The sequence below is a fragment of the Blastococcus sp. SYSU DS0619 genome (assembly GCF_054051035.1).
Genome location: NZ_JBJHAM010000018.1, coordinates 1 through 83,622, shown reverse-complemented (window position 1 = coordinate 83,622; position 83,622 = coordinate 1). Strand labels below are relative to the sequence as shown.

The 83,622-nt window shown below is 75.4% G+C and carries 84 protein-coding genes and 2 tRNA genes; 34 read left to right on the top strand and 52 right to left on the bottom strand.

All coding sequences use genetic code 11. The features are described from left to right. The 3 genes from tilS to dacB form a co-directional block, all read right to left on the bottom strand. Positions 1–1,061 (bottom strand): tRNA lysidine(34) synthetase TilS (tilS, locus tag ACI79T_RS17120; RefSeq protein WP_456611289.1); only part of this gene is annotated, 1,061 nt, incomplete at its 3' end. An 8-nt stretch (positions 1,062–1,069) separates the two neighbouring features. Then, on the bottom strand, positions 1,070–2,158 hold the full coding sequence (locus tag ACI79T_RS17115; protein ID WP_456611288.1) for a zinc-dependent metalloprotease: 1,089 nt from the start codon (positions 2,156–2,158) through the stop codon (positions 1,070–1,072). 48 nt (positions 2,159–2,206) lie between these two features. After that, positions 2,207–3,634 (bottom strand): D-alanyl-D-alanine carboxypeptidase/D-alanyl-D-alanine endopeptidase, encoded by a 1,428-nt coding sequence (gene dacB, locus ACI79T_RS17110; RefSeq protein WP_456611287.1) that lies wholly within the window; start codon positions 3,632–3,634, stop codon positions 2,207–2,209. A gap of 56 nt (positions 3,635–3,690) precedes the next feature. Here dacB and ACI79T_RS17105 point away from each other — a divergent pair, with 56 nt between their 5' ends. After that, positions 3,691–4,185, top strand: coding sequence for an inorganic diphosphatase (locus tag ACI79T_RS17105; RefSeq protein ID WP_456611286.1), 495 nt, complete (start codon positions 3,691–3,693; stop codon positions 4,183–4,185). Between the two features lie 169 nt (positions 4,186–4,354). On the opposite strand, the gene ACI79T_RS17100 is transcribed toward ACI79T_RS17105, so the two are convergent. The 3 genes from ACI79T_RS17100 to tmk form a co-directional block, all read right to left on the bottom strand. Next, positions 4,355–4,427, bottom strand: a tRNA-Thr gene (locus ACI79T_RS17100). A gap of 58 nt (positions 4,428–4,485) precedes the next feature. Next, positions 4,486–5,667, bottom strand: coding sequence for a DNA polymerase III subunit delta' (locus ACI79T_RS17095; protein ID WP_456611285.1), 1,182 nt, complete (start codon positions 5,665–5,667; stop codon positions 4,486–4,488). After that, entirely contained in the window at positions 5,664–7,925 is a 2,262-nt protein-coding gene (tmk, locus tag ACI79T_RS17090; protein ID WP_456611284.1) for a dTMP kinase, read from the bottom strand. Before tmk ends, ACI79T_RS17095 begins: the two co-directional genes overlap by 4 nt. A gap of 201 nt (positions 7,926–8,126) precedes the next feature. Between tmk and ACI79T_RS17085 the strand changes: the two genes are divergently transcribed. After that, the gene (locus tag ACI79T_RS17085; protein WP_456611283.1) at positions 8,127–8,954 is read left to right on the top strand and encodes a trans-aconitate 2-methyltransferase; all 828 of its coding nucleotides are present in this window, start codon (positions 8,127–8,129) and stop codon (positions 8,952–8,954) included. Positions 8,955–8,967: 13 nt separating this feature from the next. Here the strand turns inward: ACI79T_RS17085 and ACI79T_RS17080 are convergent, their stop codons facing one another. The 3 genes from ACI79T_RS17080 to ACI79T_RS17070 all read right to left on the bottom strand — a co-directional run bounded on the left by ACI79T_RS17080 (position 8,968) and on the right by ACI79T_RS17070 (position 15,138). Continuing rightward, positions 8,968–9,726, bottom strand: coding sequence for a class I SAM-dependent methyltransferase (locus tag ACI79T_RS17080; RefSeq protein WP_456611282.1), 759 nt, complete (start codon positions 9,724–9,726; stop codon positions 8,968–8,970). 5 nt (positions 9,727–9,731) lie between these two features. Further along, positions 9,732–12,599 carry a type I DNA topoisomerase gene (gene topA / locus ACI79T_RS17075; protein WP_456611281.1) on the bottom strand — a complete coding sequence of 956 codons (2,868 nt, stop codon included), beginning with the start codon at positions 12,597–12,599 and terminating at the stop codon, positions 9,732–9,734. Between the two features lie 274 nt (positions 12,600–12,873). Next, positions 12,874–15,138: a sodium-translocating pyrophosphatase gene (locus ACI79T_RS17070; RefSeq protein ID WP_456611280.1), complete on the bottom strand. Its 2,265-nt coding sequence runs from the start codon at positions 15,136–15,138 to the stop codon at positions 12,874–12,876. Between the two features lie 188 nt (positions 15,139–15,326). Between ACI79T_RS17070 and ACI79T_RS17065 the strand changes: the two genes are divergently transcribed. Then, positions 15,327–17,840 carry a DEAD/DEAH box helicase gene (locus ACI79T_RS17065; protein ID WP_456611279.1) on the top strand — a complete coding sequence of 838 codons (2,514 nt, stop codon included), beginning with the start codon at positions 15,327–15,329 and terminating at the stop codon, positions 17,838–17,840. An 11-nt stretch (positions 17,841–17,851) separates the two neighbouring features. Here ACI79T_RS17065 and ACI79T_RS17060 read toward each other — a convergent pair whose 3' ends face one another. From ACI79T_RS17060 to ssd, 7 genes are all read right to left on the bottom strand, one after another. Next, entirely contained in the window at positions 17,852–18,205 is a 354-nt protein-coding gene (locus ACI79T_RS17060; RefSeq protein ID WP_456611278.1) for an Rv3654c family TadE-like protein, read from the bottom strand. Further along, entirely contained in the window at positions 18,202–18,540 is a 339-nt protein-coding gene (locus ACI79T_RS17055) for a TadE family type IV pilus minor pilin (protein ID WP_456611277.1), read from the bottom strand. Before ACI79T_RS17055 ends, ACI79T_RS17060 begins: the two co-directional genes overlap by 4 nt. Positions 18,541–18,585: 45 nt before the next feature. Next, entirely contained in the window at positions 18,586–18,843 is a 258-nt protein-coding gene (locus ACI79T_RS17050) for a DUF4244 domain-containing protein (RefSeq protein WP_456611276.1), read from the bottom strand. Between the two features lie 117 nt (positions 18,844–18,960). Next, positions 18,961–19,698: a type II secretion system F family protein gene (locus tag ACI79T_RS17045; protein ID WP_456611275.1), complete on the bottom strand. Its 738-nt coding sequence runs from the start codon at positions 19,696–19,698 to the stop codon at positions 18,961–18,963. Continuing rightward, entirely contained in the window at positions 19,695–20,483 is a 789-nt protein-coding gene (locus tag ACI79T_RS17040; protein WP_456611274.1) for a type II secretion system F family protein, read from the bottom strand. Before ACI79T_RS17040 ends, ACI79T_RS17045 begins: the two co-directional genes overlap by 4 nt. Next, positions 20,480–21,619: a TadA family conjugal transfer-associated ATPase gene (locus ACI79T_RS17035; protein ID WP_456611273.1), complete on the bottom strand. Its 1,140-nt coding sequence runs from the start codon at positions 21,617–21,619 to the stop codon at positions 20,480–20,482. Before ACI79T_RS17035 ends, ACI79T_RS17040 begins: the two co-directional genes overlap by 4 nt. After that, positions 21,616–22,701, bottom strand: a complete 1,086-nt coding sequence (gene ssd, locus ACI79T_RS17030) for a septum site-determining protein Ssd (RefSeq protein ID WP_456611272.1) — start codon at positions 22,699–22,701, stop codon at positions 21,616–21,618. The genes ACI79T_RS17035 and ssd overlap by 4 nt, the downstream gene beginning before the upstream one ends. A 125-nt stretch (positions 22,702–22,826) precedes the next feature. Between ssd and ACI79T_RS17025 the strand changes: the two genes are divergently transcribed. Beyond that, positions 22,827–23,675 (top strand): HAD family hydrolase, encoded by an 849-nt coding sequence (locus ACI79T_RS17025; protein ID WP_456611271.1) that lies wholly within the window; start codon positions 22,827–22,829, stop codon positions 23,673–23,675. 7 nt (positions 23,676–23,682) lie between these two features. Here the strand turns inward: ACI79T_RS17025 and ACI79T_RS17020 are convergent, their stop codons facing one another. Continuing rightward, a complete protein-coding gene (locus ACI79T_RS17020) occupies positions 23,683–24,651 on the bottom strand; it encodes an aldo/keto reductase (protein WP_456611270.1) in 969 nt (322 codons plus the stop codon). 38 nt (positions 24,652–24,689) lie between these two features. Beyond that, positions 24,690–25,478 carry an oxidoreductase gene (locus tag ACI79T_RS17015; RefSeq protein ID WP_456611269.1) on the bottom strand — a complete coding sequence of 263 codons (789 nt, stop codon included), beginning with the start codon at positions 25,476–25,478 and terminating at the stop codon, positions 24,690–24,692. Positions 25,479–25,543: 65 nt separating this feature from the next. Between ACI79T_RS17015 and ACI79T_RS17010 the strand changes: the two genes are divergently transcribed. Then, on the top strand, positions 25,544–26,095 hold the full coding sequence (locus tag ACI79T_RS17010) for a histidine phosphatase family protein (protein WP_456611268.1): 552 nt from the start codon (positions 25,544–25,546) through the stop codon (positions 26,093–26,095). Positions 26,096–26,437: 342 nt separating this feature from the next. Here ACI79T_RS17010 and ACI79T_RS17005 read toward each other — a convergent pair whose 3' ends face one another. The 5 genes from ACI79T_RS17005 to def form a co-directional block, all read right to left on the bottom strand. Then, the gene (locus ACI79T_RS17005; protein WP_456611267.1) at positions 26,438–26,944 is read right to left on the bottom strand and encodes an FKBP-type peptidyl-prolyl cis-trans isomerase; all 507 of its coding nucleotides are present in this window, start codon (positions 26,942–26,944) and stop codon (positions 26,438–26,440) included. Positions 26,945–27,081: 137 nt separating this feature from the next. Beyond that, entirely contained in the window at positions 27,082–27,411 is a 330-nt protein-coding gene (locus tag ACI79T_RS17000; protein WP_456611266.1) for a tetratricopeptide repeat protein, read from the bottom strand. Positions 27,412–27,449: 38 nt separating this feature from the next. Then, positions 27,450–28,628, bottom strand: coding sequence for a glucose-1-phosphate adenylyltransferase family protein (locus ACI79T_RS16995; RefSeq protein WP_456611265.1), 1,179 nt, complete (start codon positions 28,626–28,628; stop codon positions 27,450–27,452). Positions 28,629–28,694: 66 nt separating this feature from the next. After that, the gene (locus tag ACI79T_RS16990) at positions 28,695–29,186 is read right to left on the bottom strand and encodes an FBP domain-containing protein (protein ID WP_456611264.1); all 492 of its coding nucleotides are present in this window, start codon (positions 29,184–29,186) and stop codon (positions 28,695–28,697) included. Between the two features lie 87 nt (positions 29,187–29,273). Further along, positions 29,274–29,831 (bottom strand): peptide deformylase, encoded by a 558-nt coding sequence (def, locus tag ACI79T_RS16985; RefSeq protein WP_456611263.1) that lies wholly within the window; start codon positions 29,829–29,831, stop codon positions 29,274–29,276. Positions 29,832–29,900: 69 nt separating this feature from the next. On the opposite strand from def, the gene ACI79T_RS16980 reads away from it, so the two are divergent. The 5 genes from ACI79T_RS16980 (at position 29,901) to ACI79T_RS16960 (ending at position 35,760) form a co-directional block, all read left to right on the top strand. Beyond that, the gene (locus ACI79T_RS16980; RefSeq protein WP_456611262.1) at positions 29,901–30,893 is read left to right on the top strand and encodes a cobalamin biosynthesis protein; all 993 of its coding nucleotides are present in this window, start codon (positions 29,901–29,903) and stop codon (positions 30,891–30,893) included. A 194-nt stretch (positions 30,894–31,087) separates the two neighbouring features. Next, a complete protein-coding gene (locus ACI79T_RS16975; RefSeq protein WP_456611261.1) occupies positions 31,088–32,536 on the top strand; it encodes an aminotransferase-like domain-containing protein in 1,449 nt (482 codons plus the stop codon). Between the two features lie 228 nt (positions 32,537–32,764). Then, the gene (locus tag ACI79T_RS16970; protein ID WP_456611260.1) at positions 32,765–33,475 is read left to right on the top strand and encodes an ANTAR domain-containing protein; all 711 of its coding nucleotides are present in this window, start codon (positions 32,765–32,767) and stop codon (positions 33,473–33,475) included. Between the two features lie 120 nt (positions 33,476–33,595). Beyond that, positions 33,596–34,261 carry a lysophospholipid acyltransferase family protein gene (locus tag ACI79T_RS16965; RefSeq protein WP_456611259.1) on the top strand — a complete coding sequence of 222 codons (666 nt, stop codon included), beginning with the start codon at positions 33,596–33,598 and terminating at the stop codon, positions 34,259–34,261. Continuing rightward, positions 34,258–35,760, top strand: coding sequence for a cobyric acid synthase (locus ACI79T_RS16960; protein WP_456611258.1), 1,503 nt, complete (start codon positions 34,258–34,260; stop codon positions 35,758–35,760). The genes ACI79T_RS16965 and ACI79T_RS16960 overlap by 4 nt, the downstream gene beginning before the upstream one ends. Here ACI79T_RS16960 and ACI79T_RS16955 read toward each other — a convergent pair. Then, positions 35,747–36,136 carry an acyl-CoA thioesterase gene (locus ACI79T_RS16955; protein WP_456611257.1) on the bottom strand — a complete coding sequence of 130 codons (390 nt, stop codon included), beginning with the start codon at positions 36,134–36,136 and terminating at the stop codon, positions 35,747–35,749. The two genes, ACI79T_RS16960 and ACI79T_RS16955, sit on opposite strands and share 14 nt — an antisense overlap. A gap of 40 nt (positions 36,137–36,176) precedes the next feature. Here ACI79T_RS16955 and ACI79T_RS16950 point away from each other — a divergent pair, with 40 nt between their 5' ends. After that, a complete protein-coding gene (locus tag ACI79T_RS16950; RefSeq protein ID WP_456611256.1) occupies positions 36,177–36,800 on the top strand; it encodes an MSMEG_1061 family FMN-dependent PPOX-type flavoprotein in 624 nt (207 codons plus the stop codon). A gap of 40 nt (positions 36,801–36,840) precedes the next feature. Next, entirely contained in the window at positions 36,841–37,266 is a 426-nt protein-coding gene (locus ACI79T_RS16945; RefSeq protein WP_456611255.1) for a VOC family protein, read from the top strand. Positions 37,267–37,291: 25 nt separating this feature from the next. On the opposite strand, the gene ACI79T_RS16940 is transcribed toward ACI79T_RS16945, so the two are convergent. Then, positions 37,292–37,489 carry a hypothetical protein gene (locus ACI79T_RS16940; RefSeq protein ID WP_456611254.1) on the bottom strand — a complete coding sequence of 66 codons (198 nt, stop codon included), beginning with the start codon at positions 37,487–37,489 and terminating at the stop codon, positions 37,292–37,294. 171 nt (positions 37,490–37,660) lie between these two features. Here ACI79T_RS16940 and ACI79T_RS16935 point away from each other — a divergent pair, with 171 nt between their 5' ends. Beyond that, positions 37,661–38,164: a type II toxin-antitoxin system PemK/MazF family toxin gene (locus ACI79T_RS16935; RefSeq protein ID WP_456611253.1), complete on the top strand. Its 504-nt coding sequence runs from the start codon at positions 37,661–37,663 to the stop codon at positions 38,162–38,164. Between the two features lie 9 nt (positions 38,165–38,173). On the opposite strand, the gene ACI79T_RS16930 is transcribed toward ACI79T_RS16935, so the two are convergent. The 4 genes from ACI79T_RS16930 to ACI79T_RS16915 all read right to left on the bottom strand — a co-directional run bounded on the left by ACI79T_RS16930 (position 38,174) and on the right by ACI79T_RS16915 (position 40,399). Continuing rightward, positions 38,174–38,389 carry a hypothetical protein gene (locus ACI79T_RS16930; protein WP_456611252.1) on the bottom strand — a complete coding sequence of 72 codons (216 nt, stop codon included), beginning with the start codon at positions 38,387–38,389 and terminating at the stop codon, positions 38,174–38,176. 145 nt (positions 38,390–38,534) lie between these two features. Then, on the bottom strand, positions 38,535–39,572 hold the full coding sequence (locus ACI79T_RS16925; protein WP_456611251.1) for an AbrB family transcriptional regulator: 1,038 nt from the start codon (positions 39,570–39,572) through the stop codon (positions 38,535–38,537). A gap of 87 nt (positions 39,573–39,659) precedes the next feature. Next, on the bottom strand, positions 39,660–39,953 hold the full coding sequence (locus tag ACI79T_RS16920) for a transcriptional regulator (RefSeq protein ID WP_456611250.1): 294 nt from the start codon (positions 39,951–39,953) through the stop codon (positions 39,660–39,662). Continuing rightward, positions 39,950–40,399 (bottom strand): hypothetical protein, encoded by a 450-nt coding sequence (locus ACI79T_RS16915; RefSeq protein ID WP_456611249.1) that lies wholly within the window; start codon positions 40,397–40,399, stop codon positions 39,950–39,952. The genes ACI79T_RS16920 and ACI79T_RS16915 overlap by 4 nt, the downstream gene beginning before the upstream one ends. Positions 40,400–40,504: 105 nt before the next feature. On the opposite strand from ACI79T_RS16915, the gene cobC reads away from it, so the two are divergent. Next, a complete protein-coding gene (gene cobC, locus ACI79T_RS16910) occupies positions 40,505–41,581 on the top strand; it encodes an Rv2231c family pyridoxal phosphate-dependent protein CobC (protein ID WP_456611248.1) in 1,077 nt (358 codons plus the stop codon). Between the two features lie 11 nt (positions 41,582–41,592). Beyond that, positions 41,593–42,816: a uroporphyrinogen-III C-methyltransferase gene (cobA, locus tag ACI79T_RS16905; protein WP_456611247.1), complete on the top strand. Its 1,224-nt coding sequence runs from the start codon at positions 41,593–41,595 to the stop codon at positions 42,814–42,816. 11 nt (positions 42,817–42,827) lie between these two features. Here the strand turns inward: cobA and ACI79T_RS16900 are convergent, their stop codons facing one another. After that, entirely contained in the window at positions 42,828–43,472 is a 645-nt protein-coding gene (locus ACI79T_RS16900; protein ID WP_456611246.1) for a class F sortase, read from the bottom strand. Beyond that, positions 43,450–44,277 carry a hypothetical protein gene (locus tag ACI79T_RS16895; RefSeq protein ID WP_456611245.1) on the bottom strand — a complete coding sequence of 276 codons (828 nt, stop codon included), beginning with the start codon at positions 44,275–44,277 and terminating at the stop codon, positions 43,450–43,452. The genes ACI79T_RS16900 and ACI79T_RS16895 overlap by 23 nt, the downstream gene beginning before the upstream one ends. Before the next feature lie 340 nt (positions 44,278–44,617). On the opposite strand from ACI79T_RS16895, the gene ACI79T_RS16890 reads away from it, so the two are divergent. Genes ACI79T_RS16890 through ACI79T_RS16880 form a run of 3 tightly spaced genes read left to right on the top strand, consistent with a single transcriptional unit; the run spans position 44,618 to position 46,670 of the window. After that, positions 44,618–45,559, top strand: a complete 942-nt coding sequence (locus tag ACI79T_RS16890; protein ID WP_456611244.1) for an ABC transporter ATP-binding protein — start codon at positions 44,618–44,620, stop codon at positions 45,557–45,559. Beyond that, positions 45,556–46,410 (top strand): ABC transporter permease, encoded by an 855-nt coding sequence (locus ACI79T_RS16885; protein WP_456611243.1) that lies wholly within the window; start codon positions 45,556–45,558, stop codon positions 46,408–46,410. Before ACI79T_RS16890 ends, ACI79T_RS16885 begins: the two co-directional genes overlap by 4 nt. Next, positions 46,407–46,670 (top strand): helix-turn-helix transcriptional regulator, encoded by a 264-nt coding sequence (locus ACI79T_RS16880; RefSeq protein WP_456611242.1) that lies wholly within the window; start codon positions 46,407–46,409, stop codon positions 46,668–46,670. The genes ACI79T_RS16885 and ACI79T_RS16880 overlap by 4 nt, the downstream gene beginning before the upstream one ends. 18 nt (positions 46,671–46,688) lie before the next feature. Here the strand turns inward: ACI79T_RS16880 and ygiD are convergent, their stop codons facing one another. Next, entirely contained in the window at positions 46,689–47,540 is an 852-nt protein-coding gene (ygiD, locus tag ACI79T_RS16875) for a 4,5-DOPA-extradiol-dioxygenase (protein ID WP_456611241.1), read from the bottom strand. A 79-nt stretch (positions 47,541–47,619) separates the two neighbouring features. Next, complete coding sequence (locus ACI79T_RS16870; protein ID WP_456611240.1) at positions 47,620–48,327, bottom strand: (2Fe-2S)-binding protein; 708 nt, start codon at positions 48,325–48,327, stop codon at positions 47,620–47,622. Between the two features lie 133 nt (positions 48,328–48,460). Here ACI79T_RS16870 and acs point away from each other — a divergent pair, with 133 nt between their 5' ends. The 3 genes from acs (at position 48,461) to ACI79T_RS16855 (ending at position 52,021) form a co-directional block, all read left to right on the top strand. Then, positions 48,461–50,407: an acetate--CoA ligase gene (gene acs, locus ACI79T_RS16865; RefSeq protein ID WP_456611239.1), complete on the top strand. Its 1,947-nt coding sequence runs from the start codon at positions 48,461–48,463 to the stop codon at positions 50,405–50,407. Positions 50,408–50,585: 178 nt separating this feature from the next. After that, positions 50,586–51,086, top strand: coding sequence for a phage holin family protein (locus ACI79T_RS16860; protein WP_456611238.1), 501 nt, complete (start codon positions 50,586–50,588; stop codon positions 51,084–51,086). Between the two features lie 5 nt (positions 51,087–51,091). Continuing rightward, positions 51,092–52,021 carry an alpha/beta fold hydrolase gene (locus tag ACI79T_RS16855; protein ID WP_456611237.1) on the top strand — a complete coding sequence of 310 codons (930 nt, stop codon included), beginning with the start codon at positions 51,092–51,094 and terminating at the stop codon, positions 52,019–52,021. Between the two features lie 22 nt (positions 52,022–52,043). On the opposite strand, the gene ACI79T_RS16850 is transcribed toward ACI79T_RS16855, so the two are convergent. The 5 genes from ACI79T_RS16850 to nth are packed head-to-tail and all read right to left on the bottom strand — an operon-like array spanning position 52,044 to position 55,826. Then, the gene (locus ACI79T_RS16850) at positions 52,044–53,225 is read right to left on the bottom strand and encodes a MarP family serine protease (RefSeq protein ID WP_456611236.1); all 1,182 of its coding nucleotides are present in this window, start codon (positions 53,223–53,225) and stop codon (positions 52,044–52,046) included. A gap of 6 nt (positions 53,226–53,231) precedes the next feature. Next, positions 53,232–53,678 carry a cupredoxin domain-containing protein gene (locus ACI79T_RS16845; protein WP_456611235.1) on the bottom strand — a complete coding sequence of 149 codons (447 nt, stop codon included), beginning with the start codon at positions 53,676–53,678 and terminating at the stop codon, positions 53,232–53,234. Continuing rightward, positions 53,675–54,436, bottom strand: a complete 762-nt coding sequence (locus tag ACI79T_RS16840; RefSeq protein WP_456611234.1) for an NUDIX hydrolase — start codon at positions 54,434–54,436, stop codon at positions 53,675–53,677. Before ACI79T_RS16840 ends, ACI79T_RS16845 begins: the two co-directional genes overlap by 4 nt. Beyond that, positions 54,433–55,026, bottom strand: coding sequence for a TlpA family protein disulfide reductase (locus ACI79T_RS16835; RefSeq protein WP_456611233.1), 594 nt, complete (start codon positions 55,024–55,026; stop codon positions 54,433–54,435). The genes ACI79T_RS16840 and ACI79T_RS16835 overlap by 4 nt, the downstream gene beginning before the upstream one ends. Continuing rightward, entirely contained in the window at positions 55,026–55,826 is an 801-nt protein-coding gene (nth, locus tag ACI79T_RS16830; RefSeq protein ID WP_456611232.1) for an endonuclease III, read from the bottom strand. Before nth ends, ACI79T_RS16835 begins: the two co-directional genes overlap by 1 nt. 100 nt (positions 55,827–55,926) lie before the next feature. On the opposite strand from nth, the gene ACI79T_RS16825 reads away from it, so the two are divergent. Continuing rightward, positions 55,927–56,169, top strand: coding sequence for a hypothetical protein (locus ACI79T_RS16825; protein WP_456611231.1), 243 nt, complete (start codon positions 55,927–55,929; stop codon positions 56,167–56,169). Between the two features lie 144 nt (positions 56,170–56,313). Continuing rightward, the gene (locus ACI79T_RS16820; RefSeq protein ID WP_456611230.1) at positions 56,314–56,988 is read left to right on the top strand and encodes a Crp/Fnr family transcriptional regulator; all 675 of its coding nucleotides are present in this window, start codon (positions 56,314–56,316) and stop codon (positions 56,986–56,988) included. Between the two features lie 208 nt (positions 56,989–57,196). Here the strand turns inward: ACI79T_RS16820 and ACI79T_RS16815 are convergent, their stop codons facing one another. The 3 genes from ACI79T_RS16815 to ACI79T_RS16805 are packed head-to-tail and all read right to left on the bottom strand — an operon-like array spanning position 57,197 to position 58,631. Continuing rightward, complete coding sequence (locus ACI79T_RS16815; protein ID WP_456611229.1) at positions 57,197–57,988, bottom strand: NUDIX hydrolase; 792 nt, start codon at positions 57,986–57,988, stop codon at positions 57,197–57,199. Further along, entirely contained in the window at positions 57,985–58,464 is a 480-nt protein-coding gene (locus tag ACI79T_RS16810) for a RidA family protein (RefSeq protein WP_456611228.1), read from the bottom strand. The genes ACI79T_RS16815 and ACI79T_RS16810 overlap by 4 nt, the downstream gene beginning before the upstream one ends. Then, positions 58,461–58,631 (bottom strand): hypothetical protein, encoded by a 171-nt coding sequence (locus ACI79T_RS16805; protein WP_456611227.1) that lies wholly within the window; start codon positions 58,629–58,631, stop codon positions 58,461–58,463. Before ACI79T_RS16805 ends, ACI79T_RS16810 begins: the two co-directional genes overlap by 4 nt. 102 nt (positions 58,632–58,733) lie before the next feature. On the opposite strand from ACI79T_RS16805, the gene ACI79T_RS16800 reads away from it, so the two are divergent. The 3 genes from ACI79T_RS16800 to ACI79T_RS16790 are packed head-to-tail and all read left to right on the top strand — an operon-like array spanning position 58,734 to position 63,238. Continuing rightward, positions 58,734–59,726, top strand: coding sequence for an ArsA-related P-loop ATPase (locus ACI79T_RS16800; protein WP_456611226.1), 993 nt, complete (start codon positions 58,734–58,736; stop codon positions 59,724–59,726). Beyond that, positions 59,726–60,943 (top strand): ArsA family ATPase, encoded by a 1,218-nt coding sequence (locus ACI79T_RS16795; RefSeq protein WP_456611225.1) that lies wholly within the window; start codon positions 59,726–59,728, stop codon positions 60,941–60,943. Before ACI79T_RS16800 ends, ACI79T_RS16795 begins: the two co-directional genes overlap by 1 nt. 42 nt (positions 60,944–60,985) lie before the next feature. Next, a complete protein-coding gene (locus ACI79T_RS16790) occupies positions 60,986–63,238 on the top strand; it encodes a transglycosylase domain-containing protein (RefSeq protein WP_456611224.1) in 2,253 nt (750 codons plus the stop codon). 20 nt (positions 63,239–63,258) lie between these two features. Here the strand turns inward: ACI79T_RS16790 and ACI79T_RS16785 are convergent, their stop codons facing one another. Next, entirely contained in the window at positions 63,259–63,711 is a 453-nt protein-coding gene (locus tag ACI79T_RS16785; protein WP_456611223.1) for a GatB/YqeY domain-containing protein, read from the bottom strand. Between the two features lie 52 nt (positions 63,712–63,763). On the opposite strand from ACI79T_RS16785, the gene ACI79T_RS16780 reads away from it, so the two are divergent. The 5 genes from ACI79T_RS16780 (at position 63,764) to ACI79T_RS16760 (ending at position 69,166) form a co-directional block, all read left to right on the top strand. Continuing rightward, positions 63,764–64,675 (top strand): metallophosphoesterase, encoded by a 912-nt coding sequence (locus ACI79T_RS16780; RefSeq protein WP_456611222.1) that lies wholly within the window; start codon positions 63,764–63,766, stop codon positions 64,673–64,675. A gap of 59 nt (positions 64,676–64,734) precedes the next feature. Continuing rightward, positions 64,735–64,808, top strand: a tRNA-Pro gene (locus tag ACI79T_RS16775). A gap of 91 nt (positions 64,809–64,899) precedes the next feature. Next, positions 64,900–66,261 (top strand): hemolysin family protein, encoded by a 1,362-nt coding sequence (locus ACI79T_RS16770; protein ID WP_456611221.1) that lies wholly within the window; start codon positions 64,900–64,902, stop codon positions 66,259–66,261. Further along, on the top strand, positions 66,258–67,367 hold the full coding sequence (locus ACI79T_RS16765; protein WP_456611220.1) for a hemolysin family protein: 1,110 nt from the start codon (positions 66,258–66,260) through the stop codon (positions 67,365–67,367). The genes ACI79T_RS16770 and ACI79T_RS16765 overlap by 4 nt, the downstream gene beginning before the upstream one ends. A gap of 5 nt (positions 67,368–67,372) precedes the next feature. Then, positions 67,373–69,166: a prolyl oligopeptidase family serine peptidase gene (locus ACI79T_RS16760; RefSeq protein ID WP_456611219.1), complete on the top strand. Its 1,794-nt coding sequence runs from the start codon at positions 67,373–67,375 to the stop codon at positions 69,164–69,166. A 19-nt stretch (positions 69,167–69,185) separates the two neighbouring features. Here the strand turns inward: ACI79T_RS16760 and ACI79T_RS16755 are convergent, their stop codons facing one another. Genes ACI79T_RS16755 through ACI79T_RS16745 form a run of 3 tightly spaced genes read right to left on the bottom strand, consistent with a single transcriptional unit; the run spans position 69,186 to position 72,012 of the window. Further along, positions 69,186–69,689 carry a hypothetical protein gene (locus ACI79T_RS16755; protein ID WP_456611218.1) on the bottom strand — a complete coding sequence of 168 codons (504 nt, stop codon included), beginning with the start codon at positions 69,687–69,689 and terminating at the stop codon, positions 69,186–69,188. Between the two features lie 5 nt (positions 69,690–69,694). After that, positions 69,695–70,750, bottom strand: coding sequence for an aspartate-semialdehyde dehydrogenase (locus ACI79T_RS16750; protein ID WP_456611217.1), 1,056 nt, complete (start codon positions 70,748–70,750; stop codon positions 69,695–69,697). After that, positions 70,747–72,012, bottom strand: a complete 1,266-nt coding sequence (locus ACI79T_RS16745) for an aspartate kinase (protein WP_456611216.1) — start codon at positions 72,010–72,012, stop codon at positions 70,747–70,749. Before ACI79T_RS16745 ends, ACI79T_RS16750 begins: the two co-directional genes overlap by 4 nt. A 75-nt stretch (positions 72,013–72,087) precedes the next feature. On the opposite strand from ACI79T_RS16745, the gene ACI79T_RS16740 reads away from it, so the two are divergent. The 3 genes from ACI79T_RS16740 (at position 72,088) to leuA (ending at position 76,515) form a co-directional block, all read left to right on the top strand. Continuing rightward, positions 72,088–73,680: a phospholipase D-like domain-containing protein gene (locus ACI79T_RS16740; protein WP_456611215.1), complete on the top strand. Its 1,593-nt coding sequence runs from the start codon at positions 72,088–72,090 to the stop codon at positions 73,678–73,680. Positions 73,681–73,955: 275 nt separating this feature from the next. Further along, a complete protein-coding gene (locus tag ACI79T_RS16735; RefSeq protein WP_456611214.1) occupies positions 73,956–74,609 on the top strand; it encodes a helix-turn-helix domain-containing protein in 654 nt (217 codons plus the stop codon). Between the two features lie 172 nt (positions 74,610–74,781). Beyond that, entirely contained in the window at positions 74,782–76,515 is a 1,734-nt protein-coding gene (gene leuA, locus ACI79T_RS16730) for a 2-isopropylmalate synthase (RefSeq protein ID WP_456611213.1), read from the top strand. A 25-nt stretch (positions 76,516–76,540) separates the two neighbouring features. On the opposite strand, the gene mnhG is transcribed toward leuA, so the two are convergent. The 7 genes from mnhG to ACI79T_RS16695 form a co-directional block, all read right to left on the bottom strand. Further along, positions 76,541–76,996 (bottom strand): monovalent cation/H(+) antiporter subunit G, encoded by a 456-nt coding sequence (gene mnhG, locus ACI79T_RS16725; RefSeq protein ID WP_456611212.1) that lies wholly within the window; start codon positions 76,994–76,996, stop codon positions 76,541–76,543. After that, positions 76,993–77,304, bottom strand: a complete 312-nt coding sequence (locus ACI79T_RS16720; protein WP_456611211.1) for a monovalent cation/H+ antiporter complex subunit F — start codon at positions 77,302–77,304, stop codon at positions 76,993–76,995. Before ACI79T_RS16720 ends, mnhG begins: the two co-directional genes overlap by 4 nt. Continuing rightward, entirely contained in the window at positions 77,301–77,888 is a 588-nt protein-coding gene (locus tag ACI79T_RS16715; protein WP_456611210.1) for a Na+/H+ antiporter subunit E, read from the bottom strand. Before ACI79T_RS16715 ends, ACI79T_RS16720 begins: the two co-directional genes overlap by 4 nt. Continuing rightward, entirely contained in the window at positions 77,885–79,651 is a 1,767-nt protein-coding gene (locus tag ACI79T_RS16710; RefSeq protein ID WP_456611209.1) for a Na+/H+ antiporter subunit D, read from the bottom strand. The genes ACI79T_RS16715 and ACI79T_RS16710 overlap by 4 nt, the downstream gene beginning before the upstream one ends. After that, a complete protein-coding gene (locus tag ACI79T_RS16705) occupies positions 79,648–80,175 on the bottom strand; it encodes a Na(+)/H(+) antiporter subunit C (RefSeq protein ID WP_456611208.1) in 528 nt (175 codons plus the stop codon). Before ACI79T_RS16705 ends, ACI79T_RS16710 begins: the two co-directional genes overlap by 4 nt. Continuing rightward, the gene (locus tag ACI79T_RS16700) at positions 80,172–83,057 is read right to left on the bottom strand and encodes a Na+/H+ antiporter subunit A (RefSeq protein WP_456611207.1); all 2,886 of its coding nucleotides are present in this window, start codon (positions 83,055–83,057) and stop codon (positions 80,172–80,174) included. The genes ACI79T_RS16705 and ACI79T_RS16700 overlap by 4 nt, the downstream gene beginning before the upstream one ends. Before the next feature lie 87 nt (positions 83,058–83,144). Continuing rightward, positions 83,145–83,360 (bottom strand): response regulator transcription factor, encoded by a 216-nt coding sequence (locus tag ACI79T_RS16695; protein WP_456611206.1) that lies wholly within the window; start codon positions 83,358–83,360, stop codon positions 83,145–83,147. Positions 83,361–83,622: the final 262 nt, after the last annotated feature.

Sequence of the window (83,622 nt, the reverse complement as noted above, 5' to 3'; positions counted from 1 at the left end):
GGGTGGGCTGGGTGGGGGGGGGCGGGGGGGGGGGCGGGGGGGGCGCCGCCCCCCCCCCCCCCCCCCCCCCCCCCCCCCCCCCCCCCCACCAGACTGCCAGACGACCGGAGGACCCCTGCGCCGCCGGGTAGGTCCACCACGCCCTGCCCCCGCCACCGCGTGACGAGGCTCTCGACGGCCCGCAGGTGGACCGCCTGCAGGTCGGGGACACCGGCCGCGCGCAACCAGCCCCGCAGCACCCGGCGGCGCACCGCGGCGGGCAGCGGCTCCAGCGGCCGGGCGGGCAGGCCGCCGTCCCCGGACTCCGCGGCCAGCCGGGTCAGCTCGGCGGCGGCCAGGGCGTCCAGGGCGTCGAGGTCCTCGCGGAGCAGCTCGGCGGTGCGGGCCAGTGCGGGGGCCACGCCGCCCCCGAGCACCTCCTCCAGCAGCGGCAGGACATCGGTGCGCAGCCGCACCCGGGTGTAGGCCGGGTCGCTGTTCCACGGGTCGTCCCACACGGGCAGCCCCTGGTCGGCGCACGCCTGGCGGGTCGTGGCGCGACGGACGCCCAGCAGCGGCCGCCACCACGACACCTCGCCGTCGGCCCGCTCGGGCACCATGCCGGCGACCGAGCGCGGCCCGGAGCCCCGGCCCAGCCCGAGGAGCACGGTCTCGGCCTGGTCGTCGAGCGTGTGCCCGAGGGCGACGCGCGCACCGGCCCCGGGGGCTGCCTCGGCGGCAGCCTCGGCGAGGGCCGCGTACCGGGCGGCGCGGGCGGCAGCCTCCGGGCCGCCGTCCTCCCCCACCCGCACGGCCAGCACGAGGACCGGGTCGAGGCCGAGGTCGCGCAGCACCGCGGCGGTCCGGCGGGCGCGCAGCTCCGAACCCGGCTGCAGGCCGTGGTCGACGGTCACCCCGCCGACGCGGACGCCCGCGGTCCGCGCCTCGAAGGCCAGCGCGGCGGCCAGGGCCACCGAGTCCGCTCCCCCGCTGCAGGCGGCGAGCACCGGCCGGTCGCTGCCGCGCAGCCCGGTGCGGACGGCGTGCCGGAGCACCGCCACGGCGCGGGGTGGCCCGCTCACGCCGTCGGTCAGGCGGGCAGGGCCGGGCGGCCGAGCACCCGCTCGACCCAGAGCTGCGGTGCGGTCAGCTCCTCGACCAGCGGCAGGTTCGCCGGCCCCTCCCAGACCCGGTTGAAGCCCTCCATGCCGGCGAGCTCGATCACGCCACCGACGAAGTGCCGGCCGTCGGCGTACTGCTTCATCTTCTGCTCCAGGCCCAGCAGCCGGCGCACCACGCGGTCGACCGGGCCGCGCCCCTTGCGCCGCTGGGCGAACCGCTTGCGCAACGTGCGCACCGTCGGCACGACGTCCGGCCCGACGCCGTCCATGACGTACTCGGCGTGCCCCTCCACCAGGCTCATCACCGCGGTGACCCGGTCGAGCACCGCCCGCTGGCGGGGGTCGCGCACCAGGGCCATGAGCCCCTCGGGCTCGCCGTTCCCGCTGCTGCCGCGCACCGCATCGGTGACGCTGCGCAGCACGTCCTGCAGGCGCTCGCGCAGCACGTCGGGCTCGAGGTCGGTGGCGGCCACGAACTCCGCGATCTGCTCCTCGAGGTAGCCGGTCAGCCACGGGACGCCGGTGAACTGGAGCTGGTGGGTCACCTCGTGCAGGCAGACCCAGAGCCGGAAGTCCGACGGGTCGACGCCGAGCTTCCGCTCGGTCGCCACGATGTTCGGGGCCACCAGCAGCAGCCGGCCGCCCGTCCCGAAGATCTCGTACTGCCCGAGCACCCGGGAGGACAGGAAGGCGAGCAGCCCGCCGGCCTGCACGCCGGTTGCGCGGGAGCCGATGGCCGTGGCCAGGGCGCCCGGGCGGGCTCCCTGACGCTCGGCGAGCTTGTCGACGAGCGGGTCCAGCAGCGCGGCCATGCCGCGGGCGTTGGCGTCCGCCCAGCCGGGCCGGTCGACGACCGCCACCTCGGGAACCGGCCCCCCGGGGACCGGCCGCAGGCCGGTGAGGGCCTCGACGTGCGCCACGGCGGTGGCGGCGGCCCGGTGCAGCTCGGCGACGACCGCGGCGGCCTCCTCCCGCGTCGTGCGCGGGCCCGAGTTCACCAGGCGGCGGGCTGTGCGTCCGGCCAGGTCCCAGTCGACCATCGAGGAGGCGCTGCTCATCGCCTCACCGTACGCGGCGACCCGGTGGCGGGACGGCCGCGGAGCAGGTCAGCGGCAGCCGCAGGCGGCCAGCGTGGCGGCGATCCCGTCGAGCGACGCCTCCGCCGCCGCCTCGCTGCCGGTCGCCTCGTCGGCGACGACGGCGAAGGCGAGCAGCCGGCCGTCGGCGGTCACGACGGTCCCGGCGAGGGCGTGGACGCCCAGCAGGGTGCCGGTCTTGGCACGGACGGTGCCGGGTGCGGTGGCCGGGTCGTCGTCCCCGCGGTCGGCGAGCGTGCCGTCGTACCCGGCGACCGGCAGACCGGCGAGCAGCCCGGCGGCCTGGTCCAGGCTGCCGTCGGCCGCGCCGCGCACGAGGGCGGTGAGCACCTCGGCGGTCACGCTGTTCTCCCGCGAGAGGCCGCTGCCGTCGGCGAGGGTGACGCCGGAGACGTCCAGCCCGGCCTCCTCGAGGGCGTCGACGACGGCCCGCGCGGCCCCCTCGAAGGAGGCCGGCTCGTTCCGGGCCAGCGCGACCTGCCGGGCGAGCGCCTCGGCGAGCACGTTGTCGGACATGGAGAGCGCCTGCTCCACCAGCCGGGAGACCGGGGCCGACTGCACGGTGCCCAGCGTCGTGGCACCGGCCGGCGCCTGACCGAGGACGACCGCGGCACCGGGCGCGCCGAGGGCGTCGGCGAGCGCCGCACCGGCGTCGAGGCCGGGCTGACCGCTGCGGGCCGTCGCGCCGGGGCTGACGCGGGCGCCGTCGACAGCGGTCGCGGTGACCGGGGCAGCGTAGCTGGACGGGGCGTCGCCGGCCCCCCAGCCGCTGGCGGTGAGCGGGCCGGTGAACAGCGAGCTGTCCACGACCACGCGGGTCACGGGGGTGCTGGCGGGCAGCGCGCCGATCACCTGCGTGGCGAGGTCGGCCATGGTGGGCGCACCCGGGTAGCTCTGGGACGGCTCGGTGCGGGAGAGGGTCGGGTCACCCCCGCCGACGAGCACCACCTCGCCGGGGGTCGCGCCGCTGACGACCCGGGTCTCCAGGGTCTCGGCGGGGTCGAGGGTCGTGAGCACCGCCGCGGCGGTGAGCAGCTTCGCGGCCGACGCCGGCGTCAGCGGTGCGGCGGCATCCTGGTCGAACAGCACCTGGCCGGTGGCGACGTCGACCACCTGGGCGGTGGTGCCGGGGCCGAGCGCCGGCCCGGTGACCTGCGGCCCGAGCGTGGCCGAGAGGACGTCTGCGGAGGGGACGGGGGCGTCGGCGGACAGGGCGGCGAGGACGGGGTCGGCGGCACCCAGGTCCGGCAGCTGCGCGTCCGGGACGGCGACGGCGTCCCCGTCGGCCCCGGCGTCGGTGCCCAGCAGGACCCCGAGTCCGATGCCGCCGCCGACGAGCACCAGGAGCAGCGCCACGATGCCCAGCGCCATGCGCCGTCGGAAGCGCCCGTAGTTCGCCGTGACGACCGTCGACCCGCTCGACGAAATGCTGTCCACCCCCCTGAGGGGGGCCTGCGCCGACCGGATCCGCCCCCGTGGGCCACACTACGGTCGTGCAGTTCGACGTGACGGTAGAAATCCCGAAGGGCCAGCGGAACAAGTACGAGCTGGACCATGAGACCGGACGCATCCGCTTGGACCGGATGCTGTTCACCTCCACCCGCTACCCGGCGGACTACGGCTACATCGAGAACACCCTGGGGCAGGACAGCGATCCGCTCGACGCCCTGGTGATCCTCGAGGAGCCGACGTTCCCCGGGTGCCTGGTGACGTGCCGGGCCATCGGCATGTTCCGCATGACCGACGAGGCCGGAGGGGACGACAAGGTCCTCTGCGTGCCGGCGACGGATCCGCGGGTGGCGCACCTCAAGGAGATCGAGGACGTGTCGGAGTTCGACCGCCTCGAGATCCAGCACTTCTTCGAGACCTACAAGGACCTGGAGCCGGGCAAGTCGGTCGAGGGCGCCGAGTGGGTCGGCCGCGAGGCCGCCGAGGCCGAGATCCTGGCCTCGATCGAGCGCGCCAAGAACAACTCAACGCACCACTGATCTCCCGCCCGGCCTCCGGGACCGGGCGCCGAGCGCACCGACGGCGGCACGCCCCACTGGACGTGCCGCCGTCAGCCGTGCCCGCGTACGGGTCCGGCACCGACCTCGCGAAGCCCCGGGAACGACGCAGCGGGCCCGTCCTGGTGGACGGGCCCGCTGCGAACTGGCGAGCCGCCTGTCGGAATCGAACCGACGACCTTCTCATTACGAGTGAGATGCTCTACCGACTGAGCTAAGGCGGCGAACTGCCCGCACAGCCTACGACACCGCTCACCCGGCTCCGCGCAGGGGCGGGGGGTGTCAGGCGGGGAGACGCAGGGCGACGGTCAGCGCCTCCAGCGCCACCTGCGGCTTCACGTTCTGCTCCAGCGCCAGCCGGCAGGCCAGGATCGCGTCGATGCGGCGCAGCGCCCCGTCCGCGCCGATCCGCCGGGCCAGCTCCTCGGCGTCGGACCGGCGGTCGGGGTGGTTGAGCCGCGGTCCGATCCCGGGCGCGGCGTCGAGCACGAGCGCGTCCCGGTAGAGCCCGGCGAGGTCGACCAGCGCCCGGTCCAGCGAGTCGCGCCCCAGGCGGGTGGCCCGCGACTTCTGCCGCTTCTCCAGCTCCTTGAGCTGCCCGGCACCCCGGCTGGCGGCGGCCACCCCCGGGCCCCGGGCACCCACGCCGAGGCTGGCCTTGACCGCCTCGGTCTCCGCCCCGTCCAACGCGGCGGACGCCTCGTCGGCCTCCTCCTTCGCCGCGCCCACCAGGTCGTCGGCGGCGTCGAGGCAGGCGGCCAGCGAGACCAGCCGCAGGGGCACGTCGAGCACCGCCTTGCGGGACATCCGGGCGTCCTCGTCGCGCGCCAGCCGGCGGGCGCGGCCGACGTGCCCACCGGAGGCGGCGGCCGACCAGGCCGCCATGGCCGGGTCGACACCGTCCCGCCGCACGAGGACGTCGGCGATGGCCTCGGCCGTGGGCGTGCGCAGGCTGACCAGCCGGCAGCGCGACCGGATGGTCACCATGACGTCGTCCGGGTGCAGGCTCGGGACGCAGAGCATCACCACGGTGCGCGGCGGCGGCTCCTCGATCATCTTGAGCACCGCGTTCGCCGCGTGCTCGGTCATCCGGTCCGCGTCCTCCACCACGATGATCTGCCAGCGGCCCTGCGACGGCGCCCGGCTGGCGCCCGTCACGATCTCCCGCGCCTCCTTGGCGCCGATCGACAGGCCGTCCGGGACGATGAGCTTCACGTCCGCGTGGGTGCCGGCCAGTGCGGTGCGGCAGGCGTGGCAGGTGCCGTCGCCGCCCGCCGGGCACTGCAGCGCGGCGGCGAACGCGCGCGCCGCCACCGACCGGCCCGAGCCGGGCGGCCCGGTGAACAGCCAGGCGTGGGTCATCGCCGCGGGGTCGGTGACGGCGGCGCGCAGCTCCTCCACCACCGCCGGCTGCCCGATCACCTGCTCCCAGACGCCTCCCGGCGCGGTGCCCGTGGCGGTCACGGGTGCAGCTGAGGGGTCGAGCCGGTCTGCGCGTGCGGGCGGTGGGGCGCCCACTCCACGTTCCCGTCGTGGCGGAGGGCGGGCTCGACCCGGGCCTCCGCGCCCGGCTGGGCGAGTGTCTGCAGCGGGAGCCCGGACAGCAGCTCGGCGACCCGGACGCGGATGGCGGCGGCGAGCTCGTCGGGCGACTTCCGGGCGTCGAGCACGAGGTACCGGTCGGGCTCGGACTCGGCCAGCGCGCAGAACGTCTGGCGCACCCGCAGGTGGAAGTCCAGCGACTCCGACTCCAGCCGGTCGGCGGCCGCCCGGCCGCGGGCCCGCGCCAGCCCCACCTCGGGGGGCAGGTCGAGCAGCACCGTGAGGTCGGGACGCAGGCCCTGCGTCGCCCAGCGGGAGAGCATCCGGATGTCGTCGAGCGGGATGGTGCGCCCGGCACCCTGGTAGGCCAGCGAGCTGTCGGTGAACCGGTCGGTGATGACGACCTCGCCGGCGTCCAGTGCCGGCCGCAGCACGTCGTTCACGTGCTGGGCGCGGTCGGCGGCGTAGAGCAGCGCCTCGGACCGCGGCGAGATGCCCACGTTCGCCCGGTCGAGGACGATGGACCGGATCCCGGCCCCCGACGGGGTCGCGCCGGGCTCGAACGAGGCGCGGCACACCAGCCCCTCGTCGGTGAGCCACTCCTGCAGCCGGCGCACCTGGGTGGACTTGCCGGCGCCCTCGCCGCCCTCGAAGGCGATGAGGACCCCGCCCCCGGCCAGCCGCCGGCGGGCCGTGGTGTCCCGGCGCAGCGCCGTCACGACGTCGGCGAGCAGCGGCACCGGCCGGCCGTCGTCCATCTGCCGGTAGGCGATCACGCCGACGCCGATCGCCAGCAGGCCGGCCGCGAACAGCATGATCCGCTCGCCGGAGAGCTGCAGCGCGACCGCGCCGAGGTCGACCTCGTGCCGCCCGATCAGGCCCACCCCGATCGGCACGAGGGCGAGCGAGATGATCAGCGCGGCCCGGACCAGCGACTGCACGATCGCGAAGGTGCGGCCCCGGATCTCGTCGGCCACCTCCGTGCCGATCAGCGTGATGCCGGCCAGGAAGGCCATGCCGGCGAAGAACCCCATGAAGACCACGAGCAGCAGCGAGATCCACAGCGCGAAGGACCAGGACAGCAGCACCACCACGATCCCGGCGCCGACGATCGCCACGCCGAAGACGCGTTCGCGGGCCAGGTCGCGGGCGACGCTCGGGCCGACGCCGATCCCGAGACCGAGGCCGACGAAGACCGCGCCGAACAGCAGCCCGTAGGCCGCCTGCCCGCCGCCGAGCACGTTGACGTAGGCCTGACCGGTCGCGATGATCGCGCCCGCCGCGACGAAGGCGCCGGTGATGCCCACGACCAGACCCCGGATGAGCCGGGTGTGGCCGGCGAAGGAGAAGCCCTTCACCAGCGAGCCCAGGAAGCTCTCCTGCTGGCCGACGACCGCACCCTCGGCGCGGCGGCCGCTGATCGAGGGCAGGTTCCAGATGACCACGGCGGCGACCAGGAAGGTGAGCGCGTTCAGGTAGAGCGCGAGGTCCACCTCGTTCACGCCGGGGAGCACGTCGCTGACCCGGCTGCCCACGCTGGTGAGCACCGCGAACACGATCGCCGCGACCACCGGCGTCAACCCGTAGGTGGTGACCAGGGAGAGCTGGTTGGCCGCCTCCAGCTGGTCCTTGCGCAGCATGTTCGGGACGGCGGCGTCCTTGGCCGGGATCCAGAAAAGGCTGAACGCCTCGATGACGAACTGGGCGATGAACAGCCACACCAGGTTGTCGACGATCGGGATCGACGCGAACAGGGCGAACCGGAAGACGTCGGTGACCACCATCGTCTTGCGCCGGTCGAACCGGTCGGCGAAGGCCCCGGCCACCGGGCCGAGCACGATGGCCGGCAGCAGCCGGAACAGCAGGACGCCGGCCAGCGCGAAGTTCTGCGCGGCGTAGTCGTCGAAGGTCAGCGTGGCGGTCACGGTGATCGCGAGCAGGCCCAGCCAGTCGCCGAAGCTGGACAGCAGCGTCGACAGCCACAGCTTGCGGAAGTCGTTGATGCGCAGGACGGCGCGGATCTTGGCGACCTGCCCGACGCCGCTGCCGCCGTCGTGCGCGTCGTCCGCCCCGGGTGCGTCCTCCGGCAGCGGCGGCGGTGCCGCCGGCGGCACCGGGGTGCCGGCCGGTGGCAGGCCGTCGCCCGGGGCGGCCACGTCACCGACCGGTGCACCGGTCACCGCCTCGTCGCGCGGCGGTACCGGTGGGGTCGGGTCGGCCGGAATCGTGAGCTCCCAGGGTCGGTGGGCGGAGGGGCGGAGCAGGCCCCGGCGGGGCCACGGTACCGGGCCGACCGGACGATTTCGCCGACTTGCCACCCGGAAGGGATCCGTCACCCACGGGCCGGCAGCGGGGTCCCGCCCCGGCTAGGGTCGGGGACGATGACCGCGCCCGGGGACCCGACGCACCCGGTCGGCGACTCTTCACCCGCCCGTTGGCAGCCGGACACCTACCTGCGCTTCGCCGGGGAACGCGCCCGGCCGTTCGCCGACCTGCTCGCCCGGGTCGATGCGGAATCGCCGGGCCGCGTGGTCGACCTCGGCTGCGGCGAGGGCGCCCTCACCGCCTCCCTGGCCCGGCGCTGGCCGGGTGCCCGCGTCACCGGCGTCGACTCCTCCCCCGAGATGCTGACCGCCGCGGCCGCGTGGGAGCTGCCGGGCCGGGTCGCCTTCCAGCTCGGTGACGTGCGCGACTGGGCACCGGACGGGCCGGTCGACGTCGTCGTCAGCAACGCCGTCCTGCACTGGGTGGACGGACATCCCGGCCTGATGGCCCGGTGGGCCGCGCAGCTGGCACCGGGCGGCTGGATCGCCGTCCAGGTGCCGGGGAACTTCCGGGCTCCCACCCACGCGCTGCTGGCCGAGCTCTGCCGGTCCCCGGAGTGGGCCGGCCGGCTGGCCGACGTCGCGCCCCGGGCGGACACCGTGCTCGACCCGGCCGGCTACGCCGAGGTGCTCACCGCGGCCGGACTGTCGGCCGACGTCTGGGAGACGACCTACCTGCACGCCCTCTCCGGACCCGACCCGGTGCTGGCGTGGGTGCGGTCGACCGTGCTCCGGCCGGTGCTGGCCCGTCTCGACGAGGACGCCGCCCGCCGGTTCACCGACGCCTACGCCGCCGCCCTGCGGGCCGCCTACCCGCCCCGCCCCGACGGCACGACGCTGCTGCCCTTCCGGCGGGTCTTCGCCGTCGGCTCCCGCCCCACCTGACCGCCGCAGCCGCTCAGCGAGAGCTGAGCCGGTAGGCGTGGGTGCGGTAGGGCAGGTCGAGCACCGGGCGCCCCCGGGTGCCAGGGTGGTCGACCAGCAGCTGCCGGATCCCCGCCAGGAACTCCTCCCGCCGGGCGTCGTCCATCACCGCCACGTAGCTGCGGGTGGCGATCCCGCCGACGACGTCCTCGGGCGGCACCCGCTGCACGATCTGCGACTCGACGACGTCCACGTCCGCCGAGAGCTCCCCGGCGAACCGGTCGACCACGCGTTGATCGGCCTCGTGCCCGCGCGCCGCGTCGGCGATCAACTCCTCCAGCGCGGCGACCCAGGGCACCCGGTCGTCGCGGGTGTTCCAGATCAGGCCGAGGACCCCACCGGGAAGCAGCACCCGGCGGATCTCCCGGGCGGCCGGCGCCGGGTCGAACCAGTGCGCGGCCTGCCCGGCGACGACGGCGTCCACCGTTCCGTCGCCGGCCGGTAGCGACTCCGCCGATCCTACGGCCGTGCCGACACCGGACAGCCCGGCGGTGAGCTGGGCGAGCATCTCCGGCGACGGGTCGACCGCCCGCACCCGGTGCCCCAGGTCCCGCACGACCGCCGTCAGCAGGCCGGTCCCCGCGCCGACGTCGAGCACGTCCAGCGGCCGGTCCCGGCCGACGAGGAAGGCGACGGCGTCGGCCGGGTAGGTCGGGCGCAGCGCCGCGTAGCCGGCCGCGACCCCGCCGAACGACCGCGCCCGCGCCCGCAGCACCTCGTCCGGACCCGGCACGCCGATCAGCCGGCGGTGACCGGTGCGGCGGTGTCCGCCGCCTTCTTCGCGCTCGTCTTCTTGGCCGCCGCCTTCTTCGCGGTGGTCTTCTTCGCCGGCGTCTTCTTGGCCGTGGTCTTCTTCGCGGCCTTCTTCCTGGTCGACGGCCCGGCCGCCCGGCGGTCGGCCAGCAGCTCGGCCGCCCGCTCGATGGTGATCGTCTCGACGTCGTCGCCCTTGCGCAGGCTGGCGTTGGTCTCGCCGTCGGTCACGTAGGGGCCGAAGCGGCCCTCGCGGACGGTGATCTGCCCCTCGGTGACCGGGTCGGGGCCCAGCTCCTTGAGCGGGGCCTTCGCCGCGGCGCGGCCGCGCTGCTTGGGCTGGGCGAAGATCGCCAGCGCCTCGTCGAGGGTGACGGTGAACAGCTTCTCCTCGCTGTCCAGCGACCGGGAGTCGGTGCCCTTCTTGAGGTAGGGCCCGTAGCGGCCGTTGAGCGCCTGGATCTCCTCGCCGTCGGGTGCGGTGCCGACGGTGCGCGGCAGCGTGAGCAGCTTGAGCGCGTCGTCGATGGTGAGCGTCTCCGGCGACATGGAGGAGAACAGGCTCGCCGTCCGCGGGGCCTCCTTGCCGTCCTCGGGGACGACGGTGGTGACGTAGGGGCCGTACCGGCCGGCCTTCACCACGACCGGGTGCCCGGACTGCGGGTCGGTGCCCAGTTCGCGGTCGCCCGACGGCGCCTCGAGCAGCTCGCGCACCTTCTCCTCGGTCAGCTCGTCGGGCGCGAGGTCCTCGGGGATGCTGACCCGCCCGCCGTCCTCCCCCGCCTGCAGGTACGGGCCGTAGCGGCCGACCCGGGCGACGACCGGGCGGCCCTCGGGGTCGGTGGCGCGCAGCGGGATGGAGTTGATGCCGCGGGCGTCGATCTCCTCCAGCCGCTGGCCGATCACGTGCTTGAGGCCACCGGACTGCGCGATGGCGCCGGCGTGGCCGCCCTCACCGCCGAAGTAGAACTCGGTCAGCCAGGTGACCCGCTGCAGGTTCCCGCCGGCGATCTCGTCGAGCTCCTCCTCCAGCGAGGCGGTGAAGTCGTAGTCGACGAGCTGGGTGAAGTACTGCTCCAGCAGGTTCACCACCGCGAAGGCGACGAAGGAGGGCACCATCGCGTTGCCCTTCTTCCAGACGTATCCGCGGTCCTGGATCGTCTGCATGATCGACGCGAAGGTCGAGGGCCGTCCGATGCCCAGCTCCTCCAGCCGGGCGACCAGGCTCGGCTCGGTGTAGCGGGACGGCGGCTGGGTGGTGTGCCCCTTGGCGTCCAGGGCCTGGGTGTCCAGCTGCTGGCCGCGCTCGAGCCGGGGCAGCCGGCGCTCGGCGTCGTCGCTGCCGTGGTCGTCCTCGCCGGTGTTCTGGGCGCCCTCGTCGCGGGACTCCACGTAGGCGCGCAGGAAGCCGGGGAAGGTGATGGTGCGCCCCGACGCGGTGAACTCGACCGCCTCGTCGGTGCTGCTGCGACCGGCCAGCCGGACGCTGACGGTCTGCCCGACGGCGTCGGCCATCTGCGAGGCGACGGTGCGCTGCCAGATCAGCTCGTAGAGCCGGAACTCGTCCCGGGCCAGCCCGGCCGCGAGCTGACCGGGCGTGCGGAAGCTGTCCCCGGCCGGGCGGATCGCCTCGTGCGCCTCCTGGGCGCCCTTGGCCTTGCTCTTGTAGCGCCGGGCCTCGGCGGGCACGTAGGCGTCGCCGTACAGCTCGCGCGCCTGCTGGCGGGCGGCGTTGATCGCCTCGTCGGAGAGGTTGGTCGAGTCGGTGCGCATGTAGGTGATGTGGCCGTTCTCGTACAGCCGCTGGGCCACCCGCATCGACTGGGCAGAGGACCAGCCGAGCTTGCGGCCGGCCTCCATCTGCAGCGTGGAGGTGGTGAACGGCGCGTACGGACGACGGCGGTAGGGCTTCTCGTCGACCCGGCTGACGCTCACCTGGCGGCCCTCGAGCCGGGCGGCCAGTCCGCGGGCGCCGGCCTCGTCGAGGTGGACGACGTCACCGGTGGTGCGGCCGGTGGCGGGGTCGAAGTCCCGGCCGGTTGCCACCCGGCTGTCGTCGACGCTGACCAGCTTGGCGCGGACCGTGGTCGGCTCGCCCTCGTCCGCGCCGTCGGCGCGGCCGGGGACGGCGAAGGTGCCCTCCAGCGACCAGTAGTCGGCGGCGGTGAAGGCCATCCGCTCGCGCTCGCGCTCCACCACGATGCGGGTGGCCACGGACTGGACGCGGCCCGCCGACAGCTTGGGCAGCACCTTCTTCCAGAGGACCGGGCTGACCTCGTAGCCGTACAGGCGGTCGAGGATGCGCCGGGTCTCCTGGGCATCGACCAGGTCGGTGTCCAGCTCGCGGGGGTTGGCGACGGCGCGGGCGATGGCCTCGGGGGTGATCTCGTGGAAGACCATCCGGCGCACCGGCACGCGCGGCTTCAGGGTGTCGATCAGGTGCCAGGCGATGGCCTCGCCCTCGCGGTCCTCGTCTGTCGCGAGGTAGATCTCGCTGGCGTCCTTGACCAGCTGCTTGAGCCGGGTCACCTGCTGCTTGCGGTCGGGGCTGACCACGTAGAGCGGCTCGAAGGAGTTGTCGACGTCGACCCCGAGCCGGGCCCACGCCGCGCCCTTGTGCTCGGCCGGCACGTCGGCGGCGTTCCGCGGCAGGTCACGGATGTGCCCGACGCTCGCCTCGACGACGTAGCCGCTGCCCAGGTATCCGGCGATCTTGTTCGCCTTGGTCGGCGACTCCACGATGACCAGCGGCCTGCCGCCGGACGCGGCCGACCCCCGGCGGGCGGGCTTCTTCGCCGCCCCGTCGGTCGTCGGGTCGCTCTCGGCTGCGGGCTTCGTGGTCTTGGTGGGCACGGGACTCCTGTCGGTGGTGCTGAGGTGGTGCGGGCGCGGCGTACCGGTCCGCACCGGGTGGCCCCGGTGCACCGGCCCCGGGGTCCGGGACCGGACGGGCGCCGCCGCGCAACGCCCCTCGGCGGGCCACGGTAAGCCACCCCGCGGCCGGGCCGCCGGGCGCGACCCTCCGTGGGCGTGCCGTCACCCGCCCCAACGTGGATGCTGCGGCGGAGTTCCCGGCCCGCGGAAGGCCCTGTCCCGCGGAGGGGTCAGACGCTCCCGGACGCGGCGGTCAGGGGGCGGTGGTGGTCAGCCGGGTGCCGTCGGCCTCCGACGTCGGCTCGCCGACGACGACCGAGCGGCGCTTGGAGACCACCACGGCGACCACGACGACCACCACCGCGGCGAGCGCGATCGCCACCCGGACCGGGGTGTTGGCGTCCTCCCCCACCGACAGGGCGACCACCGCGGGCGCGATGAGCAGGGCGACGAGGTTCATCACCTTGATCAGCGGGTTGATCGCCGGGCCGGCGGTGTCCTTGAACGGGTCGCCGACGGTGTCCCCGATGACCGTGGCGGCGTGGGCCTCGCTGCCCTTCCCGCCGTAGCTGCCGTCCTCCACCATCTTCTTGGCGTTGTCCCAGGCGCCGCCGGAGTTGGAGAGGAACACCGCCATCAGGGTGCCGGCCGCGATGGCGCCCACCAGGTAGGCGGCCAGCGGGCCGATGCCGAGCCCGAAGCCGACGGCGACCGGGGCGAGCACGGCCAGCAGGCCCGGCGTGGCCAGCTCGCGCAGCGAGTCCTTGGTGCAGATGTCCACGACGGCGCCGTAGTCGGGGCGCTCGGCGTAGGTCATGATCCCGGGGTGCGTGCGGAACTGCTCGCGCACCTCGAACACGACCCGTCCGGCCGCCCGGGACACGGCGCTGATGGCCAGCCCGGAGAAGAAGAAGACGACCGCGGCGCCCAGCACCGCGCCGACGACGTTGTTCGGGTTCACCAGGCTGAAGGCGTTGCCCAGCGTGGTGCCGGCCTCGTCGAGCGCGACGGCGACCTGCGCGTTGTAGGAGCCGAAGAGCGCCGTGGCCGCGAGGACGGCGGTGGCGATGGCGATGCCCTTGGTGATCGCCTTGGTGGTGTTCCCGATGGCGTCGAGGTCGGTGAGGACGCGTGCGCCCTCGTCGTCGATGTCGCCGGACATCTCGGCGATGCCCTGGGCGTTGTCGCTCACCGGGCCGAAGGTGTCCATGGAGACGATCACGCCGGCCGTGGTGAGCAGACCGCACCCGGCCAGCGCGACCGCGTAGAGCGCCGCCCCGCCACCGATGAGGAAGGCGCCGTAGACCGCCCCGCCGATCAGCAGCGCGGCGTAGACCGCCGACTCGAGCCCCAGCGAGATGCCGGACAGGATGACGGTGGCCGGACCGGTCAGCGAACTGCGGCCGACGTCCTGCACCGGCTTGCGGCTGGTCTCGGTGAAGTAGCCGGTGAGCTGCTGGATGGCCGCGGCCAGGACGACGCCGACGAGCACGGCGACGAAGCCGAGCACCTGGGGGCTCACCGCCAGGTCGGCGCCGCCACCGGTGTCGGGGAGCAGGGTGAACGAGGCGACCGCGACCAGCAGCAGCGAGACCGCGGCGGAGACGAAGAAGCCGCGGTTGATGGGGGCCAGGCCGTTGCGGTCGTTCTTGCCCGGGTTGGTGGCCAGGACGCCCACGACCGACGCGATGACGCCGATGGCGGCGACCACGAGCGGGAAGACCATGCCGATCGAGCCGAAGAAGACCTGGCCCAGGATGAGTGCGGCGACCAGGGTGACGGCGTAGGACTCGAAGAGGTCGGCGGCCATGCCGGCGCAGTCGCCGACGTTGTCACCCACGTTGTCGGCGATGGTCGCGGCGTTGCGCGGGTCGTCCTCCGGGATGCCGGCCTCCACCTTGCCGACCAGGTCGGCGCCGACGTCGGCGGCCTTGGTGAAGATGCCGCCGCCGACGCGCATGAACATCGCCAGCAGGGCACCGCCGAAGCCGAAGCCCTCGAGGACCACCGGCGCGGTGTCGTCGAAGAGGAGCAGCACCAGGGCGGCGCCGAAGAGGCCCAGCCCGATGGTGATCATCCCGCACACGCCGCCGGTGCGGTACGCGATGCGGAAGGCGGGGCGGTAGCCGCCGCCCTGCGCCGCCGCGGCCATCCGGACGTTGCCGCGGGTGGCCAGCGTCATGCCGATGAAGCCCACCAGCGCCGAGAACACGGCGCCGACGAGGAAGAACACCGCCCGGCCGAGACGCGTGCCCAGCCCGCCGTCGGCCACCGGGAGGACCAGCAGCACCGCGAAGACGACGACCGCGAAGACGGCGAGCGTGCGGAACTGCCGACGCAGGTAGGCCGCCGCCCCCTCCTGCACCGCCCGCGCGATCTCCTGCATCTTCTCCGTGCCCTGGTCGGCGGCGAGGACCGCGCGGACCAGGTAGGCGGCGAAGGCGAGGGCGGCCAGGGAGATGGCGAGGACGACGGCGACGAGCGCCGTCTCCCCGCCGGACAGCGAACCGTCGGGCATGGGTCCTCCAAGCATCGGCGGCCGCCCGGGAGGCGCCGTGCTCCCCGGATCGGCGGAGGTCGGCGTCCCGGGGCAGGCCCCGGGACGGCGCGAAGTGTAAGCGAGATCACACTTCGTGAGGCCGTCTCGCCCTCCCCTTCCTCGGTGGGCGTCGCGGTGCGGTTGCGGGCAGGTGTGACAGTGGTGAGGTGACCACGCTCCACCCGGTCCGGTCGGCTCCCCCCGGCACGGACGACGACCTCGCGCGCGAGGGCCGGGCCGGTGGGGTGACCGGTCCGGGACCGGTGCCGCCCGGCGGCGAGCTGCTCACCGCCCTCCTCGCCGCGACGGCCGAGGACGAGCAGCCGGTCACCCACGTGCACCACGTCCCGGTGCGGGAGAGCCGCACCCTCGACTGGCCGGCGTGGACCGATCCGGGGCTCCGCGAGCGGCTGCAGGCCCGCGGCGTGCAGGCGCCGTGGCAGCACCAGGTGGCGGCCGCGCAGCTGGCCCGGGAGGGCCGGCACGTCGTCGTCGCGACCGGCACCGCGTCGGGGAAGTCGCTGGCCTACCAGCTGCCCGCGCTCACCCGGCTGGCCGAGGACCCGCGGGCCTGCGTCCTGTACCTGGCGCCGACCAAGGCGCTGGCCCGGGACCAGCTGGCGTCGGTGGCCGCGCTGGCCGACCCCTCCGTGCGGCCGGCGGCCTACGACGGCGACACCCCCGCCGAGGAGCGCGACTGGGTCCGGCGGCACTCCCGCTGGATCGTCACCAACCCGGACATGCTGCACCGCGGGATCCTGCCGGCCCACCAGCGCTGGTCGAGCACCCTGCGGCGGGTGGCCTACGTGGTCATCGACGAGTGCCACGCCTACCGCGGGGTCTTCGGCTCGCACGTCGGCCACGTGCTGCGCCGGCTGCGGCGGATCTGCCGGCGCTACGGCGCGGAGCCGGTGTTCGTGCTGGCCTCGGCCACGGTCGCCGACCCCGCGGCCGCCGCCACCCGGCTGGTGGGCGAGGACGTCGTGGCGGTGACCGACGACGGCTCGCCGCGGCCGGGGGCCACCTTCGCGCTGTGGGAGCCGCCGCTCACCGAGCGGACCGGCGAGCACGGGGCCCCGCTGCGCCGGTCGGCCGCCGCCGATGCCGCCGGCCTGCTCGCTGACCTGGTCGAACGGGGCGCACGGACGCTGGCGTTCGTGCGGTCGCGGCGCAGCGCCGAGTCGGTGGCCGAGCAGGCCCGCCGGATCCTGGCCGACCGCGGGCGCGGCGATCTGGTGCGCCGGGTCGACTCCTACCGCGGCGGCTACCTGCCCGAGGAGCGGCGCGAGCTCGAGCGTGCGCTGTCGGCCGGCGACCTGCTCGGCGTCGCCACCACCAACGCCCTCGAGCTCGGCATCGACATCGCGGGCCTGGACGCCGTGGTGCTCGCCGGCTACCCGGGCACGCTGGCCTCGCTGTGGCAGCAGGCCGGCCGCGCCGGGCGGGCGCAGCGCGAGTCGCTGGTCGTCTTCGTCGCCCGCGACGACCCGCTGGACCACTACCTGGCCCACCACCCGCGGGCGGTGTTCGGCCGGCCGATCGAGGCCACCGTCACCGACCCGGCCAACCCCTACGTGCTCGGGCCGCAGCTGTGCGCCGCCGCCGCCGAGCTCCCGCTCGTGCCTGCGGACCTCGCCGACTTCGGCGGGCCGGTGGCCGAGGCGCAGCTCGAGGAGCTGGTCGCCGCCGGTCAGCTCCGGCGCCGGCCCACCGGCTGGTACTGGGCCGGGCGCGGGCGGCCGGACGTCGACATCCGCGGCAGCGGCGACCAGCCGGTCGCGATCATCGAGGGCGGCACCGGGCGGCTGCTCGGCACCGTCGACGGGGGTGCGGCGCACGCGACCGTGCACGAGGGCGCGCTCTACGTGCACCGCGGCGACACCTTCGTCGTCGACGAGCTCGACGTCGACGACGCCTGCGCCGTCGTGCACCCGGAGAGCCCCGACTGGACCACCGTCGCCCGCGACGTCACCGACCTGGCGGTCGTCTCGATCGAGCAGACCCGGCCGCTGGGCACGGTCACCGCGCACACCGGCGTCGTCGACGTCACCAACCAGGTGGTCGCCTACCAGCGGCGGCGGCTGGGCACCGGCGAGGTGCTCGCCGAGTTCCCGCTCGATCTCCCCGCCCGCCAGCTGCGCACCAAGGCCGTGTGGCTCACGCTGGACTCCCGGGCGGTGCAGCGCGCCGAGGTCGACGACGTGGCGCTGCCCGGTTCGCTGCACGCCGCCGAGCACGCGGCGATCGGCATCCTGCCGCTGCTGGCCACCTGCGACCGCTGGGACCTCGGTGGCCTCTCCACCGCGCTGCACCCGGACACCGGCACCGCCACGGTCTTCGTCTACGACGGGCACCCGGGCGGAGCCGGGTTCGCCGAGCGCGGCTACGCGGCGCTGCGCCGCTGGCTGCAGGCGACGCGGGCCACGGTGGCCAGCTGCGAGTGCGAGAGCGGCTGCCCGTCCTGCGTCCAGTCGCCCAAGTGCGGCAACGGCAACGACCCGCTGGACAAGGCCGGCGCGGTACGGGTGCTGGACGTCGTCCTCGACGAGCTGGCCGCCGCCGACGAGCGGGGCGACGCCGAGCCCGACGACGGTGTGCGGGGCGCGGCCGACGACGCTCCCGCCGAGGCCGCGGATGAGGACGAGGCCGCGGCGGCGGACGAGGACGACCTGGTCTTCTGATCCGGGGCCGCTCACCCCGGGGCCTCCGGACCGGCGCGGGCGCGGCCGTGCGCGGTGTGGACCCCCAGCCGGCCCAGCCGTACCGGCACCGTGACCGCGACGTCGACGACGCCGCCCTCCCCCACCCGGCAGCCGGTCAGCTCCGCGCCGTTGGCGGCGGCGACGTCGGTGGCCGCGGTGCACGCCGCCGGGTCGCCGACGACCGCGCGCCCGGCCGCGGCGAGCGCGGCGAGATCGGCGGCTCCCGCGGCCCGGTGCCGGGCCACCGCCGCGACCCCGACCAGGACGGCCGCCGTGGCCAGCAGCGCGAGCACCGCCGACAGGGCGAGCACCCAGACCGTCGCCGACCCGCGTTCGGAGCTCACCCGGACGGCTCCGCGCCGGGCTCCCACCGCGCGGCCGCCTCGGCATTCACCGTGACCCGCCACGGCAGCGGCCCGAGCGGGGCTACCTCGGCGCTGACCCGGACCCGGACCGCGTCCGCCGCGGCGGTGACCGTCGTGCGCGCGCCGTCCGGTGCGGCCCGGCCGGCCCAGTCGGTCACCGTGACGACGTCCTCGCCCCGGGACGCCGCCCGCGCGCCCTCCCGGGCGGCGTCGACGCAGCGCAGCTGGGCGCCCACCACCGTCACCGCGGCGAGGGCGCCCACCAGCACCACGAGCAGCACCGGCAGGACGACGGCGGTCTCGGCGGTGACCATCCCGGCCTCCGCGCCCGGGCCCCTCCGCAGACGGCCGCGCACGGCTCAGGAGAGGGTTGCCAGAGCGGCGTCGACGAGGTCGGTCAGGCCCGAGACGATCGAGTCGCCGGTGACGACCCGGTAGAGCACCGCCGCGAAGGCGCACGCCGCGACGGTGCCGACGGCGTACTCGGCGGTGCTCATGCCGGCCTCCGCGGCGGCGTGCAGCCGCGCCCAGCGGCGCCCGAGAGCCGTCGGGCGGGGGCCGGCTCCCGCGTGCGGGGCGGGGTCGGTGGGCGCGGGTCCGGGCAGCGGTGCGGTCATGGGGTTCCTCCTCGGTCGGGGCCCCGGCGGGGCCGTGGGACCGAGCCTCGGCGGTGCGCCGGCCCCCGACGAGGGCCGCGCGGCATCTGTGGAGAGCGCCGCCGGCTGTGGACGGGGTCAGCCGAAGACGTCGCCGGCGATGCCGAGCACGAGCGGGACCACGCCGAGGCAGACGAAGGCCGGCAGGAAGCAGACGCCGAGCGGCGCCAGCACCCACACCCCCGCCCGCTGCACCGCCGCCTCCGCAGCGGCCCGGTCCGCCGCCCGGGTCTCGGCCGCCAGCGCGGAGAGCGCGGGCACCGCGGCCGCCCCCGACTCCCCGGCCCGCACCAGCGCCCGCCCCAGCCCGGCGAGCTCCACGGGGACGTCCGCCCACGCCCGCCGGGGTGCCGCGCCCAGCCGGTAGAGGGCGGCGACCGCGCGCAGGGACGGCCCGAGCGGTGCCGGCACCGCTCCGCCCACCGCGGCCAGCGCCCCGGCGACGGGCAGGCCTGCGGCCAGGCAGGCGGCGAGCAGGTCGCAGGCCGCCGGCAGGTCCCGGGCCAGGGCAGCCCGCGCCTCCTCGTCCGGATCGGGGCCGCGCCGGAGCAGCCGCTCGCCGGCCACGGCGACCCCGATCGCGGTGAGCGCCCCTGCGGTCCCCCCGACCAGCAGGCCGGCGGCGAGCCCGGCGCCCCCGGCCAGCGCCCACCGGCGGCGCCGCGCCCCGGCCGCACCGTCCCCGGCGTTCGTCCGGTCGGGCGCCACCTGACGGACCAGCCGGCGCAGCCGCGAGCCGGCGAGCGCCGAACCCGGCACCCAGACGGCGCAGGCCAGCGCGAGCAGGAGCACCGGCAGCGCCGGGCCGGGCGTCATCGCCCGATCCGGCGCACCAGCCGGCCGGTCCAGGCGATCCCGGCGACCTCCAGCAGCACCCCCGCGACCAGCAGCAACTGCCCCGTGCCGGTCGCGGTGAGCACGTGCCACGGATCGGCGCCGACGCCGCTGCCCATGGCCAGCCCCAGCACCGGCAGGCCGGCCAGCAACCGGGCGCTGGACCGGGGGCCGGCGGTGGCGACCTGCAGCGTCCGCCGGCGCCGGAGCCGGGCCCGCAGGTCGTCCTCGACCGCGGCGACCACCGTGGCCAGCGAGCACCCGGTGCGGCCGCTGAGCGCCACCGCCGCCGACAGCCGGGCGAGCTCCGCGGCCAGCCCGTCGGCGCCCTCGGGACCGTCCGCCTCCACCGGGGCTCCGGGGGCGCGGACCGCCCGGGTGAGCGCGGCGCCCGAGCGCCGGTCGGGGCAGGCGGCGGCCGCCGTGCGCACCGCGTCGTCGAGCGCCCGCCCGGCGCGCAGCTCCCCGGAGAGCGCGCCGAGTGCCTCGGCCAGGGCGGCCAGCCGCGCCTCCCCCGCGGCCGCGGCGCGGCGCGACGACCACGCGCGGGCGGCCAGGACCGCGCAGCCGCCGGCGAGCAGGGCCACCAGCGGGGTGCTCAGGACGGCGGCGACCGCCCCGGCGCCGACCGCGGCCACCAGCGGCACCGGCGGCTGCCCCGCTCCCGGTGCGCCGCCGGCGACCGCGCGCAGCCGGGCCCGCCGCTCGGCCCGCCCGTCCGGCCAGAGCAGGACCGCGCCGGCCACGGCCAGCAGCGCCGCGGTCATCGGCCGGACAGCCGGGCGCGCAGCGCGTCCCCGGCCGGGCAGGGCCCGCCGTCGGCCCGCCAGCCCGGCTCGACCACGACCAGCTCACCGACCCGGCGGAGCAGCCCGATCTCGTCCACCCGCCGCTCCCCCGCGACCCGCCGCAGGTGCAGCACGACCTCGAGCCCGGCCGCGGCCTGGCTGTGCACCGCCGCGCGCCCCAGGCCCGCCGCGACCCCGAGCGCCTCCAGCCGCGCCGGCACCTCGGCGGAGCGGTTGGCGTGCAGGGTGCCGCAGCCGCCGTCGTGCCCGGTGTTGAGCGCGGCGAGCAGGTCGACGACCTCCGGCCCGCGCACCTCGCCCACGACCAGCCGGTCGGGGCGCATGCGCAGCGCCTGCCGGACCAGGTCGCGCAGGCCGACCGCACCCGCGCCCTCCACGTTCGGCGGACGGGTCACCAGGCGCACCACGTGCGGGTGCGGCGGGGTCAGCTCGGCGGCGTCCTCGCACAGCACCAGCCGCTCGGCCGGGTCGACCTCACCCAGCAGGGCGGAGAGCAGGGTCGTCTTGCCCGAGCCGGTGCCGCCGGTGACCAGGAACGCCGACCGCCGCGCGACCACCGCCCGCACCAGCGCACCGCTCTCCCCGGGCAGCGCGCCGCGGGCCTCGAGGTCGGCCAGCGGCTGCGCGCACCGGCGCAGCACCCGCAGCGACAGGCACGTGCCCCCGCCCGACACCGGCGGCAGCACGGCGTGCAGCCGGGTGCCGTCGGCGAGGCCGACGTCCACCCAGGGCGCCGCGTCGTCGAGCCGGCGCCCGCCCGAGGCGGCCAGCCGGACGGCCAGCCGGCGCACGGCGTCCTCGTCGGCGAACCGGACGCCGGCGGCCCGTTCCAGCCCGGCGCCGCGGTCCAGCCACACCTCGTCGGGCCCGTTGACCAGCACGTCGGTGACGCCGGGAACGCGCAGCAGCGGCTCCAGCGGCCCCGCGCCGGCCAGCTCGTCGACGGCGCTGCGCACCGCGCGCAGCACCTCGCCGTCGCCCATCAGACCGCCGGCCTCCTGGCGCACCAGCGCGGCCACCCCGGCCCGCGAGGGCGCCTGCTCCTCCACGGCCAGCCGCGCCCGCACCCGGTCCAGCAGCGACGGGGCGCTCACCGGCCGCCCTCCCCGTCGAGCACCCCGAGGACCCGGCGGGCCAGCCCGGCCAGCGGCGACCGGGGCACGGCACCCGGTGGGTCGCCCCGCTCGCCCCGCGCCACCGCGCTCCGGTCGTGCGGCAGCTCGGCCAGCACGGGGCGGCCCACCACTTCCGCCACGTCGTCCGCGGCCAGCCCCCCGGGCAGGGCCCGCACCACCAGCCGGGCCGACGACCAGGCCGACCCGTCGGCGTCGACCAGCTGCCGGGCGGCCGTGGCCGCGCGCAGGCGGGCGGGCACCACGAGCACCGCGAGGTCGGCGTCGGCGAGCACGTCCTGCGGCCCGCGCCCGACGCCGTCCGGCCCGGGCCGCGGCAGGTCCACGACGACCGGGTGGCCGGTCGAGCGGGCGGCGTCCACCACCGCCGTCAGCGCATCCTCGGGGATCGGCGTGGCACGGCTCCGGTCGGCCGAGAGCAGGTGCACCCCGCCGACCTCGGGCAGCGCGGCGAGCAGCGCATCCCCGGCCACTGCCCCGCGCAGCCCGGTGAGCTCCGACCAGCGCAGCCCCTCGGCGAGCTCGGCCCCCATCACCAGGTCCAGCCCGCCACCCCAGGGGTCGGCGTCGAGCAGCACCGCACCCCGGGGCGCGCCGACCGCGACCGCCGCCGCCACCGTGCTCGCGCCCGCGCCGCCGCAGGCGCCACCCACGGCGACCAGCGCGCCGCGCTCGGCCGGCGCGCGGACCGCGGCCGCGCAGCGGGTGAGCAGCCACGCCTCGTCGGCCGGGAGCACGGCGACCCGTTCCGCCCCGACCTCCACCGCGGCCGCCCACTCCGCCGGGGGCAGCTCCCGCGGAGCCACGACGACGACGCCGGCGCGGCGGGGCAGGGCGCGGACGGCACCACCGGTCAGGGCGTCGGCGCCCAGCAGCACCAGCGGCGCCTCGCGGTGCGCCCGGCGCAGCGCCGGGCCGCCGGTGGCCAGCTCCGGTTCCGCCCCGGCGGCCGCGAGCAGCCGGAGGAGCTCGTCGAGCAGCTCCTCGTCGGCGCTGACGACCAGGGGGCGGGGAGGCCGGGACACCGGCGGCAGGACGGGCACGCGCCGACCCCATCGGACAGTGGGCAGACAGTGCCAGAACGGCAGCGGAACTGTGGATGACCCCATCGGGTGTGGACGGTGTGCGCTCTCCTGTGCGACGTGCCGATCGACCTACAGTGACTTCCGTGTCCCGTGCCGCGGCGTTCTTCGACCTCGACAAGACGGTCATCGCCAAGTCCAGCACCCTGGCCTTCGGCCGGCCGTTCTTCAACGGCGGGCTGATCAACCGGCGTGCCGTCCTGAAGACGGCCTACGCCCAGTTCGTCTTCTCCGTCGCCGGCGCCGACGCCCAGCAGATGGAGCGGCTGCGCGCCCAGCTCACCGCCATGGTCACCGGCTGGGACGCCGGCACGGTCCACGAGATCGTCCGCGAGACCCTGCACGAGATCGTCGACCCGCTGGTCTACGCCGAGGCGGCCGACCTGATCGAGGAGCACCGCGCCGCCGGCCGGGAGATCGTCATCGTCTCCAGCAGCGGGGCGGAGATGGTCGAGCCGATCGGCGAGATGCTCGGCGTCGACCGCGTCGTCGCCACCCGGATGGTCACCGTCGACGGCCGCTACACCGGCGAGATCGAGTTCTACGCCTACGGCGAGCACAAGGCCGAGGCCATCCGCGCCCTCGCCGCCGAGGGCGGCTACGACCTGGCCGACTGCTACGCCTACAGCGACTCGGTCACCGACCTGCCCATGCTCGAGGCCGTCGGCCACCCCACCGCGGTCAACCCCGACCGCGGCCTGCGCAAGGCCGCCCTGCAGCGCGGCTGGCCGATGCGGCGCTTCGAGCGCCCCGTCAGCATGCGGGCGCGCTTCTCCGTGCCGCCGGCGCCGGTGGTCACCGGCGCGGCCATGGGCGTCGGCGCGGCCGTCGTCGGGCTGGCCTGGTACGCCCGGCACCGGGCGGTGCGGGCGGGGCTGCTGCCCGCCGAGGGACCGGCACCGGTCCCCGGCCGCCGTCGCCGCCGCGGCGCCTGACCGCCGGTCAGCGCCCGAACCGCTCCCGCACCCCGTCGAGGAGCGTGCGGACGCCGGAGACCGGGGAGAAGGCGCGGGCCGCCGCCGTCAGCGCCGTCACCTCGTCGTCGGCCAGCCGCAGCGCGTCGGCCGCGGCGTTGAACTCCAGCTGCTCCACGCTGGACGCCCCGGGGATGACGACCACCCGGGGCTGGGCGATCAGCCAGGCCAGCGCCACCTGCGCGGGCGTGGCGTCGTGCGCGTCGGAGACCTCCCGCAGCACGTCCAGCAGCGGTTGCGCCCGCCGGAGGTTCTCGGTGCCGAACAGCGGGTTGACCGCGCGGACGCCCCCGGGGCGGCGGTCGGCCGAGTACTTCCCGCCCAGCAGGCCCTGCGCGAGCGGGCTGTAGGCGATGACCAACCGGTCCTCGCGCTCGGCGAAGGGCACCAGGTCGTCCAGCGGGCCGACGTGCGCCAGGGAGAACTGCACCTGGTTGGCCAGCACCGGCGTCCCGAGGGCGTCGTCGGCGGCGCGCCAGCGGTCCAGCGAGTAGTTGGAGACGCCGGCCGCGCCGATCAGCTCCTCGTCGAGCAGCGCCCGCATCCCGGGCATCGTCACGGTGTCGGGCACGACCGGGTTGGGCTGGTGCACCTGGTAGAGCGGGATGCGGTCCAGCTGCAGGCGGCGGGCGCTGCCGGCCCAGCGCTGCCGCACGACCCGTGGGAACGGGGCCACCGGGAAGATCTTGCTGGCGACGACGACCCGGTCGCGCTCCTCGCCCAGCGCCTCGCCCAGGATCGTCTCGCTGCGCCCGAAGCCGTAGACCTCGGCGGTGTCGAACAGGGTGATGCCCAGCTCGCGCGCCCGGCGGACGATGTCCCCGGCCGCCCGGTCGGCGTAGGCGTCGCCGTAGCCCCACTCGCGGGAACCGAACTGCCAGGTGCCCAGGCCGATGCGGCTGACCGGGCCGAGCCCGGGGACGTCGAGGGTGCGCATGCCCCCAGTGTCGCGTCCTGGCCCGCCCGGCGCCGGGTTCAGCCCCGGAGCAGGCTCTCGCAGATGGCCAGGCCCTCCCGCGCGCCGTGCTCGGTGGCCCGGCAGCAGTGCACCAGCCAGCCGGCGACGCCCTCGGGCGTACCGGCGGCGTAGCCGGCCAGCGCCTCGCCGTAGGCCTCGCGGCCCAACTCGGCGAACCCCACCTCGGGCACCGACACGGCCTTGACGTCCAGGCCCCGGGCGATGCCGGTCAGCCGGGCGGCACCGCGGGCGACGACGCCGTCGGCGGTGCCGAAGGGGGCCAGCGCGGCGAGCTCGCCGTGCACCAGGGCGGCGACGACGACGGCGGGCACGGTGGTCACGGCGGGGACGATCGAGAACAGCCCGGACAGCCGGGCCCCGGCGTGCGCGGCCGGACGGCCCAGGTCGTCCCGCTCGGCGAGGTCGGCGGCGGCCAGGACGTGCAGGCGGGCGAGCACCTGACCGGGGGCCCGGGGCCAGGTCTCCACCATCGAGCCCAGTGCCGCGGAGACCCGCAGCGCGCCCTGCACCACGGGGTCGTCGACCGATCCGGCCCGCAGCTCCGCCAGCGGCACGTCGACCCCGGCCAGCGCGGCGGAGGCGCGGGCGCCGCGCAGGGCCGACTCGGTGCTGACCCCGGCCGACTCCCGGCGCAGCACGCGGTGGCCCAGCAGCCGGTCGATGCCGGCGCGGGCGGCGTCCGCGGCCTCCCGCACCCCCGGCAGCTCGAGCAGGGGGGCCAGCGGGTCAGGGGTGCCCGGACGAGCGGCCGGACGGGCGGCACCGGGGCGGACGGGGATGGTCACGTCCACGACGGTACGAGGCGGGCCGATACGCACCGCAGACCCCTGCCCTACGCTGCCTCCTTGCCATGGCCCACCCCATCACCCTCCTGCTCGTGCGGCACGGGCAGAGCGAGTGGAACGCCGCGGGGCTCATGCAGGGGCAGACCGCGCACGTGCCGCTGACCCCGCTCGGGCACAGCCAGGCCGAGGCGGCCGCCGCGGAGCTGGCCTCGCTGCGGCCGGGTGTGCTGCTGTCCAGCGACCTGCTCCGCGCGGTGCAGACCGCCGAGCACTGCGCCCGCGCGACGGGCCTGCCGTTCCGCACGACGCCCGCCCTGCGCGAGCAGGGTTACGGGGTGCTGGAGGGCCGGCCCTCGCACGAGCTGTGGGACGTCGTCGACTGGTCCGACGCCCAGTGGTCGGCCGAGGGCGGGGAGAGCCTGGCGGAGCTGCACGCCCGCGTGGCGGCGTTCCTCGCGCAGCTGTGCGCCGAGCCGCCCGCCGACGTCGTCGCGCTCGTGACGCACGGGGACACCATCCGGGCGGTCCAGGCCGTGGCGGCGGGGCTCGGGCCCGACGCGATGCCCGCGATCACCCCGCACAACGGCTCGGTGACCCGGCTCGAGATCTGCGAGTAGCGGACGGCCCGGCCGCGGCCGGGCCGTCCCCCTGCTCAGCGCCGCCTGAGGAAGCCCTGCACCATGCGTCCGAGGCCGCCGCCGGAGCTCGCGGCAGCGCGCCCCCGGCCCGACCGGCGACCCGTGCCGCCGCGGGTGGTGGCGCGGCCCATGCCGCGTCCCGGCCGTGCGGTGCCCCGTCCACCCCGGGTCGCGCTCTGTGCCGTGCCCATCAGCTTTCCGAGAATGCTCATGGACGAGTGGGTGCCCACGGGTCCCCCGACCGACGCGGCGTCGGCGCGTCGGCCCGGCGTGGCGCGGCGTGCCGTGACGCAGCGCGTGTCGGCAGCAGCGGTCCGCCGGTCAGCTGACCTCGACCAGGTCGATGACGAAGACCAGCGTGGAGCCGGCCGGGATGGGCCCGGTGGCCTGGTCGCCGTAGCCGAGGTCGCTGGGGATGGCGATCGCCCGGCGGCCGCCGACCTGCATGCCGGTGATGCCCTGCTCGAAGCCGGCGATCACCTGGCCCGCACCGAGGGTGACCGGCAGCGTGTCGTCGGCGCCGCGGCTCCAGGAGGAGTCGAACTCCTCGCCGGTCTCGTAGAACGCGCCGACGTACTTCACCGCGACGGTGGTGCCGTCGACGGCCTCGGCGCCGTCCCCCTCGACGACGTCCACGGTGACCAGCTCGGCCGGCGGCTCCGCATCGGTCGCGGGCACCTCGGGGGCCTCGGAGAGGTCGGCGGAGACCTCCTCCGCCACGGTCGTCGACCACTCCCCGGCCGACGAGCCCGCCTCCTCGCCACCGCAGGCGGGCAGGACGAGGACGAGGAGGGCGAGCAGCGCCCCGGGGACGGTGCGGCGGGTCATGGGAACTCCTGGTCGAGCGCGTGCTCGGATCGGGACCGGGACGGCGGACGCGCGCGGCCCGTGCGGATGCGGAGGGGCGATGCGCCCCGTCCTGCCCATCGTCCCAGAACCGCTCGGCCCGGCCGGGGCACCGCCGGTCAGGCGGCGCCGAGGGCGTCGGCCATCCGGTGGTGGACGGTGGCCTCGCCCGCCCGGCTCTGCCGCTCGAGGGTGCGGGCCAGCGCCCGGCGAGCCCAGCCGTTGCTGGGCGCCAGGTCGACCAGCCGGCCCAGCGACTCCTCGGCGGAGGCGAGCTGGGCCGAGCCGTAGTAGGCGCGGGCCAGCAGCTCCAGGGCCGCCGCGTTGCGCGGCTCGGCGTCGACGACCGGCCGCAGGATGCGCGCGGCCTCGTCGGGCCGGCCCATGTTGTAGAAGAGGTCCGCCCGGAGGAACTCCGAGTGCAGGTCGAGCTCGAAGGGCTGGGTCATGCCCCGCGCAACGCGGGCGGGGCAGGTGCGCTTCCCGCTCACTCCTCCGGTTCGGGGTAGCGGGCGCCCGCGGCGACCTCGGTGCCGTCGGCGACCCGGGCCTCCCGGCCGACCAGCGCGATGTCACCCTCCCCGCCCACCGAGGCGCCCGACCCGATGTGCACGTTGTCGTCGAGCACGGCGCGCGTGACAGTGGCCCCGGCCCGCACCCGGACGCCCGGCAGCAGTACCGAGTCGACGACCGTGGCGCCCCGCTCGACCACCACGCCCGGGGAGAGAGCCGAGCCGCGCACGTTGCCGGAGATCCGGGTACCGCCGGACAGCAGGCTGTTCTCGATCCTCCCCTCGTGGAGCACCCGGGCGGCGCTGTGCCGCCCGCCCCGGGTGTGCACCGGCCAGCGCGGGTCGTCGAGGTCCAGCGGCGGCTCCTCGTCGAGGAACTCGCGGTTCGTCCGCCAGTAGGACTCGATGGTCCCGACGTCGCGCCAGTAGCCGTTCAGCGGGTAGGCGCGGGCGAGCCCGTCCTTCGTCTGCGCCGGCAGCAGGTGGTCGCCGAGGTCCTCCAGACCGTCCTCGCCGACATCGCGGCTCAGCGCCTCCAGCCGGTCCAGCGTGGGCTCCGGGGAGAAGACGAACACCTCGTTGGTCGCCGTCGTCGTCGCCGGGTCGTCGGGCTTGTAGGCGTAGCCGGTCACCCGGCCCCCCTCACCGACCTCGACGATGCCGTAGCGGGAGGCGTCGTCCGCCTCGACCTCGGTGGTCACCATCGTCACCTCGGCACCGGAGCCCAGGTGGCTGTCGACGACGTCGCGGTAGTCCAGCTTGTACACGGCGTCGGAGCTCACGACCACGAGCGCGTCGGGGGCGAACTGCCGGATCAGCTCGGACTGCCGCCACAAGCCGTCGGCGGTGCCCTCGGTGAAACCGCCCCGCTCGCTGCCCTGGAACGGCGGCAGCATCATGAGGCCGCCGTTCGTGCGGTCCAGGTCCCAGGGGCGACCGCCGCCCAGGTGCTCGTTCACCGACTGCGGCTGGTACTGCACCGACACCCACACGTCGGCGATCGACGAGTGCTCGCAGTTCGACAGCGGGAAGTCGATCAGCCGGTAGACCCCGGCGAACGGGACGGCAGGCTTGGCCCGCTGCTCGGTGAGCAGTTCCAGCCGGTTGCCCTTGCCACCGGCGAGCACGAGCACGAGGACCTTGGGGAGCGCCATGGGCCCTCGCTACCCCGCCGGTGCCCGGCGCACCCGCGACGGGCACCGGCCCGTCCGCCGGCCCGGCTAGCGCCGGACCGAGTCGAGGAAGCCCCGGACGCGGTCGCGCAGCTCCAGCGCGCGCTCGGCGACCACCTCCGCGGGGTCCCGCTCCTGCAGCCACGGCGGCATCTCGGCGCGGACCCGCTGGGAGCACTGCAGGTCGGCGCAGATGTAGGTGCCCACGGTGTTGCCGTTCCGGCCGGCCGCACCGGTGCGCCGGGCCGTGAACAGCGAGACGCCGTCGCCGGGCTGCGCGGTCTGGCAGAGCAGGCACATCGCCGCCGTCCGGCTGGACATGCTGGTGTCGGCGGCCCGCACCGCGATCCCGACCGGCTGCCCGTCGACGTCGGCCACCAGGTAGCCGCGCAGGGGTGCCTTCGGATCGCGCCAGCCGAGCACCTCCTGCTCGGCCCACTCCAGGGAGTCGAACCCCTTGGGCAGCGTCAGGGTCGAGGCCTCGCCCCGGGAGCAGTTGACGAACGAGCGCCGGACCTGGGTCTCGGACAGGGGTCTCACCGGGAGTGCCTTCCTGGGGGTGCGTACGGCCGGCGACGATCATCGGTGATCCGTGCCGCCGGGCCCACCCGATTTCCGGGCCGCGACTCAGGCGGGCAGCTCGCCGCCGGGCCCCGCGGCCTCGGCGAGCAGCCGCTCGCGGTGCTCCTCGGGCAGCAGGTCGACGTACACCGTCCCGTCCAGGTGGTCGACCTCGTGCTGCAGGCAGCGGGCGGCCATCCCGGTCGCCTCGATGGTCACCGGGTCGCCGTGCAGGTCGACGCCGTCCACCCGGGCGCGGAAGGCGCGCGGCAGCTCGGCGTACGGCCCGGGCACCGACAGGCAGCCCTCCTCGGTGACCTCCTCCGCGGGGTCCTCCCCGACCGGCGGGAGCAGGGTCAGCGACGGGTTGACGACGTAACCGACGACGTCCTCCCCGCCGGCGTCCGGGCAGTCGATGACGAAGACCCGGGCGTCCACACCGATCTGGTTGGCCGCCAGCCCCACGCCGTCGGCGGCCTCCATGCTGGCGAACATGTCCAGCACCAGCCGGCGCAGCGCGTCGTCGAAGGTGGTCACCTCGGCGCAACGCCGGTGCAGGACCGGGTTGCTGCCGTAGGTGACGATCGGCCGGGCGACGCCGTCGTAACGGCCGAACAGGCGCATGACCACCGATCCTAGGGACGCCGCGTCCCGATGCGTGGCCGGCCACGGGTCCCTTGCCACCATGACGCCGTGCCGCACCCGACCCCCGACCCCGTGACCGCGCTCGGCCTGGCCCTGGGCGCGCTCGCCGACCTCGCCCTGGCCGACCCCCGCCGCGGCCACCCGGTCGCCGGGTTCGGCGCCGTCGCCGCCGCGCTGGAGCGCCGGACCTGGCGGGACTCGCGGGCCGCGGGGACGGCGCACTGGGCGGTGCTGGTCGCGGGCACGACCGCCCTCGGGGCGGCGGCCGACCGCGCCACCCGGCGGCGTCCGGTGCTGCGCACGGTGGGCACCGCGGCCGCGACGTGGGCGGTGCTGGGCGGCACGTCGCTCGGCCGGGCGGCCGGGCGGATGCACGACACCCTGGCCGCCGGCGACCTCGCGGCCGCCCGGGCCGCGCTGCCGGGCCTCGCCGGGCGCGATCCGGCCGGCCTCGGGGAGGCCGAGCTGGCGCGGGCCACCGTCGAGTCGGTCGCGGAGAACACCTCCGACGCCGCCGTCGCCCCGCTGTTCTGGGGAGCCGTGGCCGGCCTGCCCGGGCTGCTCGGCTACCGGGCCGTGAACACGCTGGACGCGATGGTGGGCCACCGCTCCGCCCGGTACCGGCGCTTCGGCTGGGCGTCGGCCCGCGCCGACGACGTCGCCAACTGGGCGCCGGCCCGGCTGACCGCCGCCCTGACCGTGGCGTGCGCGCCGCTGGTGGGCGGCTCCGCCGCCGGGGCGTGGCGGGTGTGGCACCGGGACGGCGCCGCCCACCCCAGCCCGAACTCCGGGCGCTGCGAGGCCTCGCTCGCCGGGGCGCTCGGGCTCCGCCTGGGGGGCCGCAACGTCTACGGCAGCCGGGTGGAGGACCGGCCGGCGCTGGGCGACGGCCGGCCACCGGCGACCGGTGACATCCCCCGCGCCGTCGCGCTGTCCCGCGCGGTGTGGACGGCGGCCACGATCGCGGCGGTCCTCGCCCGGCGCGGTCGGCGCCGGTGGAGCACCCCCCGGGGCCGCGGGACCACCGGGAAGCCGGCCTGATCGACCCGCAGGTGGCTGGCCGGCGGATCGGCCGGCCCGCGGCCGCCCCGCAGCGTGACCAGCAGCGTCGCTGCCGAGAGGTAGCCCAGCCCGAGCAGCACCGACACCATCGCGATCACTCCACCTGTGTCCATGAGCTCAGAGTGGCATCATTCATGCTGGCAGATCGCAGTCCAATCCGGCATGGTGGTCGCATGCCACTCGGCTCCGACCGGTCCACCGGCGCACGCGAGCTCGCCACCCTCGTCCGCTCGGGCGGGGAGCTGCCGACGCCGCGCTACGCGGGCCTGGCCCGGCGGGTGCGGGACCTGCTCACCGCCGGGGCGCTGGCCGCGGGCGTCCGCCTCCCCGCCGAGCGCGAGCTCGCCGCGGAGCTCGACGTCAGCCGGGTGACGGTGGCCGCCGCGTACCGGGTGCTGCGCGAGGACGGCTTCGCCCACACCCGGCACGGCTCGGGCACCGTGACCGCCCTCCCCCGGGCGACGACCGGGTGGACGCCGCCGGGCACCGCGACCGGGCTGCTCGACCTCGCGCACGCGGCTCCCGAGGCGGCACCCCAGCTGCTGCCCGCGTACGAGCAGGGGCTGGCCGCGTTGCCCGCGCAGCTGTCCACCCACGGCTACGCCCCGAGCGGGCTCCCGCAGCTGCGCGCGGCGGTCGCCGGCTGGTTCGGGGCGCGCGGGCTACCCACCGACGCCGACCAGGTCGTGATCACCGCCGGCGTCGGGGACGCCGCCGCCCTCGTCCTGGAGACGCTGCTGGAGCCCGGGGACCGGGTGCTCGTGGAGCACCCGACCTATCCCGGCGCCGTCCAGCTGGTCACCGCGGCCGGCGGCCGGTGCGCCCCGGCGACGGTCGACCCGGCCGACCCCGACGCCCTCGTCGGCAGCGCCCAGCTCGTGGCCCGGCAGAGCAGCCCCCGGCTGGCCTACCTGATGCCCGACTGCTCCAACCCCACCGGGACCGTGCTGTCGCCGGCCGGACGGCGGCGGCTGGCCGCGACGCTCTGGCAGCACGGGATCGTCACCGTCGTCGACGAGGTGGCCACCGGCCTGCACCTGGGCGGTGCGGCGCCGCCGCCGTTCGCGGCCGGCGTGCCCGACGGCGCCACGGTGACCGTCGGCGGGCTGTCCAAGGCGGTGTGGGGCGGGCTGCGGATCGGCTGGCTGCGGACCGAGGCCGGCCTGGCCGGCCGGCTCGGTGCCGCGCTGGCCCGGCGGCAGCTCTCGGTGGGGGTGCTCGACCAGCTGGCCGCCACCGTCCTGGTCGGGCAGCTCGACGAGGTGCTCGCCGCCCGGCGGGAGCAGCTGCGGGAGCGCCGTGACGTCCTCCTGGCCGAGCTCGCGCGCCGGCTCCCCGACTGGTCGGTCGCCGAGCCCGCCGGCGGGCTCTCCGCCTGGTGCCGCCTGCCCGCCGGAGTCGGCTCGGCGGCGGTGACCGCCGCGGCCGCCGAGGTCGGGCTGCTGCTGGCCGAGGGACGGGCCTTCGGGACCGGGCACGCCTTCGACGACCACCTGCGCCTGCCGTTCACCCTGCCCCCGGAGCAGCTGCGGGCCGCCGTGGGCCTGCTGGCGGAGCTGGACCCGCGGCTGCGGGCCCGGGCCGGCTCCCCCGTCCCCGCACAGCCGCCCACCGTCGTCTGAGCGTCGGAAGCCGGCCACGCCGCGTCGCGACACCCCGGCCCGCCCGGTGCCGCCCTCCACCCCCGTCCCCGCTCCCCCGCGAAGCGGTGCGACCGCACCGGCCGCGACGTACCGTCCTGGCATCGGATGGGGTCGGCCCCTCGGGGGCCGGAGCACCGCGGTGTCCAGCAGCCGGCGCCCGGGGCCTGCCGGGCCGCCGGCACTGCCCTCCACCGAGGAGGTCGACCGATGGCGTCACCCGCGCTGCCCCGGGCCCGCACGGCGGCCTCCCGCACGAGCCACGACCGGGGCCCGGGATCGTCCCGCACCATCACCCGGCACGTGCATCCCCCGCCGGCGGCGGCCGGCCGCTACCGGTACGACCGGCGCACCGGGAGCTGGTGGTGGTCCCCGGAGATGCACGAGGTGCTCGGGCTCGACGCCGGCGTCACCACCCCGGGCACCGAGGCGCTGCTCCGCGCCCAGCACCCCGACGACGGGAGCCGGGTCCTCGCCGCCCTCACCGCCTGCGGGAGCGGGCACCCGTTCGTGCTCGAGACCCGGATCGTCCACCCGACGCGGGCCCGGCGATCGGTGGTGCTGGTCGGCGAGCCGGTCCGTGACGACGACGGGGACGTGCGCGCGGTGGAGGGCATCTGCGTCGACATCACCGACTGCCGTCCGCCGGCACCCGAGGGGGCGGCCGAGCTGCACGCCGAGGTCGAGCAGCTGCGCACGGCCATGGCGAGCCGGGCGGTCATCGAGCAGGCCAAGGGCATCCTCATGGTGCTCACCGGGTGCGCGGAACAGGTCGCGTTCGACCTGCTCGCCCACATCTCCAGCCACACCCACCGCAAGGTGCGCGAGGTGGCCCAGGTGCTCACCGACTCGGCGGCGGGGCGCGGCGGGCTGCCCGACGACGTCCGCGTCATCCTCCGGGACGCCTGCCCACCCGCGTAGCCGACCGCCCGGCCCGCCACCGGAGCCGCCGCCCTGCCGCCGGGCGGCTTCGGGCAGGATCCGGTGCGGCACGTGGAGTCCGCGGCCGCGGCCCCGGGCCGCCGAGGAGGGGAGCCTGCGATGTTCTACGTCCTGGCCACGTTCGTGCTGCGCCCGCTGTTCCACCTCCTGTGCCGGCCGCGCATCACCGGGCGCGAGAACGTCCCGCTGGACCGTCCGGTGATCCTCGCCAGCAACCACCTGTCGTTCATCGACAGCATCGTGATCCCGCTCTCCTCCCCACGCCGGGTCGCCTACCTGGCGAAGGCGGAGTACTTCACCGGGCGGGGGGTCGGCGGGTGGCTCACCCGGACGCTGTTCACCGCGCTGGGCGCGTACCCGGTCGAGCGGGACACGCACCGGGCCGCGCAGACCGCGCTCGACACCGCGCTGGGGATCCTGCGGGGCGGCACCGCCTTCGGCCTCTACCCGGAGGGCACCCGGTCCAAGGACGGCCGGCTGGCGCGCGGGAAGACGGGCGTCGCCTGGCTGGCGCTGACCGCCGACTGCCCCGTCGTCCCGGTGGCGGTCCACGGCACCGACCGGGTGCAGCCGGTGGGCGCCCGCTGGCCGCGGCCGCACCGCGTCACCGTCACCTTCGGCGAGCCGCTGAGCTTCCCCGAGCACCGCGGCGAGGCGCACCGCAACCGGGCCCGCCGCGAGGTGACCGACCGGATCATGGTGGCGATCGCCGAGCTCTCGGGTCAGGAGAAGGCCGGCTGGGACGTCCCCCGCGAGACCGCGTGAGCGGGGCGCTGCTCGTCGCCGGCACCACCTCGGACGCCGGCAAGTCGGTGGTGACGGCCGGGATCTGCCGGTGGCTGGCGCGCCAGGGCGTGTCGGTGGCGCCGTTCAAGGCGCAGAACATGAGCAACAACTCCATGGTCACCCCGGACGGCGCCGAGATCGGCCGGGCGCAGGTGATGCAGGCGGCCGCGGCGCGGGTCGAGCCGGAGGCCGCCATGAACCCGGTGCTGCTCAAGCCCGGCGGGGAGAACTCCAGCCAGGTCGTCGTCCTCGGCCGGCCGGTCGCCGACGTCACCGCGCTCTCGTACCGGCCGATGAAGGCGGCCCTGCTGGAGCAGGTGCTCGAGTCGCTGGCGGACCTGCGGTCGCGCTTCGACGTCGTCGTCTGCGAGGGCGCCGGCTCCCCCACCGAGATCAACCTCCGGGCCGACGACATCGCCAACATGGGGCTGGCCACCGCCGCCGGGCTGCCCGTGGTGGTCGTCGGCGACATCGACCGGGGCGGGGTGTTCGCCGCCTTCCACGGCACGGTGGCGCTCATGCCGCCGGAGGACCAGCGGCTGGTCGCCGGTTTCCTGGTCAACAAGTTCCGCGGCGACGTGCGGCTGCTGCGTCCCGGGCTGGACCAGCTGGCGGCGCTCACCGGACGGCCGACGCTCGGGGTCCTGCCGTGGCTGGGCGGCCTGGAGCTGGACGTGGAGGACTCGCTGAACGTGCCCTCGGCGTCGTCGGGGGCCGCCCCGGTCGGGGACGACGTGCTGCGCGTCTCGGTGGCGCGGCTGCCCCGGCTGTCGAACTTCACCGACCTCGACGCGCTGGCCGCCGAGCCGGGGGTCCTGGTGCGGTACGCCACGAGACCGGAGGAGCTCGCCGACGCCGACCTCGTCGTGCTGCCCGGCACCCGCGCCACGGTGACCGACCTGGCGTGGCTGCACAGCACCGGCCTGGCCGACGCGGTGCGCCGCCGCGCCGCGGAGGGGACGCCGGTGCTGGGCATCTGCGGGGGACACCAGATGCTGGCCCGGACGATCACCGACGAGGTGGAGTCACGGGCCGGGACGGTGGCCGGGCTGGGGCTGCTCCCGGCCGACGTCCGGTTCGCCCCGGCGAAGACCCTCGCCCGCCCGGTGGGGACGGCGCTGGGCGAGACGGTGCACGGCTACGAGATCCACCACGGCGTCGTCACCGTCGACCTCTCCGCCGAGCCGTTCCTCGACGGAGCGCGAGCGGGATCGGTGTTCGGCACCACCTGGCACGGCGCGCTGGAGAACGACGGCTTCCGCCGGGCCTTCCTCGCCGAGGTCGCCCGGATCACCGGCCGCCGGTTCGTGCCCGCCCCGGCCACCGACTTCGCCGCCGTGCGGGAGGCCCGGCTGGACCGCCTCGGCGACCTCGTCGCCGAGCACGCCGACACCGACGCGCTGTGGCGGCTGATCGAGTCCGGCCCGCCGCCCGGGCTGCCGCTCCTGCCGCCGGGAGCGGGCGTCAGCCCTCGGTGAGCCGCGCCCGCACGTCGTCCGGCCAGGGGGTGGCGCGGCCGTCGGCGGCGGAGACGTAGGTGGTGCGGATGACGCAGCAGACCCGGTCGCCCACGCGCACGGTGAAGCGCACCGTCACGCTGGTACGGCCCACTCTCTCGGTCTCGGCGTCCACGGCGACGGTGTCGCCCCAGCGGGCCGACGACGTCCACTCCAGCGAGCTGGCCTTGACCACCGGGTCGATGCCGCGGGCGACCAGGTCGTCCCAGGTGAGCCCGTGCGCGGCCCACCAACCGTTGGACGCCTCGTCGGCCCACGTGAGGAAGTGGCCGTTGAAGACCACGCCCTGCTGATCGCACTCGACGTATCGGACGGGAGAACTCCACACCTGCGGCACGAGGCGCCACGCTAGCCCGGCGACCGTCTACGGTCGTCGCGTGCCCGCCTCCCCACTGCCTCCGCTGCCCACCGCCGACCCGGTGCTCGCCGGCTACCGGACGCCGGGCGGCCTGGTGCTGGACAAGGTCATCGACCGCCTGGACGACCACTGCCGGGAGTTCATCGCGCACTCCCCCTTCGCGACGCTGTCCACCGCGGACGCCGACGGCTGGCCGGACGTCTCCCCGCGCGGCGGCGACCCGGGCTTCGTCCACGTCCTCGACGAGCACCGGCTGCTGCTGCCGGACCGGCCGGGCAACAACCGGGTCGACAGCCTGCGGAACGTGGCCGTCAACCCGCGCGCCGCGCTGATGTTCCTGGTCCCCGGCGTCGAGCAGACCCTGCGGGTGTACGGCACGGCGTCGCTGGTCGCCCCGGACGAGCTGCCCGTGGACCTCACCGAGTTCGGCCGCGCCCCGCTGTCGGTGCTCGTCCTGGAGGTGCGGCGGGCCTACTTCCAGTGCCCGAAGTCGGTCATGCGCTCGGGCCTGTGGGACCCGGCGCGGCAGGTGGCCCCCACGACGCTGACGCCGTTCGGCCGGGTGATCCGGGACCACTGCGCGCTCGAGGACGACCTCCCGGACGACGCCACGATCCGCGCCGGCCTGGCCGAGGAGCTGTAAGGACGTCCCCGGTGTCGGTACCCGGGCCTAGCCTCCGGCCATGGCGTTCGACGTCCAGATCACGATCGACTGCTCCGCGCCGCACGAGCTCGCCGACTGGTGGGCCGAGGTGCTCGGCTGGCAGGTGGAACCGCAGGACGAGGCCTTCATCCGCCGGATGGTCGACTCCGGGGCCGCGGCGGAGGAGGACACCACCCGGCACCGCGGCGCCCTGGTCTGGCGGGTGGGGGCGGCCGTCGGGTCCCCAGATCCCGGCCGGCCCCGGCTGCTCTTCCAGCTGGTGCCGGAGCCGAAGGCGGGGAAGAACCGGCTGCACCTGGACCTGCGGGTCGGCCCCGAGCGGCGGGAGGCGGAGCTCGCGCGGCTGCTGGGCCTGGGTGCCACCGAGCTCTGGCGCGCGTCCCAGGGGCCGTTCGACTGGGTGACGCTCGCCGATCCCGAGGGCAACGAGTTCTGCCTGACCTGACAGAGCCCTCTGCAGGGAGCGGTCCTCAGCCGGCGCGCAGGTCGCGGGCGAGCTTGCGATCGGCCACCGCGCGCTCGGCGAGCGCGCGGACGCGCAGCCGGCGGCGGCTGCGGCCGGAGCCGAGGTACCGCGCGTCCTCCACCAGCTGGAAGGCGGCGAGGACGCTCGCCTGCACCTCGCGTCCCCGCGGGACCGCGGGCCGGGCCGGCTCGGCCGAAGTCATGGAGACCCCCTTCTCCAGGGCCCGCGACCACGCGCCCCGTTCGCCCATGGTGCCCCCGTGCCGGCGGAGCCAACCCCGAACGTGACCGATTGGTGCCGATGAGTCACGTGTGGCACCACGTGACGTTCCCGTGCCCTGACGCGTCCGGAGGCGCTCCGTACGGTGCAGTCCATGGCAGCTGCGCGGCGACCGGTCCGGACGGCGGTGCGTGCGGTCGGCCGGGTGCTCGGGGCGCTGCGGCGGGCTCCCCGCGCCGGTGCCGTCGTGCGCCGGACGTCGTCCGCCCCGCCCGCCCCCGACGTCAGCTACCGGCCGCACGCCGACGACCGCCCCGACCCCGGCGAGGTGGTGTGGGCCTGGGTGCCGTACGAGGAGGACGACGGCCGGGGCAAGGACCGCCCGGTGCTGGTGATCGGCCGGCGCGGCGACCAGCTGCTGGGCCTGATGCTCAGCAGCCGGGACCACGACCGGGACGCCGCCGACGAGGCCCGCCACGGCCGGCGGTGGACCGACGTGGGGACGGGCGCCTGGGATCCGCGCGGGCGCCCCAGCGAGGTGCGCCTGGACCGGCTGCTGGTGCTGGACCCGGCGACGGTCCGCCGGGAGGGCGCCGCGCTGGACCGCACCCGGTTCGACCGCGTGGTCGGCGAGGCGCGCCGCGTGCAGGGCTGGTGAGCGCCGCGGTCAGTCCGCGGCCGACTCGTCCCGGGCCGGCCGGCGGGCCTGCGGGCGCAGGTTGTAGACGCCGACGCCGTCGCTGAGCGGCTCCAGGTCGTACCGGTGCACGACCTTCGGCCCGCCGTGCAGGTGCACGTGGGTCACCGTCGGCAGCGGATCGCCGTGCCGGGCCTCGCGGATCTCGACCCGCCCGTCGAGGGGACCGCCGACGTACAGCAGCACCGAGTCGTCGGTGCCGGCCTCCGCTGCGGCTGGCTTCTGCTCGGACAGCTGGGTCTCCTCCCCCTCGTGCGCCGGTCCACGAGAGTAGGCGCGCCACGGCCGTCCGTCAGGCTCGGCCGGCCCACGGGTCAGCTCCCGGGCCGCCTCACGCGGGGTGCGACCGCCGGAGCCAGCGCGCCACCAGCGGGGCGCTGAAGAGCATGACGAACAGCCGCAGCACCTGGACCGCCAGCACGAACGTCGTGTCGGCGCCCGAGCCGCGCGCGGTGGCCAGCACCGCGTACAGGCCGCCCGGCGTGGTGGCGAGGTACCCGTCCAGCGCCGTCGCCCCGGTGAGCGCGGCGAGCAGGCTCCCGAGGCCGGCGCAGGCGACCACCAGGACCAGGATGATCGCCAGCGCGAGCGGCAGGGCCCGGCCGATCCCCCGGAGGCTGTCGCGGGTGAAGCTCACCCCCACCTGCAGCCCGATCACCAGGAACGCCGCGCTCTCCACGACGGCGGGCACCTCCGCCCCGCGGGAGAGCCCGGTGAGGTCGGCGACCGCGGCGGCGACCAGCGGACCCAGCAGCGCGGCGACGGGCACCCGCAGCAGCCGCCCTCCGGCCAGCCCGGCGACCGCGCAGGCGACCGTGAACAGCAGGCCGGCGGGCCAGCCCGCACCGCTCTCCCCGGGCACCAGCCCCGGGCCGGCGGTGGCGCCGTAGGCGGTGGCGGCGACGACGGGCATCAGCAGCACGATGAGCAGCACCCGCAGGTACTGCATGACCGCCACCATGCGCTCGTCGGCGCCGAGGTCCCGGGCCATCACCACGATCCCGGAGGCGCCGCCGGCGATCATCGCGAACGCACCGGTGACCGGGCTGATGCCGCGCTGCAGCCGCAGCGCCACCCCGGCCAGCAGGCTGAGCAGCAGCGTCGCGACGGTGACCAGCAGGACGGGCAGCCAGTCGGCGGCCAGCGCCCGCAGCGTGCCGAGGTCGACCAGCGCGCCCAGGGCGACCCCGATGACCGCCTGCCCCGCCGTGGTGGCGCGCTCGGGCACGCGCGCCGGGGACCGCACGGCCAGCGCGCGGACCAGGCCGGCGACCAGCCCGCCGAACAGGGCCGGCGACGGCAGCCGGGCGAGCTCCAGCAGCAGGCCCAGCCCCACCGCACCGGCGACGACGAGGGCCGCGTCCAGCACCCTCGCGCCCCGTCCGCCCCGCACCCGTCCCCCGTTCCGTCCGCCGGCGCACACTCTGCCGGTGCGCCGGGCACGCCGCGCGGGGGGTCAGCCCCCGGTGATCCGGCGCAGCTCGGCGACGTGCGCGTCGAAGGCCCGCCGGCCCTCGGCGGTGAGCGCGAGGCTGGTGCGCACGCGGGAGGCGCGGGTGGCCTTGCGCACCTGCACGTAACCGGCCTCCTCCAGCTGGCGCACGTGCTTGGAGAGCACCGAGTCGCTCACGCCGACCTGGTCGCGCACCGTCGCGAAGTCCATCGCGTCGACGACGGCGAGCAGCCCGCACACCTGGAGGCGGGGCGGCGCATGGATCACCGGGTCGAACCGCGGCGCGACGGCGGTCACAGCTCGCCGCGGAGCTCGGCGACGTAGATCCGCGTCCACCAGCGGCTGACCAGCGCGACGCCGACGCCGCAGGCCGCCGACACCCCGAGCACCAGCCACGGCAGGTCGAGGAAGGCGTCGAGCAACGCGGCGACGACCCAGCTGACGCAGCACCAGAACCACACCGTCGTCGCCCGCTGGGTCGGACCGGGCCGCAGGCCGTTGACCCACATGCCGGTGAGCCGCCGGTAGACGGTCACCAGCCCCCAGCAGCCGGCCAGGAACACCAGCCCGGCGCCGCCGATCAGCCACCAGTTGTGGGTCGCGTAGCTGCCCAGGAAGGCGAAGACGAGGACTCCGAGGAGCACGTCGTACCACCACGGCTGGACCACGCGTCCGGCCAGCGCCGCCCGGTCGGCCCGCAGGGCGTCCAGCTGGCTGCGGGCGTCGACCTCGTCGCTTTCCATGTCGGAAAGAGTGGCCCCGGCTTTCCGGTTCGTCAAGTCACGCCACACGCCTGTTACACGCCCGTGGTCGAATGGCCGGACGAGCGACGACCGCGAAGAGGAGACGTGACGGATCTGCGGCACCACGGGGACGCCGAGCTGGCCCCCGGCCTGATCGACCTCGCCGTCAACGTGCGGGCCGGTACGCCGCCGCCGTGGCTCCGGGCGGTTCTCCACGACGCGGTGGACCGCAGCGCCGGCTACCCCGACGCCGGTCCGGCGCGGGCCGCGGTCGCCGCGGCCCACGGGCGCGACCCGGCCGAGGTGCTGCTCACCGCGGGTGCCGCCGAGGCGTTCGTGCTGCTCGCCCGCGCGCTGCGCCCCCGGCGGGCCGTCGTCGTCCACCCGTCCTTCACCGAGCCGGAGGCCGCGCTCCGGACCGCCGGGCACCCGGTCACCCGGCTGCTGCTCTCCCCCGCCGACGGCTACCGGCTCGACCCCGCCGCCGTCCCCGACGACGCCGACCTCGTCGTCCTGGGGAACCCGACCAACCCCACCTCGGTGCTGCACCCGGCCGCCCAGGTGGCGGCCCTGGCCCGCCCGGGCCGGGTGGTCCTGGTGGACGAGGCGTTCGCCGACACCGTCCCCGGCGAGCCCGGGTCGCTCGCCGGCCGGTCCGACCTGCCCGGGCTGCTCGTGGTGCGCAGCCTGACCAAGACGTGGGGCCTGGCCGGGTTGCGGGTGGGCTACGCCCTCGGCCCGCCGGAGCTCGTCGCGGCCATGGCCGACCAGCAGCCGCCGTGGCCGGTCAGCACGCCCGCCCTCGCCGCGCTGGTGGCGTGCAGCACCCCCGCCGCCCGCGCCGAGGCGCACGAGGCGGCCGTCGCGCTGTCCGCGGACCGGGCGGCCCTGCTCGCCGCCCTCCCGCCGGACGTGGTGGCGCTCGGCGAGCCGCGCTCCTCGTTCGTCCTGCTCCACCTGCCCGACGGTGCGCGGGTGCGCGCCGCGCTGCGGGACGCGGGCTGGGCCGTGCGCCGGGGCGACTCCTTCCCGGGCCTCACCACCGACCACCTGCGGGTCGCGGTGCGGGATCCCGGCACCTCCCGTGCGTTCGCCCGGACCCTCGCTGAGATCCTGTCGGGGACGCACGGGCCCGGCTCCGCACGGGAGTCCGCCCCCGTCGTCACCGAGGAGTTCCGCTGAACGCCACCCCGGTGCCCCCCGGATCGGGCACGGTCTACCCGGTCGGGCTGCGCCTGCGCGACCGGCTGGTCGTGGTGGTGGGCGGCGGCCGGGTGGCCCACCGGCGCGTCGCCGGCCTGCTGGAGGCGCGCGCCCGCGTGACCGTCGTCAGCCCGGAGGTGACGCCGGCGCTCGAGTCGCTCGCCACCGCCGGGGGCGCGACCTGGCACCGGCGGACCTACCGGCCCGGCGACCTCGACGGGGCCTGGTACGCCGTCGCCGCGACCGACGACCCCACGGTCAACGCGGCCGTGGCGGAGGAGGCCGAGCGGGCACGCATCTTCTGCGCCCGGGCCGACGACCGCGCGGCGTCCAGCGTCTGGACGCCGGCCGTCGGGCGGCAGGGTGACCTGGTCATCGGCGTCCACGGCGGCGGCGACCCCCAGCGGGCCATCGGCGTGCGGGACGCGATCGTCGCCGGGCTGACCGACGGCAGCGTGGGCGACCGGGTGGCCCGTCCCGCCGTGGGCGGCAGCGTGGTCCTCGTCGGCGGTGGCCCCGGCGACCCGGGGCTGATCACGGTGCGCGGCCGGCAGGCGCTGGCGCACGCCGACGTCGTCGTCGCCGACCACCTGGGCCCCCAGTCGCTGCTCGCCTCGCTGCCCCCCGAGGTGGAGGTCGTCGACGCCTCGAAGCTGCCCCGCGGCCGGTCGATGGCACAGGAGCGGATCAACGCGCTGCTGGTGGAGCACGCGCGGGCCGGCAAGCGGGTGGTGCGGCTCAAGGGCGGGGACCCGTTCGTCTTCGGCCGCGGCTTCGAGGAGCTGCAGGCGTGCACCGCCGCCGGCATCCCGGTCGAGGTGGTCCCCGGCATCACCAGCGCCGTCGCCGTCCCCGCGCTGGCCGGCATCCCGGTCACCCACCGCGGGCTGACCCACGAGTTCGTCGTCGTCTCCGGCCATCTGCCGCCCGGGCATCCGCAGTCCCTGGTCGACTGGGCGGCGCTGGGCCGGTTGCGCGGCACGCTGGTCGTGCTCATGGGCGTGGAGACCGCCCCGGCCATCGCCGCCGCGCTGGTCGAGCACGGCCGGGCACCGGAGACCCCGGTCGCGGTGGTCAGCGACGGCTCCACGGCCGCCCAGCGCACGGTCCGCACCACGCTGGCCGAGCTGCCGCGCACCATCGCGGCCGAGGGCGTCCGCCCGCCGGCGGTATGGGTCGTCGGCGAGGTGGCCGGCCTCGCCGGCGACGGCTGAACCGCCCCCCGTCAGCCGCCCGCGGTCACGGTCGCGAAGACGACGGTGTTGTCGGTGCTGGTCCCGGCGGCGTCGTCGTACTCGCCACCGCAGGTGACCAGCGCGAGGTCCGCCCCCTCCGGGTGCCCGTTGAGGGCGTCGGCGAGCGCGCTGGTCGACTTGTCCAGACCGGTCAGCGGATCGCCCAGGACCGCCAGCCGGAGCACCGCGCCGGCACTGTCGCGCAGCAGCACCTCGTCGCCGGGACGCAGCTCGTGCAGCCGGTTGAAGACCCCGGGCCCACCGTCCTGCTGGTGGCCGAGGACCACCGCCATCTGCCCTGACCCCGGGGCCGGCCCGTCGGACCACCACGACGTCGTCCCCATCGACTCGGGCACGCCGTACCCCTCGACGGTCCGCCCGGTGAACGGGTTCTCGTAGGTCACCGTGCCGCGCGACTCCACGACGGTGTCCACGCCGATCGCCGGGATCACCAGGCCGGCCGGGACGATCGGCCCGGCGGCCGCTACCTCCGAGACCGCCGGGGCGGCTACGGCGTCGCCGGCACCGGCCGGGCCCGGGCGGGCGGTCACGACCCAGAGCACCGCCAGGCCGGCCGCCAGGACGACGAGGAAGGCGCCGGCGGTCCGCAGGTCAGCGCTGCGGATCGGCCGCACGCCACTGCCTCCGGTACGCGGCCACGCCGGCGCCCGTGCCGGCCGCGAGCAGCAGCGCGCCGCCGAGCCCGACCGGGAGCGCGTCGGCGCCGTCGTCCTCGACGCCCGTCGGCGCGTAGCCGGGGTAGACGACGGGGTGGGCGACCGGTTCCGCCGCCGGCGGGGCCGGGGCGGCCGGCGCCGCCGGGACGTGCGGCGGCTCGGGGCTCGCCGGAGGGGCCTCCTCCGCCGGGAGCGCCGGCACGCAGGCCGGGAGCGTCTCCGCGAGCAGCGTCAGCCCCTCGACGATCGACGACTCCTGCAGGGTCGCCGGGTCGAGCGCGCCCTGCAGCTGCTCACCCAGGCCAAGGAGCCCGTCCAGACCCCCACCCGCCAGCCCCTCGAGCGCCTCCTGCAGCTCCCCGGCCAGCGCCTCGAGCTCGGCGGGGAGCTCGGCCAGGCCGCCGACGACGAGCTCCAGGCTCTGCGTGACGCCGTCGACGCAGTCCTGCGGGAGGTGCAGCGCCGCGGCGAGCTGCTGCAGCGCCGACTCGAACCCGGCGGGCAGCTGCAGGGGCACCCCGGAACCCGTGCCGGGGTCGACCGCCCCCTCGCCGGCGCCGGGAACCCCCGGCAGCAGGCCGGTGTCCCCGCCGGGCGCTCCCGGCAGGGGGCCGGCGTCGCCGCCGGGCACGCCCGGCAGCAGGCCCGCGTCCCCGCCGCCGGTCAGGCCCTCGAGCAGGTCGGTCAGCGGCTGCAGCGGCTCCGGCGCGGCCGGCTCCTCGGCCCGCGCGAGGCCCGGGACGACCACGAGCGCTGCGGCCATGCCGGAGACGATCAGCGCCCGGCGGCCGTGCGGCCTCGGCGAGCGGGGATGGAACTGCGACGACATGGCGGACCTCCGGCAACAGGGCGTGCGTGCATCACTGCCGGGCGGAACGACGTGCGGACCCGACCGGTCACGCACGCCCCTGACCCGCCCCGAGTGTCATGACTACCCGTTGTCATTTGTTTACCGATACCGCATGCAGACAGGTAGTCGGTGCCGCACGGCGCGGCGGCGGCGAGCCGGGGCGACGATCCCGCGCCTGAGTACTTGTACTGCCGATGTAGCACTCCTACTATCACCGCGTCCGAGCAGGGAACCCCGTCCAGGTGGTGTCGCGATGAGTCCAGCCCCCGAGCACGGCGCAGCGGTCGAGCCGGCGATCTCTGTCCGCGGGTTGCGGATGACCTACGGGGAGCACGCCGTCCTCAGCGGCGTGGACCTCGACGTGCACGCCGGGGAGGTCGTCTGCCTGCTCGGCCCCAACGGCGCCGGCAAGACGACGACCATCGAGATCCTCGAGGGGTTCCGGCTGCCCTCCGCCGGCGAGGTGCGCGTCCTCGGCGAGGACCCGGCCGAGGGCGGGGACGCCTGGCGCGCCCGCGTCGGCGTGGTCCTCCAGTCGTGGCGCGACCACGCGCGCTGGACGCCGCGCCGGCTCCTGGAGCAGCTCGGCGGCTACTTCTCCCCCTACGCCACGGCGGACCGGCCGCGGCCCTACGAGGTCGACTGGCTGTTGCGCACCGTCGGCCTCACCGAGAACGCCGACCGGAAGATCGGCACGCTCTCCGGCGGCCAGCGGCGCCGGCTCGACGTCGCGGTGGGCATCATCGGCCGGCCGGAGATGCTCTTCCTCGACGAGCCGACCGCGGGCCTGGACCCGCAGGCGCGCCGCGACTTCCACGACCTCGTGCACCGGCTGGCCGACCTCGAGGGCACCAGCATCCTGCTCACGACGCACGACCTGGCCGAGGCCGAGCGGCTGGCCGACCGGATCCTCATCCTGGTCAACGGCCGGATCGTCGCCGACGGCAGCGCCGATGCCCTCACCCGCCAGGTGGCGGGCAACGCGGAGGTCCGCTGGGCCTGCGACGGCGAACGGTTCGTGCACGCCACGGCCGACCCGACCCGGTTCGTCCGCGACCTGTTCCGGCAGCACGGGGACCGGATCGCCGACCTGGAGGTCCGCCGGGCGAACCTCGAGGACACCTACATCGCCATGGTCCAGCGGTTCGAGTCCGGCGACCGCACCGCACCGCAGCTCGCGGAGGTCTCCCGATGAACCCCACCCGGAACGCCGTCTCCCTCGGCCTGCGGCGCGGCTGGACGGAATTCGTGCTCAGCCTGCGCAGCCCCCAGGACCAGGGCTTCTACCTCTTCATGGGGGTCGGCACCCTGTCCTACCTGTGGTTCAGCCGCGACACCGAGCTCGAGGGCACCGGGCTGCTGCTGCCCACGTTCGCCCTGCCCAGCATCCTCGGTGCGCTGATCGCGTTCGGCGTGGTCATCGGCCCCGCGTACGCGCTCGCCATGGAGCGGGAGGACGGCACGCTGCTGCGGCACAAGGCGCTGCCGCACGGGATGCAGGGGTACGTGACGGGGCAGCTGCTGTACCACTCGCTCGGGCTGGTCCCCCTGCTGCTGGTCATCCTGGTGCCGAGCTTCCTGCTGTTCGACGACGTCATGAGCAACGGGGCCGCCGGCTGGGCCACCGTCGTCTGGGTGGTCGTGCTCGGCCTGCTGGCCACCCTGCCGCTCGGCATGATCATCGGCTCGGTCGTCCCGAGCGTCCAGAAGGTCGGCACCTGGGGGATGCTGCCGATCATCGTGCTGAGCGCGATCTCGGGGATCTTCTTCCCGATCCAGGCGATGTGGGGCTGGCTGCAGACCGTGGCCCAGGTCTTCCCGATCTACTGGATCGGCCTCGGCATGCGCTCGGCCTTCCTGCCCGACGCCGCGGTCACCGTCGAGCTGGGGGACTCCTGGCGCACCGGCATGACCGTGCTGGTGCTCTCCGCCTGGGCGGTGTTCGGCATGCTGGTCACGCCGCGGGTGCTGCGGCGGATGGCCCGGCGGCAGTCGGGCTCCCAGGTCCAGCAGGCCAAGGAGGCCGCGCTCCAGTGGGTCAAGTGACCGGGGAACGCCCCGGGGACGCCGTCTACAACCGGATCGCGCTGCTGCGGGCCGAGCACGGGGTGTCCCGGCGGGAGCTGGCCGACGCCCTGGGGGTCCACTACCAGACGGTCGGCTACCTGGAGCGCGGCGAGTACAACCCCAGCCTGCACCTGGCGCTCCGCCTCGCGGAGTTCTTCGACCTGCCGGTGGAGACGATCTTCTCCACCCGCCCGTTCCCGCGCATCACCGACGCCCACCGCCCCGCCGCCACCGGCTGAGGGCCGCCGGTCCCCCGCTCAGATGTTGGCGCCGTCCGGCGGTGGCCCCTCCGGCAGGGCCGCCGCGACGCCGGACCCCGACAGCTCGGGGGCATCCATGCCCACGGTGTAGGAGGTCATCGACAGCGAGCCGTAGGCGTAGCCGTCGACCAGCACGTCGACGGGGGCGTCGGTGGCCCCCGCCATGCCGGCCACGTAGAGCAGCGGCAGGAAGTGGTCCGGCGTCGGGACGGCGAGGTCGAAGTCGCGGTGCCCGTCGAGGCGACCGGCGTCGGTCGGGTCGGTGAGCATGCACTCCTTGGCCGCCTCGTCGAACCGCTGCGCCCAGTCGAACCCGGCGTCGGGCAGCGCCCGGCTCACCCCGCCGAGGTTGTGCACCACGTTCCCGCTGCCGATCACCAGCACACCGTCCTCGCGCAACGGAGCCAGGGCCGCGCCCAGCTGGAGGTGGTAGTCGAACGACTTGAGCGCGTTGATCGACAGCTGCACGACCGGGATGTCGGCGTCCGGGAACGCGTGGGCCAGCACCGACCAGGCGCCGTGGTCGATGCCCCAGCTGTCGCGGTCGGCCCCCACCCAGGTGGGGTGCACGATGTCGGCCACCTCCTCGTACAGCTCCGGCAGCCCCGGCGGCTCGTACCGGACGTCGAAGAGCTCGCGCGGGAAGCCGAAGAAGTCGTGGATGGTGCGCGGCCGCGGCATCGCGGTGACCGCCGTCGCCTGCACGTACCAGTGCGCGGAGACGACCAGGATCGCCCGCGGCCGGGGCACCGACCGGCCGAACGCGCGCCAGGCCTCGGTGTACCGGTTGCTCTCCAGCGCGTTCATCGGGTTGCCGTGGCCGAGGAACGCGGCAGGCATCACGGGCATCGCTGACCTCCCTCGGGATCGCCGGGTCCCTCGATCATCTCCCGCACGCTGCCGCGCGGCGAGACGCACCCCGCCCTGCTCAGCGCAGCAGGCGGGTCGCGGCGTCCTCGAGCAGCACCCGGCGCTCCGCCGGCGGCCGGCGCGGGCAGGACGCGCAGGTGGGGCCGTAGGGCAGCCGGTCCACCAGGCAGCAGGACACCCGGGCGGTGAACCGCGCGCCCGCGACGTCGACGTAGCGGGGCCCCGGGAGGGGGAACCCGACGGCGGCGGCCAGCGGCGCGGCCAGCGCGGTGACCGCCGGGACGTCGCCCAGCGCACGGCCGAGCGCCAGCAGCCCGTTGGCCAGCGAGTCCGCCGCGATGCCCCACAGCGGCCGCTGCCGCATCCGGCCCGCCTCGGCCAGCGCCGGGACGAACACCTCGAGGCACTCCCGCACACCGGCCGCGGGATCACCGCCCGCCGCCGCCGACACCGCCGCCACCGGCAGCCCGCCGGGGCCTAGGTGCACGGTCGTGTCCGCGGGACGGGCCGACAGCGGACGCCCCGCGGCCAGGCCCGCCAGCACCGGGGCGAGGAGCACCGCCGAGGCCGAGTACCACCACACCGTCGCGTGCACCCGGAGGTCGCCGGCCCGCTGGCGGGCGGCCCGGGCGGCCAGCAGCTCGCCGAGCCGGCGGGGGTCGGCCAGCTGCTCCGCCGGCACGGCCACGGCGCCCGCCGGGGCGACCAGGCCCAGGCCTGCGGCGCCCGGGATGCGGGCGGCGACCTGCGCCTGCGGACCGCTCACCGGGTCAGTGTGGCCGGTCGTCGCTCCGCACGTCGCGTGGGGCAGACGACCGGGCGCTACGGCCATACGGTGTGTCGTGGCACACGCTGCACCGCCGCAGACGGCACGCGGCGCCGGACTCGGGAGGGACCCCATGAGCGAGACGACCCAGGTGCACGGCCGGAGCTTCGACCCGCCCGAGGCCCTCGCGGCCCAGGCGAACGTCGGCCCCGACGTCTACGACGAGGCCGCTCGCGACCGGCTGGCGTTCTGGGAGTCCGCGGCGCGCCGGCTGACCTGGGAGCAGGAGTGGGACACGGTCCTGGACTGGAGCAACCCACCCTTCGCCAAGTGGTTCGTCGGCGGCAAGCTCAACGTGGCCTACAACTGCGTCGACCGGCACGTCGAGGACGGGCACGGCGACCAGGTCGCCTACCACTGGGAGGGCGAGCCCGGCGACACCCGGACGATCACCTACGCGCAGCTGAAGGACGAGGTCTGCCGGGCCGCGAACGCCCTCACCGAGCTCGGCGTCACCGCCGGTGACCGCGTCGCCATCTACATGCCGATGATCCCCGAGGCGATCATCGCGATGCTGGCCTGCGCCCGCATCGGCGCCGTCCACATGGTCGTCTTCGGCGGCTTCTCCGCCGACGCCCTCGCCAGCCGGCTCGACGACGCCGGCGCCGTCCTGGTCATCACCTCCGACGGCGGGTACCGCCGGGGCGCGCCCAGCGCGCTCAAGCCGGCGGTCGACGAGGCGGTCGACCGCAGCCCGGGCGTCCGCAACGTCCTGGTCGTCAAGCGGACCGAGCAGGAGGTGGCGTGGACCGACGGCCGCGACCTCTGGTGGGACGACGCCGTGGGCCGGCAGTCCACCGAGCACGAGTGCGACTTCTTCGACGCCGAGCACCCGCTCTACATCATGTACACCTCGGGGACGACGGCGAAGCCGAAGGGCATCCTGCACACCAGCGGCGGCTACCTCACCCAGGTCGCCTACACCCACTGGGCGACCTTCGACCTCAAGCCCGACACCGACGTCTTCTGGACCGCCGCCGACGTCGGCTGGGTCACCGGGCACAGCTACATCGTCTACGGCCCGCTGGCCAACCGGGCCACCTCGGTCATGTACGAGGGGACGCCGGAGACCCCGCACCGCGGCCGCTGGTTCGAGCTGATCCAGAAGTACGGCGTCACGATCCTGTACACCGCGCCGACGGTCATCCGCACGTTCATGAAGTGGGGCGAGGACGTCCCGGCCGGCTTCGACCTCTCCTCGCTGCGGCTGCTCGGCTCGGTCGGCGAGCCGATCAACCCCGAGGCCTGGCTCTGGTACCACGAGCACATCGGGGGCGGCCGCTGCCCGATCATGGACACCTGGTGGCAGACCGAGACCGGCGGGCACATGCTCACCCCGCTGCCGGGGGTCACCAGCCTGACCCCGGGCTCGGCGCAGCACCCCTTCCCGGGCATCTCGGCGAAGGTGGTCGACGACGAGGGCACCGAGCTCACCGACGACTCCACCGGTCTGCTCGTGCTCACCGAGCCGTGGCCGGCGATGCTCCGCACCATCTGGGGGGACGACGACCGGTACGTCGACACCTACTGGTCCCGCTTCGGGAAGAACGTCTACTTCGCCGGCGACGGCGCCAAGAAGGACGCCGAGGGCAACATCTGGCTGCTCGGCCGGGTCGACGACGTCATGAACGTGTCCGGCCACCGCATCTCCACCACCGAGGTGGAGTCCTCGCTGGTCGGGCACCCGACGGTCGCCGAGGCCGCCGTCGTCGGCGCCAGCGATCCGACCACCGGGCAGGGCATCGTCGCCTTCGTCATCCTCCGCGGGAACGCCGAGGACTCCGGCGAGGAGCTGGTGCAGACCCTGCGCACGCACGTCGCCCGCGACATCGGCCCGATCGCCAAGCCGCGCCAGATCATGGTGGTGCAGGAGCTGCCCAAGACCCGGTCCGGGAAGATCATGCGCCGGCTGCTGCGCGACATCGCCGAGAACCGCGAGCTGGGCGACGTCACCACGCTCACCGACTCCTCGGTGATGAACATGATCAAGGACAAGCTGCCGGCCGCTCCGGCCGAGTAGCCGGCCTCCGGCCCGGCTCCCCGCCCGCGCGGGGAGCCGGGCACGAGGGCGCCCACGCCCCCGTCGGGGGAGCCGGGAGGGCGGGACCGGCCGTCGTGGGGCACGATTCCGGTGACCAGGAGTGCATCCGCCGTACGCGTCGGGAGCCCCGAACGCAGGACCGAAGGAGGAGCCACCCGTGGCCCACAGTGTGTCGTCGACCCGCCCCGACGGAGCCAGCGCAGCCGTCGAGCCCTCCATCGGCACGCTCGTGCAGAGTGCGATGGCCGACGTCTCGACGCTGGTGCGCAACGAGATCGAGCTCGCCAAGGCCGAGATCGGGGCGTCGGCGAAGAAGGGTGGCATCGGCGCCGCCTCGTTCGCCGCGGCCGGCGTCTTCGCCGCCTTCGCCGGCATCTTCTTCTTCATCGCCCTGGCCGAGTTCCTCACCTGGCTGGGCCTGGCCCGGTGGATCTCCTACGCCATCGTCTTCCTGCTGCTGATCGCGCTGGCCGGCATCGCGGCGCTGGTGGGCAAGAAGATGATCAAGAAGATCGAGAAGCCCGAGCGGACGATGGAGTCGCTGCGCGAGCTGCCCGACGTCATGCACCGCGAGGCCCCCGGTGCCCGGCACCGCGAGGTCCCGGTCGTCAGCGGCGGCAAGGTCGAGCTGCGCACCAACGAGCCCTACCGGGTCTGAGGCCGGTGACCGTCCCCCCGGACGGCCGTCCCGACGCCACGAGCGTCCTGCTCCCGGGCCCCTGGACCCACCGCGACATCTCCGCCAACGGCGTGCGCCTGCACGCGGCGGAGGCCGGCGAGGGGCCGCTGGTCCTGCTGCTGCACGGCTTCCCGCAGTTCTGGTGGACGTGGCGCGCGCAGCTGACCGCCCTGGCCGACGCCGGCTTCCACGCGGTGGCGCCGGACCTGCGCGGCTACGGGGCCAGCGACAAGCCGCCCCGCGGGTACGACCTGCCCACCCTCTCCGCCGACGTCGCAGCGCTGGTGCGGGCGCTCGGGGAGCGCGAGGCCGTGGTGGTCGGCCACGACTGGGGCGGTCTGCTGGGCTGGACGATGGCCGCCCTCCACCCCCGGGTGGTGCGGCGGCTCGTCGTCGTCTCGATGGCCCACCCCCGGCTGCTGCGCGCCGGGATGGCCCGGCGCCGGCAGCGCCGGGCGCTGCGGCACGCCCTCGGCTTCCAGGTGCCGCGGCTGCCCGAGCGCCGGCTGACCCGCCCGGACGACGACCCGGTGGCCGACCTGATGCAGCGCTGGGCCGGCCCGGACTGGGCCCGCACCGCCGACTTCGCCGCCGCCGTGGACCGGTACCGCTCGGCGGCGCGCATCCCGCAGGCCGCCTACGGCGCGATGGAGTACTACCGGTGGGCCGGCCGGTCGCAGGTGCGGCCCGACGGCCTCCGTTACGCACGCCGGATGGCGGCGCCGATCACCGCGCCGACGCTGCAGCTGCACGGCGCGCTGGACCCGTACGTGCTGCCGGAGACGGCCCGGGGGTCCGGCCGGTACGTCGCAGGCGCCTACGAGTGGCGCGAGCTGCCCGGGATCGGCCACTTCCCGCAGGAGGAGGTCCCGGCCACGGTCAGCCGGGCCGTCGCGGACTGGGCCGGCCGCTAGCCGACGTGCCGGCCCGGCCCGGCTACTCGCAGGGGCCGGTACCGACCTCGGCCAGGGACCGGCTGCCCTGCGCCGCCGCCTCGGCCACCTGCGGGCCGGTGAGCGCGTAGCCGGTGTCCGGGTCGTCGATCGCCGAGGCGAAGACGACGCCGAGGACGCTGCCGTCGGGCGCGAACAGCGGGCCACCGGAGTTGCCGGCGCGCACCTGGCCGTAGAGGGCGTACACGTCGCGGACGACGGTCTGCGTGTTCCGGAAGTCGGGTCCGCTGATCTCGCCGCGGTCCCGGACGCGGGCCGGGCCGACGTAGAAGGGGCCACCCCCGGGGTAGCCCATGATGATCGCGTCGTCGCCCGAGTCGGCCGGCAGCGACGTGAAGCGCAGCGGCACCTGCGGCAGGCCCGGCACCGCGAGCACCGCCACGTCGATCTCCTCGTCGACCAGGACGGGGACGGCGTCGTACTCCTCGCCCTCCGCGAGGACGACCGGGTCGGTGACGCCGGCCAGCACGTGGGCGTTGGTCATGACCCGCTCCGGGGCGTAGACGAAGCCCGACCCGTCGATCTGCCGGGAGCAGGACGGGGCGACGCCACGGATCTTGACCACCGATCCCTCGACCGAGGTGACCACCTCGCTGTTCCGCAGCTCCGGGTCCGGCGCCGGGACGGCACGGGCATCGGTCGGGGTCAGCGGACCGAGGACGTCGGGCAGCCCGCGCCGGTCGATGGCCTCGCGGAGGTCCTCGTAGACGGCGCGGACCGCGTCGGGCACCGCCCGGTCGACGGCCTGAACCAGCGCCGACTGCCGGACCTGGCTGGCCACCTGCGGGAACGGCGAGCTGGCCAGGGGCGAGGCCACCATCCAGGCGACCAGCAGCACCGACGCCGCCGACACCACCGCACCGGCGACCGAGTCGACCATCTTGGCCGGCTCCCAGGTGACCCGGGAGCGCACCGCCCGCCCCACCGCGCCGGCCAGGATCTGGCCCAGGAGCGCCGCGGCCAGCACCACGACCAGCGCGGCGAAGACCCGCGTGACGCTGGACCCGTCGATCCGGTCGGCCACCGGCCCCGCCAGCTGCGCGCCGAGCACGGCGCCGCCCAGGAAGCCGAGGATCGAGGTGGCCGAGACGAGCAGCCCCTGGCGGAAACCGGAGAGCGCGAACAGCAGGGCGAGGACGATCAGGACCAGGTCGACGATGGACACCGCCGGCTACTCGCGGACCGTCATCGTGCCCACCTGCCCGAGCTGCAGGTGGAAGGTGCAGGCGAACGGGTACTCCCCCGGCGTCGTCACCTCGAACTCGATGGTCTCCTCCTGCCCGGGGGCGAGGAAAGCGATGCCGGCGTCGATCGGGGCCGGCAGCTCGTCGTCGGTGTACTCGAGGTTGTGGGTCATCTGCTCGGCGGCGTTGACCACCGTGAGCCGCACCTGCCCGGGGTCGACGGTGAACCGGTCGGGGTAGAACTCGTAGTCGTCCCTGGTCTCGACGGTGACCTCCTGGACGCCGTCGGCCGCGACGGTCACCTCACCCAGGCCCTCGGTGGACGGTGCCGTCGGCGCCGCTTCCTCGGTGCCCCCGCAGCCGGTCAGCACGCCGGCGACCAGGGCGGCCCCGACGCCGACCGCGGCGGCCCGCTGCCACATCCACGCGCTCATCGGGGCCGAACCGTACGCGTCGGGGCGCCGTCGGGCGCGGGATCGGCCACCGTCGGCGCGGCGGCGTCCCCTGCCTCGTCGCCGTCCCCGGAACCCGGCAGGGTGTAGGGCCGCAGCATCGACGCGGGGATCGGCCGGACGTCACGCTCGTCCCAGGGGCGGGCGAGGCCGGCCGCCTCGAGGATCGCCTCCAGCAGCCCGGCCGTGAAGCCCCAGACCAGCATGTCCGCGACCGCGAAGGCCGGCCCGACGTAGCCCGACGGGTGCCGCACCCGGAACCGGTTGCCCGGGTCGGCCAGCTCGGCGAGGGGCACCCGCGCCACGCGGGCGACCTCGTGCGGATCGCCGACGCTCACGTCGCGCGGGTCGTCCCACCAGCCCACCACCGGTACGACCAGCCGGTCCGACGGCGGCAGGTAGAGCTCCTGCAGGGTCGCGAGCACCCGCACGCCGTCCGGGTCGATCCCGGCCTCCTCGTGCGCCTCGCGCAACGCCGTCCCCACCGGGTAGTCGTCCCCGGGATCGGCCCCGCCGCCCGGGAAGGCCGGCTGGCCGGCGTGGCTGCGCAGGTGCGCGGACTTCTCGATGAGCAGCACGTCGGGGCCGGCCGGGCCCTCGCCGAACAGGATCAGCACCGCCGACCGCCGGGCGGTCGCGGTGGCCGCCGGCATGCGGTGCCGCAGCGGCAGGTCGGCGGCGGCGTCCAGCAGCCGGTGGAGGTACTCCGGGAGCCCGTCGACGTCCGGCCCGGCGGTCACAGCTGCACGCCGAGGTGCTCGGCGACCAGGCCCCGGAGCTCGTCGAGCGAGGAGACCGGGCCCGCCTCGGTGTGCACCAGCGCGCCGTCGGCGTCGACGAAGTAGGTGAACGGCAGCACGTTGACGCCGAGCTCCGCCATCAGCTCCCCCGTGCCGTCGAAGGCGCTGGGGAACGTCACCCCGGCGTCCTCGGCGAACGACGCCGCCTGCGGCAGCCCGTCCTTGCTGATGACGCCGACCACCCGCACCCGGTCACCGGCGACCTCGGCGAACTCCTGCAGGATCGGCATCTCCTCGCGGCACGGCGGGCACCAGCTGCCCCACAGGTTGACGACCATCGGGGTGCCCGGCGCCCGGGCCAGGTCGAGCGAACCGCCGCCGGGGCAGTCGAAGGCGAGCGCGGGCAACCGCTCGGCGCCCGCGGCCTCGGCGTCGGGCTGCTCGGGGCAGGCGACCAGCGCGGCGCCCGGCGCGGCGGTGGACGGCGCCGCGGCGGTGCCGTCGTCGCCCGCGGTCCCCTCGTCGCCGGCGGTGCAGCCGCCGAGCAGGACGGCGGCGACCAGGCCGAGCAGCGGCAGGACCCGACGCATCACAGGGTGTCCGACGCGGACGGGGTCTTCACGAGCGCCAGCGCGACCTCCGGGTCGACCGGGCCGATGCCGAACGACGGGCACCACTGCGCCAGCCCGCACGCGCCGCAGGCGGCCTTCTTGGCGTGGCACACCCGCCGCCCGTGGAAGATCACCCGGTGGCTGAAGTCGGTCCACTCCTTCTTCGGCACCAGCTGCGCGACCTCGGCCTCGACCTTGACCGGGTCCTCCTCCGCGGTCCAGCCGAACCGGCGCACGAGCCGGCCGAAGTGGGTGTCGACCGTCAGCCCCGGGACGCCGAAGGCGTTGCCGAGGACGACGTTCGCCGTCTTGCGGCCGACCCCCGGCAGGGTGACCAGGTCGGCCATCCGGGCCGGCACCTCGCCGTCGAAGCGCTCGACCAGTGCCTGGCTCAGGCCCAGCACCGAGTTCGCCTTGGCCCGGAAGAAGCCGGTGGGCTTGAGGACGGCCTCGAGCTCCTCGCGGTCCGCACCGGCGAGGGCGACCGCGTCCGGGTACCTCGCGAAGAGCGTCGGCGTCACCTTGTTGACCATCTTGTCGGTGGTCTGCGCCGAGAGGACGGTGGCGACCAGCAGCTCGAAGGCGTTGGTGAAGTCCAGCTCGCAGTGGGCGTCGGGGTGGATCACCGCCAGCTCGCGGGCCATCCGCCGCGCGCGGCGGGTCCGGCCCAGCGGCGTCTCGCCCGGGTCGAACGGAGAGGCGCCGGTGAGCGCCGCGCGGGTGGGGCGGCGGGCCCGGGTGGGGCGCGCGTAGGCCGGTGGGGACGCGGGTGCGGACACGCGGTCGAGGGTAGGCGGCCCTGCCGACCCTCTTCTGCCGTGCCACCATGGAGGCCGGACCGCTCCCCCCGGTTCCGCCGACGACGCAGAGGAGGTCGGGATGGTCGCCCTCAGTGTCATCCTGTTCCCACCGCTGCTGATCGCGTTCCTGCTGGTCATGGAGCGGGTCGAGGAACCCCTCCGCCGTCCGGCGTCCCCCCGCGAGGTCAGCGAGTTCCTGAACACGGCGACGCCGGGCGAGGTGAGCACCCTCGCCAGCTCGGGTCTCCGGCGGGCGCTGTCCCGCTGGCGCCGCCGCCGCAGCGGTGGCCGTCGGCGGTCCGAGAACCCCCCGATGGTCTGAGCCCGCGACGCGCCGTGAGCGCCGTCTATCGCTCCGACGGGGGAGCTCCCGGCCCACCGAACGGGTGACCGACCGCACAGACGCCTAGACTCGCTCCGGGCGCGGGCATCCCTGCGTCCTGCAGACAGTGTGAGAGGACGTGCAGTGGACGAGGTGCTGGCTCAGTCGGGGCTCTTCCAGGGGCTCTCCGAGGACGCGGTGGACCCCGTCATCAGCCGACTCGAGACGACCACGCTCCCCCGGGGCCGGGTGGTCTTCAACGAGGGTGAGCCGGGCGACAGCCTCTACATCGTCATGACCGGCAAGATCAAGCTCTCCCGCCGCTCGCCCGACGGGCGGGAGAACGTGCTCGCGGTCATGGGCCCGTCCGACCAGTTCGGCGAGCTGTCGGTCTTCGACCCGGGCCCGCGCACCGCCACCGCGACCGCGGTCACCGACGTGAAGCTGGCCCGCATGCCGCAGTCGGTGCTGCTGCCGTGGATCGAGGCGCACCCGGAGATCGGCGAGCAGCTGCTGCGCGTGCTGGCCCGCCGCCTGCGCCGTACCAACGACTCCGTCGCCGACCTGATCTTCACCGACGTCCCCGGCCGCGTGGCCAAGGCGCTGCTGCAGATGGCCGACCGCTTCGGCAGCCGCGACTCCGACGGGCTGCGGGTCAAGCACGACCTCACCCAGGAGGAGCTGGCCCAGCTGGTCGGTGCCTCGCGCGAGACGGTGAACAAGGCGCTGGCCGACTTCGTGCACCGCGGCTGGATCCAGCTGCAGGGCAAGTCCGTCGTCGTCCTCGACGAGGAGCGCCTGCGCCGCCGCGCGCGCTGACGTCGCACGCACGTCGAACCCGAGAGGCCCGGAACCGTTGCGGTTCCGGGCCTCTCGGGTTCGACGGCTGCGTCCGCCCCGCTCGGCGCAGCCGGGACGGCGCCTGGCCGCGGTGTCGTGCCGAGTGGGCCCGGAGGGTCCGCGCAGGCACGACTCAACGGCTCAGCGGCAGCCGGGACGGCACCTGGCCGCGGTGTGATCCGGAGGATCACGAAGGGAGCGGCACCGCCAGGCGGATGCGGGTGCCGTCGGGGAGGACGGCCCAGCGGCCCTCGGGGGTCTCCTCGAACCGCGGGCTGATCGGGTGCAACGGGTCCGGCGGGGAGCCGGCCAGGGCGGCGGCGACGTCCGGGAAGGCGATCAGCTGGCCGAGGGTGTGCGACGTCGGCGGCAGCATCGGCCGGGTGCCGGCGTCCAGCTCGGCCAGCGCCGCGGCCGGGGGCAGCCAGGCGGCCTCGTCGGCCTCGCCGGAGACGTCCCGCGCCTCCTGGCCGACCGGCAGCGCCGCGGCGAAGAACTTGGTGTCGTAGCGCCGGGGCTCCACCGGCGGGGTGATCCAGTGCGCGAAGGGGCGCAGCAGGTCCGACCGGAGCACGAGGCCGCGATCGGCCAGCAGCCCGGCCAGGGAGAGCTGCCGGCTGAGCAGCGCCTGGCGCTGCTCCTCCCAGTCGTTCCCGGAGACGTCCGGGACGACGGTCCCGTCGGGCAGCCCGGCCAGCAGCACGCCGGCCTCCTCGAACGTCTCGCGCACCGCGGCGCACACCAGCTCGCGGGCCGTGCGCTCGTCGCACCCGAACGCCGTCGCCCACTGCTCGGGCGCCGGACCGGTCCAGCCGATCTCGGTGTCCCCGTCCCGGGGGTCGACGCCGCCGCCGGGGTAGGCGGTCATCCCGCCGGCGAAGGGCATGCCCTTGGTCCGGCGGAGCAGGTAGACCTCGAGCCCGGGCGCCCCGTCCCGCAGCAACAGGACCGTGGCCGCCTGCTTCGGCTCAGCACTCACCGCAGTTCGACGGTGAGCTCGACCTCCACGGGGGCGCCCAGCGGCAGCTCGGCCACCCCCACCGCGCTGCGGGCGTGCTTCCCCGCCTCGCCGAAGATCCGGCCCAGCAGCTCGCTGGCGCCGTTGACCACCCGCGGCTGACCGGTGAAGCCCTCGACGCTGGCCACGTAGCCCACGACGCGCACGACGCGGGCGACCGAGTCCAGCCCGACGAGGTCGTCGACGGCGGCGAGCGCGTTGAGGGCGCAGACCTTGGCGTCCGCCGCGGCCGCCTCGGCGTCGACGGAGCCGCCCACCTTGCCGGTGCGGCGCAGCCCGCCGTCGACGAAGGGCAGCTGGCCGGAGGTGAACACCAGCGAGCCGGCGCGCACCGCCGGGACGTAGGCGGCGACCGGCGCGGCCACCGGCGGCAGGCGGATGCCGAGCTCGGCGAGCCGGGCGTGCCAGCTCGGGGCCGGATCGGGGGCGGCGGTCATACCGGGCGCTTGAGGTAGGCGACCAGCTGCTCGGCCCCGCCGGGACCCGGGAGCACCGTCACGAGCTCCCACCCGTCGACGCCCCAGGAGTCGAGGATCGCCTTGGTGTTGTGGACCAGCAGGGGGATGGTCGCGTACTCCCACTTCTGGCGGGCGGCTTCGCTCATGGGCGCGACGCTACTGCAGCCGCGGGCCGCGGTGGGCATCACCGCCGTCGTCCGCCGGCTCCGCACCGGGCCGACCTGCTGTTCAGCTCCTACGCTGGGCCCGTGCCCTCCGAACTGTCGCCCGCGCGCCTGCACGTGGTCACCGGCAAGGGAGGCACGGGCAAGACCACCGTCGCCGCCGCCCTCGCCCTGGCCCTGGCCGCCGACGGGCGCTCGGTGCTGCTGGTGGAGACCGAGGGCCGGCAGGGCGTCGCCCAGCTGTTCGACACCGCACCGCTGCCGTACGAGGAGCGCCGGGTCGCCGTCGCGCGCGGCGGCGGCGAGGTGAAGGCGCTGGCGATCGACGTCGAGGAGGCCCTCCTCGACTACCTCGACATGTTCTACAACCTCCGTCGCGCCGGCCGGGCGCTGCGCAAGATGGGCGCCATCGACTTCGCCACCGCGATCGCCCCGGGGCTGCGCGACGTGCTGATCACCGGGAAGATCAAGGAGGCGGTCACCCGCCGCAAGGACGGCCGGCAGGTCTACGACGCCGTCGTCGTCGACGCGCCGCCCACCGGGCGGATCACCCGGTTCCTCGGCGTCACCGGAGAGATGTCCCAGCTGGCCCGGTCGGGCCCGATCAAGACCCAGAGCGACGGGGTCATGGCGGTGCTGCGCTCCCCGCAGACGGCCGTCCACCTGGTGACCATCCTGGAGGACATGCCGGTGCAGGAGACCGCCGACGCCATCGCCGAGCTGCAGGCCGCCGGGCTGCCGATCGGCTCCGTCATCGTCAACATGGCCGCCGAGCCGGTACTGCCGGCCCCGGCGCTCGCCCGGGCGGCCGCCGGCGAGCTGACCGGCGCGGACCTCGCCCCCGCCCTGGCCACGGCGCAGCTCCGCGGCGGGCCGGACCTCGCCGACGCCCTGGCCGCTGAGGTGGTGGAGCACGCCCGCCGCTGGACCTCGCAGGACGCGCTGCGCCACCAGGTCTCCGCGCTGGAGCGCCCCACCGTGGAGCTGCCGCTGCTGACCGGCCCGGTGGACCTGGGCTGCCTGTTCGAGCTGGCCGGCCGGCTCGAGGAGCACCTGCGCGCGGAGGTCACCCGCTGATGGCCGCCGACACGAGCACGGAGCCGCGCACCCGCGCGACGCGGCAGGCACCGGCGATGGACCTCGACGCCCTCATCGCCGACCGGGAGACCCGCATCATCGTCTGCTGCGGCGCCGGCGGGGTGGGCAAGACGACGACGTCGGCAGCCCTCGCGCTCGCCGCGGCCGAGGCCGGGCGCACCGTCGTCGTGCTCACGATCGACCCCGCCCGGCGGCTCGCGCAGTCGCTCGGCCTGGTGGAGCTGGACAACGAGCCACGGCGGGTCGACGTCCCCGGTGCACCGGGCGAGCTGCACGCCATGATGCTGGACATGAAGCGGACCTTCGACGACATCGTCGCCGCTCACTCCACGCCCGAGCGGGCGCAGGCGATCCTGGACAACCCCTTCTACCAGGCGCTCTCCTCCTCCTTCGCCGGCACGCAGGAGTACATGGCGATGGAGAAGCTGGGCCAGCTGCGGGCCAGCGAGCAGTGGGACCTGGTCATCGTCGACACGCCCCCGTCGCGCTCGGCGCTGGACTTCCTCGACGCCCCCAACCGCATGAGCCGCTTCCTCGACGGCACGATGATCCGGCTGCTCATGGCGCCGAGCCGGGCCGGCTTCAAGTTCGCCAGCGCCGGATTCCTGCTGTTCAGCCGGATCGTCAGCAAGATCCTGGGCGGCCAGCTGCTACGCGACATCTCCGCGTTCGTCGCCGCGCTGGACACCATGTTCGGCGGCTTCCGCGAGCGGGCGACGGCGACCTACGAGCTGCTGCGCCGTCCGGGCACCTCGTTCGTGGTGGTCGCCGCCCCCGAGCCGGACGCGCTGCGCGAGGCGTCCTACTTCGTCGACCGGCTCTCCGCCGAGGGCATGCCGCTGGCCGGGCTGGTCCTCAACCGCACCCACCCCCCGGCGACGACATCGCTCTCCGCGACCCGCGCGGAGGGCGCCGCGGAGACGGTCGCGGAGACCGGTGGCGAGGCGGCCGCGCTGGGGGCGGCGGCGCTGCGGGTGCACGCCGAGCGCATGCAGCAGGCGGGGCGGGAGCAGCACCTGGCGGACCGGTTCACCAGCGCCCACCCCGACGTCGCGGTGCGGACGGTCCCGGCCGCGGCCGGGGACGTGCACGACCTGGCCGGGCTGCGGGTGATGGCCGAGGCGCTCACCGGCGCCGACGGCGACACGCCGACAGGCACGCCGAGGACACGCGTCCTCCCCGCGCGCCGCGGCTGAGCGCCACTCCCCCGCACCGTCACCCGACGTACCCTGGCCGCGATGTCGGAGAACGCGCGCGCCCAGACCCGTCTGCTCGCCAAGCTCGCCGGGACGATCGTCGTCGCCGGCGCGCTCCTGGCGGGCCTCATGCTGCCCTGGATCGGCGGGACCGGGCTGGCGGCACGCAACTCCGTATCGCTGCTGGACGCGCTGCCGGTGGAGCTCACCGACGAGACGCCCGCCGGCGTCACCCGGGTGCTGGCCGCCGACGGGCAGCTGATCACGAACTTCTACGAGAACAACCGCATGCCGGTGACGTCGGACCAGATCGCCGAGGTCATGAAGCAGGCGCTGGTCGACATCGAGGACTCGCGGTTCTACGACCACAACGGCGTCGACGTCCAGGGCACCGTCCGCGCGCTGATGAAGAACCTCGCCGCGGGCGAGGTGCAGGAGGGTGGCTCGACGCTCACCCAGCAGCTGGTGAAGCAGACCCTGCTGCAGACGGCGACCACGCCCGAGGCCCGGGAGGCCGCCGACGCGGAGAACGTGGGCCGCAAGCTGCGCGAGGCGCGCCTCGCCCTCGCCCTGGAGGAGACGTACTCCAAGGACGAGATCCTCACCCGCTACCTGAACCTGGTCTACTTCGGCCAGGGCGCCTACGGCATCGAGGCCGCGGCCCAGCGCTACTTCAGCGTCAGCGCCGCCGACCTCACCCTCCCGCAGGCGGCCATGCTCGCCGGCCTGGTGCAGAGCCCGTTCTACGACGAGCCGATCAACAACCCGGAGAACGCGCAGATCCGGCGCAACCAGGTGCTGCAGCGCATGTACGACCTCGGCCACATCACCGAGCAGGAACTGGCCGACATCTCGGCCCAGCCGGTCCAGGTCGCCCCCGGCCAGGCGCCGGCCAACGGCTGCATCGACGCGTCGATCGGCGGGTTCTTCTGCGCCTACGTCCAGCAGTACCTGATCGGCACGCTGGGCCTGACCCAGGCCGACCTGAACAAGGGCGGGCTGACCATCCAGACCACCCTGCGCCCGGACATGCAGGTCGCCGGCGACCAGGCCGTGCTGGACACCGTGGCCATGGGCGCCGAGACCGTCGGCGTCTTCGACGCGATCGAGCCGGGGACCGGGCACGTGCTCGCGATGAGCGTGAACCGCCGCTACGGCTGCGACGCCCCCGAGTGCGAGTCGGTGAACTTCGCCGTCGTCCCGACCAAGGGCTCCGGCTCGACCTTCAAGACCTTCGTCGCCGCCGCCGCCCTGGAGAAGGGGCTCCCGGCCAGCCACACCATCACCACGAGCGAGCCGTACACCTCCCGGGTCTACGAGACCTACAACCCGGAGACGAGGAAGATCGAGCCCTACTCGATCGGCAACGTGGGCAGCTCCTACCCGCGGACCCTCACCATGACCCAGGCCCTGTACATGTCCTCCAACACCTACTTCCTGGCGCTGGAGGACGCGCTCGGGTCCATCGAGCCGGCCGTCGAGATGGCGCAGCGGCTGGGCATGACCTTCGACTACTCGGTGACCCAGACCCCGGCCCAGACGATCATCGACGAGAACCGCCCGTCGTTCGCCTACGGCACCGACGGCGTCAGCCCGCTGGACCTGGCCAACGCCTACGCGACGATCGCATCCGGGGGCGTGCGGTGCGACCCGACGCCGGTCGTGGCGATCACCACCCCGAACGGGGAGCCCTTCACCGGTGAGGACGGCGAGCCGGTCGTCACGGAGAACACCTGCGAGCAGGTGCTCGAGCCCGGCCTCGCCCACACGCTCAACCAGATGCTGCGTAAGGACGTCGAGCCGGGGAACCGGCTGCAGACCGCCCCGCGCGCCTACATCCCCGGCCACCAGATCGCCGGCAAGACCGGCACGGTGAACGAGCGCGACTCGGTGACCTTCGTCGGGTCGACCCCCGAGTACACCGCCAGCGTCATGGTGTTCCGCCCGCAGGACACCAACGACGTGGGCAGCTACGGCGGTGGCCTGCCGGCGGGCATCTGGCGCGCCGCGATGCTGCCGATCCTCGACGGCCAGCCGACCGCCGAGTTCCCGCCGGCCGACCCGCAGTACGCCGGCCGCGGCGTCGACGCCGCTCCCCAGGGCACCGCCACCCGGTCGAACGACTCCCGTCGCACCTCGACCGCCGGGACGACCGCCTCGCGGAACACCCCCACGCCCCCGGCCGCGACGAACACGCCGGCCCCGGAGCCGGCGCCCGAGACCGCGACGGGCACGGAGCCCACGCCGGGCACGATCGACGAGACCGACCCGGTGACTCCCCCGCCGGTCGACTAGGGACCGGGGGCGAGCCGCCGTCAGGCCAGCTGGCGGCGCACCTCGGCGGCGACGCGGGACCCCTCGGCCCGCCCGGCCACGATCCCGTTGGCCGCACCCATGACCTTGCCCATGTCCTTCATGCCCGAGGCGCCGGTGCGGGTGACGACGTCGGCGACGATCGCGGTCAGGTCGGCGTCCGCCAGCTGCGCCGGCAGGTAGTCCGCGAGCACCTCGCCCTCCGCCTGCTCGCGCGCGGCCTGCTCGGCACGGCCGGCCGAGCCGAACGCCTCGGCGGCCTCCCGGCGCTTCTTGGCCTCCCGGCGCAGCACCGCCTGCACCTCGTCGTCGCTGAGCTCGCGGGCCTCCTTGCCCGACACCTCCTCCGCGCTGACGGCGGCGAGCACCATGCGCAGCGTGGCGGTGCGCAGCTCGTCGCGGGCCTTCATGGCGGTGGTCAGGTCGGCGCGCAGCTGTTCCTTGAGGTCGGGCACGGGTCCAGCCTGACATGACGCCGTCCCGGCGTGCGCCCGTAGGCTCGCACGTGTGCGCTGGTACACCGCCGTCCCCACCGCCGCCGTCGCCTCGGGCGCGGCGGCGACCGCCTACGCGAGCCTCTACGAACGCACCCGCTGGACGCTGCGCCGCTTCGACGTCCCGGTGCTGGCACCCGGCTCCGCGCCGCTGACGATCCTGCAGCTGTCGGACCTGCACATGACCGCCGGTCAGCGGAGCAAGCAGGAATGGATCGCCGGCCTGGCCGCGCTCGGTCCCGACCTGGTGATCAACACCGGGGACAACCTCGCCGGGTTCGACGCCGTGCCGCCCACGCTGCGCGCGCTCGGCCCGCTGATGGACCGGCCGGGTGCCTTCGTGCTGGCCAGCAACGACTACTACGCGCCGCGGCCGAAGAACCCGCTGAAGTACTTCAAGCGCGACCACAAGCGGGTGCACGGCGACGAGCTGCCCTGGCGCGAGCTGCGCGACGGCATGCGCGACCGGGGCTGGCTGGACCTCACCAACAACCGTGGCGAGCTGACCGTCGGCGGACGGCGGATCGTCTTCGCCGGCGTCGACGACTCGCACCTGAAGCTGGACCGCTACGACCTCGTCGCCGGTCCGGCCGACCCGGCCGCCGACGTGCGGATCGGGCTGGCCCACTCCCCCGAGCCGCGGGTGCTCGACCGGTTCGCCGCGGACGGCTACGACCTGCTGCTCTGCGGGCACACGCACGGCGGCCAGCTGCGGGTGCCGTTCTACGGGGCGCTGGTGACCAACTGCGGGATCGACCGGGACCGGGTGCGCTGGCTGCACCGCTGGGCGCCGCCGTCGGCCGCGCACCCGGCCGGCACCTGGCTGCACGTGTCGGCCGGCCTGGGCACCAGCCCGTACGCCCCGGTGCGCTTCGCCTGCCCGCCCGAGGCCACCCTGCTGACCCTCACCGCGCGCCCGGCCTGAGCCGCGGTCCCCCGCCGCCGAGCCGTTCGGCGGCTAGCGCTAGACTCGACGGCGCACCTCGGGGTGTGGCGCAGCTTGGTAGCGCGCGTCGTTCGGGACGACGAGGCCGCAGGTTCAAATCCTGTCACCCCGACCCTCAGCTCAGGGGCCGCCGGAAGGCGGCCCCTGAGTCGTTCCGGCCACGTTCCGGTTGGACCGCCGCGGCGAGGGGCACCGGTGCCGCGATGACCGAATGGCTGCTCCTCCTCGCCGCCGTCCTCCTGACGGCGCTCACCGGCTTCTTCGTCGCAGCCGAGTTCTCCCTCACCACCGTCGACCGGGGCCGGGCCGAGGAGGCCGCCGCCGCCGGTGACCGCCGCGGGCACGGCGTCGTCCGCGCGCTGCGGTCGCTGTCCACCCAGCTCTCGGCCGCCCAGCTGGGCATCACGCTCACCACGCTGCTGGTCGGCTACCTGGCCGAGCCCGCGATCGGCCAGCTGCTGCGCGGGCCGCTGGAGTCCGTGGGCCTGACCGGCGCGTCGACCACCGCGGTGTCGGTCGGCCTGGCCATCGCGCTGGCGACCACGCTGCAGATGCTGCTGGGCGAGCTGGGACCCAAGAACCTGGCCATCGCCAACCCGCTGCAGGTCGCCGGCTTCATCGCCCCGGGCATGCGCGCGTTCACCCTCGTCACCGGCCCTGTCGTCCACACGCTGCAGCGGGTGTCGAACGCCATCGTCCGGCGGCTGGGGTTCGAGCCGCGGGAGGAGCTGGACACCGCCCGGGACGCCGACGAGCTGGCCGCGGTGGCCCGCCGCTCCGCTGCCGACGGCGACCTCTCCCCCGTCGCGGCGCGGCTGCTGGAGCGGTCCCTCCAGCTCGGCGGCAAGTTCGCCACCGACGTGATGACCCCCCGGACGCAGCTGTGGACGCTACGGGCCAGCGCCACCGCCGCCGACGTCATCTCCGCCGCGGTCAGCTCCGGGAACTCGCGCTTCCCGGTCTACGGCTCCGACCTCGACGAGGTGACCGGCGTGGTGCACGTGAAGCACGCCGTCGCGGTGCCCGAGGCCGAGCGCGGCCACCGCACCGCCGGTGAGCTCGCCGTCCCGGTGCTGGCCGTCCCCTCCTCCATGCACCTGGAGCGGCTGCTGGACCTGCTGCGCGACCAGGGGCTCCAGCTGGCCCTCGTCGTCGACGAGTGGGGCGCCACGCACGGGGTGGTGACGCTGGAGGACATCGTGGAGGAGCTGGTCGGGGAGATCACCGACGAGACCGACCGCCCGCTGCGCACGCTGCGCCGCATCGACGACGACACCTGGCTCCTCTCGGGCCTGCTGCGCCCCGACGAGGTGCTCGAGCGCACCGGCATCGCCGTGCCGGAGGGCCGGTACGAGACCCTGGCCGGCTTCCTCACCGACGAGCTGCAGCGCCTCCCCGAGGCAGGCGACTGCGTGACCGTGGACGGCGTCCGGCTGCGGGTGGAGACCCTGGAGGGACGCCGGGTGGCGCGGGTGCGGGCCGAGCGGAGCGAGCCGGCCGACCCGCCGGCGCCCGACGTCGGTGGCGCCACGGCGTCCCGGGTCCGCGAGGAGGTGCCGGCATGACCGCCGTGAGCCTGCTGGTCCTGGTCGCCCTGCTGCTCGGCAACGCCTTCTTCGTCGCCGCCGAGTTCGCGCTGGTGTCCACCCGCGCCGACCAGATCGAGCCCCGTGCGGCCGCCGGTTCGGCCCGCGCGGTGAAGACCCTCGCCGCCATGCGCAACGTGTCGCAGATGATGGCCGGCGCCCAGCTGGGCATCACGCTGTGCTCGCTGGGCCTGGGCGCGGTCGGGGAGCCGGCGGTGGCGCACCTGATCGAGGTCCCGCTGGAGGCCGCCGGCATCCCGGAGGCGCTGCTGCACCCGATCGCGCTGGTGATCGCCCTGTCGATCGTGACCGTCCTGCACATGGTCATCGGCGAGATGGTGCCAAAGAACATCACCATCGCCGGGCCGGACCGGGCGGCGCTGGTGCTCGGGCCCCCGCTGGCGGTCATGGTGCGCCTGCTCAAGCCGTTCATCTGGTTCTTCAACACGATCGCCAACGCGTTCGTGCGGCTCTTCGGCGTCCAGCCCACCGACGAGGTCGCCGCCAGCTTCGACTCGGCGCAGATCCGCTCCATGGTCAACCAGTCCCAGCAGGAGGGGCACCTGGGCACGGAGATGGGTGAGCTGGCCGCCGGCGCGCTCACCTTCGAGCACACCGACCTGGCCGCGGTGGTGCTGCCGCTGGACCGGCTGGTCACCGTGCCCCGCAGCACGACCCCCCGGGAGCTGGAGGACGTCGTCGCCCAGCACGGCTTCAGCCGGTACCCGGTCCAGGGCGCCGACGGCGAGCTGGTCGGGTTCGTGCACGTGAAGGACGTGCTCGACGTGCCAACCGAGCGCCGCGACGACCCGATGCCCGACCGCGACGTGCTGCCCTTCGTGGAGCTGCGGGCCGACGAACCGCTGCCCGAGGTGCTGGCTGCCATGCGGAAGGCCGGCGCCCACCTCGGCCGGGTGGTCGACGACGGCCGCACCACCGGCGTCGTGGCGCTGGAGGACGTGCTGGAGCAGCTGATCGGCGACGTGCGCGACGCCGCCGCCGAGCGGCGCCGCGTCGAGGAGCGGCAGGCGGCGGAGCCCGACGGGGCCGCCCCGATGGCGGGGGCGGGCGCCGGGGGAAGATGAGCCCCGTGACCGCCGATCCCACCGTTCCCGCCCTCTCCCCCGAGGTCACCGCCCGCTGGCAGGCCCGGTTCCGCGCGCCCCGCGTCTCCCTGCCGGACTGGGCCGAGGAGGCCCCGCACCGCAACCTCTACTCCTCCGACGTCAGCGGTGTGGTCGAGCAGTACGCGTGGGACCGGGAGACCGGCACCCACCGTCAGGTGACCGACCGGCCCAACGGCACGCTGATCGCCACCCTCAGCCCCGACGGCGGGACGATCTGGTGGTTCGCCGACGACGACGGCGACGAGTTCGGCGTGTGGATGACCCAGCCGTTCGAGGGCGGCGAGGACGCCGTCGCGGTCGCCGAGGTGGGCCCGGCCTACCCGGCGGGGCTGGAGATCGGGCGGTCGCTGGTCGCGATCGGCCGCAGCACCGACGACGGCAGCGAGCTGTGGCTGGCCCCCACCGGCGGCACGCCGCGGGTGGTCTACCGGCACCCCGATCCGGCGTCGGTGGACGCGCTCACCCGCGACGACGAGCTGCTGGTCATCTCCCACTCCGAGCACGGCGACCCGCGCTACCCCGCGCTGCGCGTGCTGCGGACCGCCGACGATTCCGTGGTGAGCGAGAAGTGGGACGGCGAGGGCCGGGGGCTGCACGCCCTGGAGTTCGCCCCGCTGCCCGGCGACCGGCGGCTGCTGGTCGGGCACGAGCGGCGCGGCCGCGAGGAGCTGCTCCTCTGGGACGTCGTCGCCGGCACCGAGACCGAGATCGTGCTCGACCTGCCCGGTGACGTCACCGCCGGCTGGTACCCCGACGGGTCCGCGCTGCTGGTCGGGCACGACCACGCCGCCCGGAGCGAGCTGTACCGCTACGACCTCGGCTCCGGTGCGCTGGAGCAGCTGGAGACGCCGCCGGGCGTCGTCCGCGGGGCCACCGCCCGCCCCGACGGCACGGTGGAGCTGGCGTGGTCCAACTCGGCGCAGCCGCCGGTGATCCGCCGGGCCGACGGGCCGGTCGTGCTCTCGGTGAGCGACGACGAGCCGCCGGCGGCCTACCCGGTGGAGGACCGCTGGGTCCCCGGACCGGGCGGGGACGTGCACGCGCTGCTGGTGCGCCCCGCCGGGCCGGGGCCGTACGCCACCGCGTTCCTGGTGCACGGCGGCCCGGAGGCCGCCGACGACGACTCCTACCGCGCCCGCCGCGCCGCCTACGTCGACGCCGGGTACGCGGTCGTGCACGTGAACTACCGCGGGTCCACCGGCTACGGCTCGGCCTGGCGGGACGCGCTCACCGGGCGTCCGGGGCTGACCGAGTTGGAGGACATCGGCGCGGTCTACGACGCGCTGGTCGCCGAGGGCGTGATCGACCCGCAGCGGGTGCTGCTGACCGGCGGCTCGTGGGGCGGCTTCCTCACGCTGCTGGGGCTGGGCACCCAGCCGGAGCGGTGGGCGGCGGGGATCGCCGAGGTGCCGGTGGCCGACTACCTGGCCGCCTACGAGGACGAGATGGAGGGGCTGCGGGCCTACGACCGGGCGCTGTTCGGCGGGTCACCGGAGGAGGTCCGGGACGTGTACGTGCGCTCCTCGCCGCTGACCTACGTCGACGCCGTGGCCGCACCGGTGCTCGTGGTGGCCGGCGCGAACGACCCGCGCTGCCCGATCCGGCAGATCGACAACTACCTGGGCCGGCTCGAGGAGCTGGGCAAGGAGCACGAGGTGTACCGGTTCGACGCCGGGCACGGCTCGCTGGTCATCGAGGAGACCATCCGGCAGGTGGAAGTCGCCCTGGCCTTCGCGCTGCGGCACGTGCGGCCCTGACGGTCCCGGCCGGCGCGGCTCAGCGGTCGCGCCGGCCGGCCACCCGGTGGCGGCGGGGTTCCAGCAGCGCCCGGCGGGCGTTCCGCGCCCGCCGCTGGACCGCCCGCTGGAACGCGCGCCGGCCCCCCTGCGGGTCGTCCGGCGAGAACGCCGACCACACGAGGTGGGTGTCCGGCGGCTCGGGCGCCTCGTCGTCCGCCCCCATCCGCTCGTGCAGCGCGGCCAGCACCCGCTCGGTGAGGGCGTCGTCGTCCAGCAGGACGCCGAGCTCCTGCGGGTCGCGCCCTTCCGCGGCCAGCGCATCGGCCACCCAGCCGTACATCCCGGGGCCGAACGCGTGCACGATCCCGTCGCTCAGCACCGCGTGCGCGGCATCGAGGCGGGCACCGCCCTCGAGCGCCACTTCGAGCTCGACCCAGGCCAGCAGGGTGTACCGGTCGGGGCCCGGCCACGGCCGCGGCTCCGGCGCGAACACCGGCCCCCCGTCGGCCGAGGCGTCCTCGTCGGAGACGTCGTCGGGCACGGGTCTCAGCGGCCGCGGGCGGCGATGAGCTCGGCGATCTGGACGGTGTTGAGGGCGGCGCCCTTGCGCAGGTTGTCGTTGCTCACGAACAGCGCGAGACCGCGGCGGTCGTCGACGCCGGGGTCCTGCCGGATGCGGCCGACGTAGCTCGGGTCGCGGCCGGCGGCCAGCAGCGGGTTCGGGACGTCGGAGAGCTCGACCCCGGGCGCCGCGGACAGCAGCTCGGTGGCCCGCTCCACCGTGAGCGGCCGGGCGAACTCGACGTTGAGCGAGAGCGAGTGCCCGGTGAAGACCGGCACGCGCACGCAGGTGCCCGAGACCCGCAGCTCGGGGAGGCCGAGGATCTTGCGGCTCTCGTTGCGGAGCTTCTGCTCCTCGTCGGTCTCGAAGCTGCCGTCGTCGACGACCGAGCCGGCCATCGGCAGCACGTTGAACGCGATCGGCCGCACGTACTTCTGCGGCTCCGGGAAGGAGACGGCCGACCCGTCGTGGGTCAGCTCCGCGGCCTTGTCGACGACGGCCTTGACCTGGCAGTCGAGCTCGTCGACGCCGGCCACCCCGCTGCCGGAGACCGCCTGGTAGGTGCTGGCGACGATGCGGACCAGGCCGGCCTCGTCGTGCAGCGGCTTGAGCACCGGCATCGCGGCCATGGTGGTGCAGTTCGGGTTGGCGATGATCCGGCCGTGCGCCTTCGCGATGTCACCCGGGTTGACCTCGCTGACGACCAGCGGGATCTCCGGGTCGCGCCGGAAGGCCGAGCTGTTGTCGATCACCGTGACGCCGGCGGCGGCGAACCGGGGCGCCTGGGCGCGCGAGGTGGTCGCACCCGCGGAGAAGATCGCGATGTCCAGGCCGGTCGGGTCGGCGGTCGCGGCGTCCTCGACGGTGATCTCGCCGCCGGCCCACGGCAGCGTGGAGCCGGCCGAGCGCGCAGAGGCGAAGAAGCGGAGCTCGGCCAGCGGGAAGTCCCGCTCGGCCAGGATGTCGCGCACGACCCGGCCCACCTGGCCGGTCGCGCCCACGATGCCGACCCGCAGGCCGCTGTCGCTGAACGAGGTCATCGTCCGGTACCTCCGTAGACCACGGCCTCGACGTCGGAGCCGAGGTCGAACGCGTCGTGCACCGCGCGGACGGCGATGTCGACGTCGGTGTCGCGGCAGACCACGGAGATGCGGATCTCCGAGGTGCTGATCAGCTCCAGGTTCACGCCGGCGTCGGCGAGCGCGCCGAAGAACTTGGCGGAGACACCGGGGTGCGAGCGCATGCCGGCGCCGACCAGGCTGACCTTGCCGATGTGCTGGTCGAAGCTCACGTCGGTGTAGCCGACGGTGTGCTTCACCCGCTCCAGGGCGGCGAGGGCCGCGGGGCCGTCGCTCTTGGGCAGCGTGAAGGAGATGTCGGCCAGCTTGCTCGCCTCGGCCGACACGTTCTGCACGATCATGTCGATGTTGATCTCGGCGTCGGCGAGGACCCGGAAGAGCTGCGCGGCCTCACCCGGCCGGTCGGGCACACCGAAGACGGTGATCTTGCCCTCGGAGCGGTCGTGCGCGACGCCCGTGATGATCGCCTGTTCCACCGGGAGGTCCTCCATCGAGCCGGCCACGATCGTGCCGGGGAGCTGTGAGTAGGAGCTGCGGACGTGCACGGGGATGCCGTAGCGGCGGGCGTACTCGACGCAGCGCAGCATGAGCACCTTGGCGCCGGAGGCCGCCAGCTCGAGCATCTCCTCGTAGGTGATGGTCTCGAGCCGCTTGGCGTTCGGGACGATCCGCGGGTCGGCGGTGAAGACGCCGTCGACGTCGGTGTAGATCTCGCAGACGTCGGCGTTCAGCGCCGCCGCCACGGCGACGGCGGTGGTGTCGGAACCGCCGCGGCCCAGGGTGGTGATGTCCTTGGTGTCCTGGCTGACGCCCTGGAAGCCGGCCACGATGACGACCGAGCCCTCGTCGAGCGCCGAGCGCAGCCGGCCCGGGGTGACGTCGATGATCCGGGCCTTGCCGTGGCTGCCGGTGGTGATGACGCCGGCCTGCGACCCGGTGAAGGACCGCGCCTCGTAGCCGTGCTGCGAGATGGCGATGGCCAGCAGCGCCATGGAGATCCGCTCGCCCGCGGTGAGCAGCATGTCGAGCTCGCGACCGGGCGGGTCGTCGGTGATCTGGCTCGCCATGTCGAGCAGCTCGTCGGTCGTGTCGCCCATCGCGGAGACGACCACGACGACGTCGTCGCCGTTCTTCTTCGCGGCGACGATCCGCTCGGCGACACGCTTCATGTGCTCTGCGGAGGCGACGGAGGAGCCGCCGTACTTCTGGACGACGAGGGCCACGGGTCCACAGGCTACCGACGATGCATGCGGGACCGGTGGTTGCGTCCGCCGGTTCCCGCAGTATGAGATCACCGGGTGGATGATCCGTCGGACTGGCTGCTGACCGCTGAGGAGCGCGGCAACCCCGCGTCCGACCTGTCCGCGTGGACCGAGGGGAACCTGGCCGAGCCCCTCGTCCACGGCGCCGCCTACTTCGACCGGCTGGTCGACGTGGTGGACGGCATGGGCGCCGGCGACCACCTGTACTTCACCGACTGGCGCGGCGACCCCGACGAGCAGCTCCGCGACGGCGGCCCCACCGTCGCCGAGCTCTTCGCCCGGGCGCTGGACCGCGGGGTGTGCGTCCGCGGGCTGGTGTGGCGCTCGCACATGGACCGGATGCAGTTCAGCAAGGAGCAGAACCGCGCACTGGACCGCGAGGTCGAGCAGGCCGGTGGCCGGGTGGTGCTCGACCAGCGGGTGCGCTGGATGGGCTCCCACCACCAGAAGTTCGTGGTCGCCCGGCACCCCCGGGACCCGGCCCGCGACGTCGCGTTCGTCGGCGGCATCGACCTGTGCCACGGCCGACGGGACGACGCCGAGCACGCCGGCGACCCGCAGCCGGTGCCCATGGCCGGCCTGTACGGGGACCGGCCCGCGTGGCACGACGTCCAGCTGCAGATCCGCGGGCCGGCGGTGGCCGCGATCGAGACCGTCTTCCGGGAGCGCTGGGACGATCCCACGAACCCGCTGGCCCACAACCCGATCGCCTGGGTGCGCGGCAAGCTGAACAGTGCCCGGCTGCAGCCGGAGAAGCTGCCGGACCCGCTCCCCCCGCCGCCGCCCTGCGGGCCGCACCTGGTGCAGCCGCTCCGGACCTACCCCACGATCCGCGCGTCCTACGACTTCGCACCCGAGGGCGAGCGCTCGGTCGCCCGCGGCTACCGCAAAGCCGTGAACCGGGCCCGGCGGCTGGTCTACATCGAGGACCAGTACCTGTGGTCGGCCGACGTCGCCCGGCTGTTCTGCGACGCGCTGACCGACTCGCCCGACCTGCACCTGGTCGTGATCGTCCCCCGCGCGCCGGACCACGAGGGCCGGTTCTCCGAGGTGCCGCAGTACATCGGGCACCGGCAGGCGATCCAGCGGTGCAAGGAGGCCGGGCCGGGTCGGGTGCACGTCTTCGACGTGGAGAACCCCGCCGGTATGCCGGTGTACGTGCACGCCAAGGTCTGCGTCATCGACGACACGTGGGCCGCGGTCGGCAGCGACAACTTCAACCGGCGCTCCTGGACCCACGACAGCGAGCTGTCCGCGGCGGTCCTCGACACCACCCTGGACGCGCGGGAACCCCGCGATCCGGCGGGTACCGGTGACGGCGCCCGGACCTTCGCGCGCGACCTGCGACTCCGGCTCGCCCGCGAGCACCTGGGCCTCCCCGACGACGGCAGCGAGGACGAGCTCGCGATCGACCCCGCGGCATTCGTGGCCACCCTCGAGGCGCGTGCCGCCGCCCTCGACGGCTGGCACCTCGGCGGGCAGCGGGGCCCACGGCCGCCGGGCCGGCTCCGCCCGCACCGCGCCGAGCCGCTCCCGCTGCTCACCCGCCTGTGGGCGACGCCGCTCTACCGGCTGGTCGTCGACCCCGACGGCCGGCCGCTGCGCATGCGCCTGGCCAAGAGCTTCTGAGTCCACCCCGAGCGAGCAACGCTGCCCCTCGCCGCCAGCTGGTCTTCCCGGACAGTCCGACTCTGCCCAGCCGGTGTGGGCAGAGACAGAAGGCCACCAGGACACCACCCCGGCACAGTCCGACTCTGCCCAGCCGGTGTGGGCAGAGACAGAAGGCCACCAGGACACCACCCCGGCACAGTCCGACTCTGCCCAGCTGATGTGGGCAGAGTCGGACTGTCCACAGATCACGGACGAGACTCACGACCGACCCACAACGGGGCCACGCTCGTCCGGTGGCCGACGCCTCCCCCGTACCGGACTTCGATCTGCGCGGCCTGCTCCGGCGGATCCGCCGCCGAGCCGATCTGTCGCAGCGTGAGCTCGCGACCGAACTCCACGTCTCGAAGTCCACGGTCGCCGCCGTGGAGGCGGGCACCACGGGCATGGACGCACGCCTGCTGGCGGCCGCCGCGGGACTGGCCGGGCTGCGGCTCGGACTGCTCGACGGCCACGGACGCGAGGTCTGCGGGATGGCCGGCGACACCGTTCGCGACGCGGCCGGACGGCAGTTCCCCGCCCACCTGGACACGGTGCTGAGCGACGAGCGGTCCTCGCGGTGGGAGGACCGGCGCGACCGGTCCCGGCCGATCTACACGTTCGGCCGCCGCTCCCCGTGGGGTCTCCCGGGGAGCCGCACGGAGAACCGGCCCGACGACCACCTGCGCCCGCAACCCGGCGACTCGCCCGAGGAGCGCGCGGAGGCACGCCGGGCGGCGCGGTGGCGCCGGTCCCGGGAGGAGCTCGAACGGCGGTTACTCGCCGGCGAGCTGGCCGGGCTGCCCGACCCGTTCACCTGCACCTGCCCGCCCGCCTGCGACGAGCTCGACGACCGGGACGGGCCTCCCGTCCACGCCGACGGCTGCCCGTGCCGCTGCGATCTGGGCTGACCCGCTGCTACCGTGGGCGGCGTGCGCGGCAGCCTCCTGCTTACCCGCCGCGGCGAGGCCCTCTCCTAGGTCGGCTTCCTCGCCGCGGGGTTCAGGCGTTCCCGACGCCCGCTGACCGTCTACGGAGCCGTGCGCACTCCGCGCACGAGCAGCCCGCACCAGGAGCCTCCCCATGAGCGACACCCACCCGCACGCCCGCCATCCGCAGCAGCCCTCCCGGATGCCGGTCCACCGCTACGCGCCCTTCACCCCCGTGGTGCTGCCCGACCGCACCTGGCCCGACACGGTCACCACCGCAGCCCCGCGCTGGTGCGCGGTCGACCTGCGCGACGGCAACCAGGCGCTGATCGACCCGATGACGCCCGACCGCAAGCGGCGCATGTTCGACCTGCTCGTCCGCATGGGTTACAAGGAGATCGAGGTCGGCTTCCCGGCGGCCAGCCAGACCGACTACGACTTCGTCCGCCAGCTGATCGAGGACGACCTGATCCCGGGCGACGTGACGATCCAGGTGCTCACCCAGGCCCGGGACGAGCTGATCGAGCGCACCTTCGAGTCCCTGCGCGGCGCCGAGCAGGCGATCGTGCACCTCTACAACTCGACGTCGACGCTGCAGCGGCGGGTCGTGTTCGGCTCCGACCGCTCCGGCATCGTCGACATCGCCGTCCACGGCGCCCGGCTGGTGCGCAAGCTGGCGGAGCAGATGCCCGAGACCGACATCCGCTTCGAGTACTCCCCCGAGTCCTTCACCGGCACCGAGCTCGACTTCGCCGTCGAGATCTGCAACGCCGTCACCGACGTCTGGGAGCCCACCCCCGACCGGCCGACCATCCTCAACCTGCCGGCGACCGTCGAGATGGCCGAGCCGACCGTCTACGCCGACCAGATCGAGTGGATGCACCGCAACCTCGGCCGGCGCGACTCGGTCGTGCTGAGCCTGCACCCGCACAACGACCGGGGCACCGCCGTCGCCGCCGCGGAGCTCGGCTACCGCGCCGGGGCCGACCGCATCGAGGGCTGCCTGTTCGGCAACGGCGAGCGCACCGGCAACGTCGACCTGGTGACCCTGGGCCTGAACCTCTTCAGCCAGGGCATCGACCCGCAGATCGACTTTTCCGACATCGACGAGATCCGCCGCACCGTCGAGTACTGCAACCAGCTGGGCGTGCACGAGCGGCACCCGTACGGCGGCGACCTGGTCTACACCGCCTTCTCCGGCTCCCACCAGGACGCCATCAACAAGGGCTTCAAGGCGCTGGAGGCCGACGCGCGGGCCGCCGGCGTCCCGGTCGAGCAGCAGGCGTGGGCGGTCCCCTACCTGCCGATCGACCCCAAGGACGTCGGGCGCAGCTACGAGGCCGTCATCCGGGTGAACAGCCAGTCCGGCAAGGGCGGCGTCGCCTACATCATGAAGACCGAGAACCACCTGGACCTGCCGCGCCGGCTGCAGATCGAGTTCAGCGCGGTCATCCAGCGGCACACCGACGACGAGGGCGGCGAGGTCACCGCCGCGCAGATGTGGACCGCGTTCAGCAACGAGTACCTGCCGGACGCGGCCGCACCGTGGGGCCGCTTCTCGCTGGCCGGCCACCGGCACACCGCGCACGGCGACTCCCTCGACGAGATGGTCGTGGAGCTCGTCGACCAGGGCGTACCGGTGACGGTGGAGGGCCGCGGCAACGGCCCGATCGCCGCGTTCGTGGACGCGCTGAAGACGCTCGACGTCGACGTCCGCGTCCTCGACTACGCCGAGCACGCCATGTCCGCCGGCGGCGACGCCCGCGCGGCGGCCTACGTCGAGTGCGCCGTCGGCGACCGGGTGCTGTGGGGCGTGGGCATCGACCCGAACATCGTCACCGCCTCGCTGCGCGCCGTCGTCTCCGCGGTCAACCGGGACCAGCGCTAGGACCGCACCGCCGCGGAGGGCGGGGTCAGCCGGGCTGCTCCCGGTGGGCCTCGTCCTCCCGGCGGCTCTGCTCCAGGGCCCGGCCCGGCTCCTCCGGCGGCGCGTCGGCCGGCTCGTCCCCGCGGTACACGCTGTCCCGCGCCTCGCCGCTGCGCAGGTCGTCGACCAGCAGCAGGTCCCGCCGGACGTGTCGCCGCCGGTAGGCCACCCGGCTGATCATGTGCGCGCTCACCGGCGCGGTGAGCATCTGGAACGCCGCGACCAGCAGCAGCATCCAGGTCGTCGACCAGCCCTGCAGCCGGATGGCGCCCCCGAGCATGACCAGCAGGAAGCCCAGGACCTGCGGCTTGGTCCCGGCGTGCATCCGGGTCAGGACGTCGGGGAACCGCAGCAGCCCCAGGCCGGCGGTGAGGCACAGGAACGACCCGATGAGCAGCAGCCCGACGGCGACGACGTCACCGGCGGTGGAGATGTCGTTCACCGCGGCACCTCCCCCGCCGCCCGGTCCGCCGGTTCCTGCTGCGGCGAGCGCAGCATCATGCCGCCGATGTAGCGCGCCACCGACACCGAGCCGACGAACGCCAGCAGCGACACCACGACCAGCACGGGGACCACGGTCGGGTCCCGCTCCAGCGCCGCGTGCACGGCCAGCCCCGCCGCGATGACGACCAGCAGGGTGTCGGTGGCCACCACCCGGTCCAGCAGCGACGGACCGCGGGCGAGCCGGACCAGCGCGAGCAGCGCCCCGATGCCGAGCATCCCGTAGGCCAGCCAGTAGACGACGGTCACGGCGTCCGCCTCCCCGGGGTCTCGGCCCGCTCACCCGGCGACAGGCCCAGTGCGGCGATCTCGGCGGCGGACCCGAAGGCGCGCACCACCCGCTCCTCCTGGGCCAGGACCGACTCCCTCTGGCGCAGCACGTCGCTCTCGTCCTCCACGTGCAGGATGTGCACCGCCAGCGTCCGCCGCTCGCGGTCCATGTCGACCACCATCGAGCCCGGCACCAGGGTGAGCGACTCGGCCAGGATCGTCAGCAGCAGGTCGGAGTCGGTGCGCAGCTGCACCCGGATGATGGCGCTGCGACCGATCCCCCGCGGCCGGACGGTCTGCCACGCGACCTCCGCGCCCGACGTCACCAGGTCGACGAGGAAGTAGCCGACGAAGCGCAGGAAGCCCAGCGGACGCACGCGGGTGCCGCCCACGACCGGTGGCAGCGGCAGCAGCACGGTCACCAGCAGGGCGACCGCGATCCCGCCGAGCAGGTTGGCCCACGACCACGTGCCCCACAGGAAGTTCCAGACGAGCACCAGCCAGACCAGCAGCGGCAGCTGGTGCCGCAGCTGGTGGGCGACGCCCGACGGCTCGTCGGTCACGGCGCCTCCTCCACCCCGATGACGGCCCCGACGTAGGGATCCCGGTCGCGGAGGTCCTCGGCCGCGCGCTCGGCGACGCCGTAGAGCGGCCCGGCGATCGCGGTGAGCCCGACGGTCACCACCACCATCGCCGTCGTCGCCCCCACCATCACCCGTGGCAGCGGCCGCGCGGATGCCAGCCCGTCCTCCGGATCCCCGCCGAACCCGTCGGTGGGTGGGGTGGCTGCGGTCGCCACCGCGGTGTGCCGCGCCCAGGCCGCGCGCCGGGCCGCCGCCCGCCGGGGGGTGCCGGTCAGCAGGGATGCGGCGTCGTCGTCCGCCGCGGTCTCCTTCTCGCCGGCGGGCTGGTGCTCGTCGGCGGGCCCGGGCAGCGGCGCGGGGCCGAGTTCCGGCCCGGCGTCGGCCGCGGCCGCGGCGTCGGTGTCGGCGCCCGGCGGCTGGGCCGGCGGGCGCCAGAAGGCCCGGGACCAGACCCGGGAGATGGCCAGCAGGGTGAGCAGGCTGGCCACCACACCGGCGCCGACCACGGCGACCGGCAGCCCGCCGCCGTCGGCGATCCCGGCCTCGAGCAGCCCCAGCTTGCCGATGAAGCCGGAGAACGGCGGGATGCCCGCCAGGTTCATCGCGGGCACGAAGAAGAGCACGGCCAGCAGCGGGGACGCGGTGGCCAGCCCGCCGAGGCGGTCGACGGACGTCGACCCGCCCTGCCGTTCGATCAGCCCGGCGACGAGGAACAGCGTGGTCTGGATGGCGATGTGGTGGACGACGTAGAAGACCGCGCCGGCCAGGCCCGCCTCCGAGGCCAGGGAGATCCCGAAGATCATGTAGCCGATGTGGCTGACCAGCGTGAACGACAGGATCCGCCGGATGTCGGTCTGCGCCACCGCGCCCAGGATGCCGATCAGCATCGTGGCCAGCGCCGCCCACATCAGCACCCGGTCCAGCCCGCCCCCGGGGAACAGCAGCGTCTGGGTGCGGATGACCGCGTAGACGCCGACCTTGGTGAGCAGCCCGGCGAAGACCGCGGTGACCGGTGCCGGGGCGGTCGGGTAGCTGTCGGGCAGCCACGCCGACAGCGGGAAGACCGCCGCCTTGATGCAGAACGCGATGAGCAGCATCGACTGCAGCAGCAGCTGGGTGCCCTCCGGCAGGTCCGCCAGCCGCCCGGCCAGCTGCGCCATGTTGACCGTGCCGGTCGAGGCGTAGACCAGCGCGATCGCCGCCAGGAACAGCAGCGAGCTGAGCAGGCTGACCACGATGTAGGTGATCCCGGCGCGGATGCGCGCGGCCGAGCCGCCGAGGGTCAGCAGCACGTAGCTGGCGGTCAGCAGGATCTCGAAACCGACGTAGAGGTTGAACAGGTCGCCGGCCAGGAAGGCGTTGGCCACGCCGGCGATGAGCACGAGGAACGTCGGGTGGAAGATCGAGATCGGCGTCTCCTCGTCGCCGTCGGCCGCGCCCTGCCCCACGGCGAAGAACAGCACCCCCAGCGCCACCGTCGCCGCCACCACGAGCATCAGCGCCGAGAGCCGGTCGACGACCAGCACGATGCCCAGCGGCACCGGCCAGCCACCCAGCGACACCGCCACCGCGCCCTCCGCGTCGGCGAGCACCAGGAGGGCCACCGAGACGGCGAGCACCGAGCTCAGCACCAGCACGCTCAGCATCCGCTGCACGTACGGGTGCCGTCCGCCGACGATCAGGGCGACGGCGGCCCCGAGCAGCGGCAGCAGGACGGGGAGCGGGGCGAGGACGCCGGTCACCGGCGCCTCCGCCGGGTCGGGGGCAGGTCGACGTCGTCGGAGGGGATCCCGGCGTAGTCCCGCTCGAGCCGCGCCGCGACGTCCTCGTCGCTCACCCCGGTGTCGGCGTGCGCCGCCGAGCGGTCCTCGGGCGCGAGGTCGTCGGGGTCGATCTCGTCGGCGTCGGTGCCCGACCGGCGGGCGACCCGCCGGTCCTCCTCGTCCACCTGCACGACCTCCTGCCGGACCAGCCGCCAGGACCGGTAGATGATCGCCAGCACGAACGAGGCGATGCCGAACGTGATCACGATGGCGGTCAGGATCAGCGCCTGCGGCAGCGGATCGCTCATCTCCTCCGGTTCGGCGTACCCGACGATCGGCGCGAGCCCGGCCGGGCCGCCGGTGGACAGCAGCAGCAGGTTGGTGGCGTTGCCCAGCACCAGGAAGCCCAGCAGCACCCGGGTGAGGCTGCGGTCGAGCAGCAGGTAGACCCCCGCGGCGTAGAGCGCGCCGATCACCACCGGCAGGACGACGGTCGGCGTCATCGGGCGATCACCTCGCCGGGCGCGGCGTCGATCGGGTCGTGCTCGTCGGCCTGGCGGTCCAGCTCGGCGCCCAGGCTGCGGAGGATGTCGAGCACCAGGCCCACCACGATCAGGTAGACGCCGACGTCGAAGAACAGCGAGGTCACCAGCTTGACGTCGCCCAGCACGGGCAGCGCCGTCTCCAGGATCGCCGTCTCCAGGACCTCCGCCCCGAGCAGCAGCCCGGTGACGCCGGTGCCGCCGGCCAGCAGCAGGCCCGCGCCCAGGAGCAGCCCCGGGTCCACAGGCGCGGCCTCGCCCAGCTCGTAGCGGCCACCGGCCAGGTACCGCAGAACGAGCGCGAGCCCGGCGACCAGGCCGCCGGCGAAGCCGCCGCCGGGCTGGTTGTGCCCGCTGAACAGCAGGAACACCGAGAAGACGACGATCGAGTGGAACAGGATCCGGGTGACCACCTCGAGCACCACCGAGCGCCGCTCGGGCGAGAGCGCGGCGGAGGCCGAGAGCCACTGACGCCGCGGGGCCCGGCGGGACCGCTTCTCCTGGCGGGCCAGGCGCACGGGGTCGAGCCGGTCGACGCTCCCGGTGCGCCGGCGCAGGAACACGAGGCTGGCGATGCCGGTCGCGGCGACGACGAGCAGGGAGATCTCCCCCAGGGTGTCCCACGCCCGGATGTCGACCAGGGTCACGTTGACGACGTTCTGCCCGCCGCCGAGCTCGTAGGCGGCATCCGGGTAGGCGAGGGACACCGGCTCGGCGTCGCGGGCGCCGAGCGCCACCGCCCCGGCTCCGGCCATCACCAGCCCGACGGCGACGGCGACGGCACCGCGCACCGCGCGTTCGCGGGGCCGGTGCCGCTCGGTGATGTCCTTGGGCAGCTTGCGCAGGACCAGCACGAAGACCACCAGCGTGAGCGTCTCGACCAGGAACTGGGTGAGCGCCAGGTCGGGCGCCCCGTGCAGGGCGAACAGCACCGCGAGCCCGTAGCCGGAGACGCCCACGACGAGCACGGCGGACAGCCGCTGGCGGATGCTGAGGGCCAGCACGGCGGCGATGACGACGACCGCCCCGACGAGCGCCTGGATCGGGCTGTCCCACGCCCGCCACTCCGCCGGCCACGGCGCGAGGAACAGCAGCACCGAGCCGGGCAGGGCCAGCACGACGACCAGGATCGTCCCCAGGTAGGCCGGCAGGGAGCCGCGCTGCGTGGTCCCGGTGACGAGGACGGCGACGCGGTCGAGCGCCTGCATCGTGTTCCAGTAGCCCTCGTCGGCCGAGGCCCCGACCGCCAGCCGCCGCTGCAGGCGGAACACCGGGCGCCGGGCGGCGAACAGCGCGGCACCCCCGAGCAGGGTGAGCGCGGACAGCCCCAGCGCGGGCTGGACGCCGTGCCACAGCGCGAGCTCCTCCGCCTCGGGGGCGATCAGCGGCATGCGGTCGGCGTAGCCGGCGACGAGCGGCTCGAGCAGCGGGCTGGCCGGGCCGGCGACCAGCCCGGTCAGGGCCAGGACCACCGGCGCGGCGAGGAACAGCGGCCCCGGCGGGTGGATGAGCTCGGCCGGCGCGGTGGGCGGCAGGCCGCCCTTGCGGGCGAACGCACCCCACAGGAAGCGGGCCGTGTAGCCGGCGGTGAGCGCCGACCCGGCGACCAGCCCGGTCAGCACCAGCACGGCGGCGGTGCGGTCGGGCAGGCCGCCCTCCCACAGCGCGGTGAACGCCGCCTCCTTGCCCACGAAACCGAGCAGCGGCGGCAGCCCCGCCATGGAGGCCCCGGCCAGGCCGCCGACGACCGCCAGCACGGGCAGCCGGCGGCCGAGCCCGGAGAGCTGGCGCAGGTCGCGGACGCCCGTGGCGTGGTCGATGACGCCGACGGTCAGGAAGAGGGTGGACTTGAACAGCGCGTGCGCCAGCGTCATCGCCAGCCCGGCGGCGGCCAGCTCCCTGGTCCCCGCACCCACCAGGACCATGAGGAAGCCGAGCTGGCTGACCGTGCCGAAGGCCAGCAGCAGCTTGAGGTCGTTCTGCCGGAGCGCCCGGTAGCCGCCGACGAGCATGGTCGCCACGCCCAGCCCGAGCACCACGGGCCGCCAGCCCGGCACCTCGGCGAAGCCGGGGGCGAAGCGGGCGACCAGGTAGATGCCGGCCTTCACCATGGCGGCGGCGTGCAGGTAGGCGCTGACCGGGGTCGGCGCCTCCATGGCGGCCGGCAGCCAGAAGTGGAACGGGACCATCGCCGACTTCGTGACCGCCCCGGCGAGGACGAGCATCGTCCCGGCGACCAGGAACGGCCCGCTGCCGGGGTCGGCGACGACCTCCGACAGCAGGTAGCTGCCGCTGGTCTCGCCGATCATGATCAGCCCCACCAGCATGGCCAGGCCGCCGGCCGTGGTGAGGATCAGCGCCTGGCTCGCCGCCCGCCGGGCAGCGAGCTTGGTGCCCGTGCCGCCGATGAGCAGGAAGGAGAAGACGGTCGTGAGCTCCCAGAACACGTAGAGCAGGAGCAGGTCGTCGGCGAGGACCAGACCGAGCATGGAGCCGGCGAAGGCGGTGAGGTGCCCGGCGAAGCGGCCGGCCCCGTCGTCGTCGGGCTCGAAGTAGCGGGAGCAGTAGAGCAGCACGAGGGCGCCGACCCCGGTGACCAGCAGGGCGAACAGCAGCGCGAGCGCGTCCAGCCGCAGGGCGATGCCCAGGTCGAGCGCCGGCACCCACGGGGCGGTCTCGGTGACCGCGCCGCCGCCGGTCACCACGGGCAGGCGGGTCAGGACCCAGCCGAAGCCCGCCGCCGGCACGAGCGCCAGCACGAGGAACGCCTGCCGGCCCCACGACCGGACGAGCACGGGCGCCAGCAGGGCGGCCAGCACGTGGAGCGCCAGGACAGCGAGCACGGGTCTCCGGGAGTCTCGAGGGGCTCGGGGACGACCACAGACGTCCGGGGACAGCCGGCGGTGGTCGCCCCAGATTACGGGCGGACGTCAGCGTCCGCCCGGCGTGACCAGGCCGCTCTCGTAGGCGAACGCCACCGCCTGCACCCGGTCGCGCAGCCCCAGCTCGAGCAGCAGCCGGCTGACGTGGGTCTTGACCGTCGCCTCCCCCAGGTACAGCCGGGCGGCGATCTCGGCGTTGGACAGACCGGTGGCGACGAGCGCCCGGCTGCTCGCCCCGGCGGTCGCCTCGCTGGCCCTGGCCATGGCGCTGACCTTCTCGCCGCTGCTCTTCGCCGGGATCATGCTGCTCGGCGCCGTCCCGGCCTTCGTGGTCGGCGGGCGACTCGTCCAGCGCAACCGCGCGGAGGCGGCCGCCGCCTGACATTGATCAGGTCACCTGATCAACAAGGGTCCTGGGGGGGGGGGGGGGGGGGGGGGGGGGGGGGGGGGGGGGGGGGGGGGGGGGGGGGGGGGGGGGGGGGGGGGGGGGGGGGGGGGGGGGGGGGGCGGGGCGGCGGGGGCGCGC

Excerpts from the sequence above, each read along its gene's own strand:
- ACI79T_RS17115 (WP_456611288.1), bottom strand. The coding sequence starts at position 2,158 with ATGAGCAGCGCCTCCTCGATGGTCGACTGGGACCTGGCCGGACGCACA.
- ACI79T_RS17085 (WP_456611283.1), top strand. The coding sequence starts at position 8,127 with ATGACCGCGCCCGGGGACCCGACGCACCCGGTCGGCGACTCTTCACCC.
- ACI79T_RS17070 (WP_456611280.1), bottom strand. The coding sequence starts at position 15,138 with ATGCCCGACGGTTCGCTGTCCGGCGGGGAGACGGCGCTCGTCGCCGTC.
- ACI79T_RS17055 (WP_456611277.1), bottom strand. The coding sequence starts at position 18,540 with ATGGTCACCGCCGAGACCGCCGTCGTCCTGCCGGTGCTGCTCGTGGTG.
- ACI79T_RS17050 (WP_456611276.1), bottom strand. The coding sequence starts at position 18,843 with ATGACCGCACCGCTGCCCGGACCCGCGCCCACCGACCCCGCCCCGCAC.
- ACI79T_RS17045 (WP_456611275.1), bottom strand. The coding sequence starts at position 19,698 with ATGACGCCCGGCCCGGCGCTGCCGGTGCTCCTGCTCGCGCTGGCCTGC.
- ACI79T_RS17040 (WP_456611274.1), bottom strand. The coding sequence starts at position 20,483 with ATGACCGCGGCGCTGCTGGCCGTGGCCGGCGCGGTCCTGCTCTGGCCG.
- ACI79T_RS17020 (WP_456611270.1), bottom strand. The coding sequence starts at position 24,651 with ATGCGCACCCTCGACGTCCCCGGGCTCGGCCCGGTCAGCCGCATCGGC.
- ACI79T_RS17010 (WP_456611268.1), top strand. The coding sequence starts at position 25,544 with ATGGCCCACCCCATCACCCTCCTGCTCGTGCGGCACGGGCAGAGCGAG.
- ACI79T_RS17005 (WP_456611267.1), bottom strand. The coding sequence starts at position 26,944 with ATGACCCGCCGCACCGTCCCCGGGGCGCTGCTCGCCCTCCTCGTCCTC.
- ACI79T_RS17000 (WP_456611266.1), bottom strand. The coding sequence starts at position 27,411 with ATGACCCAGCCCTTCGAGCTCGACCTGCACTCGGAGTTCCTCCGGGCG.
- ACI79T_RS16995 (WP_456611265.1), bottom strand. The coding sequence starts at position 28,628 with ATGGCGCTCCCCAAGGTCCTCGTGCTCGTGCTCGCCGGTGGCAAGGGC.
- def (WP_456611263.1), bottom strand. The coding sequence starts at position 29,831 with ATGCGCCTGTTCGGCCGTTACGACGGCGTCGCCCGGCCGATCGTCACC.
- ACI79T_RS16975 (WP_456611261.1), top strand. The coding sequence starts at position 31,088 with ATGCCACTCGGCTCCGACCGGTCCACCGGCGCACGCGAGCTCGCCACC.
- ACI79T_RS16970 (WP_456611260.1), top strand. The coding sequence starts at position 32,765 with ATGGCGTCACCCGCGCTGCCCCGGGCCCGCACGGCGGCCTCCCGCACG.
- ACI79T_RS16965 (WP_456611259.1), top strand. The coding sequence starts at position 33,596 with ATGTTCTACGTCCTGGCCACGTTCGTGCTGCGCCCGCTGTTCCACCTC.
- ACI79T_RS16945 (WP_456611255.1), top strand. The coding sequence starts at position 36,841 with ATGGCGTTCGACGTCCAGATCACGATCGACTGCTCCGCGCCGCACGAG.
- ACI79T_RS16940 (WP_456611254.1), bottom strand. The coding sequence starts at position 37,489 with ATGACTTCGGCCGAGCCGGCCCGGCCCGCGGTCCCGCGGGGACGCGAG.
- ACI79T_RS16935 (WP_456611253.1), top strand. The coding sequence starts at position 37,661 with ATGGCAGCTGCGCGGCGACCGGTCCGGACGGCGGTGCGTGCGGTCGGC.
- ACI79T_RS16915 (WP_456611249.1), bottom strand. The coding sequence starts at position 40,399 with ATGGAAAGCGACGAGGTCGACGCCCGCAGCCAGCTGGACGCCCTGCGG.
- ACI79T_RS16895 (WP_456611245.1), bottom strand. The coding sequence starts at position 44,277 with ATGGCCGCAGCGCTCGTGGTCGTCCCGGGCCTCGCGCGGGCCGAGGAG.
- ACI79T_RS16890 (WP_456611244.1), top strand. The coding sequence starts at position 44,618 with ATGAGTCCAGCCCCCGAGCACGGCGCAGCGGTCGAGCCGGCGATCTCT.
- ACI79T_RS16885 (WP_456611243.1), top strand. The coding sequence starts at position 45,556 with ATGAACCCCACCCGGAACGCCGTCTCCCTCGGCCTGCGGCGCGGCTGG.
- ygiD (WP_456611241.1), bottom strand. The coding sequence starts at position 47,540 with ATGCCCGTGATGCCTGCCGCGTTCCTCGGCCACGGCAACCCGATGAAC.
- acs (WP_456611239.1), top strand. The coding sequence starts at position 48,461 with ATGAGCGAGACGACCCAGGTGCACGGCCGGAGCTTCGACCCGCCCGAG.
- ACI79T_RS16845 (WP_456611235.1), bottom strand. The coding sequence starts at position 53,678 with ATGAGCGCGTGGATGTGGCAGCGGGCCGCCGCGGTCGGCGTCGGGGCC.
- ACI79T_RS16835 (WP_456611233.1), bottom strand. The coding sequence starts at position 55,026 with ATGCGTCGGGTCCTGCCGCTGCTCGGCCTGGTCGCCGCCGTCCTGCTC.
- ACI79T_RS16825 (WP_456611231.1), top strand. The coding sequence starts at position 55,927 with ATGGTCGCCCTCAGTGTCATCCTGTTCCCACCGCTGCTGATCGCGTTC.
- ACI79T_RS16810 (WP_456611228.1), bottom strand. The coding sequence starts at position 58,464 with ATGACCGCCGCCCCCGATCCGGCCCCGAGCTGGCACGCCCGGCTCGCC.
- ACI79T_RS16805 (WP_456611227.1), bottom strand. The coding sequence starts at position 58,631 with ATGAGCGAAGCCGCCCGCCAGAAGTGGGAGTACGCGACCATCCCCCTG.
- ACI79T_RS16795 (WP_456611225.1), top strand. The coding sequence starts at position 59,726 with ATGGCCGCCGACACGAGCACGGAGCCGCGCACCCGCGCGACGCGGCAG.
- ACI79T_RS16790 (WP_456611224.1), top strand. The coding sequence starts at position 60,986 with ATGTCGGAGAACGCGCGCGCCCAGACCCGTCTGCTCGCCAAGCTCGCC.
- ACI79T_RS16770 (WP_456611221.1), top strand. The coding sequence starts at position 64,900 with ATGACCGAATGGCTGCTCCTCCTCGCCGCCGTCCTCCTGACGGCGCTC.
- ACI79T_RS16765 (WP_456611220.1), top strand. The coding sequence starts at position 66,258 with ATGACCGCCGTGAGCCTGCTGGTCCTGGTCGCCCTGCTGCTCGGCAAC.
- ACI79T_RS16750 (WP_456611217.1), bottom strand. The coding sequence starts at position 70,750 with ATGACCTCGTTCAGCGACAGCGGCCTGCGGGTCGGCATCGTGGGCGCG.
- leuA (WP_456611213.1), top strand. The coding sequence starts at position 74,782 with ATGAGCGACACCCACCCGCACGCCCGCCATCCGCAGCAGCCCTCCCGG.
- ACI79T_RS16705 (WP_456611208.1), bottom strand. The coding sequence starts at position 80,175 with ATGACGCCGACCGTCGTCCTGCCGGTGGTGATCGGCGCGCTCTACGCC.
- ACI79T_RS16695 (WP_456611206.1), bottom strand. The coding sequence starts at position 83,360 with ATGGCCAGGGCCAGCGAGGCGACCGCCGGGGCGAGCAGCCGGGCGCTC.